This window comes from Roseobacter sp. HKCCA0434, assembly GCF_032464675.1.
Lineage (GTDB): Bacteria > Pseudomonadota > Alphaproteobacteria > Rhodobacterales > Rhodobacteraceae > Pontivivens.
On the sequence record NZ_JAWDKL010000015.1, the window covers coordinates 1 to 96,493 of the forward strand.

General features: G+C 67.1%; 91 protein-coding genes, 4 tRNA genes and 3 pseudogenes. 66 read left to right on the forward strand and 32 right to left on the reverse strand.

Annotation, left to right across the window (positions count from 1 at the left end; all coding sequences use genetic code 11):
* The 3 genes from RX333_RS10485 to RX333_RS10495 all read left to right on the forward strand — a co-directional run.
* A partial coding sequence (locus tag RX333_RS10485) for a DUF58 domain-containing protein (protein ID WP_316014892.1) occupies positions 1–759 on the forward strand: 759 nt, incomplete at its 5' end.
* A gap of 24 nt (positions 760–783) precedes the next feature.
* Positions 784–3,537 (forward strand): DUF4159 domain-containing protein, encoded by a 2,754-nt coding sequence (locus RX333_RS10490; protein ID WP_316014893.1) that lies wholly within the window; start codon positions 784–786, stop codon positions 3,535–3,537.
* Positions 3,534–5,618 carry a hypothetical protein gene (locus tag RX333_RS10495; protein WP_316014894.1) on the forward strand — a complete coding sequence of 695 codons (2,085 nt, stop codon included), beginning with the start codon at positions 3,534–3,536 and terminating at the stop codon, positions 5,616–5,618. Before RX333_RS10490 ends, RX333_RS10495 begins: the two co-directional genes overlap by 4 nt.
* On the opposite strand, the gene RX333_RS10500 is transcribed toward RX333_RS10495, so the two are convergent.
* Positions 5,615–6,313: a DUF599 domain-containing protein gene (locus RX333_RS10500; RefSeq protein ID WP_316014895.1), complete on the reverse strand. Its 699-nt coding sequence runs from the start codon at positions 6,311–6,313 to the stop codon at positions 5,615–5,617. The genes RX333_RS10495 and RX333_RS10500 overlap by 4 nt on opposite strands.
* Before the next feature lie 111 nt (positions 6,314–6,424).
* On the opposite strand from RX333_RS10500, the gene RX333_RS10505 reads away from it, so the two are divergent.
* The 14 genes from RX333_RS10505 to RX333_RS10570 all read left to right on the forward strand — a co-directional run bounded on the left by RX333_RS10505 (position 6,425) and on the right by RX333_RS10570 (position 21,187).
* On the forward strand, positions 6,425–7,888 hold the full coding sequence (locus RX333_RS10505; protein ID WP_316014896.1) for an FAD-linked oxidase C-terminal domain-containing protein: 1,464 nt from the start codon (positions 6,425–6,427) through the stop codon (positions 7,886–7,888).
* A gap of 17 nt (positions 7,889–7,905) precedes the next feature.
* Positions 7,906–9,003 (forward strand): FAD-binding protein, encoded by a 1,098-nt coding sequence (locus tag RX333_RS10510; RefSeq protein ID WP_316014980.1) that lies wholly within the window; start codon positions 7,906–7,908, stop codon positions 9,001–9,003.
* Positions 9,004–9,055: 52 nt separating this feature from the next.
* Positions 9,056–10,345: a glycolate oxidase subunit GlcF gene (gene glcF, locus RX333_RS10515; RefSeq protein WP_316014897.1), complete on the forward strand. Its 1,290-nt coding sequence runs from the start codon at positions 9,056–9,058 to the stop codon at positions 10,343–10,345.
* Between the two features lie 50 nt (positions 10,346–10,395).
* Positions 10,396–11,169, forward strand: a complete 774-nt coding sequence (locus tag RX333_RS10520; RefSeq protein WP_316014898.1) for a trypsin-like serine peptidase — start codon at positions 10,396–10,398, stop codon at positions 11,167–11,169.
* Between the two features lie 160 nt (positions 11,170–11,329).
* Entirely contained in the window at positions 11,330–11,764 is a 435-nt protein-coding gene (locus tag RX333_RS10525; RefSeq protein ID WP_316014899.1) for an Hsp20 family protein, read from the forward strand.
* A 220-nt stretch (positions 11,765–11,984) separates the two neighbouring features.
* On the forward strand, positions 11,985–13,952 hold the full coding sequence (locus tag RX333_RS10530; protein ID WP_316014900.1) for an AMP-binding protein: 1,968 nt from the start codon (positions 11,985–11,987) through the stop codon (positions 13,950–13,952).
* Between the two features lie 82 nt (positions 13,953–14,034).
* Complete coding sequence (locus RX333_RS10535) at positions 14,035–14,856, forward strand: ABC transporter ATP-binding protein (protein WP_316014901.1); 822 nt, start codon at positions 14,035–14,037, stop codon at positions 14,854–14,856.
* A gap of 30 nt (positions 14,857–14,886) precedes the next feature.
* Positions 14,887–15,891: a branched-chain amino acid ABC transporter permease gene (locus RX333_RS10540; RefSeq protein ID WP_316014902.1), complete on the forward strand. Its 1,005-nt coding sequence runs from the start codon at positions 14,887–14,889 to the stop codon at positions 15,889–15,891.
* Between the two features lie 80 nt (positions 15,892–15,971).
* Entirely contained in the window at positions 15,972–16,307 is a 336-nt protein-coding gene (locus RX333_RS10545) for a hypothetical protein (RefSeq protein WP_316014903.1), read from the forward strand.
* 26 nt (positions 16,308–16,333) lie between these two features.
* A complete protein-coding gene (locus RX333_RS10550; protein WP_316014904.1) occupies positions 16,334–17,410 on the forward strand; it encodes a branched-chain amino acid ABC transporter permease in 1,077 nt (358 codons plus the stop codon).
* Positions 17,411–17,492: 82 nt separating this feature from the next.
* Positions 17,493–18,785, forward strand: coding sequence for an ABC transporter substrate-binding protein (locus tag RX333_RS10555; protein WP_316014905.1), 1,293 nt, complete (start codon positions 17,493–17,495; stop codon positions 18,783–18,785).
* Between the two features lie 58 nt (positions 18,786–18,843).
* Positions 18,844–19,659 (forward strand): ABC transporter ATP-binding protein, encoded by an 816-nt coding sequence (locus RX333_RS10560; RefSeq protein WP_316014906.1) that lies wholly within the window; start codon positions 18,844–18,846, stop codon positions 19,657–19,659.
* Positions 19,660–19,732: 73 nt separating this feature from the next.
* Positions 19,733–19,960, forward strand: a complete 228-nt coding sequence (locus RX333_RS10565) for a hypothetical protein (protein ID WP_316014907.1) — start codon at positions 19,733–19,735, stop codon at positions 19,958–19,960.
* The gene (locus RX333_RS10570; RefSeq protein WP_316014908.1) at positions 19,961–21,187 is read left to right on the forward strand and encodes a phenylacetate--CoA ligase family protein; all 1,227 of its coding nucleotides are present in this window, start codon (positions 19,961–19,963) and stop codon (positions 21,185–21,187) included. It begins immediately after the preceding gene.
* A 4-nt stretch (positions 21,188–21,191) separates the two neighbouring features.
* On the opposite strand, the gene RX333_RS10575 is transcribed toward RX333_RS10570, so the two are convergent.
* From RX333_RS10575 to RX333_RS10590, 4 genes are read right to left on the reverse strand one after another with little or no spacing between them, the layout of a single operon-like run.
* Entirely contained in the window at positions 21,192–21,809 is a 618-nt protein-coding gene (locus RX333_RS10575; RefSeq protein WP_316014909.1) for a thiamine phosphate synthase, read from the reverse strand.
* Positions 21,810–21,858: 49 nt separating this feature from the next.
* On the reverse strand, positions 21,859–22,296 hold the full coding sequence (locus RX333_RS10580; RefSeq protein ID WP_316014910.1) for a cupin domain-containing protein: 438 nt from the start codon (positions 22,294–22,296) through the stop codon (positions 21,859–21,861).
* Positions 22,293–23,615 carry a lyase family protein gene (locus RX333_RS10585; RefSeq protein ID WP_316014911.1) on the reverse strand — a complete coding sequence of 441 codons (1,323 nt, stop codon included), beginning with the start codon at positions 23,613–23,615 and terminating at the stop codon, positions 22,293–22,295. The genes RX333_RS10580 and RX333_RS10585 overlap by 4 nt, the downstream gene beginning before the upstream one ends.
* Entirely contained in the window at positions 23,612–24,268 is a 657-nt protein-coding gene (locus RX333_RS10590; protein WP_316014912.1) for an alpha/beta hydrolase, read from the reverse strand. Before RX333_RS10590 ends, RX333_RS10585 begins: the two co-directional genes overlap by 4 nt.
* A 201-nt stretch (positions 24,269–24,469) precedes the next feature.
* Between RX333_RS10590 and RX333_RS10595 the strand changes: the two genes are divergently transcribed.
* The 3 genes and pseudogenes from RX333_RS10595 to RX333_RS10605 all read left to right on the forward strand — a co-directional run.
* Positions 24,470–25,243, forward strand: a complete 774-nt coding sequence (locus tag RX333_RS10595) for an IclR family transcriptional regulator (protein ID WP_316014913.1) — start codon at positions 24,470–24,472, stop codon at positions 25,241–25,243.
* 83 nt (positions 25,244–25,326) lie between these two features.
* Positions 25,327–25,401 (forward strand) — tRNA-Asn (locus tag RX333_RS10600).
* Between the two features lie 310 nt (positions 25,402–25,711).
* A pseudogene (locus RX333_RS10605) lies at positions 25,712–26,275 on the forward strand (integrase core domain-containing protein); the annotation flags it as partial.
* Between the two features lie 68 nt (positions 26,276–26,343).
* Here RX333_RS10605 and RX333_RS10610 read toward each other — a convergent pair.
* The 3 genes and pseudogenes from RX333_RS10610 to RX333_RS10620 form a co-directional block, all read right to left on the reverse strand.
* Positions 26,344–27,699, reverse strand: coding sequence for a ferric reductase-like transmembrane domain-containing protein (locus RX333_RS10610; protein ID WP_316014914.1), 1,356 nt, complete (start codon positions 27,697–27,699; stop codon positions 26,344–26,346).
* Positions 27,696–28,628: a sensor histidine kinase gene (locus RX333_RS10615; protein WP_316014915.1), complete on the reverse strand. Its 933-nt coding sequence runs from the start codon at positions 28,626–28,628 to the stop codon at positions 27,696–27,698. Before RX333_RS10615 ends, RX333_RS10610 begins: the two co-directional genes overlap by 4 nt.
* A gap of 144 nt (positions 28,629–28,772) precedes the next feature.
* Positions 28,773–29,913, reverse strand: a pseudogene (locus RX333_RS10620) (IS3 family transposase).
* A 174-nt stretch (positions 29,914–30,087) separates the two neighbouring features.
* On the opposite strand from RX333_RS10620, the gene RX333_RS10625 reads away from it, so the two are divergent.
* From RX333_RS10625 to RX333_RS10645, 5 genes are all read left to right on the forward strand, one after another.
* On the forward strand, positions 30,088–30,492 hold the full coding sequence (locus tag RX333_RS10625) for a hypothetical protein (RefSeq protein WP_316014916.1): 405 nt from the start codon (positions 30,088–30,090) through the stop codon (positions 30,490–30,492).
* Entirely contained in the window at positions 30,390–31,190 is an 801-nt protein-coding gene (locus RX333_RS10630; RefSeq protein WP_316014917.1) for a hypothetical protein, read from the forward strand. The genes RX333_RS10625 and RX333_RS10630 overlap by 103 nt, the downstream gene beginning before the upstream one ends.
* A gap of 171 nt (positions 31,191–31,361) precedes the next feature.
* Positions 31,362–31,868 (forward strand): 2Fe-2S iron-sulfur cluster-binding protein, encoded by a 507-nt coding sequence (locus tag RX333_RS10635; protein WP_316014918.1) that lies wholly within the window; start codon positions 31,362–31,364, stop codon positions 31,866–31,868.
* Complete coding sequence (locus RX333_RS10640) at positions 31,865–32,851, forward strand: xanthine dehydrogenase family protein subunit M (RefSeq protein ID WP_316014919.1); 987 nt, start codon at positions 31,865–31,867, stop codon at positions 32,849–32,851. Before RX333_RS10635 ends, RX333_RS10640 begins: the two co-directional genes overlap by 4 nt.
* Positions 32,848–35,031: a xanthine dehydrogenase family protein molybdopterin-binding subunit gene (locus RX333_RS10645; RefSeq protein WP_316014920.1), complete on the forward strand. Its 2,184-nt coding sequence runs from the start codon at positions 32,848–32,850 to the stop codon at positions 35,029–35,031. Before RX333_RS10640 ends, RX333_RS10645 begins: the two co-directional genes overlap by 4 nt.
* Positions 35,032–35,119: 88 nt before the next feature.
* On the opposite strand, the gene RX333_RS10650 is transcribed toward RX333_RS10645, so the two are convergent.
* Genes RX333_RS10650 through puuE form a run of 3 tightly spaced genes read right to left on the reverse strand, consistent with a single transcriptional unit; the run spans position 35,120 to position 38,503 of the window.
* A complete protein-coding gene (locus tag RX333_RS10650) occupies positions 35,120–36,559 on the reverse strand; it encodes a nucleobase:cation symporter-2 family protein (protein WP_316014921.1) in 1,440 nt (479 codons plus the stop codon).
* Positions 36,560–36,608: 49 nt separating this feature from the next.
* Positions 36,609–37,094 carry an ureidoglycolate lyase gene (locus RX333_RS10655; RefSeq protein ID WP_316014922.1) on the reverse strand — a complete coding sequence of 162 codons (486 nt, stop codon included), beginning with the start codon at positions 37,092–37,094 and terminating at the stop codon, positions 36,609–36,611.
* Positions 37,091–38,503: an allantoinase PuuE gene (puuE, locus tag RX333_RS10660; RefSeq protein ID WP_316014923.1), complete on the reverse strand. Its 1,413-nt coding sequence runs from the start codon at positions 38,501–38,503 to the stop codon at positions 37,091–37,093. The genes RX333_RS10655 and puuE overlap by 4 nt, the downstream gene beginning before the upstream one ends.
* An 89-nt stretch (positions 38,504–38,592) precedes the next feature.
* Between puuE and uraH the strand changes: the two genes are divergently transcribed.
* The 3 genes from uraH to RX333_RS10675 are packed head-to-tail and all read left to right on the forward strand — an operon-like array spanning position 38,593 to position 41,019.
* Positions 38,593–38,949, forward strand: a complete 357-nt coding sequence (gene uraH / locus RX333_RS10665; protein ID WP_316014924.1) for a hydroxyisourate hydrolase — start codon at positions 38,593–38,595, stop codon at positions 38,947–38,949.
* Position 38,950: 1 nt separating this feature from the next.
* A complete protein-coding gene (locus RX333_RS10670) occupies positions 38,951–40,183 on the forward strand; it encodes a urate hydroxylase PuuD (RefSeq protein WP_316014925.1) in 1,233 nt (410 codons plus the stop codon).
* An 11-nt stretch (positions 40,184–40,194) separates the two neighbouring features.
* The gene (locus RX333_RS10675) at positions 40,195–41,019 is read left to right on the forward strand and encodes a bifunctional allantoicase/(S)-ureidoglycine aminohydrolase (protein ID WP_316014926.1); all 825 of its coding nucleotides are present in this window, start codon (positions 40,195–40,197) and stop codon (positions 41,017–41,019) included.
* 24 nt (positions 41,020–41,043) lie between these two features.
* Here the strand turns inward: RX333_RS10675 and RX333_RS10680 are convergent, their stop codons facing one another.
* Positions 41,044–41,232, reverse strand: coding sequence for a hypothetical protein (locus RX333_RS10680; RefSeq protein WP_316014927.1), 189 nt, complete (start codon positions 41,230–41,232; stop codon positions 41,044–41,046).
* Positions 41,233–41,811: 579 nt separating this feature from the next.
* Here RX333_RS10680 and RX333_RS10685 point away from each other — a divergent pair.
* The 6 genes from RX333_RS10685 (at position 41,812) to argE (ending at position 47,946) form a co-directional block, all read left to right on the forward strand.
* On the forward strand, positions 41,812–42,288 hold the full coding sequence (locus RX333_RS10685; protein WP_316014928.1) for a DUF1045 domain-containing protein: 477 nt from the start codon (positions 41,812–41,814) through the stop codon (positions 42,286–42,288).
* On the forward strand, positions 42,279–42,416 hold the full coding sequence (locus RX333_RS10690; RefSeq protein ID WP_316014929.1) for a hypothetical protein: 138 nt from the start codon (positions 42,279–42,281) through the stop codon (positions 42,414–42,416). Before RX333_RS10685 ends, RX333_RS10690 begins: the two co-directional genes overlap by 10 nt.
* A gap of 773 nt (positions 42,417–43,189) precedes the next feature.
* Positions 43,190–43,891: a phosphonate metabolism transcriptional regulator PhnF gene (phnF, locus tag RX333_RS10695; protein WP_316014930.1), complete on the forward strand. Its 702-nt coding sequence runs from the start codon at positions 43,190–43,192 to the stop codon at positions 43,889–43,891.
* A 336-nt stretch (positions 43,892–44,227) separates the two neighbouring features.
* Positions 44,228–45,601, forward strand: a complete 1,374-nt coding sequence (locus tag RX333_RS10700; RefSeq protein WP_316014931.1) for an aspartate aminotransferase family protein — start codon at positions 44,228–44,230, stop codon at positions 45,599–45,601.
* Between the two features lie 5 nt (positions 45,602–45,606).
* Positions 45,607–46,791 (forward strand): M24 family metallopeptidase, encoded by a 1,185-nt coding sequence (locus RX333_RS10705; RefSeq protein WP_316014932.1) that lies wholly within the window; start codon positions 45,607–45,609, stop codon positions 46,789–46,791.
* 3 nt (positions 46,792–46,794) lie between these two features.
* The gene (gene argE, locus RX333_RS10710; protein ID WP_316014933.1) at positions 46,795–47,946 is read left to right on the forward strand and encodes an acetylornithine deacetylase; all 1,152 of its coding nucleotides are present in this window, start codon (positions 46,795–46,797) and stop codon (positions 47,944–47,946) included.
* A 12-nt stretch (positions 47,947–47,958) separates the two neighbouring features.
* On the opposite strand, the gene RX333_RS10715 is transcribed toward argE, so the two are convergent.
* Complete coding sequence (locus tag RX333_RS10715; RefSeq protein ID WP_316014934.1) at positions 47,959–51,177, reverse strand: Hint domain-containing protein; 3,219 nt, start codon at positions 51,175–51,177, stop codon at positions 47,959–47,961.
* Between the two features lie 110 nt (positions 51,178–51,287).
* Here RX333_RS10715 and RX333_RS10720 point away from each other — a divergent pair, with 110 nt between their 5' ends.
* From RX333_RS10720 to RX333_RS10750, 7 genes and pseudogenes are all read left to right on the forward strand, one after another.
* Entirely contained in the window at positions 51,288–52,148 is an 861-nt protein-coding gene (locus RX333_RS10720; protein WP_316014935.1) for an alpha/beta hydrolase, read from the forward strand.
* Positions 52,149–52,221: 73 nt separating this feature from the next.
* Positions 52,222–52,683: a type II 3-dehydroquinate dehydratase gene (gene aroQ, locus RX333_RS10725; RefSeq protein WP_316014936.1), complete on the forward strand. Its 462-nt coding sequence runs from the start codon at positions 52,222–52,224 to the stop codon at positions 52,681–52,683.
* A gap of 159 nt (positions 52,684–52,842) precedes the next feature.
* Positions 52,843–53,946: an ABC transporter ATP-binding protein gene (locus RX333_RS10730; RefSeq protein WP_316014937.1), complete on the forward strand. Its 1,104-nt coding sequence runs from the start codon at positions 52,843–52,845 to the stop codon at positions 53,944–53,946.
* Positions 53,947–54,049: 103 nt separating this feature from the next.
* Positions 54,050–55,162: an extracellular solute-binding protein gene (locus RX333_RS10735; protein ID WP_316014938.1), complete on the forward strand. Its 1,113-nt coding sequence runs from the start codon at positions 54,050–54,052 to the stop codon at positions 55,160–55,162.
* Positions 55,163–55,344: 182 nt separating this feature from the next.
* A complete protein-coding gene (locus tag RX333_RS10740; protein WP_316014939.1) occupies positions 55,345–56,649 on the forward strand; it encodes an ABC transporter permease in 1,305 nt (434 codons plus the stop codon).
* Between the two features lie 30 nt (positions 56,650–56,679).
* Positions 56,680–57,537 (forward strand): annotated as a pseudogene (locus tag RX333_RS10745) (ABC transporter permease); the annotation flags it as partial.
* On the forward strand, positions 57,534–58,256 hold the full coding sequence (locus RX333_RS10750; protein WP_316014940.1) for a hypothetical protein: 723 nt from the start codon (positions 57,534–57,536) through the stop codon (positions 58,254–58,256). The pseudogene RX333_RS10745 and the gene RX333_RS10750, both read left to right, overlap by 4 nt.
* On the opposite strand, the gene RX333_RS10755 is transcribed toward RX333_RS10750, so the two are convergent.
* Genes RX333_RS10755 through RX333_RS10785 form a run of 7 tightly spaced genes read right to left on the reverse strand, consistent with a single transcriptional unit; the run spans position 58,206 to position 64,419 of the window.
* Complete coding sequence (locus tag RX333_RS10755) at positions 58,206–59,144, reverse strand: AEC family transporter (RefSeq protein WP_316014941.1); 939 nt, start codon at positions 59,142–59,144, stop codon at positions 58,206–58,208. The genes RX333_RS10750 and RX333_RS10755 overlap by 51 nt on opposite strands.
* Complete coding sequence (locus RX333_RS10760) at positions 59,145–59,942, reverse strand: MBL fold metallo-hydrolase (protein ID WP_316014942.1); 798 nt, start codon at positions 59,940–59,942, stop codon at positions 59,145–59,147.
* Positions 59,942–60,715 carry a TatD family hydrolase gene (locus RX333_RS10765; RefSeq protein WP_316014943.1) on the reverse strand — a complete coding sequence of 258 codons (774 nt, stop codon included), beginning with the start codon at positions 60,713–60,715 and terminating at the stop codon, positions 59,942–59,944. Before RX333_RS10765 ends, RX333_RS10760 begins: the two co-directional genes overlap by 1 nt.
* Before the next feature lie 3 nt (positions 60,716–60,718).
* On the reverse strand, positions 60,719–61,810 hold the full coding sequence (locus RX333_RS10770; RefSeq protein WP_316014944.1) for a DNA polymerase III subunit delta': 1,092 nt from the start codon (positions 61,808–61,810) through the stop codon (positions 60,719–60,721).
* A complete protein-coding gene (gene tmk / locus RX333_RS10775; RefSeq protein ID WP_316014945.1) occupies positions 61,807–62,406 on the reverse strand; it encodes a dTMP kinase in 600 nt (199 codons plus the stop codon). The genes RX333_RS10770 and tmk overlap by 4 nt, the downstream gene beginning before the upstream one ends.
* 6 nt (positions 62,407–62,412) lie before the next feature.
* A complete protein-coding gene (locus tag RX333_RS10780; RefSeq protein WP_316014946.1) occupies positions 62,413–63,552 on the reverse strand; it encodes a D-alanyl-D-alanine carboxypeptidase family protein in 1,140 nt (379 codons plus the stop codon).
* Positions 63,553–63,582: 30 nt separating this feature from the next.
* Positions 63,583–64,419 carry an SPOR domain-containing protein gene (locus RX333_RS10785; RefSeq protein ID WP_316014947.1) on the reverse strand — a complete coding sequence of 279 codons (837 nt, stop codon included), beginning with the start codon at positions 64,417–64,419 and terminating at the stop codon, positions 63,583–63,585.
* A 130-nt stretch (positions 64,420–64,549) separates the two neighbouring features.
* Between RX333_RS10785 and RX333_RS10790 the strand changes: the two genes are divergently transcribed.
* The 8 genes from RX333_RS10790 to RX333_RS10825 all read left to right on the forward strand — a co-directional run bounded on the left by RX333_RS10790 (position 64,550) and on the right by RX333_RS10825 (position 68,283).
* Positions 64,550–64,639: transfer RNA gene (locus RX333_RS10790), tRNA-Ser, on the forward strand.
* Between the two features lie 254 nt (positions 64,640–64,893).
* Entirely contained in the window at positions 64,894–65,154 is a 261-nt protein-coding gene (locus RX333_RS10795; protein WP_316014948.1) for a hypothetical protein, read from the forward strand.
* Between the two features lie 33 nt (positions 65,155–65,187).
* Positions 65,188–65,487 (forward strand): type IIL restriction-modification enzyme MmeI, encoded by a 300-nt coding sequence (locus tag RX333_RS10800; protein WP_316014949.1) that lies wholly within the window; start codon positions 65,188–65,190, stop codon positions 65,485–65,487.
* Positions 65,488–65,537: 50 nt separating this feature from the next.
* Positions 65,538–65,723, forward strand: a complete 186-nt coding sequence (locus tag RX333_RS10805; RefSeq protein ID WP_316014950.1) for a type IIL restriction-modification enzyme MmeI — start codon at positions 65,538–65,540, stop codon at positions 65,721–65,723.
* A complete protein-coding gene (locus RX333_RS10810) occupies positions 65,692–66,027 on the forward strand; it encodes a DNA methyltransferase (protein WP_316014951.1) in 336 nt (111 codons plus the stop codon). The genes RX333_RS10805 and RX333_RS10810 overlap by 32 nt, the downstream gene beginning before the upstream one ends.
* A gap of 57 nt (positions 66,028–66,084) precedes the next feature.
* Positions 66,085–66,432 (forward strand): hypothetical protein, encoded by a 348-nt coding sequence (locus tag RX333_RS10815; RefSeq protein ID WP_316014952.1) that lies wholly within the window; start codon positions 66,085–66,087, stop codon positions 66,430–66,432.
* A 1,025-nt stretch (positions 66,433–67,457) separates the two neighbouring features.
* Complete coding sequence (locus RX333_RS10820; protein ID WP_316014953.1) at positions 67,458–67,979, forward strand: RNA-binding protein; 522 nt, start codon at positions 67,458–67,460, stop codon at positions 67,977–67,979.
* Between the two features lie 230 nt (positions 67,980–68,209).
* Positions 68,210–68,283: transfer RNA gene (locus tag RX333_RS10825), tRNA-Cys, on the forward strand.
* A 453-nt stretch (positions 68,284–68,736) separates the two neighbouring features.
* Here the strand turns inward: RX333_RS10825 and RX333_RS10830 are convergent.
* The 6 genes from RX333_RS10830 to fliF all read right to left on the reverse strand — a co-directional run bounded on the left by RX333_RS10830 (position 68,737) and on the right by fliF (position 73,083).
* Positions 68,737–68,827: transfer RNA gene (locus RX333_RS10830), tRNA-Ser, on the reverse strand.
* Positions 68,828–68,907: 80 nt separating this feature from the next.
* Positions 68,908–69,945 carry a flagellar motor switch protein FliG gene (locus RX333_RS10835; RefSeq protein WP_316014954.1) on the reverse strand — a complete coding sequence of 346 codons (1,038 nt, stop codon included), beginning with the start codon at positions 69,943–69,945 and terminating at the stop codon, positions 68,908–68,910.
* The gene (gene fliP, locus RX333_RS10840) at positions 69,942–70,673 is read right to left on the reverse strand and encodes a flagellar type III secretion system pore protein FliP (RefSeq protein ID WP_410056065.1); all 732 of its coding nucleotides are present in this window, start codon (positions 70,671–70,673) and stop codon (positions 69,942–69,944) included. The genes RX333_RS10835 and fliP overlap by 4 nt, the downstream gene beginning before the upstream one ends.
* Positions 70,654–70,959, reverse strand: a complete 306-nt coding sequence (locus tag RX333_RS10845) for a FliM/FliN family flagellar motor switch protein (protein ID WP_316014982.1) — start codon at positions 70,957–70,959, stop codon at positions 70,654–70,656. Before RX333_RS10845 ends, fliP begins: the two co-directional genes overlap by 20 nt.
* Positions 70,952–71,527 (reverse strand): FliH/SctL family protein, encoded by a 576-nt coding sequence (locus RX333_RS10850; RefSeq protein WP_316014955.1) that lies wholly within the window; start codon positions 71,525–71,527, stop codon positions 70,952–70,954. The genes RX333_RS10845 and RX333_RS10850 overlap by 8 nt, the downstream gene beginning before the upstream one ends.
* Positions 71,524–73,083: a flagellar basal-body MS-ring/collar protein FliF gene (gene fliF, locus RX333_RS10855; protein ID WP_316014956.1), complete on the reverse strand. Its 1,560-nt coding sequence runs from the start codon at positions 73,081–73,083 to the stop codon at positions 71,524–71,526. The genes RX333_RS10850 and fliF overlap by 4 nt, the downstream gene beginning before the upstream one ends.
* A 131-nt stretch (positions 73,084–73,214) precedes the next feature.
* On the opposite strand from fliF, the gene fliL reads away from it, so the two are divergent.
* The 5 genes from fliL to RX333_RS10880 are packed head-to-tail and all read left to right on the forward strand — an operon-like array spanning position 73,215 to position 77,416.
* Positions 73,215–73,733, forward strand: coding sequence for a flagellar basal body-associated protein FliL (gene fliL, locus RX333_RS10860; protein WP_316014957.1), 519 nt, complete (start codon positions 73,215–73,217; stop codon positions 73,731–73,733).
* A 20-nt stretch (positions 73,734–73,753) separates the two neighbouring features.
* Positions 73,754–74,137: a hypothetical protein gene (locus tag RX333_RS10865; protein WP_316014958.1), complete on the forward strand. Its 384-nt coding sequence runs from the start codon at positions 73,754–73,756 to the stop codon at positions 74,135–74,137.
* Positions 74,134–74,712: a hypothetical protein gene (locus RX333_RS10870; protein WP_316014959.1), complete on the forward strand. Its 579-nt coding sequence runs from the start codon at positions 74,134–74,136 to the stop codon at positions 74,710–74,712. The genes RX333_RS10865 and RX333_RS10870 overlap by 4 nt, the downstream gene beginning before the upstream one ends.
* Positions 74,709–75,575 carry a flagellar motor stator protein MotA gene (gene motA / locus RX333_RS10875; protein WP_316014960.1) on the forward strand — a complete coding sequence of 289 codons (867 nt, stop codon included), beginning with the start codon at positions 74,709–74,711 and terminating at the stop codon, positions 75,573–75,575. The genes RX333_RS10870 and motA overlap by 4 nt, the downstream gene beginning before the upstream one ends.
* Positions 75,572–77,416 (forward strand): hypothetical protein, encoded by a 1,845-nt coding sequence (locus tag RX333_RS10880; RefSeq protein ID WP_316014961.1) that lies wholly within the window; start codon positions 75,572–75,574, stop codon positions 77,414–77,416. The genes motA and RX333_RS10880 overlap by 4 nt, the downstream gene beginning before the upstream one ends.
* 451 nt (positions 77,417–77,867) lie before the next feature.
* On the opposite strand, the gene RX333_RS10885 is transcribed toward RX333_RS10880, so the two are convergent.
* The 4 genes from RX333_RS10885 to RX333_RS10900 are packed head-to-tail and all read right to left on the reverse strand — an operon-like array spanning position 77,868 to position 82,058.
* Positions 77,868–78,674, reverse strand: a complete 807-nt coding sequence (locus tag RX333_RS10885; protein WP_316014962.1) for a DUF4198 domain-containing protein — start codon at positions 78,672–78,674, stop codon at positions 77,868–77,870.
* Positions 78,671–80,173 carry a glucosylglycerol-phosphate synthase gene (ggpS, locus tag RX333_RS10890; RefSeq protein WP_316014963.1) on the reverse strand — a complete coding sequence of 501 codons (1,503 nt, stop codon included), beginning with the start codon at positions 80,171–80,173 and terminating at the stop codon, positions 78,671–78,673. The genes RX333_RS10885 and ggpS overlap by 4 nt, the downstream gene beginning before the upstream one ends.
* Positions 80,170–80,946: an HAD family hydrolase gene (locus tag RX333_RS10895; RefSeq protein ID WP_316014964.1), complete on the reverse strand. Its 777-nt coding sequence runs from the start codon at positions 80,944–80,946 to the stop codon at positions 80,170–80,172. Before RX333_RS10895 ends, ggpS begins: the two co-directional genes overlap by 4 nt.
* Positions 80,943–82,058, reverse strand: coding sequence for an NAD(P)H-dependent glycerol-3-phosphate dehydrogenase (locus RX333_RS10900; protein WP_316014965.1), 1,116 nt, complete (start codon positions 82,056–82,058; stop codon positions 80,943–80,945). Before RX333_RS10900 ends, RX333_RS10895 begins: the two co-directional genes overlap by 4 nt.
* A 185-nt stretch (positions 82,059–82,243) precedes the next feature.
* Between RX333_RS10900 and RX333_RS10905 the strand changes: the two genes are divergently transcribed.
* On the forward strand, positions 82,244–83,266 hold the full coding sequence (locus tag RX333_RS10905; protein ID WP_316014966.1) for a hypothetical protein: 1,023 nt from the start codon (positions 82,244–82,246) through the stop codon (positions 83,264–83,266).
* A 176-nt stretch (positions 83,267–83,442) separates the two neighbouring features.
* On the opposite strand, the gene RX333_RS10910 is transcribed toward RX333_RS10905, so the two are convergent.
* On the reverse strand, positions 83,443–83,919 hold the full coding sequence (locus RX333_RS10910; RefSeq protein WP_316014967.1) for an Lrp/AsnC family transcriptional regulator: 477 nt from the start codon (positions 83,917–83,919) through the stop codon (positions 83,443–83,445).
* A gap of 149 nt (positions 83,920–84,068) precedes the next feature.
* On the opposite strand from RX333_RS10910, the gene cysG reads away from it, so the two are divergent.
* Genes cysG through RX333_RS10940 form a run of 6 tightly spaced genes read left to right on the forward strand, consistent with a single transcriptional unit; the run spans position 84,069 to position 89,404 of the window.
* Positions 84,069–85,460, forward strand: a complete 1,392-nt coding sequence (gene cysG / locus RX333_RS10915; protein WP_316014968.1) for a siroheme synthase CysG — start codon at positions 84,069–84,071, stop codon at positions 85,458–85,460.
* Position 85,461: 1 nt separating this feature from the next.
* Positions 85,462–85,773 carry a DUF2849 domain-containing protein gene (locus RX333_RS10920; protein ID WP_316014969.1) on the forward strand — a complete coding sequence of 104 codons (312 nt, stop codon included), beginning with the start codon at positions 85,462–85,464 and terminating at the stop codon, positions 85,771–85,773.
* A gap of 1 nt (position 85,774) precedes the next feature.
* Positions 85,775–87,430 (forward strand): nitrite/sulfite reductase, encoded by a 1,656-nt coding sequence (locus RX333_RS10925; RefSeq protein ID WP_316014970.1) that lies wholly within the window; start codon positions 85,775–85,777, stop codon positions 87,428–87,430.
* Positions 87,420–88,172, forward strand: a complete 753-nt coding sequence (locus RX333_RS10930; RefSeq protein WP_316014971.1) for a phosphoadenylyl-sulfate reductase — start codon at positions 87,420–87,422, stop codon at positions 88,170–88,172. Before RX333_RS10925 ends, RX333_RS10930 begins: the two co-directional genes overlap by 11 nt.
* A complete protein-coding gene (locus tag RX333_RS10935; protein ID WP_316014972.1) occupies positions 88,169–88,570 on the forward strand; it encodes a DUF934 domain-containing protein in 402 nt (133 codons plus the stop codon). Before RX333_RS10930 ends, RX333_RS10935 begins: the two co-directional genes overlap by 4 nt.
* A gap of 24 nt (positions 88,571–88,594) precedes the next feature.
* Positions 88,595–89,404, forward strand: a complete 810-nt coding sequence (locus RX333_RS10940) for a ferredoxin--NADP reductase (protein ID WP_316014973.1) — start codon at positions 88,595–88,597, stop codon at positions 89,402–89,404.
* A gap of 171 nt (positions 89,405–89,575) precedes the next feature.
* On the opposite strand, the gene pepN is transcribed toward RX333_RS10940, so the two are convergent.
* On the reverse strand, positions 89,576–92,083 hold the full coding sequence (gene pepN, locus RX333_RS10945) for an aminopeptidase N (RefSeq protein WP_316014974.1): 2,508 nt from the start codon (positions 92,081–92,083) through the stop codon (positions 89,576–89,578).
* A gap of 137 nt (positions 92,084–92,220) precedes the next feature.
* Between pepN and RX333_RS10950 the strand changes: the two genes are divergently transcribed.
* The 5 genes from RX333_RS10950 to RX333_RS10970 form a co-directional block, all read left to right on the forward strand.
* Positions 92,221–94,449 (forward strand): malate synthase G, encoded by a 2,229-nt coding sequence (locus RX333_RS10950; RefSeq protein WP_316014975.1) that lies wholly within the window; start codon positions 92,221–92,223, stop codon positions 94,447–94,449.
* A 177-nt stretch (positions 94,450–94,626) separates the two neighbouring features.
* Positions 94,627–95,049, forward strand: a complete 423-nt coding sequence (locus RX333_RS10955) for a heme-binding protein (protein WP_316014976.1) — start codon at positions 94,627–94,629, stop codon at positions 95,047–95,049.
* The gene (locus RX333_RS10960) at positions 95,046–95,429 is read left to right on the forward strand and encodes a RidA family protein (protein ID WP_316014977.1); all 384 of its coding nucleotides are present in this window, start codon (positions 95,046–95,048) and stop codon (positions 95,427–95,429) included. Before RX333_RS10955 ends, RX333_RS10960 begins: the two co-directional genes overlap by 4 nt.
* Positions 95,430–95,514: 85 nt before the next feature.
* On the forward strand, positions 95,515–96,282 hold the full coding sequence (locus tag RX333_RS10965; protein ID WP_316014978.1) for a gamma-glutamyl-gamma-aminobutyrate hydrolase family protein: 768 nt from the start codon (positions 95,515–95,517) through the stop codon (positions 96,280–96,282).
* A 16-nt stretch (positions 96,283–96,298) separates the two neighbouring features.
* Positions 96,299–96,493: hypothetical protein (locus tag RX333_RS10970; RefSeq protein ID WP_316014979.1), on the forward strand; the 195-nt coding region annotated here is incomplete at its 3' end.

Below are 96,493 nucleotides of genomic sequence, written 5' to 3' on the forward strand. Positions count from 1 at the left end.
GAACACGGCCGCCGCCGCGCCGGCGTGGGCGAGGAGTTCTGGCAGTACCGGCAGGCCGTGCCGGGCGACGCGGCGGGCAGCATCGACTGGCGCCGCTCGGCGCGCTCGGACGCGGCCTTCGTGCGGCAGACGGAATGGTCGGCGCCGCAGAGCGTGACATTCGCCGTCGATGCGGGGCGGGCGATGGACTATCCACAGGCGGGCGAGACGAAGCGGACGCGGGCGGGCCTGCTGGCGCTGTCGGCGGCGCTGCTGCTCAACCGGGCCGGGGAGCGGATCGGCCTGCCGGACCTGCCGCCCGCGCCGGGGCGCGCGCAGGTCGAACGGGTCGCCGAGACGCTCGGCGGCGAAATGCGCGCAGAGGTCGACAGGCTGGTTCCCCGCGTGCCCGAGCGGCGGCGCGGGATCGTGGTGATCCTGTCCGATTTCCTCGGCGACGAGGCGGCCCTGCGGGCCGATCTCGCGCATCTGTCGGGGGCCGGGCAGCGGGCCGTGCTGGTGCAGGTGCTGGACGAGAGCGAATTGCAGTTCCCCTTCGACGGGCGGGTGGAGTTCTCCTCGATGACCGGCGCGACCCGGTTCGAGACAGAGCGCGCGCGCTCGCTGCGGGAGCAATACCGCGCGCGGCTGGCGGCGCGGCAGGACCTGCTGGCGCAGGCCGCGCGGCGGGGGGGCTGGGATTTCACCACCCATCTGGTGCAACATGCGCCCGCGCGCGCGCTCTTGTGGTTGCACGGTGCGATCGCGGGCGCGCGGTGAGTTTAGGTTTGGGAGAGTAGCGGTTTGCTGACCATCGGAACGATCGGATTCGCGACGCCGCTGCTTCTGGTCGCGCTCGCCGCCTTGCCTGTGCTGTGGTGGCTGTTGCGCGCCACGCCGCCTGCGCCGGTTCGGCGTCGGTTCCCCGGCGTGTCGCTGCTGCTGGGTCTGCGCGACGAGGAGCGGATGCCCGCCCGCACGCCCTGGTGGCTGCTCGCCCTGCGCATCGCGGCGCTGGCGCTGGCGATCCTGGGTCTGGCCGGGCCGATCCTGAACCCGGTGGCGGAGGCGGAGCGCGGCGAAGGTGCGCTGCTGATCGCGATGGATGGCGGCTGGGCCAGCGCGCCCGACTGGGCGAATCGCCAGCGGGAGGCGCGGGCGGCGCTCGACCGCGCGGATCGTGCGGGGCGAACGGTCCATCTGGTCTCTCTCGCCGATCCGAACCCCGATCTCGGCCCGCGCCCGGCGGCGGAGTGGCAGGGTGTGCTCGACGATCTCGACCCTGCACCTTGGGCCCCGGATCGAGCGGCGTTCGCGGAGCGGCTGCGCGCGGGCGCGCTGGAGGATGTGGGAGCGGTGCTGTGGCTTAGCGACGGGCTGGGCGATGCGGGCGGGCTGGCGGAGCTGCTGCCGCGCGCCGAGGTGATCGTGCCGGAGGAGACTGCAGCGGCGCTGGCCCCCGCCCGATTCGAGGACGGGCTTCTGGTGACGGAGGTGCTGCGCGCCCCGGACGGTGCGGCGCGCGCCATGACGCTCGACGTGATCGGCACGGATCGCGATGGGGCGGAGCGGGTGCTGGACCGGCGCGTGGTGGAGTTGGAGGCCGGGGCGGAGACCAGCCGTGTCGAGATCGAGCTGCCGCTGGAGCTGCGCAACCGAGTGACCCGGCTGGCGCTGGCCGCGCCCGACCGCTCCGCCGGGGCGACGGTGCTGGCCGACGACGCCTTGCAGCGCAAGCGGATCGCGCTGATCTCGGCCGAGACGGAGGGCGAGGGGCAGGAGTTGACCTCGCCGCTGCATTACCTGCGCAACGCGCTGATGCCGATCGCCGAGGTGGTGGAGCCGCCGCTGGCCGAGGTGCTCGACACGCAGGCCGACGTGATCGTGCTGGCCGATGTCGCGCAATTCTCGGATGCCGAGCGGCAGGGGCTGGAGGAGTGGGTGGCCGAGGGCGGTCTGCTCGTCCGCTTCGCCGGGCCGCGCATGGCGGCGGAGGAGGAAGGCGACGCGACCCGCGATCCGCTCCTGCCGGTGCGGCTGCGCGCGGGCGGCCGCTCGCTGGGCGGAACGATGAGCTGGGGCGATCCGAAGCTGCTGCGCCCCTTCCCGGTCGGCACGCTGTTCGACGGGCTGGAGCCGCCCGAGGAGGTCGATGTGGTGCGGCAGGTCATCGCCGAGCCCGACCCGGATCTGAGCGAGCGCACGCTGGCGGCGCTGGAGGACGGCACGCCGTTGGTCACTGCGCGCGACGAGGGGCGGGGCCGGGTCATCCTGTTCCACGTCACCGCGACGCCGCGTTGGTCGAGCTTGCCGCTGTCGGGCTTGTTCCTCGACATGCTCGACCGGATCGCGCGCACCGCGCAGGGCGCCGAGCGCGAGGCGGAGATCGCGGAAGGCTCGCTGTGGGTGCCCGAGCGGGTGCTGACCGGGCGCGGCGACGTGATCGAGGCGGATCGCGCCGCGGGCATCGACGGCGCGCGGCTGGCGGCAGGCATGCCGGGGCCGGACGCACCGCCGGGGCTGTATCGCTCGGGCGTTCGGGGGCTGGCCTTCAACGTCTCGGACGGGACGGTGCCGCAGCGGATGGAGTTGCCGGGCGGGATGGCCGTGCGCGGCTTCGCCCCGGTCGCGGAGCGGGATCTGGCGGGGCCGGTGCTGGCGGCGGCGCTGGCGTTCCTGATCCTCGACGTGCTGGCCACGCTGGCGCTGGGCGGGCGGCTGCGCCCTGCGGGACGGGCCGGGATCGCGGCGATGCTGGCGCTGGTGCTGATGCCCGTGGAGGCGCGCGCGCAGCAGGGCGTGCGCGATGATCCGCGTGGGGTCTATGCGACGTCCGAGACCGTGCTCGCCTATGTCGCGACGGGCGATGCGGAGGTCGATCGGATCAGCCGCGCGGGTCTGCGCGGGCTGTCGGTGGTGCTGACCCGGCGCACCGCGATCGAGCCCGCCCCGCCGGTCGCCGTCGATATCGAGCGCGACGAGCTGGCGTTCTATCCGTTCCTCTACTGGCCGATGGTCGAGGGACAGGACCCGCCGGGGCCGGAAGCGGTCGCGCGGCTCAACACCTATCTGCGCTCGGGCGGGATGATCCTGTTCGACACGCGCGACGCGCATCTGACCGGCGGCGGCAGCGGGCCGGGCAACGCGATCCTGCGCCGTCTGGCCGGGGAGCTGGACCTGCCGCCGCTGGAGCGGGTGCCGGAGGATCACGTGCTGACGCGGACCTTCTACCTGCTCGACGACTTTCCGGGGCGCTATGTCGGGCAGCCCGTCTGGGTCGAGGCCTCGTTGACGCCGGAGGACGTGGAGGGCGTGCCCTTCCGAAGCCTCAATGACGGGGTCAGCCCGGTGGTGATCGGCGCGAATGACTGGGCCTCGGCCTGGGCGATGGACGAGAGCGGCGGCTTCATCCGGCCCGTCGGCCGCGGCATGGTCGGCGAGCGGCAGCGCGAGATGGCGCTGCGCTTCGGCGTCAATCTGGTGATGTACGTGATGACGGGCAACTACAAGTCGGACCAGGTGCATGTGCCGGCCTTGCTGGAAAGGTTGGGGCAATGAGCGGGACGATCATCTTCTCGCCGCTGATCGATTGGGTCTGGATCGCAGGGCTGGGGGCGGCGCTGCTGGCGGTCTGCCTCTATGCGGCTTGGATGAAGCTGGGCGGCTGGGTGCTGCGCGCGCTGGGCGGGGCGGTGCTGCTCGCCGCCCTCGCCGGACCCAGCTTGAAGGAGGAGGAGCGCGATCCGCTGACCGATATCGCCTTCCTGCTGGTGGACCGGTCGGACAGCCAGGGGATCGGCGCGCGACCCGATCAGGTAGCGGAGGCGGAAGCCGGGCTTGCCACGGCGCTTGACGAACTGGCGCGCGACGCCGAGGCCCCGCTCGACTGGCGGCGGATCGAGGTCGGCAACGCGGCGGAGGGTGATCGCGGCACGCTGGCCATGCAGGCGCTGGCCGAGGCGATGGCAGGCGTCGCCCCCGACCGGATCGCGGGCGCGCTGGTGGTCAGTGACGGGCGCGTGGCGGATATGGAGATGGCACCGGGCCTCGATGCGCCGGTGCACCTGATCCTGACGGGCGAGGCGGACGAGTGGGACCGGCGGCTGACGGTGGTGGATGCCCCGGCCTTCGGGATCGTGGGCGAGCGGGTGACGATGACCCTGCGCGTCGACGATCTGGGCGAGGCCCCGCGCGGCCAAGGGCTGATCCCGCTCGACATCTCGCTGGACGGGGAAAGCGTGCTGCGCGTGGCGGTGCCGACGGGCGAGGATCTCGACTTCGACGTACCGATCGAGCGGGGTGGGCGCAACATCCTGCAGGTCTCGGTCGAGGAGGCGGCGGGGGAGCTGACGCCGCGCAACAATTCGGCGCTGGTGGAGATCAACGGGGTGCGCGACCGGCTGCGGGTGCTGCTGGTCTCGGGCGAGCCGCATGCGGGCGGGCGCACGTGGCGCAACCTCTTGAAGTCCGACCCGTCGGTGGACCTGGTGCACTTCACCATCCTGCGGCCCCCGGCCAAGCAGGACGGCGTGCCGGTCTTCGAGATGAGCCTGATCGCGTTCCCGACGCGGGAGTTGTTCATGGACAAGATCGACGAGTTCGACCTGATCATCTTCGACCGCTACCGGCGGCGGGGCGTGCTGCCGCAGAGCTACCTCGCCAATATCGTCCGCTATGTCGAGGAAGGGGGCGCGGTGCTGGTCGCATCCGGCCCCGCCTTCGCCGGGGTTGAGAGCCTGTGGCGGACGCCGCTGGCCGAGGTGCTGCCCGCCGATCCGACCGCGCGGGTCTATGAGGAGGGCTACCTGCCGACGATTTCGGAACTGGGCGCGCGGCATCCGGTGACGGCTTCGCTGGAGGAGTATGCGCCGCGACCCTCGGTCGACGGGCTGCCAGGCTGGGGTCGCTGGTTCCGGCAGATCGACCTCGCGCAGCGGTCGGGCGATGCGGTGATGGAGGGCGTGGATGGACGGCCACTCCTGATTCTCGACCGACCCGGCGAGGGGCGCATCGCAATGCTGGCCTCCGACCACGCCTGGCTGTGGTCGCGCGGTTACGAGGGCGGCGGGCCGCAGGTCGAGCTGCTGCGCCGTCTCGCGCACTGGCTGATGAAGGAGCCGGAGCTGGAGGAAGAGGTGCTGACCGGGGAGGACGCGCGCGGCGACCTGATCGTCACGCGCCGGACCCTGCGCGACGTGCCGCCGGAACTGGAGGTCGAAAGCCCGGATGGGGAGGTCGCGACCCTCGTCATGGAGGAGACCGGCCCCGGCGAATGGCAGGCGGTGGTCGAAGATGCGGAGGATGGGTTGTGGCGGCTGCGGGATGGGGATGTCACGGGCGTCGCGGCGGTTGGACCCGCATCTCCGCGCGAATTCGTCGACGCGATCTCGACGGATGAGGTGATGGAGCCCTTGCTGACCGCCACGGGCGGCGATGCGCGGCGGATCTCGGATGGCTTGCCGGACCTGCGCCGTGTCGGCGAGGGGCGCAACGCCGCGGGGCGCGGCTGGTTGGGCCTCGCCGACCGGCAGGCCTACACGGTGACGGATGTGAGCCTGACGCCGCTAGCCCCCGCGTGGCTGGTGCTGCTGCTGGCCGCGGCCTTCATCATCGGGGCTTGGCGGGTCGAGAGCCGCTAGTCGGCCATCAGGGCGGCGCGCGAGCGCGAGAAGAACTCCCGCCGGATCAGCACGGTCGTGGTCACGATGGCCGCCGCGGCGAGCGCGAGTGGTCCGAGCAGCCACGCCATCGCGGTCAGCGCGTAGTAGATCGCGCGCAGGCCACGGTTGAAGGCGCGCGCGGCATAGGAGTTGAGCCGTGCGGCGCGGATACCGACTCGCTTCGCCTCCTCGGTCGTGCCGTCATTGGGCATCGCGGCCATGACGATGGCGCAATAGGAGAACAGCCGGTTCGACCAGACGAACTTGAGAAAGGCGTAGGAGGCGATTGCCAGCACAAGCAGCACCTTCAGCTGTACGGTCTGGATATTCGTCGGCGGCAGAATTCCCTGGCCAGCGTTCAGCAACAGCTCGGGCCGGCCGATGATGGCGAAGATGCCCCCGATGGCGAGCAGGGTGGTGGAGCCGAAGAAGGCCGTGCTCTGCCGGATGCCATTGAGGATCGCGCTGTCGAAGATGCGGACATCCCGCGCCGCCATCTCGTCCATCCAGCGGTAACGGTAGCGTTTCATCAGGACGTGGACCGAGGGCCGCGAGGTCTCGTCGCGTTCGATCCGCCAGGTGGAGCCGAGCCAGAGCGTCCAGAAGATCAGCATCGCCACGGCATCGAGCCAGTCGAAGGTGACGAGGATCATGCTAAGGTCGGTCAGGGTCACGGGCGGCGGCTCCTTTTGCCGCGCAGGTTAGGGCGGGGCGGCAGGAGAGAAAAGACTCGCGTCGCGAGGGATTGGTCATATAATCAGACCAATTCTAGCGAGAGGTCCGCCATGCAGATGCCCACGCCCGATGCGTCCGTGCTCAGCCGCAAGGCAGCTATCGTCGCGCGCCTGCAAGAGGTCCTGCCCGACGAGGCGGTGATCCATTCGGAAAACGAGGTGCGCGCCTACGAGTGCGACGCGCTGACCGCCTACAAATGCCCGCCGCTGGTCGCGGTCCTGCCGGCTACGACGGCCGAGGTCGCTGCGGTGCTGCGCATCTGCCATGACGAGCGGGTGCCGGTGGTGCCGCGCGGGTCGGGAACGTCGCTGGCCGGGGGCGCGCTGCCGACCTCGGACGCGGTGATCCTTGGAACCAGTCGGCTCAACGCCGTGCTGGAAACGGATTACCACAACCGCTTTATCCGCGTTCAGGCGGGTCGCACCAATCTGAGCGTCACCGGCGCGGTCGAGCAGGACGGGTTCTTCTACGCGCCCGACCCGTCGAGCCAGCTCGCCTGCGCGATCGCAGGCAATATCGCGATGAATTCTGGCGGGGCGCATTGCCTGAAATACGGCGTGACAACCAACAATCTGCTGGGCGTCACGATGGTGACGATGGAAGGTGAGATCGTCGAGATAGGCGGCGCGCATCTCGATGCGCCGGGCTATGACCTGCTGGGGCTGATCTGCGGCTCGGAAGGGCAGCTGGGCGTGGTGACGGAGGCGACGCTGCGCATCCTCGCCAAGCCCGAGGGCGCGCGGCCGATCCTCTTGGCCTTCGACGCGAACGAGGTGGCGGGGGCCTGCGTGTCCGACATCATTCGCGCAGGCGTGCTGCCGGTCGCGATCGAGTTCATGGACCGGCCCTGCATCGTGGCCTGCGAGCGGTTCGCGAAGGCAGGCTATCCCGATTGCGAGGCGCTGCTGATCGTGGAGGTCGAGGGTTCGGACGCGGAAATCGACGAGCAACTCGCCAAGATCAAGGAGATTGCGGCGCGCCACGACCCGGTCGAGATGCGCGAAAGCGGGTCGGAGGCGGAGTCGGCGGCAATCTGGGCCGGGCGCAAGGCGGCCTTCGGCGCGATGGGGCAGATCAACGATTACATGTGCCTCGACGGGACGATCCCGGTGGGCGAACTGCCGCGCGTGCTGGGCCGCATCCGGGAACTTTCCGCCGAATACGGGCTGGACGTGGCCAATGTCTTCCATGCAGGCGACGGCAATATGCACCCCTTGATCCTGTTCGACGCGAACAAGCCCGGCGATCTGGAGACCTGTGAGGCGATGGGGGCCGAGATTCTGAAGCTCTGCGTCGAGGTCGGCGGCTGTCTGACCGGCGAGCACGGGGTGGGGATCGAGAAGCGGGACCTGATGCACGTGCAATACGCGCCCGCCGATCTGGAGATGCAGATGAGGGTGAAGGATGTGTTCGACCCGATGTGGCTGCTGAACCCGGCCAAGGTCTTCCCGCTCGACGTGACCGAGGGGCGGCGCGATCCGCTGCGCGAGGCAGAGGCGCAGTCGGCGGCATGAGCGAGGTGATGGAGCGCCTGCGCCCGGCGGACGAGGCGGAACTGGCCGGAATGGTGCGCGCGGCGGCGCGGGACCGGCTGCGGCTGGAAATCCGGGGTGGCGGTACGCGGCCTCTGGGGAACAGGCCACGCGCGGAGGCGGTGCTGGAGACCGGAGCGTTGAGCGGCATCACGCTCTACGATCCCGGTGCGTTGACCCTGGTGGCGCGGGCAGGGACGCCGCTGGCCGAGATCGAGGCGGCGCTGGAGGCGGAGGGGCAGATGCTGCCCTTCGAGCCGATGGATCATTGTCGTATCCTCGGAACGGGGGGCGTGCCGACGATCGGTGGCGCGGTGGCGGTCAACGCCTCGGGGCCCCGGCGGATCAAGGCGGGCGCGTTGCGCGACAGCCTTATCGGGGTGCGTTTCGTGACGGGCGAGGGTGAGGTCGTCTCGAATGGCGGCCGGGTGATGAAGAACGTCACCGGCTATGACCTCGTGAAGCTGATGGCGGGATCGCACGGGACGCTGGGCGTGCTGACGGAGGTGAGCTTCAAACTGCTGCCGCGTCCGCAAGCGGTGGCGACCGTGGTGCTCGACGGGTTGGACGCCGCGGGTGCTGTGGCGGCGATGGCGGCAGCGATGCGGACACCCTACGATGTGTCGGGCGCGGCCCATGCGGACGGGACGGGCACCGTGCTGCGGCTGGAGGGGCTGGCGGATTCGGTGGGGTACCGGGCGGAGGCTTTGGTGAAAGCGCTAGCCGATCATGGCGCGGGCCGGATCGTGCCCGGTGCGGGGCCTTGGGCCGATCTGCGGGACGCGATGCCCGTGGCGGACGGGGCGGGCGATATCTGGCGGGTGTCCGTCCGGCCCAGCGATGGGGCGGCTGTCATCGCCGCCGCCGGGGCGGAGTCCGCCTTCCTCGACTGGCAGGGTGGGCTGGTCTGGCTTCGGATGCCGCAGGGCACGCCGCTGCGCGAGCGGATCGCCGACATTCCCGGCCATGCAACGCTGATCCGGGGCGAAGGGCCGCGCGCCTTCCAGCCCGAGCCGATGGCGCTCGCGCAGATCAGCCAGGGTCTGCGGGCGAAATTCGATCCGAAAGACATCCTCAATTCGGGCCGCATGGTCTGACCCACCCACTCATGACGGCCCCGGATCAGGTCCGGGGCGGGACGGCACCCAGATGCAGACGACCTTCAACCCTGAACAGTTGAGCGACCCGGCGATCGCGCGCTCGAACGAGATTCTGCGCTCCTGCGTGCATTGCGGGTTCTGTACGGCGACCTGTCCGACCTATCAGGTGCTGGGTGACGAGCTCGACAGCCCGCGTGGGCGTATCTACCTGATCAAGGACATGCTGGAGAACGAGCGCGTGCCCGATGCGCGCACGGTCAAGCATATCGACCGCTGCCTGAGCTGCCTCGCCTGCATGACGACCTGCCCGTCGGGCGTGCATTACATGCACCTGGTCGATCACGCGCGCGCTTATATCGAGCGGAATTACCGTCGCCCCTTCATGGACCGGGCGCTGCGCTGGACGCTGGCGCGCATCCTGCCGCATCCGACCCGGTTCCGAGCGGCGCTGGGGCTGGCGAAGCTGGGGCGGCCGCTGCGCCGGTTCCTGCCCGATCCACGGCTGCAGGCTATGCTCGACATGGCGCCGCGCGAGGTGCCGCCGCCCTCGCGCAATGACCGGCCACAGGTCTTCTCAGCGGACGGCGCGCGGGTCATGCGTGTGGCGCTAATGACGGGCTGCGCGCAGAAGGCGCTGAATACCGACATCAACGACGCGACCATCCGGCTCTTGCGGCGGCACGGCGTCGAGGTCGTGGTCGCGAAGGGTGCGGGCTGCTGCGGCGCGCTGACCCATCACATGGGGCAGGAGAGGCCGGCCCATGCCTCGGCGGCGGCGAATATCCGCGCCTGGATGGGAGAGATCGAGGGCGAGGGGCTCGACGCCATCGTCATCAACACCTCGGGCTGCGGTACGACGGTGAAGGATTACGGGCACATGTTCCGCAACGACGCGCTGGCGGCGGAGGCGGCCCAGGTCTCGGCCCTGGCGCGGGACGTTTCGGAGGTGCTGGAGAAGCTGGACCTGAAGGCGCAGGCGCAGCCGCTGCGCGTCGCCTATCATGCGGCCTGTTCCTTGCAGCACGGGCAGCAGATCAAGGCGACGCCGAAGAGCCTCTTGAAAAAAGCTGGGTTCGAGGTGGTCGAGCCGCGCGATGCGCACCTGTGCTGCGGCTCGGCCGGGACCTACAACCTGATGCAGCCGGAAATCTCCGGCGAGCTGAAACGGCGCAAGGTCGCGACGCTGGAAGCGACGTCCCCGCAGGTCATCGCCGCGGGCAATATCGGTTGCATGATGCAGATCGGCGCTGGAACCGGGGTGCCGGTGGTGCACACGGTCGAACTGCTCGACTGGGCGACGGGCGGGCCGAAGCCGCCCGCAGTCTGCCGGGACGATTGATCCCGGCGGAGTGCGGTGGCAGTCTGTGCCGATCCTCGAGGGGAGGTTCCATGCGTCTGATCGTGCTGATGTTCTGCCTGCTGGTGGCCTTGCCCGCCTTCGCGGACGGGCGGCGCCTGCTCGACCGGGAAGAGGCGGTCGACTGGCGGGCGGTCGGGCGGCTCAACATCGCCGGAACCGGGTTCTGCACCGGGGCGATGATCGCGCCCGACAGGGTGCTGACCGCGGCGCATTGCGTGTTCTCGGACCGGACGAGACGGCTGCACCGGCCCGACCAGCTGCATTTCGTGGCGGGCTACTACACGGGCGAATATCTCGCCCATCGGCGGGTGCGGCGCGTGATGGTTCATCGCGGCTACGATCCGCTGCGCGAGATGAGCCAGAGACAGATCACCGCCGATCTCGCCGTGCTGGAATTGAGCGAGCCGATCAACGACGTGCGTCCCTTCGACCGGGAACTGCGTCCGCGCGCAGGCGATCCGATCGTCGTCGTCTCCTATGCCCGCGATCGGCCCGAGGCCCCGTCGATCCAGGAGCCGTGCGAGACGATCGCGGTCGAGGACCGCTTCATCGTGATGGATTGCGACGTGACCTATGGTGCCTCCGGCAGCCCGGTCTTCACGGTCCGGAACGGGCGGGCGCGTATCTCGTCGGTGGTGTCGGCGATCGGCACGCGGCGTGGGGGGCAGCAGCGCGTGGCCTATGGCGCGGCCATCGACGATGGCGCGCTGGATTCGGTACTGCACGACATGGCACATGGCGACGCGGATCGCGGGATCCGGCGGCCCGGACGCTCGATCGCCGAGCAGTTGGGTCGCGAATGAACGGGACACACCGCGGCTCTTGAACCGCGCGGATCACCATCCCAAATGATGCTGCGTGAGGCGCCGATGACCGGGTCTCGCAGTAAGGCAGAAGTACGTGCCGGGATCGTCCCATCGGAGGTCTTGGCCAGAAGTATCGCTTTTCTTGAAAGGATGCGACATGCGCAATACCGATTTTTCGCCGTTCTACCGTTCCACCGTCGGCTTCGACCGTCTGTTCAACCTGTTGGACAACGTCGCCGATAACGGTCAGACCGGCTACCCCCCGTACAACATCGAGAAGACGGGCGACGACGCCTATCTCATCACGGTCGCCGTGGCGGGGTTCTCCGATGACGAACTGAACATCGAGGCCCGCGACGGGCAGCTCGTGGTGTCCGGCAAGAAGGCCGAGGACACGACCGAGCGCAAGTACCTGCACCGCGGCATCGCGAACCGTGCATTCGAGAAGCGCTTCCAGCTCGCCGACCATGTGCGCGCGACCGGTGCGCGGACCGAGAACGGCCTGCTGCACATCGAACTGGTCCGCGAGGTGCCCGAGGCGCTGAAGCCGCGCCGGATCGAGATCAGCGGCCCTCAGGCCATCGACGCCTGATCCATCCCTGATCGCACATTGCGCCGCCCCCGCCAGTCGGAGGCGGCGCTTTCGATTCAGGATCAACCGCACAAAATGAACACTGGTTCATTTTATGCTCTTTACGCGACGGAATTTCCCTGTGTACGCTTCGAGGCGAACACCGGGACGCAAGCGAAAGAATCTGTCGCCGCAAGAGTGACACCGCCCGTTCCGGTCCCACTAGGGGGGAGGACTGGCGATGGCTGCGCGGACGCTCGGCGATCTTGATACCTTTCCGAAGCTGATGGCGCACAACGTCGACCGCTTCGGGGATGCACCCGCGTACCGGGTGAAGGAATACGGCATCTGGCAAAGCTGGAGCTGGCGCGAGGCGCATGCGGAGATGCGCGCGCTGGCCGTATCGCTGCAGGAGCTAGGTCTGCAACCCGGCGACCATGTGGCGCTGATCGGCTCGAACCGGCCCGAACTCTACATCGCGATGACCGCCATCTCGGCTGCGGGGGGCGTGCCGGTGCCGATCTACCAGGACGGCGTGGCGGAGGAGATCTCCTACGTCCTCGACCATTGTTCGGCCCGGTTCGCGATCTGCGACGATCAGGAACAGGTCGACAAGGTGCTGGAGGTCAAGGAGCAGCTGCCCGATCTGCGGGAATTGATCTATCGCGACCCACGCGGCCTGCGCCGCTACGACCACACGCATCTGCACGCGCTCGACGCGCTGATCGAGAGCGGGCGCGAGGCGACGGCGGATCAAAACAAGCGGCTCGACGATGCCATCGCCAGCCGGTCGGCGGACGATACCTGCGTGATGCTCTACACTTCCGGCACGACGGGGCGGCCCAAGGGGGTGGTTCTGTCGAACCGCAACATCCTCGTCACCTCGATGAACTCGGCCGAGTTCGACCACCTGCGCCAGTCGGACGTGATCCTCGCCTATCTGCCGATGGCCTGGGTCGGCGATTTCATCTTCTCGATGGGGCAGGCGCAGTGGACCGGGTTCTGCGTCTGCTGTCCCGAGAGCGAGCACACGATGCAGACCGACCTTCGCGAGGTCGGGCCGACCTATTTCTTCGGTCCGCCGCGCTTCTTCGAGGGGCTGCTGACCAACGTGATGATCCGCATGGAGGACGCGACGAAGCTCAAGCAGAGGCTCTTCCATCACTTCATGGATGTGGCCAAGCGGGTCGGCCCGCAGATGCTGGACGGGAAGCCGGTCGGATTCGGCGACCGGGTGCAGTACGCGCTGGGCGAGGCGATGGTCTACGGCCCGCTCAAGAACACGCTGGGCATGTCGAAGGTGCGCGTCGGCTATACGGCGGGCGAGGCGATCGGGCCGGAGATCTTCGAATTCTACCGCTCGCTCGGCATCAACCTCAAACAGCTCTACGGCCAGACCGAGGCGTCGGTCTTCATCGCGCAGCAGCCCGATGGAGAGGTCCGCGCCGACACGGTCGGCGTCGCCTCGCCGGATGTGGAATTGCGCATCGCGGAGAATGGCGAGGTGTTCTATCGCTCGCCCGGCAGTTTCGTGGAGTATTTCAAGAATCCCGACAGCACCGCCTCGACCAAGGATGCCGAGGGCTGGGTCGCGACGGGCGACGCGGGCTTCGTGGAGGAGGAGACGGGCCACCTGCGCATCATCGACCGGGCCAAGGATGTGGGCCAGATGGCGGACGGGTCGCTCTTCGCGCCGAAATATGTCGAGAACAAGCTGAAGTTCTTTCCCAATATCCTGGAGGCCGTGGTCTTCGGTAACGGACGGTCGGAATGCACGGCCTTCCTGAACATCGACCTCGGCTCGGTCGGCAACTGGGCCGAGCGCAACAACATTGCCTATGCGAGTTATCAGGAACTGGCGCAGCACCCGCAGGTGCTCTCTACGCTCAAGGCGCATGTGGAGGAGGTCAACGCCTCGGTCGCCGAGGACGAAATGCTGGCCGGCTGCCAGATCCACCGCTTCCTGGTGCTGCACAAGCAGCTGGACGCCGATGACGGAGAGCTGACGCGCACGCAGAAGGTCCGCCGCCGGATCATCGAGGAGCGGTATGGCGACCTGATCGCCGCCCTTTACGACGGATCGGACGAGGTCTTCGCCGACACGGAAGTGACCTACGAGGACGGCCGCAAGGGTCGCGTGAAGGGAACGCTGAAGGTGATCGACGCGGCCACCGTTCCGGTCGCGACCAAGTGGGTGGCTGCGGAATGACCGGGGCCCCCTTCTTCTTCGTCGAAATATCCCGGGGGTCCGGGGGCAGAGCCCCTGGCCGGTTCCCACAGGAGGCGCGGCCATGAACGACATGACCCCCGACAGCTACACCACGCCGGACGGGCGCACGATCGGCGGCGTTCTGATGGAGGTGCGCAACATCACCCTGCGCTTCGGCGGCGTGGTGGCGATCAAGGACATCTCCTTCGACATCCGCGAAGGCGAGATCCGCGCGATCATCGGCCCCAACGGGGCGGGCAAGTCCTCGATGCTCAACGTCATCAACGGCTTCTACCACCCGCAGGAGGGCGAGATCCATTTCCGTGGGGAGAAGCGAGGGCCCATGAAGCCCTACCAGATCGCCCAGCAGGGGATCGCGCGGACCTTCCAGAACATCGCGCTGTTCAAGGGCATGAGCACACTCGACAACATCATGACGGGCCGCTTCACGCATATGAACGCCCCCTTGTGGAGCCAGGCGATCTGGCGCGGGCGGGCCGAGCGGGAGGAGATCGAGAACCGCGAGCGGGTCGAGCGGATCATCGACTTCCTGGAGATCCAGAACATCCGCAAGACGCCCGTGGGCCGGCTGCCCTACGGTCTGCAAAAGCGGGTCGAACTGGGCCGCGCCCTGGCCGCCGAGCCTAAGCTCCTGCTGCTAGACGAGCCGATGGCGGGCATGAACGTGGAGGAGAAGGAGGACATGTCTCGCTTCATCCTCGACGTGAACGACGAGTTCGGGACCACCATCGCGCTGATCGAGCACGACATGGGCGTGGTCATGGACATCTCCGACCGGGTCGTGGTTCTCGATTACGGGCGCAAGATCGGGGACGGCACGCCGGACGAGGTCCGCGCCAATCCCGAAGTGATCGACGCCTATCTGGGGGTGGCCCATGACTGACCCCCGCAATTCCGAAGCAGGAGGCCGCTGATGCCGATCTGGTTGCTGAACACGCTGGAAGTGTCGATCAACGGTCTGATGACCGGGGTGCTCTATTCGCTGGTGGCCTTGGGCTTCGTGCTGATCTTCAAATCCTCGGGCGTCTTCAACTATGCGCAGGGCGTCATGGCGCTGTTCGCGGCGCAGACGCTTGTGGGCATCCAGACGGGGCAGGTGCCCTTCGCACATCTCATCAACGCGATCACGGGACTGCATGTCAGCAAGTTCGGCTTCGACCTGCCGTCGATCCTCGCGATCCTGCTGACCACCGCCGTGATGGTGCTGTTCGCCTGGCTGGTGGTGAAAGTGGTCATGGTCCGGCTGGTGAATCAGGAGCCGATCATCCTGTTCATGGCGACCATCGGTCTGGCCTATTTCATGGAGGGGTTCGGCGACCTGATGTGGGGGGCGGAGTTGAAAACGCTGGATGTCGGGCTGCCCTCGGGCGGGTCGTTCTGGATCGAGGACGTCACCGCGCAATGGGCGGCGGAGGGCGAACGCTACTGGGGGATGTATGTCGACAAGCTCGACATCTGGGCCACGATCATCGCGGTGTTCCTCGTGGCGGCGCTGACGATCTTCTCCCAGTACACCAAGGCGGGCACGGCGATGCGCGCGGTGGCCGACGATCACCAGGCGGCGCTGTCGGTGGGCATCTCACTCAACCGTATCTGGATCATGGTCTGGTCGATCGCGGGTTTCGTGGCCCTGGTTGCGGGCATCATGTGGGGTGCGAAGTCCGGCGTGCAGTTCTCGCTGAGCCTGATCGCGTTGAAGGCGCTGCCGGTGCTGATGCTGGGTGGCTTCACCTCGATCCCCGGCGCGATCATCGGCGGCCTAATCATCGGGGTGGGGGAGAAGCTCTTCGAGTTCCTGATCGGGGTGCCCTATCTCGGCGGTGCCACGGAAAACTGGTTTGCCTACGTGCTGGCGCTGATCTTCCTCGTCTTCCGGCCGCAGGGCCTGTTCGGCGACAAGATCATCGAGAGGGTGTGATGGCGCTCGGCCCTTGGACAGAACGGGCTGCCGATCGGGCGGTCGAATATGCGGCCAAGCCAAAGGGTCCGGCCGATCCCATGCGCGTGATGAAGATCATGGGGCTCGTCTTCTTGATCTTCGCCGCCGTGCCGGTGGCGATCATGGCGCTGATGATCGGCCTGAACGGCGCGCGTGCGGCGGAGTGGTCCGAGGACGAGGCCCGGACTCGATGTGCCGCACTTCTGAGTGACGAGCGCGGCGATCCGCGCCGTTCCAGACTGCGCGACGATCCGCTGTGCGACTGTCTCGTGGGGCAGGTGCTGGCGGAGCCGACACCGCTGTTGTCGCGCATCACGACGCCGAGCATCCGCGCCGCGGCCGCCGAGCGGATGGAGGATGCCCTGCCGGGCTGCCGCGCGCAGGTGGCGGGATGAAGATGAACGAGGGAAGGGGTTAAGCCATGCTCTACCGCGAGGCCGGTGACTTCAAGACGACCTATACCGATGACGGGCAGACCTTCCCGATCAAGCTGGACCGAACGGTCTACTACGCGATCGCGCTGATCGCGTTCCTGGTCGTGCCCTTCGTGCTGACCGACTACACTGTCAACGCGATCCTGCTGCCGTTCCTGATCTTCTCGATCGCGGCGCTGGGGCTCAACATCCTGACCGGATATTGCGGGCAGGTGAGCCTCGGGACCGGGGGGTTCATGGCGGTGGGGGCCTATGCGACCTACAAGCTGATGACGGCGTTCCCTGACCTCAACATCTTCTTCATCACCATCATCGCGGGGCTGATAACGGCGGTGGTGGGCTTGCTGTTTGGCCTGCCGAGCCTGCGGATCAAGGGGTTCTACCTCGCCGTCGCGACGCTGGCGGCGCAGTTCTTCCTCGTCTGGCTCTTCAACAAGGTGCCGTGGTTCTACAACAACTCCGCCTCCGGCCAGATCTCGGCGCCCGAGCGGACGATCTTCGGGCAGGCGGTGACGGGTCCGAATGCGGAGCCGTGGGTGATGTACCTTTTCTGCCTCGTCTTCGTCTTCGCGCTCGCATGGCTGACGCGCAACCTGACGCGCGGGCGGATCGGGCGTTCCTGGATGGCGATCCGCGACATGGACATCGCGGCGGAGATCATCGGCGTGAACCCGCTGCGCACGAAACTCAGCGCCTTCGCGATCTCCTCCTTCTTCATCGGGATCGCGGGCTCGCTGTTCTTCGCGGTCTATCTCGGTGCGGCCGAGGTGGGGGAGGCGTTCGGGATCGACAAGTCGTTCCTGGTGCTCTTCATGATCATCATCGGCGGGCTGGGTTCGATCTTCGGCTCTTTCGCTGGCGCGGCATTCATGGTGCTGCTGCCGGTGTTCCTGAAGCTGTTCCTGGTGGATCTGCTGGGCTGGCCCACGGATATCGCGGCCCATATCCGCTTCGTCGTCGTGGGCGGTCTGATCGTCTTCTTCCTGATCGTGGAGCCGCACGGGATCGCGGCGCTTTGGCGCACGGTCAAGCAGAAGCTGCGCCTGTGGCCGTTCCCGCATTAGGATCATTCATAACGACCCCGGCAAACGGGGCGTGAAAAGGGGCCTGCCAAGGGCCCGTCATGTCAAAGGGAGGACAACCGACATGAAACTCAAGACACTGGCCCTCGCGGCCTCGACCACCGCCATCCTCGCCGGTCCCGCCGCGGCGGAACTGGTGTTCCCCTCGCTCGACTACCGCACGGGGCCCTATGCCGCGAACGGCATCCCCTTCGCGGATGGCTATGCCGACTACTTCACCCTGCTCAACGAGCGGGACGGCGGCATCGGTGGCGAGATGGTGCGCCTGCTGCCCTGCGAGACCGGCTACAACACCGAGCGCGGCGTGGAATGCTACGAGAGCACGAAGGGCGAGGGCAGCCTCGTCTATCAGCCGCTCTCGACCGGCATCACCTATCAGCTGATCCCCAAGGCGACGGCGGACGACATCCCCGTGCACTCGATGGGCTATGGCCGGACTTCTGCCGCGGATGGCGAGGTGTTCAGCCACGTCTTCAACTATCCCGCCAACTACTGGCAGGGCGCGTCGGGCATCATCAACCATATCCTCGAGGAGAATGACGGCGACCTCGAAGGCAAGACCATCGCGCTGATCTACCACAACTCCGCCTTCGGCAAGGAGCCGATCCGCACCCTTCAGGAACTGGGAGAGCAGCACGGCTTCGAACTGACCGAGCTGCCGGTCGACCATCCCGGTCAGGAACAGCGGTCCCAGTGGCTCGACATCCGCCGGTCGCAGCCCGACTACGTCATCATGTGGGGCTGGGGCGTGATGAACCAGGTCGCCATCCAGGAGGCCGCCAACATCCGCTACCCGATGGAGCAGTTCTACGGCGTCTGGTGGTCGGGCTCGGAGAATGACGTGATCCCGGCGGGCGAGGGCGCGGATGGCTACCGCTCCGTCACCTTCCACGCGGTCGGCGATGACTTCCCGATCTTCGACGACATCCAGCAATACGTCGTGGATACCGGCAACGCGGCCGGTGCGGGCGACCAGATCGGCACCGTGCTCTACAACCGCGGCATGTACGCGGCGATGCTGGCGGCCGAGGCGGCTCGCACCGCGCAGGAGATCCACGGCACGGCCGAGATCACGCCCGCGATGATGCGCGACGGCATGGAGGCGCTGGAGATCACCGAGGAGCGGATGACGGAACTGGGGCTGCCCGGCTTCGGCCCCGAATTCTCGGTCTCGTGCGAGAACCACGGCGGGCCGGGCCTGTCTGCGATCGCCCAGTGGAGCGCGGCCGATCAGGAGTGGTCGCTGATCTCCGACTACGCGGCCCCCGATGACGGCGTGATCCAGCCGCTGATCGAGGAAGACGCCGCGATGTATGCCGAGGAAGCGAGCATCGAGCGCGGCCGCTGCGCCGAGTGACGACGATCCCCGGCCCGCCATGCGCGGGCCGGGACCACCCCCTGACCGGAGATCCCCCATGCTCGACGGCGCCAAGAACGACACCCTGCTCGAAGTCAACAATATCGAGGTGATCTACAATCACGTGATCCTCGTGCTGAAGGGCGTCAGCCTGTCGGTGCCCAAGGGCGGTATCACCGCGCTGCTGGGCGGCAACGGCGCGGGCAAGACGACGACGCTGAAGGCGATTTCCGGCCTTCTGGCATCGGAGCGGGGCGAGGTGACGAAGGGGTCGATCCTCTATCGCGGGTCGCGGATGCAGGATCTCAGCCCCAACGATCTGGTAAAATCCGGCGTCATCCAGGTGATGGAAGGCCGCCACTGCTTCGAGCACCTGACGGTCGAGGAGAACCTGATGACCGGGGCCTATACCCGCTCCTCCGCCGAGGCGAAGCAGGGGCTGGAGATGGTCTACGAATACTTCCCGCGCCTGCGCGAACGGCGCAAGAGCCAGGCGGGCTATACCTCCGGCGGGGAACAGCAGATGTGCGCGATCGGACGCGCCCTGATGGCCCGGCCCGAGACGATCCTGCTCGACGAACCGTCGATGGGCCTCGCACCGCAATTGGTGGAGGAGATCTTCGGCATCGTGAAGTCTCTGAACGAGAACGAGGGCGTCAGCTTCCTGCTGGCCGAGCAGAACACCAACGTGGCGCTGCGCTACGCCCATTACGGCTATATCCTGGAGTCGGGTCGTGTGGTCATGGACGGCCCCGCCAAGAGCCTGCTGGAAAATCCGGACGTCAAGGAATTCTACCTCGGGGTCGGCGACGAGGGGCGCAAGAGCTTCCGCGACGTGCGGTCCTACCGTCGGCGCAAGCGGTGGCTGAGCTGACGCGCGAAGCCCCTAGAAGCGGCCTGCGCCCGTGCTAGCTGATCGCGAGACATGCTCAGTGAGGAGAGTACCCGTGACCAACAGGCAAGAAGCCGATCAGTCGATCGACGCGGCCATCATCGAATTGCTGGAAAGCGGACCGGTCGAGGAGGGCGAGCTGCCCGCGGCCGTTGCGATCCAGCCCGACGAGCGCATGGAGATCGACCGCTGGCGCGCCGAGGTCCGCTCGGTCGCGCAGAAGATGGCGTCCGAAGGGCGCATCACGCTCGAGAACGGAAAATATCAGCTCGCGAAGGACTAGATGACCCATTACGACGCCCTGGAAACCCGCGATCCGGCCCGGCGGGCCGAGGATGAAGCCCGTGCGCTCGGCGCGCTGATCGCACATGCGCGCGAGCAGGCGGACGGCGTGACCCGTCATCTGGCCGATCGGGAGATTTCGCGTCAGGTGGACAGGGCGGAACTCGCGACCCTGCCTGTGTTGCGAAAGTCGGACCTGGGGGCCGCGCAGAAGGCCCATCCGCCTTTCGGGGGGTTCGTGGCGGCGCGCACGCATCATGCCTTCCAGTCGCCCGGCCCGATCTACGAGCCGGGCGGGACGGGGGCGGACTGGTACCGCATGGGGCGGTTCCTGTATGCGGCCGGGCTGAACCACGACGATCTGGTGCAGAACTGTTTTTCCTATCACATGACGCCCGCGGGCATGATGTTCGAGAACGGGGCGGCCTCGGTCGGTGCGCGCGTCTTTCCGGCCGGCACCGGGCAGACGGAGCTGCAGGCGGAGGCGATGGTGCATCTGGGCGTCACCGCCTACGCCGGAACGCCCGACTATCTGAAGGTTATCCTCGACAAGGCGAGCGAGCTGGGACTCTCTCCGCGCGTCACGCGTGCGGTGGTGGGCGGCGGCGCGCTGTTCCCCAGCCTGCGGGCGGAATACGCGGATCGCGGCATCACCTGCACGCAGTGCTACGCGACCGCCGACCTGGGCAACATCGCCTATGAAAGCGCGGGACCGGACGGGGCCGCGCCCGAAGGGATGATCGTAGACGAGGGCGTGATCGTCGAGATCGTGCGCCCCGGCACCGGCGATCCCGTGGCTGAGGGCGAGGTCGGAGAGGTCGTCGTGACGACGCTGAACCGCGACTACCCACTGATCCGTTTCGCCACCGGCGACCTGTCGGCGGTACTCCCCGGTGTCAGCGCCTGCGGGCGGACCAACATGCGCATCAAGGGCTGGATGGGCCGTGCCGACCAGACCGCCAAGGTGAAGGGCATGTTCATCCGGCCCGAGCAGGTCGCGGCCCTCGTCGCGCGCCACCCGGAGGTCGCGCGTGCGCGTGTCGTCGTGACTCGGGCCGACGAAAGCGACCGGATGCAGGTGCGTGTCGAAAGCGACGGGGTGGATGCCGACGCGGTCGCCGCCAGCGTGCGCGAGGTGATGAAGCTGGGTGGCGAGGTCGAGATCGTCGCGCCCGGCAGCCTGCCGAACGACGGCAAGGTCATCGACGACCAGCGCAGCTACGACTGACGCGTCAGAGGCCGAGCGCCTCGAGGGCTGCGAGAGGATCCTCGCGGTCCCAGATCTCACGCCCCACGGCGAAGAAATCGACGGAAGGGGACAGGGCGGCGACGCTTTCCACGTCGAGCCCGCCCTCGGCGACAACGGGCACCTCGATCATCGCCGACCACCAGTCGAAAAGCTCCGCCTCCGCCACGGATCCGTCGCCCAGCATCGCATCGGGACGGACCGGGCCGAAGGAGACGTAGTCCGCTCCCGCCTCGCCCGCGCTGAGCCCGGCATGACGGGAGGCGTCGCAGAAGCTGCCGATGATCGCGTCGCGCCCCAGGTCGGCGCGCAGGTCGCGCAAGCTGCGCCCATCGGTGATGTGCACGCCGTCGAGGCCGTGGGGCCCCACCATCCGGTGATGATCGGCGATCACGATGGCGATGTCGCGGGCATGGCAGAGGTCGCGCAGCCCGTCGGCGGCACGTCCCAGGTCGCCCGCATCCGCGCCGGGCATCTGCAGCCGCAGACAGGCGACCTCGCGCGCGTCTAGCACGCGGACCAGCCGGTCGGTGAAGCCGTGCAGTTCGAATTTCGGCGGCGTGACGAGATAGAGTTGCGGCGCGTCCGCGGTGTCGTCGTTCATGGCGACCTCCCTTGCTTGACCGCACATCTAGACGGCGCGGCGGGCGGGCTCAATCCCTCCCGTCGCGCGGGGTCGGGCGCCAGTCGGGCGGGGCGAGCTCGAACCCCGCGAAGTTGAAGCCGGGGGAGACGGTGCAGCCGACCAGCGTCCACGCGCCGAGCGAAGCCGCGGACTGCCACCAGCCTTCGGGCACGATGCGCTGAGGACGCTGATCGCTCGCCAGTTCGGGGCCGAGGATGCAGGCCTCCGCGTCATGGCCGTCGGGCGACATGCTCAGCACCAGGGGGGCGCCCGCGTACCAGTGCCAGATTTCGGTCGCATCCACGCGGTGCCAGTGGGAGTGCTCCTCCGCTTTCAGCAGGAAATAGATCGCGGTGCCCGCAGGGCGTTTGCCGTCCTCGGCATCGTGCCGCCAAGTCTCCCGGTAGTGGCCGCCCTCGGGATGGGGGGCGAGGTCGAGCAGGGCGATGATCTCGTCGGCGGTCATCGGCTATCCTCCGAGGGTCGGCGTGCGATCCGTCGCGCCTGCCCGGATTGTTCGAGCGGATCGAGCAGAGCGTCCCAGTCGAGATCCGGGAAATCGCGGGACAGGATCTCCGACAGCGTACCGTCACCGGCGAGAGCGGCGGCACAGGCCTCCTTCACACGGGCGGCGGCCTCCGGGCGTGGCATGTGCGCGGCCAGCGCAAAGGTGATCGCCTCGGCGAAGATCGTGCCGCGCGTCGCCTCGATATGGTGGCGCATCGCCTCGGCATCAGGGGTCATGGTGTCGACCAAAGCGCGACCATGCCGCAAGGCTGCGCCCGTCGCGGCGATCAGCTGCGGCAGGGCCAGCCATTCCTGCACCCAGGCCGCGCCGTCGCGATCGCTCTCGGCGATCTGCGCGTGGAACAGTGCGGAGGCCATCGTCGCGCCGTGCCGGGCCAGCCCGAGCAGGGTTTCCGCCGCCACGGGATTGGCCTTGTTGGGCATGGTGGAGGAGCCGCCCGCCGCTGTCAGCCTTAGTTCCGGTGGGCTCATCTGAACCATCAAGAGCACATCCTGCGCCATCTTCCCCAGCGAGCCGCCGAGGAGAGCGAGTGCGGCCGCAAGCTCGCCCATCCCGTCGCGCACCGCGTTGCGGGAATGAGGTGGATGCGCCAGCCCCAGCTTGTCGGCGACCATGTCCTGCAGCCTGTCGACCTGCGGTCCGAACGCCGCTCCGGTGCCGCCCGCGCCCGAAAGCGACAGTAGCGCGACCGACGCCCGCGCGGCGCGAAGCCGGGCCGCATGCCGGGGCAGGGGATCATGCCACGTGGCCACTCTTGCGCCGAACGTGGTCGGCGTGGCGATCTGGTGTCGCGTGCGCGCGGCCATCGGCAGATCGGCGTGATCCGCCGCCATCCGTGCAAGCCGTACAGCGAGTTCCTCTGTCCGAGTTGCGAGGATATCGACCGCCCGGTTCAGGCGGATCGCAAGCCCGCTGTCCACGAGGTCTTGCGAACTGGCCCCGTGATGGATCCAGCGCGCATGCTCGGGTGCGCCCATCAGGCGCCGGAACTCCGCGACGAAAGAAGGCCCCTGAACGCCCGCCGCGGCCGTCCCTGCGGACAAGGCAGCAGGATCGAGCTGAACTTCCCGAGCCGCGCGTGCGATGAAAAAGGCGCTGTCGAGCGGGATGATCCCGAGTTCGCCCTGCGCCTCGGCCAGTGCACCTTCGAACAGCAACATCGCGCGCAATTGGGCGGTGTCCGAGAACAGCGGCACCAGTTCGTCATCCGAGAGCAATCCTCGGTGCATCGGGCTGTCGAAAGGAGTGAAGCTCATGTCGGATCCCCATGATCGCCGAGGTCGTGCCCGGTCGCGTCTATGAAATCACGGATCAGGCGTGCCGTCTCTGCGGGCGCGTCGAGCGGCGTTGCGTGGCCGCTTCGCGGAACGATGGCAAATTGCGCCCCCGGAACGCTGTCGGCCATCTCGCGCACGAGGTCGGGAGGCGTTACCCGGTCGTCGCGCCCGGCGAGGCACAGCATCGGCAGTCGCAACGCGGCGGTCGACATCCGCAGGTCCGTCTGCGCGATCGCGGCGAACCAGTTCTCGAGTTCTGCCGTCCCCGATCCGCCCTGTTCGTCGGCATATGCCTCGATCCAGTCGCGGTAGCGCGTTGAAATGCCGGAAGAGTGGCGGGCGGCTGCGGTCCAGGATGCCTCGACGCCGAGTTTCGGAGCGGTGCCGATCTGGACCATCGAACGGGTGGTAGCGGGTCTTTCGGCCGCGAGCCCCTGCAGGACCAGCGCACCGATTCCAAGACCGACCGTCATCGCATTCTCCAGCCCACGCATTGCAAACGTGTCCGCCAGGGCCGCCACGAAATCGCGCATCGATGGCTCCGGCCGGGGACTGGGGGACAGATCGAGAAAAACCGGCCTCACGGTCGGCGGCATTGAGTCGCAGATCGGCTGCCACGCGCGTGCCGACATCCCCAGTTCCGGGACGAAGACGATCGGTGGCGCCGCTCCTTGCCTGCTGGGCCGTTCATCTGTTCGGGGCAGTCGCATGGAACTCCATTTCGCATAGCGAAAATCTTGAACTCCAAGGTCTTGCAGGTTGATGGACTGGTCGCAAGGCGGTCTGCACGCCCTAGATTGCAGGACATGAGCGAAACCGCATCCACAAATCAATTGACCGAACGCACCGGCCAGGTTCGCGCCGTCGTGCGCGGGCTGACGCTGTTGCAGCACATTGCCGAGTCCGATGCAGGTTTGACACTGACCGACGCTGCCGATCGTGCGGATCTGCCGCCATCGACCACGCATCGGCTGCTGACCACGATGGAGGCGGAGCGCTTCGTGCGGTTCGACGTGGCGGCGGGGACTTGGCAGATCGGGGTCGCCGCGTTCGTAACCGGTGCGGCCTTCCTCAAGACGCGCAGTCTGATGCTCGTGGCCAAGCCGTTCCTCACTCAACTCGTGGAACTGACGGGCGAGACGGCCAACGTCTTCGTCGAGAGCAATGGCGAGGTCGTCTGCCTCGATCAGGTCGAGAGCCGCCATGCCACACGCTCGCTCACCCAGATCGGGGGCAGGCTGCCGATGCACGCCTCCGGTTCGGGAAAGTCGCTGCTGTCGCACATGTCGAAGGACCGTCGCCAGCAACTTCTCGGCTCGGGCGACCTCGTCGCGATGACTCCCTCGACGATCACCTGTCGCAAGGATCTCAACGAGATCCTGGATCGCGCGCGGACGGACGGCTTCGCCTCGGATCATGGCGAGCATTCCGACGGCATGCGCAGCGCGGCCTCTGCGGTTTTCTGCGAAGCCGGCAACCCAATTGCAGCCCTCGCCGTATCGGGGCCGGAATGGCGCATCGACGATGCAAAGATGTCGGAACTGTGCGATCACGTAAAGCAAGCCGCCCGCGACGTGACGGTAGAATTCGGCGGCCGCGCGCCGTGATCGGAGTTCTTGGAACGGGCTGAAAAATGGGTCTTGTGGCCATCTTGAGCCTTTGCTAAACCCCGCTCATCCGAGAGGATTGGTCCGGCGTAGCTCAGCGGTAGAGCAGTTGACTGTTAATCAATTGGTCGTAGGTTCGATCCCTACCGCCGGAGCCATATTTCACAAAATCCGTTTGAATTTAGTAACATCAGGTGTCTGCCTTTCGGTCGCTGAAGAGCTGGCCACACAGGGGCGATACCATTGAAACTCAAGATCAACGTACAGTAGAAAAAGTCTCGACAGTGGCGAGTATCGTTACTGCTGATCTGCCACGGGATTTTTTCTCCACTGCAGATTAAAGTTCGACCGAACTTCAAGACGGACAGTGAAGCGAACAAAATTTTCGGACGAGGCTGACGTCCCAGCTGATGGTGTAGCTCGTGACAGGCCTCGTGCTCACCGGCGGGCCGAGCTGGTCGACTTTTCACTCGCGAATTCCTGGCTGCAATCCCCGATATCTCGATCCCGGGTCGCCGTGTCGGGCACAAACTGACGACTTTGGTCGAGCGCCTCGGAAAGCGCTGCATGATCTTCAACGACAACTGAATGGAACTGAGTTCGAATGCGATTCTGCGGTAGTATTTCGAGCGCCAGATCGAACAGCGTTACGTAGTGTCCTGCTGCTCGGCTGCGGTTTGCTTGCAATTCGCCCAAAGGGGGCAAGCCGATGGAGAACGACCTCTTGGAGAGCCTCGATAGCCGACTGCGCGACAAGTTGCTCAGCGAGTCCATTTTCCGCAACCTAGCCCATACGCGGCTCGCGATCGCCGCGTGCGCCGCCGATTACAACGCCGGACGCCCGCACGCGGCCTTAGAACGCCGAACCCCTGCCAACTACGCCCTGGTTCTGACCATCGTAATCGCCCGCCCGCTGAGCGAGATGAAAGCTCCGCGCTTCGGGCGATTGCTCAACCTGATCCGATCCGAGTGAAGACGAACCGGCCTCCGGTCGCGGCTGGATGGAAGTCAATGCCAGGTCGGACGCGATAAGGATCACCGGAAGATTCGGGGCGGTTCAGGGACCTCGATTGAAGATCACTTAGGGACCCAACTGCGCATTACCGCAGACGCTCATAAGCATTGTCGAACAAGGTGGAGGATAGCCCGAGCCTATCGCGCCAGTCTGCGGGATGAGGCAGACCAGTCCGGAACTCGAAACGTTCGCGCAATAGCCGGAACGTACCGGGCTTCGCATCCGCGATGGCTTCCTTCACCGAGTTCAGCAGGCCCTTCGGACCGCAGAAGTAGATGTCGGCCCTGCCGCTCCTCTCCGACATCAAACGCAGCAGATCGCGCGCAGTGGGACGTGCGACACGGGATGTCTCGATGACCTTCAGCGACACGTTCGGCTCCTGATCCGCGAAGGCGCGAAGTCCATCTAGCGACGGAATGGCGTCGGACGCGCGGTCGACGACGATGATATCGACACGGGTGTCCACCGGACGGCCGCTCGCGGCCCAGGCCAAAAGCGGAGTGACACCGATCCCGCCCGCGATCCAGATCTGCCGCGGGCCTCCACGCGCGGGGCGGAAGCTGCCGAAAGGGCCTTCGATGTGCAATTTCGTGCCTGTCTCCAACTCGGCGATCAGGCAAGTCGTCCACTCCCCCGACTGCCGCATCGCGAAGCCAAGCCGTCCCGTCTGCGCATCATGGTGGCTGATGGTGAAGGGATGACCCCGTCCCGACCCGTCGGCCCGGCGCAGGAAGGCGAACTGTCCGGGTCGCGGCTTGCCGATGCGCCTGCCCTCGGGCACGAGCGTGATCCGGGCGTAGCGCCCTGTCCGGCTGACCTCCTCGACACTGTAATGCCTCGAGCGGCGCCAGGAGGAGGGTCGCAACGCATAGGTTCCTGCAAGCGTCCCGGCGACCGTCCAGGCCATGATGTAAAGGCCAGCAAAGCTTTGCAACGCAAACGGCTTCGCGATGCCGATGAAATGCACCGCCGACAGGATGAACACCGCCGTCATCAGGCGATGGGTCCAGAACCAGATGCGGTACGGTATCAACATCACGAGCGTGGCGATAATCAGGACCGTCAGGCCGTCGAGCGCGAGCCCGCCGATATCGGAGGCGAGATCGGTCCGGCCGAACTGATCAGGAATCCTCTTGATCTCGGCCTCGAAGCTATCGTGCAGATAGACGGTCGCCAATGCAGTCAGGCCGAGCCACTTGTGCAGCACATAGGCCTTGTCGAGACCTCCGCTCAGCCATTCCAGCGGGCGCGCGCGGCTCGACAGCAGCATGGACAGCGACATGCACATCAGAGAGACAGTGCCGAGTGACTGGCTAATCAGCTGCTCGGTCCAGCCCGGCTGGAAATGCGGCAGGATCAGGGGAATCGGCGACAGCACGATCAGCACGCAGAGAACGGAAAACAGCTTCAGGCGGCGCTCGGCGATCACGGCATCGGTCATTGCGATTCCTCAGGGAAGGTCAGGGTCGCGACGAAGCCGTCGGGCCGTCCCGGCGCGGGGGAGTGCAACTCGAGGCTGCCGCCTGCTTCCTCGATGATCGTCTGCGTGATGGCGAGCCCTAGGCCGGTGCCTTCCTTGTCGGGTGCTCCGCGGGCGAACCGCTCGCCCAGCCGGTCGAGCAGCCTGTCGGGCAGGCGGGGGCTGTCATTCGCGACCGAGAGCGATGCGCCGCGTATCAGGATGCGGATAAGCGTCCCCGACGGACTATAGCGCAGGGCGTTCACGAGCAGATTGCGGATCGCGATAGCGCAGGCATCCGCATCGATCTTCGCCATCAGGCGCAGGGTCTCCGGATAGTCGATGTCGAAGCGATCGTTCTCGTCCGAAAGGAAGAAAGGCTCTTCCAGCACGAGATCCAGGATCTGCAAGACGTCGACGGCCGTATCGGACCGGGCGAAGCCGGTTTCGAGGCGTGAGTGCTGCAACAGGGCTTCCGAGAGGCGCGACAGTCGCCGTATGGACGTCTCCACATGGGACAGGGCGGCGCGGGCCTCGTCGTCGCTTATGCTTTCCTGTGCCGACTGGACCTGAGCCAGCGCGCCCGCCACGGGGGTTCGCAGCTCATGCGCGCAATCGGAGCTGAAGTTGCGCTCCGCCTCCAGTGCCGCGCGCACACGGGCGAGTAGCCGTTCGACCTCGTCCGGGACGGGCGCGAGTTCGGCGGGTGTGTCGTTCGCATTGATCGGGGCCAGGTTCCGACCGTTACGCTGCGCGATCTCAGCCGCGAAACTCCGGATCGGAATGACCGCGCGGCTCGACAGCAGCCAGGCGGATACCCCCAGGATCGGCAGGAGGAACAGCAGAGGCAGGACGAGTGTGGGGATGATCTCCTTGACCGCATAGGCGCGCAGTCCGGGCGTCTCGAACACCGCGACGCCGAAGCCGGTGATATCGTCGCGCAGAGCATAGACGCGCTGACCTGAGCCCCGACTCTCCTCCGGCCATTCGGAGAATCCGCGGGTTGATTTCTGGGGCTACGCGGCGCGCATTTCCAGCCCCTTCATTGCGATGAACTAGGCTGGGGTCATGTTCCCGAGACCGGAGTGCGGGCGATGGTGGTTGTAGTCGTCCTGCCAGGCGTGGATCTGCGGCCGGGCCTCGCCGATGGTCGAGAACAGCGTCTCGTTCAACAGCTCGTCCCGGAAGCGCCCGTTGAAACTCTCGACGAAGCCGTTTTGCATCGGCTTGCCCCCTTTCGCGGTTTGCAAGCAAACCGCTGCCGGGCAGCGGGACGCGATGTAGTGCCACTCAACACCGGTGCGCTGGCACCAGGACAGGATCGCCATCGAGGTCAGCTCCGTGCCATTGTCGCTGACCACCATGGCAGGACTGCCTCGCAGGGCGATCACGGCGTCGAGTTCACGAACGACGCGATGCCCCGACAGTGACGTGTCCGCCACCAGCGCCAAACACTCGCGGCTGTAGTCATCGACGACCGCCAGCACCCGGAACCGTCGCCCGTCCGTCAGCGCGTCGCTGACGAAGTCGAGGCTCCAGCGGATGTTCGGCGCATCCGGCAGCAGCATCGGCCGACGCGTGCCGAGGGCGCGCTTCCGGCCGCCCCTGCGGCGCACCTGGAGCTTCTCCTCGCGGTAGAGGCGCCTGAGCTTCTTGAGGTTCATCCACTGCCCGACAGGGCATCGCGCAGCGGTGTCCCGAGAGGGACGATGCCCTGTCGTTCGAGCATGACGTGGATGCGCCTGTAGCCGAAGCGGCGTCGCTCGGTCGCAACAGCCTTCATCGCCGCCCGCGCTTCGGCGTCGTCCGGACGCACGCTGCGATAGCGCACGCTCGACCGATCCACCGCCAAGACTTGGCACGCCCGGCGCTGGCTCACCCCGTGTGTCGCAACGACGTGGGCCACCGCTTCCCGCCTGACACCGGGCGCTACCATTTTTTTGCCGCGACATCCTTCAGGATCGCGTTGTCGAGCATCGCCTCGGCCAGCAGCTTCTTCAGCTTGCCGTTCTCGGCTTCGAGCGCTCTCAGCCGTCGCGCATCCGACACCTCGAGCCCGCCATACTTCGCCTTGTATTTGTAGAACGTCGCAGAACTCACCCCATGCTTCCGGCAGAAATCAGCCGTGGGCATCCCGGCCTCCTGCTCCTTCAGCATCGCGATGATCTGCTCTTCCGTGACCCTTGATCGCTTCATTGTCCGTCTCCTCGTTGGAGCGGACTCTACCTCAAACTGGAGGAAGATGCGGGGCTCAGGTCACGAGCGAAAGCCGCGGCGGATCGCAATCGACTTTGACCGCAAGGTCGCCAAGGAAACGCCGCCCGATATCTGGGTCGAGTAGAGTCCGGCCCAGGTGGCGCGAAGATCCTCATGCTCGCGGCCGATCTAAGCCAGGAATTCCGTCTCGATTGGGATGATGCCGAGATCCTCGATGACGATTGGGACGATATGATCGCCGGGCTGCGCAACCCTCCGCCGGGGGCGCCCAACCGCCTCGTCCTCGAATGCGGAACAGAAGCGGGGTTCGGAGAGGATCGGGACGGTGGGATTTCGGAAGCTCTGAAGCTCGTCGAGCGCCCGGAATCTTCAGACTGGGATTTGCTGGGCAACAGAATGAGTGCGCGCCCCCACGGCCGCAAGCGGTTTCGAGTGATTGCGACGTTCTCGCCGATGTGGATGCCGACGAGATCGAACGGCTCGACCGCGTCAACCGACGCGCTGCCGAGGAATCCGCTCGGCGTCTCGAAGGCGCGCCGGGCACCAACGACGCGTTGAAGGTGCTCACCTGGCAGTACCGGCGCTGTGACGAAGATGTCGTCGACACCCTGCTCGACATCGTCGAAGGACGAAGGATCGCGACATGCCTACGACATGCGATGAGTCAGGTCCTTCTCTATTATGGCCTCGGACGGACCGTTCGGACCGAGGAGCAGGAACGACGCCTCTTCGACCATCCTCTCGGTGAAGATGTTGCCGATTGGCGTTGGCGCCACGAGACCGCTTGCGCATCCTTTCTTCTGTCTAGGTCCGAGAGCGCACCGGAACTGCTCGAAAGCCGTTCCGTCGCGCATAAGGCGGAAGTGATCCTCGACGAATTTTCGAAGCAACTCGGGGGTCCCTATATGAAGTTCAATTGTGCCCCCTTCCTCATGACAGGCCTCCTTCGCCACCGCGAACGGAAGCGCTACGCACTCGTGATCGGCGAGGATCTGATCGCCGATCGCTTCCGCGAGGCCATCCATGAGACGCTGGCGGATTTCGAGCGTCCTCGCAGTCACGCGAGGTTCGAGAAGAAAGTCGGAAAATATCGTCCGATCCTCCTCGAGATCGACCGTTGGCTCGACGGCAAGGGCGAGAATCCGGATATCTTGGAAGACATCTTCGATACGGACAGCCCCCCGATGATCCCGATACTGAACCTGACTAGGGGTCGAACGCGGATTGATCATCCCGGTCACGCAACGGCTCGGTAGGGCGCGATCGGCATCGCGACGACCGCGGTGCGGGTGGGACATGGCGGCCAAGGCAACTGCCGCGGGAACAACTCCTCCGCTCGGTGCCGGAAGCCGCGACCCGACGACGCGCGGGACAGCGCGCCATGCCGGTCCATATGTCATGCATTGGACAGCCGACGGAGATTTTCGATGAAGACCAATCTGAACGTCAACGGGGAGGACCGGACGTTGGACGCCGATGTCCGGACCTCGTTGCTCGACGCATTGCGGATGCATTTCGACCTGACGGGAACGAAGAAGGGCTGCGATCACGGCCAATGCGGTGCTTGCACGGTGCTGGTCAATGGCCGTCGCATCAACTCGTGTCTGACATTGGCCTGCATGCATGACGGGGACGAGATCACGACGATCGAAGGCATCGGCACCGCGCCGGACCTGTCGGCGCTGCAGGCCGCCTTCGTCGCGCATGACGGCTACCAGTGCGGCTATTGCACGCCGGGGCAGATCTGCTCGGCCACCGCTATGCTGGAGGAGTTCCGCATGGGCTGGCCGTCCAACGTGACTGACGACGTGACCGCGTCGCCCGACGTGACGCTGGAGGAGGTGGCCGAACGGATGAGCGGCAATCTGTGCCGTTGCGCCGCCTATCCCAATATCCGCGACGCGATCATGGAAGTGGCGGAGGCCAAGGCATGAGGGCGTTCGACTATAGCCGCGCGGACAGTACCGCAGGTGCCGTGGCGGCCGGCGCGCCGGATAGCGCGACCTTCATCGCGGGCGGGACCAACTTGCTAGACCTGATGAAGCTGCAGGTGATGACGCCCGAGAGCGTGGTGGACATCACCCGTCTCGACCTCGGTCAGATCGAGGAGACGGAGGAGGGCGGCCTGCGCATCGGCGCGCTCGTCACCAATTCCGACCTCGCCGCCGACATGCGGGTTCGTCGCGGCTGGCCGGTGCTGTCGAAGGCGCTCCTCGCCGGGGCTTCGGGGCAACTGCGCAACAAGGCGACGACGGGCGGCAACCTGCTGCAACGCACGCGCTGCTATTATTTCTACGACACGGACGCGCTCTGCAACAAACGCACCCCCGGCACCGGGTGCGCGGCCATAGGTGGGGCGACGCGGCTGCACGCCATTCTCGGGGCCAGCGAGCATTGCATCGCCACGCACCCATCGGACATGGCGGTCGCGATGCGCGCGCTTGACGCGGTGGTGGAGGTCGAGGGGCCGGACGGCACCCGCGACATTCCGCTGGAGGATCTGCACTGTCTGCCGGGCGATACGCCTCATGTGGAGACGGTGCTGCAACCGGGCGAACTGATCGTCGCCGTGCGCCTGCCTGCGCCCGTCGGCGGCGGGCAGGTCTACCGCAAGGTGCGGGATCGGTCGTCCTATGCCTTCGCGCTCGTCTCGGTCGCGGCGGTCGTCACGATGGATGCGGGCCGGATCGCCAATGCCGCCATCGCCTGCGGCGGCATCGCGCCGAAACCGTGGCGGATGGCCGAGGTCGACGCCGCGCTGGCGGGAGCGGAGCCGACGGATGACAGCTTCGCCAAGGCCGCCGACATCCTGCTCGCCGACGCGACGGGCCACGGCGACAACGACTTCAAGATCGACCTGACCCGCCGCACGCTGATCGCGGCGCTCGGACAGGCCTGTGCGGAGGCTTCGGCATGAGCAATTCTCTCGAAATGACCACACCTCATGAGGACAACCGTCTCGACGACATGGTGCAGGGCGTGCTCGGCACCGCGCTCGATCGACCCGAAGGGCCCCTGAAGGTCTCGGGCACCGCGACCTACGCCCATGAGTGGAAGCTCGACGGCATGGCGCACGGCGTGCTGGTCCTGTCGTCCCGCCCCGCGGGCCGGGTCACGTCCATCGACCGCGCGAGCGTCGAGGCGCTGCCCGGCGTCTTGCGCGTGCTGACCGACGACCGGTTCCTCAAGCGCACCGCGCAGGGGATGGAGGGCGAGGCCCCGCCGCAGGGCATTGATGAGATCGGCCATACCGGCCAACCGCTCGCGCTGATCGTGGCCGAGACCTTCGAGGCCGCGCGCGATGCGGCGATCCAGCTCGATCTGAAGATCGAGGAGGCGTCCGCCGATCTCGACCCCGAGACCGCTCCGTCCGAGGAGGAGGAGCGGGATGCTCAAGGCGATCTGGACGGGGCGATGACAGCCGCCGCCCACAGTGTCGACGTGACCTACACCACCCCCGGCCACAACAGCGCGGCGATGGAGCCCCATGCCTCCATCGCATCCTGGGACGGTGACGCGCTGACCCTGCGCGGCAGCTACCAGATGCTGAAGTTCAACAAGGCGGAGCTGGCCGATGCGCTGGGCATCGACGCGGAAAACGTGCGCGTCCTGTCGCCCTATGTCGGGGGCGGGTTCGGCTCCAAGCTCGGCATCGCGACCGAAGCCATCGCGGCGGCCATCGCGGCGCAGGAACTGGGCCGTCCGGTCGCCGTGGCGATGACCCGGCCGCAGGTCTTCGACCTCGCGCTACGCCGGACGGAGACGCGGCAGCGGATCCGGCTTGCCGCCGATGCGGATGGGCGGCTCGACGGGATCGGGCACGAAGCGTGGATCTCCAACACGCGCGACGGCGGCTTTTCGGAGCCGGTCACGCAGGCCACGCCCTTCATCTATCGCGGCGATCACCGGCTGACCGCGATGACCAAGGCCTTCGTAAACCTGCCGCCCGCTGGATCGGTGCGCGCACCGGGCGAGTCCGTCGGCCACACCGTGCTGGAAAACGCGATGGACGAGCTGGCGCACGAGATCGGCATGGACCCGGTCGAGCTGCGTCGCCGCAACATCCCGGAGCGTGATCCGATGCAGGACATCCCGTTCTCGTCCCACAAGCTGCGCGAGGCGCTGGACCACGGGGCCGAAGCCTTCGGCTGGTCCGACCGCAAGGCGGAACCGGGCGCGCGGCGTGAGGGGGAGTGGCTGATCGGCATGGGGATGGCGACCGCGGTGCGCGTCCACATGCTGCTGGAATCGGAGGCGCGGGTGCGCCTCGCCCCCGATGGCGCCGTGACGGTCGAGACCGACATGACCGATATCGGCACCGGCACCTACGCCATCCTGACCCAGATCGCGGCCGAGATGCTGGGCCGACCCGCCGCCGCCGTCACCACCATCCTCGGCGATACCGACCTGCCGCCCTCGTCCGGTTCGGGCGGGTCGTTCGGCGCCGCGTCCTCCGGCACGTCCGTCTACCTCGCCTGCATGGCGCTGCGGCGCGAGCTGGCGCGCCGCATGGGCTGCGATGAGGGGGAGTTGACGCTGAAGGACGGCGACGCGATCGCGGCGAACCGCAAGGTCTCCCTCGCCGACCTGCTGGGCGGTGACACGCTGGAGGAGCGTGGGCACTGCGAAGGCTCCGCCACATCGGAAAAGGCGCGCCAGGCCACCTTCGGTGCCTATTTCGCCGAAGTCGCGGTCAATGCCGTGACCGGGGAGCCGCGGGTCCGCCGGATGCAGGGCACCTTCGCCGCGGGCCGCATCCTCAACCCGAAGACCGCGCGCTCGCAATGCCTCGGTGGCATGACCTGGGGCATCGGCATGGCCTTGACCGAGGAGCTGATGCACGACCCGCGCACCGGCGCGATCGTCAACGGCAACTTGGCCGAGTACCACCTGCCGGTGCATCTCGACGTCCCGCAGATCGACGTGCACCTGCTGGAGGAGCGCGACCCGTGGGCCAGCCCCATGCAGGTCAAGGGGATTGGGGAACTCGGCATCTGCGGGGCGGCGGCGTCGATCACCAACGCGATCTTCAACGCAACCGGCGTGCGGGTGCGCGACTACCCCGCGACGCTGGACCGGATCTTCCCGCACCTTTGAACGGAAACGCGCGGCGACCATCTGGCCGCCGCGCGTTGTTTCACCTGAGCGTGGGGCAGGGGCCCCCACTGCACCCCGCCCGTCGCGATCAGATATTGGCGGCGTTGGTCTCGCCCTTCCCCTTCAGCCCGTCACCATGCCCGGCCAGACCGCCGGAGACCTCCTCGGCGGCAAGTTCCTCCGACAGCAGGAGGTTCAGCACGATGGCGAGGAAGGCCGCGGGTAGCAGGCCGCTGGTCATCAGCATGCGCGCCGTGTCGGGCAGGTACTGAACCGCCCCCGGCTCCAGCTGCAGGCCGAGGCCGATGCTGAGCGAGATCGCGAAGATCACCATGTTGCGCCGGTTCCAGATCACGTCGGACAGCATCGAGACGCCCGCCGCGACGACCATGCCGAACATGACGATCACGCCGCCGCCCAGAACCTCGATGGGCACCGTGCGGATGATGCCGCCGACCTTGGGCACCAGCCCGCAAAGGATGAGAAACAGCGCGCCTATGGTGACGACATGGCGGCTCATCACGCCGGTCATGGCGATCAGGCCGACATTCTGGCTGAACGAGGTGTTGGGGAAGCCGCCGAACACGCCTGCGATGGCGGTGCCCAGACCGTCCGCATAGGTCGCGCCTGTGATCTCAGCATCCGTTGCCTCGCGCCCCGCGCCGCCCTTGGTGATGCCCGAGACGTCACCGACCGTCTCGACAGCCGAGACGAAGGCCATCAGGCAGAAACCGAGGATCGCGGCGATCGAGAACTCGAACCCGTAGCGGAACGGGTCGGGCAGGGCGAAGGTGGCCGCCCGCTCCCACGACTGACCGATGGCCTCGAGGCTCAGGATGCCCACGCCGATCGCATAGAAATAGCCCACGACCAGTCCGATCAGCACGGCCGAAACGCTGAGCATCCCGCGGGTGAAGAACTTCAGCCCCAGCGTGACGACGATGACCACCAGTGCGGCCGACCAGTTCAGCAGCGAGCCGTATTCCTCGGTCCCGATGGCCGGAACGCCGCCTGCCGCGTACTGGATGCCGACCCGCACCAACGCCAGCCCGATCAAAGTGACGACGAGGCCCGTGACCAGCGGCGGCAGCGCGAAGCGGATGCGTCCGATGAAGAGGCCCAACACCATGTGAAACAGACCGCCGACGATGACCCCACCGAACAGCGCGGCCAACCCGTCCACGCCGCGTCCCGCCACCAGCGGGATCATGATCGGTATGAACGCGAATGAGGTGCCCTGCACGATCGGCAGCTTCGCCCCGACAGGGCCCGCGCCAACGGTCTGGATCAGCGTGGCGATGCCTGCGAACAGCATGGACATCTGAATGAGGTAGAGGAGCTCTGGGAAATCGGGGCTGTTGGAGCCGAAGCCGAACCCGGCGGCCCCCGCCACGATGATCGCGGGCGTCACGTTGGAGACGAACATCGCGAGGACATGCTGGATGCCGAGCGGCACCGCCTTGTAAAGCGCGGGGGTGTAGTCGGGATCGCGCAGCTGCTCGGGCGTGCCGAGGGAGGTGTCGGTCATCGGTCGGGTCTCCTGTCGGTGTCGTGCCGCTTTCGTCGCGGCATCGGTTTCATTCCACCACGCTAAAGGGATTCTCGAACCAATGCTCTTGTAAATTCGCGCCGTCGCCGATCCGGTCGATGACCGCGAAGAGGCCGGGCGCGCTGAGCGGCGTCAGTACCCCGTGCCAGGTGCCACGGTGGAAGTTGATCGACTGGCCCGCCGCGGTGCGGAAGGCCAGCGGTGTGCCCGGCGAGCCGCCCTCGTCCGGTGCCACGATCACCGCGAAGGGGTCGAGGCTCATCGGGACGAAGCACTGGCTGCCGTCGGGGTGCCGCTCCACCATCTCCAGCCGCATCGGCAGGATGCGCGGCTCGGCCCGGAACAGGCTGATGCCCGCGCGCCCGTCGGCGAAGTCGAGCCGGGCGCGGTCGTGGTAGCGCCCGCACAGGCCCTGGTTGATGATCCGGTCGGGATCGCCCGCGCAGTCGATCAGGTCGCCATAGGGGGCGAAGGCATCCGCCGTTATCGGCTGGAGCGTGATCTCCCGGCTCATGCGCCCAGCTTCTCGATCAGCCGCAGCTCGGCGATGCGTTCGACCTGACGGCAGGCCTCGGCGAACTCGGTGTCACGGTCGTGGTCGATCCGGCGGTGGAAGGCGGCGAGGATCGACGCCTTGTCGTTGTCCTTGACCGCGATGATGAACGGAAAGCCGAACCGCTCCGTATAGCGGGTGTTGAGGTCGGTGAACTCCGCCCGCTCCGCATCGGTCAACAGGTCCAGCCCCGCGCCGGCCTGCTCCGCCGTGCTCTCCGCCGTGAGCCGCCCCGCAGCCGCAAGCTTTCCGGCCAGATCGGGGTGAGCGGTCAGCACGCCCAGCCGCTCCTCCTCCGACGCCGTGCGGAAGATTCGGGCCAGCGCGGAATGGACGCCCGCAGCGCCATCATGGGCAGGGCCTAGCTCCATGTCCCACGCGCGCTCGGCGATCCAGGGGGAATGCTCGAAGATGCCGCCGAAGGCCGCGACGAACCCGTCGCGATCCATCCGCGAGGGCCGCTCGCGGCGCGCGGGCGGGTGGGTGCCCGCCCAGTGATCGGCGATCTGCTCGCGCGTGGCGAACCAGACGTCCTCGTGCCCGCGCATGTGATCGAGCGCCCGCGCCAGCGCCCGAGCGCGCCCCGGTCGGCCTGCGATGCGGCAATGCAGCCCGATCGACAGCATGGCCGGACGGCCCGCCACACCTTCTTCGTAGAGCTGGTCGAAACTGTCCTTCAGATAGCCCTCGAACTGCGCCCCGTCGGTGAAGCCCGCCTGGATGGCGAAGCGCATGTCGTTGCAATCCATCGTGTACGGCACGATCAGTTGGTCGCGCTTCCCGACCTCCACCCAATAGGGCAGCTCGTCGGCATAGCTGTCGGCGATATAGGCGAACCCGCCTTCCTCCGCCGCCAGCCGCACCGTGTTCATCGAGCAGCGGCCCGTGTACCAACCACGAGGCGCGCTGCCGGTGACTTCGGCATGCAGGCGGATTGCCTCGCGGATCTGGTCGCGCTCCTCCGCCTCGGACATGTCCTTGTGCTCGATCCACTTCAGCCCGTGCGACGCGATCTCCCAATCCGCCGCCTTCATCGCCGCCACTTGGTCGGGCGATCGGGCGAGCGCGGTGGCCACGCCGTAGACCGTCACCGGCAGGTCCGACATCATCCGGTGCAGCCGCCAGAACCCGGCGCGGCTGCCATATTCGTAGAGCGACTCCATGTTCCAGTGCCGCTGCCCCGGCCAGGGCTGCGCGCCGGTGATCTCGCTCAGGAACGCCTCCGAGGCCGGGTCGCCATGCAGGATGTTGTTCTCGCCCCCTTCCTCGTAGTTCAGGACGATCTGCACGGCGATCTTCGCCCCACCGGGCCATTGCGGATCGGGCGGGTTGGCGCCGTAACCGGCGAGGTCTCGGGGATAGCGATTCACGGTCTTTGGCCTTTCGGGGTCTTGTGGAACACCACCCGGATCATGTTCATGGGGCGAGGGACAAGGCAATGCACGAAGGGAACCCTGCCATGAGCGGCTATCTGACCACCCATGTTCTGGACACCGCGCGCGGCTGCCCTGCGCAGGGCATCGCCATCACGCTGCACCGGATCGAGGGCGACAGCCGCACGCAAGTCGCCCAAGCCGTGACCAATGCCGATGGGCGGACCGATGCGCCGATCCTGCCGCAGGACGCCTTCGCCCCCGGCACCTACGAGCTGACCTTCGCGGCCGGCGACTACCTGCGCGCGACGGGGCAGGTCGCGGGTGACATCCTGTTCCTCGACGAGGTTCCGATCCGCTTCGGCATGGCCGACCCGGACGCGCATTACCACGTGCCGCTCCTGCTCTCCCCCTTCGGGATGAGCACATACCGGGGCAGCTGAGATGTTCGACGTCGCCATCCTGTGGGACTGGATCGCCTTCTCCGTCCGCTGGCTGCACGTCATCACCGCGATGGCTTGGATCGGCGCGAGCTTCTACTTCATCGCGCTCGACCTGATGCTCAAGCCGAACGATGCGCTGCCCGACGGTGCGCATGGCGAGGAGTGGGAGGTGCATGGTGGCGGCTTCTACCACACGGTCAAGTACATGGTCGCTCCCGCCCGGATGCCCGAGCATCTGACCTGGCACAAATGGCAGAGCTACACGACCTGGCTTTCGGGCGCGGCGCTGCTGATGATCGTCTACTGGGTGGGGGGCGAGCTGTTCCTGCTCGACCCTACCCGCGCCGATCTCGCGCTGTGGCAGGGCATCTTGATCTCGGGTGGGTCGCTGACCATCGGCTGGCTGATCTACGACGCGCTGTGCAAGTCCAAGCTGGGGGAAAGCCCGACCACGCTGATGCTGCTCCTGTTCGCGCTGCTGGTCGCGATGAGCTGGGGCTACCATCAGGTCTTCACCGGGCGGGCGGCGCTGCTGCATCTGGGCGCGTTCACCGCGACGATCATGACGGCCAACGTGTTCTTCCAGATCATGCCCAACCAGCGCATAGTGGTGGCGGACCTCAAGGCGGGCCGCACGCCGGACGCGAAATACGGCAAGATCGCCAAGCTGCGCTCGACCCACAACAACTACCTGACGCTGCCGGTCGTGTTCCTGATGCTGGCCAACCACTACCCGCTGGCCTTCGCCACGCAGCACGCCTGGATCATCGCGAGCCTGATCTTCCTGACCGGGGTGACGATCCGGCACTACTTCAACACCATGCACCGGACGGGTGCGGGGCCGAACTGGACCTGGGGCGTGACGGTCATCCTGATGCTGATCATCGCGTGGCTCTCCACCGCGCAGTCGCGCGAGACCTGGCAGGATGCCGAGGCACGGGAGATGACGCCGACCGAGACGCGCTTCGCCGAGGCCGAGGGGTTCGATGAGGCCTATTCTGCGGTGATCTCCAACTGCTCGATGTGCCATGCGCGCGAACCGGTCTGGCCGGGGATGCACTGGGCGCCCAAGGCCGTGCATCTGGAGACCGAGCAGGACGTCGCGCGCCATGCCGACCAGATCTACCTGCAGGCGGGCGTCACCCACGCCATGCCGCCGCCCAACGCAGTCGCCATGCCCGACGAGGCCCGCCGCACCATCACCGCCTGGGTGCGCGCCGCGCGCGACGGATGATGAAAGGACAGATGATGCCCAGCTACTACGCGCCCCGTGGCGGCCTGCCGGGGCAACAGCAGCTCCTCACCGATCGAGCGGTGTTCAAGGACGCCTATGCCGTCATTCCGCGCGGCACGATGCGCGACATAACGACGAGCTACTTGCCGTTCTGGGAGGGCACCCGCCTTTGGGTGATCGCGCGCCCCATGACCGGCTTCGCCGAGACCTTCTCGCAATACATCATGGAAGTGGCACCTGGCGGCGGCTCGGACCGCCCCGAGGCCGATCCGACGGCGCAGGGCGTGATTTTCGTCGTGGAGGGGCAGGGGCGGCTGACCCTCGCCGGGGAGGCCCACGACATGGGCGAGGGCGGCTACGCCTACATCCCCGCGGGAACCGACTGGTCGCTGACCAATCCGGGCGACGAGCCCTTGCGGTTCCACTGGATCCGTAAGGCCTATCAGGCCGTCGAAGGCATCGACCGGCCCGAACCCTTCGTCACCAACGAGCGCGACGTCGCCCCCATCCCCATGCCCGACACGAACGGCGCCTGGGCCACGACCCGCTTCGTCGACCCGACCGACCTCCGCCACGACATGCACGTGAACATCGTGACCTTCGAGCCGGGCGGCGTGATCCCCTTCCTCGAGACGCATGTGATGGAACACGGGCTCTACGTCCTCGAAGGCAAGGCCGTCTACCGCCTGAACGACGATTGGGTCGAGGTGGAGGCCGGCGACTTCATGTGGCTGCGCGCCTTCTGCCCGCAGGCCTGCTATGCGGGCGGTCCGGGGCGGTTCCGCTACCTGCTCTACAAGGACGTGAACCGCCACATGCCTCTGCGGTTGGGCTAAGGCGCGTCGCGCGGGACAGGATGCCTACGCCACCACGCGGCCACCGCATACCATCCGTTGCACCGCCGGGGTCGTGCCGTCCGTTCCGATGCGCAGCGGGTCGGCGCGCAGGCCGGTCTCGGGGCGTCCCCGATCGGTCAGGCCCACGGCGGCGGCAAGTGCTTGGCTGACCGTCGCCACGGCCCGCGGCAGGTCGGACCAAAGGTCTCTCAATCACCACGCGGCCAGCAGGCACGTAGTCCGAGGACAGGATGTCGAGCAGGTCCGCTCGTGCCAGATCGAGCACGGAGACATTGCCCGAATGACTGCCGCCCCGGATCACGTTCGGCGCGCCCATCATCACCGGGATACCCGCGTCATGCGCATCGCCTTGCCGGTCGCGCATCGCCCTTAGTCGCGCAGCTTGGTCAGGCCGCGCAACGGACGCCGACCCGGTGGCCTGATCCATCAGGCTCAACAGCCTGCCTCCGTCATCGGGGCCGAAGGCGGCGAGCTCCTCGAGCAGCGTCCGCGAGCGGATCTCGGCCCGTAGATGCAGATGGTGGTCGATCTTGAGAGCCCCCCGCCCACCGCAGCGCGTCCAGTTCCGAGGTCAGCCCCCGCGCATATTCCGCGTGGCTCACCCCGCCATCCAAAGTGGTCGAGCCGAGCCGCATGGCGTCGATCACGGTGGTGATGCCGCAGCCTGCCAGTTCCCGGTCGTGGGCCATCGGGGCGGCGTCATGCGGTCGGTCGACGCCGGATGTGACGCTCTAGATTGTCGGTGTCCAACTCCACGAGGCCGGGCATGACATGATCGCCGCTGCAATCCGTCGCTCCCGCGGCCGTGCGGTCGCCTTCCTCGATCGCGGCGATCCGGCCACCCTCTCGGGTGACGGCACCGCGCCCGCCGTGTCGGAGGACTGGATCGCCACGCCGCGCAAGGGCGGCTTCCACGCCACCTTGAAGTCGCCCTTCCATTTTGCCAGCGGTATGACGCCCTGCACGCGGCGCGGGCGGACCTCGTCGCACGAACCGCCCCCGCGGAGGCGGAAGGGGCTGGAGACCACGCAGCTCGGCCGCTTCGTCGCGTTCCGCCCGGTCGGTCGATCCGACCTTGGCCGTGTCGCGGCGACCTGCGTGACCGAGCTCGACGATCTGCGCGCACCGGCAAGCCAGGCCGATCTCGCCCGCCACCGTCCCGCCGGTTTGAGCGACCGGCAGGAAGCGCTGCTGACCCGCGGGGCTATCCCTACATTCTCGACGAGTTCCATTTTCACATGCCCCTGACCAGCAGGGTCTGCGACATCGCAAAGGCGCTGGCCCGCGCGCGCGATCACTTTGCGCTGCCCACGCCTTTCGTCCTCGATACGCTCGCCCCCTGCGAGGAAACGATGGAAGGGTTCCGACTGCTCTAATGCTACCCCCTCACCGGATCCAGTGCGTCGAGCGCTGCCGGAGCCGCCTGATCGAGCGGGCCGTCATTGTCGATCGGCACGACCTCGCGAGCTTCTGGCAAAGGGGCATGGCACGCCAGCCGCCGGGCTATATCGGCCTCCGCCCCGGTCCCTCGCGCCTCGAGACGTCCCGCCAGCGTTTCGGGTGCGGCGGCCACCGACAGGACGAGCAGTTGCGGGAAGAGCGCAGCCCTCCCGTCAGCTGTCCCCGCGAAAGGTTGGCGATCAGTTGCGCACCGTCTCGAAGATCATAGAGGACGGTCGTGGGAATGGCATAGCCCAGGCCATGTGCCCGCCAGTGCAGCGCGAACTCCCCCGCGTCGCGGCGGGCGGCGATGGCGGACGCGTTACGACCCTAAGCATGCGGGCCAGCGAGGGATCGCGCGCGATCATGCCCGCGATCAGGCTGTCCTTCCAGACACCGGATGGCCCGACCACGGCTACGAAGCGTCCCCTCATGTGTGCCTCGACCCTTGCGCCGATATGTCCGGCACGCAAGCGCGCGTGAAAATTCTTTCCGCTGTGTCGAATGACGAACCTGGTACGACGCCATATCGGCGGATCCGCGCCGATTCACTCTCGATCGCGAGCGAGATTCTTGCATCCTGCGTGGACGGTCCGGCCAGCGCGATCAATGGCGCGTACGCGAAAATCGCCAACCGTTCGTCACGAGCTAACTCGACAAGTCATAGCGGATCACTGATTCGACCGCCATCGCGAAAGGACTGAAGCCCATGACCCTGTGGTCGCGTATCGCCGATACCCTGCGGCGTGAGATCGCCGAGGGCGCGCGTCCCGAGGGGTCGAAACTGCCGACGGAGGGGGCGCTCGCCGCCCGCTTCGGTGTCAATCGTCATACGGTGCGCCGCGCGCTCGCGGCCCTTGCCGAGGATGGTCTCGTCCGGTCCCGCCGGGGGGCGGGCACCTTCGTGGCAGCCGCGACGACCGAGTACCCGCTGGGCCGACGCGTGCGCTTCCGCCAGTCGATGCAGGCCGCGGGCCGTGTGCCGGGCAAGCGGTTCCTGTCGCAGGAGACGCGGTCCGCCACCGTCGAGGAGGCGCGGGCGCTCGACCTGCAGCCCGGCGCGCCGGTCCATGTCGCGGATGGCATCTCGATGGCGGATGGGCAGCCGGTGGCGCTGTTCCGCTCCACCTTCCCGGCGGAGCGGCTGCCGGGTCTGGCTGAGGCGCTGGCGTCCGAGGGCTCGGTGACGCGGGCGCTCGCGATGTGCGGGGTGGACGACTACACGCGCGCCTCGACACGGCTGATCGCAGTGGCCGCCACGGCAGAGGAGGCGGTGCACCTGCATCTCGGCGTCGGTGCGCCCTTGATCCTGTCCGAGGCGATCAACGTCGATGCCGAGGGCCGTCCGGTCGAGCATGGGCTGACGCGTTTCGCGGGCGAGCGCATCGCCCTGACGCTCGATCACGCGTGACGGATCCGGGATAGGTCAGCGGTGCTGATCATTTCCCCGCGGGGAAACCGAGGCGTGGTCGTGCAAGCGCTGCATCGGCGGGTTTGCCACGGCGCGGCCTTTCCCCGCGGGGAAAGGTTAACAGGTGATTAACGGTGCCCGCGCCACGCGAATCCGCGTTGAAACGCCCGCGGCTTCGTGCTTCCCTCGCGTCACCCGGACAATAAAGGCATCGCGCGCTGCTGTCGGGGGGAGCGGAGCCGGTTTCCCTGTCGAGACCCGTCGGTTCGCCTGGCAGCGCCGGCTCCTGTCTTGTCACATGGCGGCGCGCCGCCGGAAAATGCCGGGAGCCTTCGGATGCTTCACAACGACCACCTGGAACGCTGGGATCGCGACAGCTTCTTCCACCCCTCGACCCATCTGGCCGAGTTCGCGCGGGGCGACGCGCCGCAACGCATCATCACGGGCGGCGAAGGCTGCCATATCGAGGACCGGGACGGGAACCGGATGCTCGACGCCTTCGCCGGGCTCTATTGCGTGAACGTGGGCTATGGCCGGTCTGAGATCGCGGACGCCATCGCCGAGCAGGCGCGCGAGCTGGCCTATTATCACGCCTATGTCGGCCACGGGACCGAGGCATCGATCACGCTGGCCAAGATGATCCTGGACCGCGCGCCGTCGCACATGTCCAAGGTCTATTTCGGGCTGTCGGGATCGGATGCGAACGAGACCAACGTCAAGCTGATCTGGTATTACAACAACATCCTGGGGCGGCCCGAGAAGAAGAAGATCATCTCTCGCTGGCGGGGCTATCACGGATCGGGGCTGATGACCGGCTCACTGACCGGGCTGGAGCTGTTCCACCGCAAGTTCGACCTGCCGCTGGCGCAGGTGATCCATACCGAGGCACCCTATTTCTATCGCCGTCCCGATCCCGCGCAGGACGAGGCCGGGTTCGTCGCGCATTGCGTGGCGGAGCTGGAGGCCCTGATCGCGCGCGAGGGCGCGGACACCATCGCGGCCTTCATCGGCGAGCCGGTGCTGGGCACGGGCGGGATCGTGCCGCCGCCGGAAGGATATTGGGCCGCGATCCAGGAAGTGCTGGCGCGCCACGACATCCTGCTGGTCGCCGACGAGGTGGTCACGGGGTTCGGGCGGCTTGGCACCATGTTCGGGTCGGAGCATTACGGGATGAAACCCGACCTGATGACCATTGCGAAGGGTCTGACCTCGGCCTATGCGCCGCTGTCGGGCAGCATCGTGTCGCAGAAGATGTGGGCGGTTCTGGAGCAGGGCACGGACGAAAACGGGCCGATCGGGCATGGCTGGACCTATTCGGCGCACCCCATAGGGGCGGCGGCGGGGGTCGCGAACCTGAAGCTGCTGGACGATCTGGACCTCGTGACCACTGCTGGCGAGGTCGGGGCCTATCTCAACGCGGCACTCACCGATGCGGTTGGCGGTCACGCCCATGTCGGCGAGGTGCGCGGCGAGGGGATGCTGGCGGCGGTCGAGTTCGTCGCGGATCGCGAGACGCGCCGGTTCTTCGACGCGGGCGAGAAGGTCGGTGCGCGCATCGCCGCCGCCTTGCTGGAGCAGGACAAGGTGATTGCACGCGCCATGCCGCAGGGCGATATCCTCGGCTTCGCGCCGCCCTTCTGCCTGACGCGGGAAGAGGCGGACCGGGTCGCGGATGCCACGGCCCGCGCCGTGAAAAGCGTGCTGGGGTAGGGGCGATGAGCGGGTTTCGCGCGCCCTTCACCCCCGAGGAATACCAGCGGCGGCTGCGGCTGACCCGTGCGGCGATGGCGCGCGCGGAGCTCGACGCGATCTTCGTCACCGACCCGTCGAACCAGTCCTGGCTGACCGGCTATGACGGGTGGTCCTTCTACGTGCATCAAGGCGTCCTGCTGACGATGGAGGGCGACCCCGTGTGGTGGGGTCGCCACATGGACATGATGGGCGGGCGGCGCACCTGCTGGATGGGGTGGGAGAACATCCTCGGCTATCCCGACCGCTACGTGCAGTCGACCGAGATCCACCCGATGCAGAACCTCGCCGCACATCTGCGCGAACGGGGGCTGGGCCGGGCAAGGATCGGCGTGGAGATGGAGAACTACTACTACTCCGCCAAGGCGCATGCCGTCCTGACCGCCGAGTTGCCGGAGGTGGACTGGCAGGATGCGACGGCGCTCGTCAACTGGCAGCGGCTGGTAAAGTCGGAGGAGGAGATCGGCTTCATCCGCCGCGCGGCGCGCATCTCGGACAAGGTGGTGGGCGTGGCGCTGGAGCGGGCGGAGCCGGGACTGCGCAAGAACGATCTGGTGGCCGACATCCTGCACGCGGGCATTACGGGCGAGGGAGAGGATTGGGGGGATTACCCCGCGATCCTGCCGCTGACGCCGTCGGGCGCGGATGCGTCGGCGGCGCATCTGACCTGGAACGACGCACCCATGAAGGTCGGGGAGGCGACCTTCTTCGAGTTGTCAGGCTGTTACCGGCGGTATCATGCGCCGCTCTGCCGGACGGTGTTCCTCGGCACGCCGCCGGACGCGATGCGGCGGGCGGAGGCGGCGCAGGTCGAGGGGATCGACGCCGCACTCGATGCCGCGCGGGCGGGCAGCACGACGGGCGATATCGCCAGTGCGTTCATGGCCGTGCTGCACCGGCACGGGCTGACGCGGGAGGGGCGGATGGGCTATCCGGTGGGGTTGAGCTACCCGCCCGACTGGGGTGAGCGGACGGCCTCGATCCGGGTGGAGGACACCACGGTGCTGCAGCCGGGGATGGTGTTCCACTTCATGCCCGCGCTTTGGATGGAGGATTGGGGGTTGGAGACGACCGAGACGATCCTGATCGGCGAGGACGGCCCGGCGGTGCCCTTCGGCACGGTCGCGCGCAAGCTCTTCGCCAAGGGCTGAGTGATGCTGGCGGAGGCGAAGGCGATCCTGGCCGATCTGGTGGCGTTCCCGACGGTGTCGGCGGACGGCAATCTCGACATGATCGCTTATGTCGCGGCGCGGCTGGAGGCGGTTGGGGCGCGGGTCGAGGTTTTGCCGAGCGCGTGCGGAGCGAAGGCCAACCTCTTCGCCACGCTGGGGCCGGAGGGGAATGGGGGGCTGGTGCTGTCGGGTCATTCGGATGTGGTGCCGGTGGCCGATCAGCCGTGGTCGAGCGATCCGTTCCGGGTGGTGGAACGGGACGGGCGGCTCTACGGGCGCGGCACCTGCGACATGAAAGGCTTTCTGGCGGCGGTTCTGGCCATGCTGCCGCGGCTGGCGCAGGCGGCGCGGCATCGGCCGATCCATGTCGCCGTGACCCATGACGAGGAGGTCGGCTGCATCGGCGCGGGACATCTCGTCGAGGCGTTGAGCGCGCGGGGCATCCGGCCCGCGATGGTGCTGGTGGGCGAGCCGACGGAGATGCGTGTCGTCGATGGGCACAAGGGTTGCAACGAGTACACGGTGCGCTTCGATGGGCTGGAGGGACATGGCTCCGCCCCCGATCTGGGTGTGAATGCGGTGGAGTATGCGGTGCGCTACGCCGCGCGGCTGATCGAGTTGCGGGCAGACTTGAAGGCGCGGGCGCCGGAGGGCTGCCCGTTCGACCCGCCCTGGACGACGCTGAACATCGGGGCGCTGCAGGGCGGCAGCGTGCACAACGTCATCGCACCGCGCGCGCGGTGCGATTGGGAGATGCGGCCGGTACAGCCGGGCGATGTGGAATTCGTGAAGGCGGAGCTTACGCGGCTTTGCGAGGAGGATCTGCTGCCCGCGATGCGCGCAGTGCACGCGGGATCGGCCATCGAGACGGAGATCGTCGGCGAAGTGGCTGGGTTGGAGCCCAGGCGGGAAAATGCCGCGCGCGATCTGGTGGCGGGGATCACGGGTGCGAACGGGGCCGACCTCGTGGCCTATGGCACCGAGGCCGGGCTGTTTCAGGGTCTTGGCGCGGATGTCGTGATCTGCGGGCCGGGTTCTATCGAGCAGGCGCACAAGGCGGACGAATTCGTGTCGGTTGCGCAGCTGTCGCGCTGCCTCGATCTGCTGGATGGGATCGCGCGGGTATTCAGATAGCGGTGGCGCGTCTCAGGCGCTGAGGCGGGAGGTAGCCGCCCATTCGCCGCCCCTCAGGGTCTGGCGGGCGGAGGGGCCGTAGCTGGGCGGGCCGGTCACGGCAAGTTCGGGGAACAGCGCGAACAGCTCGGCCCGGTTGGCGGGGTCGAGCGCGCCGAAACTCATCTTGCCGGGGTGGAAGCTCTCGCTCGCGACGCCGTCGGCATAGATGATCTGGTGCCGGTCGAACATCATGTGGACGTACTCGACCTCGCCGCCCTCGACCTGGCGGATGCGATCGCCGTCGATCATGTGGCGCGCGGCGATCAGCATCTCGTCCGCGCCGCAGCGCAGGCGCAGGGCGCTGTCGCGGACGAGCATCCGGTGTTGCGGAGAGACGCGGAGCGTTCGCGTGTTGCCGAGCGTGCCGGGCGCGAATTCGATGGGCGCGAAGGAGCCGGTCGCGGACACGGTCCGCCGCCCGATCCAGCGGATCGGCTGGACACCGCAATCGCGCGTGACGACGAGGTCCCCGACCCGCAGGCTGCGCGCCGCGCGGGGGCCGAGGGGCGTGACGATGTGCGCCTCGCCTGCGAAGCAGACCACGTTCTCGATCTCGCTGAAATTGACGACGGTGCCGTCTTCGAGCGTGAAGCTGCCGGACTCGGAGTCGGCGGGGTCGAAGGCGACATCCGAGAGGCGGAGCCTGCTGCCGTCGGCCGCCGTCAGGCCGCGCAGCAGCAGCGAGTCGATATCGCCGTCGCCCGGATCCTCGCCGCCGGTGATGGTGATCGTGTCGCCGCCGCCATTGGTCGAGGCCCCGTCGATAAAATCGAAGACGTCGTCGCCCAGCCCGCCGCTGAGATTGTCGTTGCCGCCCGCCCCTGCGGAGAAGCTGTCCTGCCCCGCGCCGCCGATGATGAAATGCCGCGCGGCACCGTCGACGAAGCGGTCGTCGCCGTCGCCGAGATTGTAGACCCGCGGCAGGAACGAGCTCTGCCCCGAGGCGTCGAGGCTGTCATCCTGACTCGAGAAGACGAGGCCGTTGACGGAGGTGAAGGTGCCCGCGGCGTTGGTCTGGTCCGAGAAGGTGCCCGCCTCGTCGCCGGTGAAGACGATGTCGACGCCGTGCGAGACCAGCCCCGAGGCGTCGATCGTGTCGTTGCCGCCGCCACCGTCGAAGACGTCGGTGCCGAACGTGTCGGTCAGGATCAGCCGATCGGTATTGTCGCCGCCGCTGAAGCTGTCATTGCCCAGGCCCGCGATGAAGGTGTCGTTGCCCGAGCCGCCCGTTGCGGTGTCATCGCCGTCGCCCGCATCGATGGAGTCGGCCCCGTCGCCGCCCGAGATCAGATCGTCGCCCGCGCCGGTCGTGATCGTGTCGTTGCCCGACAGACCCGAGACGGTGACGTTCTCGGCCGTGGCGGTCGAGTCCCAGATGTCGGCCTGATTGGACAGGACGATGTTCTCGATCTCGCTGAACTGGGAGATATCGGAGGTGCCGCGTTCCTGCGCGGTGCCGGTAAAATTGCCATCGGTATAGTCGGAGATGACGATCTCGACGCCGTTGGTCGTGAGACCCTCGGCACTGAGCGTATCCTGATCCTCGCCGCTGCCTTCGCCGCCACGGATCGTATCGACGCCGAACCCGTCGGAGAGGTTGATGAGGTCGCTCTGGAAGCCGCCATCGACCAAGTCGTCGCCGGTGCCGCCGTCGAGCGTATCCGAACTGCCCGCGCCGTAGAGCGTGTCGTTGCCGGCACCGCCCAACACCGAATCCGCACCTTCGCCGCGGATATTGGTCGTTTCGACCGGGATCGTGAAGTCGCGCGTGCCGAAGGTGAAGCCGGAGTTCACGTTGCGCGCCGTCAGCACCACCTCGATCGTGTCGCGGTTGAGGAAGTCGAGCGCGACCTGGTTCTCCTCCTGCTCCTCGGCGGTAAGTGTGACCTGGTTGTTGGGCCGGGTGCCCGAGAAGGTCCACTCGGTCTCGTCCCCGTTCGCCGAGAAGCTGACGGAGGTGTTGGTCGAGAGCGAGAAGTTCGAGAACTCGGAGGATTTGACCGTCACCCGCTCCACGTCGATGGTCGAGCCGCCGGGCGTCGTCTCGTCGAGATCGCGGAACACGAAGGTACCGTTGACGACGATCAGGTCGCCCGAATTGGCCTGCCCGTCGCCGATCAGGAACTCGATCTTGACGCGTGCCTTGTGCCCGCCCGTGGTGCTGCCGACCGGGCTGAGGATGCCGTCGTTGAGGATGACGAGGTTGGGGTCGGTGGTGTCGTCGTTGTTGAGATCGACCGGCATGCTCGAGGCGCTGCCGTCCGGGGCGAAGGTCTCCACCAGCGTGAAGCGGGCGTCGATGCTGACGCCGTCGGCGGTGACGGCGACGTCCTTGTAGATGATGGATTCGCCGGGCGCCTCGGTTCCCGCGCCGCCATCGGGGCTGCCGGAACTGTCGATGTTGTTGCGGTTGAAGACGAAGCGCGCGACGTCCTGCTGCGGGTTGCGCACCTCGGTCCCGTCGCCGAAGAGCGTGTCGTCCCCGTCGCCGCCGACCACGGTGTCGTCGTTGCGCCCGCCTAGGATCTGGTCGTTGCCCTCTCCGCCGGTCAGGCTGTCATTGCCGCGCCCGCCCTCGAGGCTGTCCTCGCCGAGCCCGCCGGAGATGCTGTCATTGCCCGCGTCGCCGAACAGGCTGTCATTGCCCTCGGCCCCCGAGATCGTGTCCTTACCGTTGCCGCCGCGCAGCGAGTCGTCGCCGCCCTGGCCGAAGATGCTGTCATTGCCGGTCAGGGACGGACCGCCGGCCGCATTGGTCAGGCTCTCGCCCCAGGTGGGCAGGTCGGTGAAGGCTTGGTCGGTGGCGAAGGTCGGCGCGGGGCCGGTCGCCGTCTGTCCCGACGCGGCGGCCTGATCCTCGGGAGAGATGATGTTGAGGAACTCGGTCCCCGAGGGGAAGTCGAGTTGCAGCGTCCAGACCGTTACGGTGGTGCCGCCCGCGGTGGCGTAGTCGGTCTGCGAGGAGATCGTCGCCTTGCCGTTGCGCAGGTAGGTGCCGGTGACGGTGTCGTAGAGATAGCCGATCTGCTGCGTGGAGTCCGAGGTTCCGGTCGACGCGAAGATCGTGTCGTCGTCGGTGACGTGGATTTCGTAGCGCGGGCCGGTGGTCGGGACATCCAGCGACGTGAACGAGCCGTTATAGTTAAGCTCGGCGTCAGTATAGACCGAATAGGTGTAGATATTCGCCATCGGGGCCGCCCTGGGAGATGCGCGCAGTCGAATTCGCGGGCTGGACGCGCCCGCACGGTGGTGAGACCGTATTGGCGTTGGAGCGTTAACAGGTCCGGGGTGCAAATCAAATGAAATCTCCCGTCGGCGCGGAGGCCGAGCGCGTGATCCCGGTGAGCCGCATCACCGATTGGGATGACGCCTATGCGAACGGTGCCCATATCGCGGGTGGTGATGCCTTCCCTGGGATATGGGCTAAGGAGGCGGAGGGCTATCGCGCCAGGATGCGGGCGGAGGGTCGGATGCGGACGCTGCGCCACGGCGACGACCCGCGCGATGAATTGGATCTGTTCATGCCGGAGGGCCCGGCGCGCGGACTCGCCCTGTTCGTGCATGGCGGCTACTGGAAGGCGTTCGACCGCGCGACCTGGTCGCATTTCGCGCAAGGCGCGCTGGCAGGGGGCTTCGCCACCGCCGTTCCGTCCTACCCGCTGGCGCCGGAGGCGCGCATCGGCGCGATCACCCGGTCGATCGCGCGGGCGGTGGCGGTCGCGGCGCAAGAGGTCGCGGGACCGATACAGCTGAGCGGGCACTCGGCGGGCGCGCACCTCGTCACGCGCATGGCGGGACGGGACAGCCCGCTGGCCGCGGACCTGCGCGACCGGATCTCGAACGTGCTGACGATCAGCGGCGTGCACGACCTGCGTCCCCTTCTGCACACGCGCATGGCGGCGGAGTTGCGGCTGGACGCGGAGGAGGCGGCGCGCGAGAGCCCCGCGCTCGACCTGCCGTTGGACCATGTCGCGGTCACGGTCTGCGTCGGTGCCGAGGAGCGGCCCGAGTTCCTGCGCCAGTCGCGGCTGCTGGCCACCCTGTGGGGCGGAGCGGCGGAACGGGTGACGCTGCATGTCGTGCCCGAGCGCCACCATTTCGACGTCATCGACATCCTGCGTGACCCCGATCATCCCGTCATGATCGACTGGCTGGGCTGAAAGATGCGTGCATGGTTGCGCATCGCCGCGAAACCGCGCAGCCTGCGCGGCAAATCGACGAATGGGGTGGCAGATGCCGAGCGTACATGTCCTGAACGGACCCAACCTCAACCTGCTGGGCGAGCGGGAGCCGCAGATCTACGGCGCGGACACGCTCGCCGATCTGGAGGCGCGCTGCAAAGAGGCGGCGCAGGAGGCCGGCGTCACGCTCGCCTTCCACCAGACAAATTCGGAGGGCGGTCTGGTGGAGCTGATCCACGCGGCACGCGCCGAAGGGGCGGCGATCGTCATCAATGCCGCTGCCTATACCCACACCTCGGTCGCGGTGCTCGACGCGCTCAGGACCTGCGACGGGCTGCCCATCATCGAGCTGCACCTGTCCAATCCGCACCGGCGCGAGGCGTTCCGGCACCAGTCCTATGTCGCGTTGGCGGCCGACGGGGTGATCGCGGGTTTCGGGCCCGAGGGCTATTCGATGGCCGTGGCCGCGGCGGCACGTTTGTCGCAATCGCGGGCGGACCGGTCGCAATCGTAGGTTTTTCCGGTCGATTTTCCCGCAGGCTGCCGTGAATGGCCCGGCGATGGCCTCAATTGCAGGGAGCCGCGATCCATCGTTGCATCCTGCAAGCGACGCGTTAGGCTCTCACGAAAGCGCGGCATAGCGAGGCCGCGACGGCAGATCAGGGATGGCGAATTGAGCGACAGCGGAACCAAGGAAGGCTTCGTAACCTTCGACCGGGTGCAGAAGAGCTACGACGGCGAAACGCTCGTGGTGAAGGATCTCAACCTCTCGATCGCGCGGGGCGAGTTCCTGACGATGCTGGGTCCGTCGGGATCGGGAAAGACCACCTGCCTGATGATGCTGGCGGGCTTCGAGAGCGCCACGCATGGCGAGATCAAGCTGGACGGACGCCCCATTAACAACATCCCGCCGCACAAGCGCGGGATCGGCATGGTGTTCCAGAACTACGCGCTGTTCCCGCACATGACAGTGGCCGAGAACCTCGCCTTCCCGCTCGAAGTGCGCAAGATGGGCAAGGACGAGCGCGAGGCGAAGGTGAAGCGCGCGCTCGACATGGTGCAGATGGGGGCCTTCGGCGGACGGCGTCCTGCGCAGCTTTCGGGCGGTCAGCAGCAGCGGATCGCGCTGGCGCGCGCGCTGGTCTTCGACGCGGAACTGGTGCTGATGGACGAGCCGCTGGGCGCGCTCGACAAGCAGCTGCGCGAGCATATGCAGTTCGAGATCAAGCATCTGCACGAGCAACTCGGCATCACCGTGGTCTACGTGACCCACGACCAGGGCGAGGCGCTGACCATGTCCGACCGCGTGGCGGTGTTCAATGACGGGCGCATCCAGCAGCTCGCCCCGCCCGAGGATCTGTACGAGCGACCCGAGAACAGCTTCGTCGCGCAGTTCATCGGCGAGAACAACACGCTGGCGGGCAAGGTCGAGCGCATCGAGAACGGTGTGGCCGAGGTGCGGCTGGGGAGCGGCGAGATCATCGACGCCGCCCCGATCAACGTGAGCAAGCCGGGCGAGGACACGCTGATCTCGATCCGTCCCGAGCGGGTGGAGATCGACCACGCGCGCCTGCCGGCCAACGCGCACACCATCGACGCCGAAGTGCTGGAATGGATCTACATGGGCGATATCTTCCGCACACGGCTTCGTGTCGCGGGCAACGAGGATTTCGTGATAAAATCGCGCAATTCGGGCGATCAGCGCAAGCTGCGGCCGGGCGAGAAGATCAAGATCGGCTGGGCGCCCACGGATGCGCGCGCGCTCGAAGCCGGATGAGATGGCCGCGGGGTCTGCCCCCCGCGGCGGCACCCGCGAGCGACGGCACCCGGACCGACGCCTCGCGGACACGAACCCACAACCGGGCAAACAGGGAAATCACATGAAACTCAAGACTTTGATGATCGGCGCAACCTCCGCGATGGCATTGTCCGGCGCGGCCTATGCCGAAGCGCACATGGCCGACAGCCTGACCGTCGTCAGCTGGGGCGGTGCCTACCAGAACTCGCAGCAGAAAGCCTATTCCGAGCCGTACGCGGCCGAGACCGGCGTGTCCTTCACCTGGGACGAGTCCTCGGCGGAAGCTGTGGCGCGCCTGCGCGCGATGGCCGAGGCCGACAACATCACCTGGGACGTGGTGGACGTGGTCGCGGCGGACGCGATGCGTCTCTGCGACGAAGGCCTCGCCATGGAGATCGACCATGACGAGATGCTGGCCGACGGCGACGACGGCTCGACCGCGTCCGAGGATTTCGGCGACCTGATCGTCTCCGACTGCTTCGTGCCGCAGATCGTCTACTCCACCACCTTCGGCTACCGCACGGATGTGGAAGAGTGGAACGGCGCGACCCCGGACGAGGTCTGCGACGTGTGGAACACCGACGAGTTCCCCGGCCAGCGCGCGCTGGAGCGTCGCCCGATCGCGAACATGGAGTGGGCGCTGATCTGTGACGGCGTGGCGCTGGAGGATGTCTACGACATGCTCGAGACCGAGGAAGGCGTCGCACGCGCCTTCGCCAAGCTCGACGAGATCAAGGACCAGACGATCTGGTGGACCGCCGGTGCGGAGACGCCGCAGCTGCTGGCCGACGGCGAGATCGTCATCGGCTCGACCTACAACGGTCGCCTGTTCTCGGTGATCGAGGAGCAGGACCAGCCGGTCGCGATGCTGTGGGACTACCAGATGTTCGACCTGGACGGCTGGATCATCCCCGCGGGCCTGCCCGAGGAGCGTCAGGCGCGCGCGCTCGACTTCCTGCGCTACGCCACCGACACCCAGCGTCTGGCCGATCAGGCGAAGTACATCGCCTACGGTCCGGCGCGTTCCTCCTCGGCGCCGCTGGTCTCCACCCATGCCGAGCTGGGCATCGAGATGGCACCGCACATGCCGACCGATCCGGCGAACAGCGAGAACACCTTCCTGTTCAACTATGACTGGTGGGCGGACAACCGCGACGATCTGGACGCGCAGTTCCAGGCGTGGCTGCTGCAATAAGGCGGAACGTGCCCCGGACCTGATCCGGGGCCTTCCCCGACCCATCGGTGCCGCGCCTTTCGGGGCGCGGTGCCACACCGCACGCACATCGCGACGGACGACCCCCGGCGGGGCCTTCCTTCCCGATGTGCCCGCGCGGCCCCCGCGCGGACCATCCCATGATCTGACCGGAGCCTGCGCCCATGACCGCAATCGACGCCCCGACCCCGGAAAAGGGTCTCGCCGCAGCCGAGGCGGACGGCCCCGTCCTCGCCGCCGATGGCACGCCGCTGAAGCGGAGCCTGAGCCGCGCGCTGCGGCGGCAGAAGATCCGGGCCTTCCTGCTGGTCGCGCCGCTGCTGCTGTTCATCCTTGTGACCTTCATCATCCCGATCGGCAACATGCTGCTGCGCTCGATCGACAACGACATCGTGTCGAACACGATCCCGCAGACGGTCGTGGCGCTGGAGGATTGGGAATACGACAGCGGCGAGGCACCGGGCGAGCCGGTCTTCGAGGCGCTCTACGAGGACATGCTGGTCGCGACCGAGGCGAAGATCCACACGCGGCTCGGCTCGCGCCTCAACTACGAGCAGTCGGGCATGTCCTCGCTGTTTCGCAAGACCAACGAGCGGCGGCTGGGCCGGTTCGAGGAGGGCGCGCCGCTGGCGCCGCAATTCGCCGATATCGACGAGGACTGGCTGGACCCCGAGGTCTGGTTCACGATCCAGAGCAATTCGGATCCGATCACGGCAGGTTATTTCCTGACGGCGATGGACCTGCGTCGTACGCCCGACGGGATCGAGGCGGTGCCGGAGTTTTCGGCGATCTACGTCAAGCTCTTCGTGCGGACGATCATACTGTCGGTGACGATCACCTTCACCTGCTTCCTGCTGGGCTACCCGATCGCGTGGCTGCTGTCGAACCTGCCCTCGCGCTCGGCCAACCTGCTGTTGATCCTGGTGCTGCTGCCGTTCTGGACCTCGCTGCTGGTGCGGACATCGGCCTGGAAGGTGATCCTGCAACAGCAGGGGGTCATCAACGATCTGCTGGTCTGGATCGGGCTGATCGACAATGCGGGCCGGCTGGCACTGATCAACAACGCGACCGGCACGGTGATCGCGATGACGCATATTCTGCTGCCCTTCATGATCCTGCCGCTCTATTCGGTGATGAAGACCATTCCGCCGAGCTATGTGCGCGCGGCCAAGAGCCTGGGCGCGACCGACTGGACGGCGTTCTGGCGGGTCTATTTCCCGCAGAGCGTGCCGGGCATCGGAGCGGGGGCGATCCTCGTCTTCATCCTCGCCATCGGTTACTACATCACGCCCGAACTGGTGGGCGGAACGGACGGCACGTTCATCTCGAACCGGATCTACTACCACATCTCGTCGAGCCTGAACTGGGGTCTGGCGGCGGCGCTGGCGACGATCCTGCTGGTGCTCGTGCTCGCGCTCTACTGGACCTATGACAAGATCGTCGGCATCGACAACGTGAAGCTGGGGTAAACCATGTCACTTCCCGCATATGCGACCACGGGCCAGAAGGTCTGGTACTACTCCTTCCGCACGATCTGCGGGCTGATCTTCGCCTTCCTGATCCTGCCGATCCTGATCATCATTCCGCTGAGCTTCAACGCCACGGACTTCTTCACCTTCACGCCGGAGATGCTGCGGCTGGACCCGGACGGCTACAGCCTCAAGCACTACCGCGATTTCTTCACCGACAACGGCTGGCAGGCGTCCTTGCGCAACAGCTTCATCATCGCGCCGATCGCGACAATCCTCGCGGTCAGCTTCGGCACACTGGCCGCCATCGGGCTGAGCCAGAGCCACGTGCCGTTCCGCGGTGCGATCATGGCGATCCTGATCTCGCCGATGATCGTGCCGCTGATCATCTCGGCCACGGGGATGTTCTTCTTCTACTCGCAGATGGGCAACTGGATGGAGGACAATCTGGGCCTCAGCCAGAACTTCGTGGGCTATGTGAAGATCGTGCTGGCGCATGCCGCGCTCGGGATCCCGTTCGTCATCATCACGGTGACGGCGACGCTGGTCGGCTTCGACAAGTCGCTGACGCGCGCCTCGGCCAATATGGGGGCGGGGCCGGTGCGGACCTTCTTCAAAGTGCAGATGCCGCTGATCCTGCCCGGCGTGATCTCGGGCGGGCTCTTCGCCTTCATCACCTCCTTCGACGAGGTGGTGGTGGTGATCTTCATCGGCTCGGCCAATCAGCAGACGCTGCCTTGGCAGATGTTCACCGGCCTGCGGGAGCAGATCAGCCCGACGATCCTGGCGGTGGCGACGATTCTGGTGGCCATCTCCGTTCTGCTGCTTACAACTGTAGAATTGTTGCGTCGCCGTTCGGAACGGCTGAGAGGAATGTCTCCGGGATGAAACCCACCCACATCGTTGCCTTTTGCGCCGCGCTGCTTCCCAGCGCGGCGTTTGCCTGTTCGGACGACGGCGTCCTGTTCTTCGACGCCGCGCCGCGGACCAGTATCCTGGTGCTGCCCGACGACCAGCCGCTGAGCGATACGGCAGGCATCACCGTGACCGGTGCCTATACAGGGACCGAGCAGCGCGAGGGGGGCGGGCACTTGCCCGTGGGCTTCCTGCTGCGTGACGGCGAGGTCATCAACCGCAACGGCGCGCGTATGGACGGCGTGCTGCTGGTGGAGGAGGGGCGCGCCACCATCACCCGGCGCGACGAGATCGGCATCGACAGCGCCGGTGGACGCTCCGAGATGGCGGCGCGTGCGGCAGAGGAGGGGCTGAGCCTGCTACAGTCCCACTTGCTGATCGACGAGGGAGAACTGGATTTGCGCGCAGTCGACGGCGCGCCCCGCTTCACCCGGCGGGTGCTGTTCGAGACGGAGGAGGGCCTCGGCCTGTGGCAGAGCGCGCAGCCCCTGACGCTGCACGCCGCGGCGGTCGCCCTGCAACGGGCCTGCGCGCCGGACATGGCGCTGAACCTCGACATGGGGTCCTACGACTATTGCGTGTCGGACGGGCGCTATTGCGGCCTGCTGCGCGAGACGGAGCGGCTGTCGAACCTGATCCGGCTAGAGCGTGGAGAGCGCCCAGAGCCAGACGGAGACGCTGAGAACGGATAGCGCGGTCGAGAGCAGGACCGCGCTCGCCGCGACGCCCTTGGCCCGGTCGTAGAGATTGGCGAAGACATAGGTGTTCACCCCCGGCGCCATCGCCGCCGTCACGACCGCGGCGCGGACGAACTCGATCGGCAGGTCGAAGACGTGGACCGACAGCCCCCAGGCGATCGAGGGGTGCACGATCAGCGACAGCACGCCCACCATCGCCGCCTGCGGGATCTGCGCCGACAGGGTGTAGCGCGTGAGGATGCCGCCCAGACCGAACAGCGCGGCGGGCAGGGCGGCGCGCACCATCAGGTCCACCGCGGCCCAGAGCGGGGAGGGCAGCTCGACCCCCGAGAGGTTCACCGCGAAGCCAAGCGCAAGGCCGATCATCAGCGAGTTGCGGAACATGGCGCGGCCCACCGCCTTGACGGTATGCCCGGCACCCTTTCCGTCGGCACGCACGATCTCCATCGTCGTGATGCCGAGCAGGTAGCAGAAGGGCGCGTGGATCGCGATGATCGCGAAATTGGCGGCGAGGGCGTCGGTGCCGTAGGCGCGCTCCATGATCGGCAGACCCAGCAGCACCGAATTGGAGAACAGTGCGCCGAAGCCGACGGCCACGGACTCGCCTGGACGGCGCTTGAAGATCACCCGCGCTCCGACGACGCCCAGCGCGAAGCAGATCGCGGCGCCGGTGTAGAAGCTGACGAGCAGCCGCCAGTCGAATACCGCGCCCAGATCGAGCCGCGCGAGGGCGGCGAAGAGCAGGCAGGGAATGGCGAAGCCTTGCGTGAAGACCATCAGCCCGTCCGCCGCCGGATCGCTGAACAGCTTGGCTCGCGTCGCGGCATAGCCCGCGCCCACGATCAGGAAGACGGGCAGGACAATCTCGATCAGGCCCAGCATCTAGAGGTCGTACTCGATGCGCAGTCCGTCATGGGCGGGGATGATATGATCGGGCGTGTCGGCGGCGATGGTCGCATAGTCGATGTCGATATGCATGTTGGTCAACACCGCGCGGCGCGGCGCGGCGCGGGCAATCCAGTCGAGCGTCTGTCCGACGTGGCTATGGGTCGGGTGCGGCTTGTAGCGCAGCGCGTCCACCACCCAGCAGTCGAGCCCTTCGATGGCGGCCCAGGCCGCGTCGTTCATCTCGGCCACGTCCGGCAGGTAGGCGAAATCGGCGATGCGCAGGCCCAGCGCGTCGATGCTGCCGTGATTGACCGTGAAGGGCGTGACCTCGACCTCGCCGCCCGCGCCATCGATGCGCAGCGGGCCCGCTATCAGGTTCAGGTCGAGGATCGGCGGGTAGGGGCTGCCCTCGGGGGTCTCGAACGCGTAGCCGAAGCGGTCGAGAAGGGCCTGCCTGCAGGAGGCATCGGCCCAGACCGGCAGGCGCTGGCGGGTGTTGAAGACGATCATGCGCAGGTCGTCGAGCCCGTGGACGTGATCCGCGTGCTCGTGCGTGTAGACCACGGCGTCGAGCGTGCCGACGCCTGCGTCGAGCAGCTGCGCGCGCATGTCGGGCGAGGTGTCGACGAGGATGCGCGTGGTTCCGCCAGCATCCTCCCGCTCGATCAGCAGGGAACAGCGGCGGCGGCGGTTGCGGGGCTCGTCGGGATCGCAGGCGCCCCAGTGTCCGCCGAGGCGCGGCACCCCGCCCGAGGAGCCGCAGCCGAGGATGGTGAAGACCAGCCGGGCCATCAGGCGGCCTTCGGGAACAGGCGCGCGAAATTCGCCTCGGTCGCGGCGGCGAATTCGTCGAGCGTAAGGCCGAAGATCTCCGCACCCGTGGCGGCGGTATGCGCGGTGTAGGCAGGCTCGTTACGCTTGCCGCGATGGGGGACGGGCGCGAGGTAGGGGCTGTCGGTCTCGACCAGGATGCGGTCGAGCGGCGCGGCGGCGAAGATGTCGCGCAAGCTTCCCGATTTGGGGAAGGTCGCGATGCCCGACATGGAGAGGTAGAACCCGAGGTCGAGCGCGGTCTGCGCCAATTCGGCGCCCGAGGAGAAGCAGTGCATGACGCAGTCATAGGCGCCTGCGGTGTGTTCCTCGCTCAGGATGCGGGCCATGTCCTCGTCGGCGTCGCGGCTGTGGATGATGAGAGGCAGGCCGGTGCGGCGGCAGGCCTCGATATGCAGGCGCAGGCTCTGCTGCTGGGCCTCGGCGCTGTCGGCAGTGTAGTGGTAGTCGAGCCCGGTCTCCCCGATCCCGACCATGCGCGGATGGGCGGCGGCGGCGACCAGCTCGTCCACCTCGATCATCGGCTCCTCCGCCACGCGCATCGGGTGGATGCCGTAGGCGAACCAGACCTGCGGATGCGCCTCGGCGATGGCCTGCACGGCGGGCAGGGCGGCGCGCTTGGTGCAGATGCTGACCATGCGGGTGACACCTGCCGCGCTTGCGCGGGCGATGGTCTCGTCCAGCCTGCCCTCGAAATCGGGAAAGTCGAGATGGCAGTGGCTGTCGGTGAGCATGGATTACCTCGCTGACCGGCGCGCGGTCTCGTCGAATGCCAGCAAGGTATCGGTGATGACCTGGGCAGGGTCAAGGTTGACCGCACGCGCATGTGCGACACGCGCGGATGAGCGCTCGGCCAGCTCGGCCCAAGCGAGGGCGGCGGTCTGGTCGGGGGCGAGGCGGGCGAGCATCGCGGCCTCGCCCTGCGCGGCCTCCGGCGGTGGCGAGAGCGTCGCGCCGTGGCGGGCGAGGCGGGTGAGCATCAGCGCGATCAGGCGGACGGTGAGGTCGTAGCGCGTCTCGGCCCCGCGCGCCGCACAGGCTTCCGCCAGCCGGGCGATGGCGCCGCGATCCATGTTGGGGGCGCCCCCGGCGAGCGCGACGAGGGATGCGTAGATCTCCAGCCCGTCATCGGCGAGCATCCGCACCGCCTCGCCTGCCGATCCGACACTGAGCTCGGCGAGGGCCGCGGCCCCTTCGGGCGCGAAGCCCGCATCCATCATGGCGCTGTCGAGCGCTGCAGGGTCGAGTGGGCCGAGGCGCAGTTCGCGACAGCGAGAGCGGATGGTAGGCAGCAGGCGGCCGGGCTGGTGGCAGACCATCAGGAAGACCACACGCTCCGGCGGCTCCTCCAGCAATTTGAGGAGCGCGTTCTGGGCCTGAACGTTGAGGTCGTCCATCGCGTCGACGATGGCGACGCGCCAGCCGCCATCGGCGGCACTCATGGTGAAAAAGGATTTTAGGCGGCGGATCTCCTCGACCGTGATGGCGGTGCGCAGCTTTTTGGTCTTCTCGTCCCACGGCCTGCGGCAAAGGAAGACGCGCGGTTCCCCCAAGGCGGCGATGCGGCGAAAGACCGGGTTGGCGGGATCCATGTAGAGGCCGGAGCCCTCGGGCGCGCCGGAGATCAGCCAGCGGGCGATCCGCCAGGCCAGCGTCGCCTTGCCCACGCCGCGCGGGCCTGTGACGAGCCAGCCGTGGTGCAGGCGGCCGCCGTTCGCGGCGTCGAGAAAAGCATCCTCGGCATGGTGCTGGCCGTGCAGACTCGTGGTCATGCGGGGATGCGGCGCGCCCTCGACGCGATCCGGCTCGGGCAGGGCGTCGTCGCTCATGCGAAATGGCCCGCGATGTCAGCGGCGACGACCTCGACCGGGCGGTCGCCGTCGATCAGGCGGCACCGGTCGGGGAAGGTCGCGGCGATTTCGCGGAAGCCCTCGGCCATGCGGGCCTGCATCGAGAGCCCCATGTCTTCGAACCGGTCCTCGCCGGTCCGGCGGGCAAGGGCACGGCTCAGCGCCGCCTCGGGGTCCATCTCGATGATGAAGGTAAGGTGGGGTTCGATGCCGATCATCTGCGTATGGAGCATGTCCACGGTCTCTCGCAGGTCGCCCCGGCTCATTCCCTGGTAGAGCCGCGTGGAATCGGCGAAGCGATCGCAGATCACCGTCGCGCCGCGGTCGAGCGCGGGGCGGATCGTCCGTTCCACATGGTCCCGGCGCGCGGCGGTGAAGAGCAGGATCTCGGTCTCTGCCGACCAGCGGCCGGGATCACCGCGCAGGACGAGGGCGCGGATCTCCTCCGCGCCCGGAGAGCCGCCCGGCTCCCGCGTCAGGACGACCTCGCGGCCCTGGTCGCGCAGGTGATCGGCCAGCAGGCGCGCCTGCGTGGATTTGCCCGAGCCGTCGATCCCCTCGAAGCTGACGAACACCGCCGCTCAGCCGTCGCCGGTGATCGCGGCGAAGGCCCGGCCCACCATGATGCGGCTGGAGGCGAGGATACGGGTCATCGCGCCCCCCTCGGCCACGTCGGCCCCCGCCAGCAGCGGCACGGTCACGGGACCGATGCCCGGCACCTCGATCTCGAGATCCGCGATGTGGTCGCCCTCGGCCACCGGAGCGGCGATCGGGCCGTCATAGACGACGCGGGCGGTCACGTCCTCGGCCCCGCGCACCGGCATCGTCGCCATCACGTCGCGCGAGGCGACGAGCGGTACGGAAGCCATGTCGCCCAGCCAGATATCCGCCTCGGCAACGGTCTGGCCTTCCTCGTAGAAGGTGGCGTTGTCGAATTCGCGGAAGGCCCAAGCGGCGATGCGCTCGCTCTCGTTCGTGCGCGCTGCGGTGCTGTCGAGCCCGGTGATCATGAACACGACCCGGCGCCCGTCCTGCTCGGCCGAGCCGACGAGGCCGTAGCCTGCTTCCTCGGTATGGCCGGTCTTGAGCCCGTCACCGCCGATCGAGGCGTAGAGCAGCGGGTTGCGGTTGGGCTGGGTGATGCCGTTCCAGGTGAACTCCCGCTCGGCGAAGTAGTGATAGTGCTCGCCGAACTCGGTCAGCATCCGGTCGGCGAGGAAGACGAGGTCGCGCGCGCTCATCCGCTGGTTTTCGTCCGGCCAGCCGGTGGAATTCGCGAAGGTCGAGCCCTCCATCCCCAACTCGCGCGCCCGCGCGGTCATGCGGTCGGCAAAGGCGCTCTCGGACCCGGCCAGATGCTCGGCCACCACGATGCAGGCATCGTTGCCCGACAGGACGACGATGCCGCGGATCAGATCCTCCACCGTCGGGTTGTGGCGGGTTTCGAGGAACATGGTCGAGCCGGGATAGCCATGCGCGTTTTCGCTGACCGGGAAGGTGTCGTCGAGGTCGATGCGGCCCTCCTCGAGTGCCTCGAACAGCATGTTGAGCGTCATCAGCTTTGACATGGAGGCGGGTGGCACCGGCGTATCGGCGTTCTTTTCCATCAGGATCGCGCCGGTCGCGTGGTCGATCACCATCGCCGCGGTGGCGGCGGTGTCGATCGTCTGCGCCCGCAGGGGCAGGGCGGCGATCAGAAGAAGTGTCAGAAGTCGGATCATCATACAGTACATACTCCACTCAGGGCAGGGTCACGGGTTGACCGGCAGCGTGTCGGCAAAGCCCATCTCGCGCAGGCGGGCCTGGACGGCGTCGCGCTCGGCCTCGCTGGCTGCCGGTCCGACCAGCACGCGGGTGAGATTGCCCGACGGCACGAGGCGGACGGTCAGGCCGTCCCGTTCGAGCTCGGCGGCCAGCGCCTCGGCATTCTGTGCGACGCCGAACGTGCCGACCTGGACGAAGGGGCGGTCGATGGGGGCGGCGGGCGGCGTGGCGGCAGGCGCGGGCACCACGGGTTGCGGCGCGACGGCCACCGGCGGGGCGGCAGGCTCCTGCGCGATCGCGACCGGAGGCGTTTGCGGCGGGGTCGCTTCCACCACGTCCTCGGCGGCAGGGTCGGGGTCTGCGGCCGGTTCGGAGGCAGGCGCGGTGGCCTCCACGACCGTGCCGGGGCGCAAGGCGACCACGTCGAGCTCAACCGGCACGCCCGGCTGGATTCCCAGCGCCACCGCCGCATCGGCGGAGATCTGGAAGGGCGGTCCGGCCTGATCGCTGCCCCGGCGGAACAGGGCCGCGGTGATGCTGCGCCCGGTATCGACATCGGTGACGTCGACCCGCTCGGCCCCCGTGGCGGCGGGGTGTGCGATCCAGGGGCCGCCGAGCGATGGTCCGCCGTCCCAGGCGCCCAGCGCGCGCTGCGCGAACACGTCGGGCCGCGGCACGAGGCCTGCACTCGACATCTGCTGGGGTGTGCTCGCCGGCGCGGCGGCCGGTGTCGCGGCCGGTCCCGACGCGGCCATCTGCTCGCACCCCGAGAGCGCCACGACGGCCACCGCCGCAGCCACATGCCAGCAAGACATTCCGCCCATCATGCCGATATCCTCATCTGCCCGCGGCTTTCTGTCGAAGCCTTGTCTGCGTCGAAACTACCGCAAGCGCCCGCACATGAAAAGACTGCCGCTGGACCTGCCCAACCCGACGGGCTAGAGACCGATCGACGGAGGTGTGGCCGAGCGGTTTAAGGCACCGGTCTTGAAAACCGGCGTGCGTGAGAGCGTACCGTGGGTTCGAATCCCACCGCCTCCGCCAACCCGTCGCAAATCCATCGCGAAGATCCGTGGGGGGAGCGGTCCTGTGGCCCTGCGCCAAACCGGGATCGCCAGTCGCGAAACCGGCTCGCGAGGACGTGAAGCGCCTTGCCTACCGTGAGGCGATGGCGGAGCCGACGAGAGATTGCGAATGACGACCGATGTTGACGGGTTCATCGCGCGTTGGAGCGCCTCGGGCGGCAATGAGATGGCGAATTTCCAGAGTTTCGCGGGCGAGTTTACGCCCTCCTGGATGTGGAGCCGGTCGCGGACGCGGACGGCGCGAATGACGAATACCGGTTCGAGCAGCCCGTCACCTTCACCCATACCGGACGGCAGCGGCGCGGGCGGATCGACCTCTACCGTCGGGACTGCTTCGTGCTGGAAGCCAAGCAGGGGATCGCAGGAGAACCGGCCGACGAGCGGCAGCTTGCCCTGATCCCCGATGCGCAGGCCCCGAGGCAAACGGGCCACGGGCAGCGGGACAGCCGCGCCTTCGACGGGGCGATGTTCTAGGCGCGCGACCAGGCCGACAGCTACGCCCGCGCCGTGTCGAAGGAGGACGGTTGGCCGCACTTCCTCATGGTCGTGGACGTGGGCCACACGATCGAGCTCTATGCCGACTTCTCGCGCCAAGGCCAGGGCTATCACCAGTTTCCGGACGGCAGCCGCTTCCGCATCTCGATGGAGGATCTGCGCCGCGAGAAGACGCGCGAGCTCTTGCGCACCATCTGGACCGATCCGCTCAGCCTCGACCCCGCGCTGCGCTCGGCCGAGGTCACGCGGGAGATCGCGCATCACCTCGCCGCGCTCGGCCGCAGTTTCGAGGGGCAGGGGCACGAGCCGTAGACCGTCGCCCTCTTCCTGATGCGCTGCCCCTTCGCGATGTTGCCGAGGATGTGGAACTCGGCCTGCTGATCGAGGCGGTGGAGGCCGATTGGCGGGAGATCGAGCCCGCGATCTTCGGCACCCTGCTCGAACGCGCGCTCAACCCGCGCGAGCGGCACAAGCTCGGCGCGCATTACACCCCCCCGCGCCTATGTCGAGCGGCTGGTGACGCCGACGGTCGTCGAGCCGCTGCGTGACGACTGGCGCGACGTGCAAACCGCGGTGCAGCGCCTGCTGGCCGACGGCAAGCCCGACGATGCGCGCGAAACCGCCCGCGATTTCCACGTCAAGCTCTGCTCGGTGCGCGTGCTCGACCTTGCCTGCGGCTCGGGCAAATTTCCTCTACATGGCGCTGAAGCGATGAAGCGGCTGGAGGGCGAGGTCGTCACCCTGCTCGACGAGCTGGGAGATACCGCCCCCCTCATCACCGTCGATCCACACCAATTCCTCGGGGTCGAGCTCAATCCTTGGGCCGCCAATGTGGCGGAGCTGGTGCTGTGAATCGGCTTCCCGCAATGGCATTTCCGCACCCACGGCACCGCCGCCCCGTCCGAGCCGGTGTTGAAGGATCTTCGCAACATCCGGCAAGGCGACGCGGTGCTCGACTGGTTCACGTGCACGCCGCGGCTGGCTGCGGACAGCACGTCCGTGACCCGCTGGGACGGGCGCACGACGCGGCACCACCCGGTGACGGGCGAGGAGGTGCCGGACCCCGACGCCCGCATCCCGGTCTACGACTTTGCCGAGCCGACGCACGCGACCTGGCCCGAGGCGGTGTTCATCGTCGGCAATCCACCCATCATCGGGGACAAGCGGTTGCACAAGGCACTGGGTGATGGCTACGTTGACGCCTTGCATGTATCCTATAGGAAGATGCCGCGAAACGTTAAACTCGTGATGTGCTAGTCGAGGAAGCTGAAATAGACACCCGTAAAAATAATAATATGGCTTAATTTTTCAAAGGATTTATCAAAATATGAAAATTTCTCGATACTTTATAGCCATATTTTTATTTATGAACACAATTCATGTGGGCGTAGCATACGGAGCCGATCAGCTTCAGTTTCCGATTTTCTGTCAATATCAGGAACAAGGAAACCTTGATAATCAAGTTGAATTAATAAGGGAGAGGTTGCTCCCTGCTGGAACATATATCCACCTCTCTAGCTTCGAGAATTTTCAACGGGACCAAATTTGCGTTATCGAGGGTGGCTACGAAATAGATTTGTCTTTAATTGACGAGCGTCAGGTCCGGACTTTTATTGAGCATAGCGATAGTGTAGGATATCGATCGACGATAGTGAGAAATTCAAATCTAAATATTATAGTAATACTATACAATAGTGAAAGGCAAAATTTTTTAGAATTGGATTATATTATCGATAATATGATATTATTTATAACTACCGGAAAAAAACTTAAAATTCTATTTCGTATATAGTATTTTAGCTTGGAGCATTCTAGAGGCGACACAAACGGAAATTATCAAGATGATGTCTTCGTTTAAAAAAACTTGCGAAAATTTTTATTATTTTTTACTTATAGCAAGGCTCTATTCCTAAATTGCTTTAGCTTTCTTGTCATCAGCTCGATGCGTGCGCGGAAATGGTAAAGAGCCTTCGCGACTGGCGCTGGGATCGCTTTCCGGTTTGACTGGTGCGGGTCGTTCACCCGACGCCAGTCAGCCCTTTTAATATAGGGCTGTCTTTGTGTTAGCTGCCAATTACACTTAACTTGCATAAACCAAGGAGATTACGTCACTGCGGATCATTTGAAAATTAGTAAGTCTTTTCTCTCACTGCCTATTGTCTAACTCTTCTCTTCACGACCTCACCCCCGCGCAGCGCCACCGGCTCGCCGCGCTGGGCGAGAAGCTCGACTCTTATCGCAAGAGGCAGCAGGCGGCGCATCCAAAGTTCACGCTGACCTAGATGCACAACGTGCTCGAAAAGCTGCGCGAGGGCGAGTCGATTGAGGGCCGCGATCGCGCGATCTATCAGGACAGGCTCGTCGGCATCCTCGAGGACCTGCACGACCGGATCGATGCCGCCGTGGCCGACGCCTATGCCTGGCCCCAAGACCTCGCGGGGGAGGACATGCTGTTCCACCTCGTAGACCTCAACCACGAACGGGCGGCGGAGGAGGCAGAGGGCCATGTTCGCTGGCTGCGCCCCGAGTACCAGAACCCCCATGGTAAGGCGGCGCGCAAGGGTGGTACGAAAGACATGGCGCTCGCCCCCAAGGCCATTGCCGACAAGGAGCCGTGGCCCGCCGACCTGCCCGCCCGCATCGCCGCCGTGCGCGTGGCGCTCGCCGAGATGGGCGAGGCCAGCCCCGACCGCATCGCCCGCCGTTTCAAGCGCGTACAGACCAGGCAGGTGCGCCCGCTGCTCGAAAGCCTCGCGGCGCTGGGCCAGGCGGAGCGGGTGGGCGAGGACCTGTACGCCGCCTGACGCGGCAAGGCCGGAGTTCCGGCCCCGATCCGCGGGCCGGGAGGCTGCCGCACCCCGACCGGCGATCCGGCACGGCCGCCCGTTCGGTCTAAGTGATGAGCCGTGCAAGGCAACGAGCGGCGATCATTCGGTCCGGCGAGCCGATCGGAATGCCGAGAGCCCCGACCCACCGAGCGCCCTTGCACGCACAGCAAAGCCGCGCTAGAAGCCCGTCACCACACTGACCCCGAGGCGAGTTGGCGGAGTGGTGACGCAGCGGATTGCAAATCCGTGTACACCGGTTCGATTCCGGTACTCGCCTCCACGACAGCTATAGCATTTCTGTCCAAGCGCCCGAACAGTGCGGGTGCAAGCGTTGCTCGGAAGCGTGTGAGTAACGCGGTGCCCTTGGAAGACTGGCTCCGTTCCAGCATGGGTCTGGTCTGGAGGCTAATTGCCGACAATTTGCGCAGCGCGGGCGTTTTGTGTGCCGATCACGGATGGGATAAGTGGGGTTCGAGAGCGGACGCTCAGTACCCATTGCCAGTTCAGGTGTTGGACGGGCCTTGGCGCGCGGTAGCTGGTCGCGCGATGCGCCGAACGAGAGCGACGCGAGCCATGCGCGGCTGCCATCGAGCGACGGCTTGAGACCTCGCCTTGAACCTTTTAACGAACGAAGGGCGGGGATCGAAGATGACGTTCCGGATTCGCCTCGGCAAATGCGAGCGTAGGAGACAGACCGTCTTGGATGAGCACGAAGGCGCGAGGATGGGGGTAGTGGCGGAGACGAAGGGATTCGAACCCTCGAGACCCTTATGGGGCCTACTCCCTTAGCAGGGGAGCGCCTTCGACCACTCGGCCACGTCTCCGCCGATGGGTGTATGTGCCCGTGGCGCAGGAGACAAGGCGAAAAATCGGGCGCATCGGGACAAAGATCGACTGAACGGGGTCAGGCATCGGGCTGGATCAAAGTGATCTCCTTCGTATCGGCCAGGCGCTGGATTTCGGTGATCATTTCGGATTGGGCCTTCTCGCCCACTTTCAGCTTCACGTCCTCGAACTGGCGAAGCTCTTCGGCGAACCGTTCCGACAGGCGGCGCGAGATGTTTTCGAGCACGAAGGACACGCTATCGGGATAGGTGGCTTGCGCCGAGGCGAGCGCGGTGAGCAGCGTCGTCTCCTCGATGTTGCGGACGACGGTGGCGACGTCGCGCGGCTCCACTCTCCTTGGCAGATCGCCGAAGGTGAACATGACCTTCTGGACCTGGTCCGACAGGTCCGGATCGCGCCGGTCGAGATGGCCGAGCAGGTCATGGCGCGTGGTGGCGGAGAGGTTGTTCATCATGCCCGCGATCAGGTCGGCCGGGCTGCGCACGTCGCCGCCCTCGACGGCAGCCGAAAGGAAAGTCTCGACGATGATGCGCTCGACCAGAGCGAGGACGTGACGATCGAGACGGGGCACCCGCGACAGGCGCAGCACGACGTCCTGTGCGAAGGCCTCGTCGAGGCATTCGAGCACGCCCGCGGCGCGATCGGCACGCAGTTCGCTGAGCACCACGGCCGCGGTCTGGGGGTGCTCGTTCTGCAAGAAAAGGGCGACAGACGCGCTGGGAGCCTGGCCCAGACGGTTCCAGAACGACCTGTTCATGGTGTTGTCCACGTCGCTCATGATGCGGGCGACCTGCTGGCCGTCGAGCACTTCGTCCAGCATCCGCCGTGCGGCCTCGGAGCCGCCGGCGATGCCGATCCCCTCTCCCAGCGCCTCTTCGAACTCGGACATGATCTGCACGATGGTCGCCTGCGGCACGCGGCGCAGGCCGGAGATGGCGACCGCGAAGTGCCTCAGCTGGCTTTCGTTCATGTCGCGCATCAGCGGGGCCGCGCGGTCCGGGCCCAGCGCCGCCAGGACGATGGCCGCCTTCTGAGACGGCGTCAGCGGTCCGTCCGGCATCGTCCGGCCGGACACCGTGAGGGCGGTCTGGCTCATGAATAGCTCCGGATCAGGGCACCGGCGAGCATCGACCAGCCGTCGGCGAGGACGAAGAACGCGAGCTTGAAGGGCAGCGAGACCACCGCCGGCGGCACCATCATCATGCCCATCGACATCAGGATCGCCGCGATGACGAGGTCGATGACCAAGAATGGCAGGAAGATCAGGAAACCGACCTCGAAGCCGCGCTGCACCTCCGTCAGCATGAAGGCCGGGACGAGCATTTCGAGCGGTGTAGCCTCGCCGTCCGGCACGGCCAGTCCGCGCGCATCGGCCAGCGTCGCGATCGTGTCGGGATCGACCCGGTTAAGCATGAAACCGCGGAAGGGCGCGATGGCCCGGTCGAACCCGGCCTCCATTTCCAGCCGGCCATCGATCAGCGGGGAAATGCCGAGATCCCACGCCGACCGGAATGTCGGCTCCATGATGAACCAGGTCAGGAACAAGGCGAGGCTGACGAGGAGCATATTGGGCGGCGCCTGCTGCACCCCGATGGCCTGGCGCAGGATCGACAGGACGGTTATGAGGAAGGGAAAGCAGGTGATCATGATGGCGAGGCCGGGCGCGAGGCTGAGCACGGTGACGAGAGCGAAGAGCTGTACCGTCCGCGCCGTCACGCTGCCGTCACCGCCCAGGTCGAGCGCCACGCTCTGCGCCTGCGCGCCCGAAGCCAGCGCAATCATGACGAGCGTGATCAGACCGGTCTCAATCGCCGTCCGTGACATCCGCGACCTCCGTCAGGCGTACGGCGAGGCGGCCGGACCCGTCGTCGAGTTCCTGCAACTCCCCCCGCGCGATGAGGCGGTCGCCGACGTAGAGGTCGACGGGATCGGTCAGGAGCGTGTCGAGCGTCAGCACGGAATCGCGGCGCAGGCGGACGAGATCCGCGACCATCGGGCGGGCCCGACCGACCGCGACAACCACTTCGATCGGCACCCCACCGAATGCCTGGGGCGCGCCGGAGCTCGCCAAGGATCGGCGCTGCGGCTTGGCCGTCGATGGATCAGCCATGTGCGTGTCGGTCATCTTCTAAAAGCTCCTCTTCGGTCAGGATCGCGCAAATCTCGTCGATGGCGCGATCAGGATCGATCGTGTCGAATCCGAATTCGGTTGTGATCCGCGCGCTCTGCTCGGCGAGATCGGGATCGGGGGCGATGGGGACCCCGAGCGGAAGCGCGTCTGCGAGACGCTTCGCCGTTTCGGGGTGCAGGTGCAGGGTCAACGCAGCCTCGGGCGTGCGGTCGAGGACCTGCCGGATAGCCTCGGTCAGGCGTGGCGCAAAATCCCGCGCGGCCTCCTTGCGCAGGACGGTATCGCAGGCTGCGAGGATCAGCGCGCACGCTTGCGTTTCCGCGGTCCGGCGTGCGGCGGCGAGTTGCAGCGACGCGTCGGACAACGCTTCCATCAGGTTTTCTGACAGGGCCTCGGCGAGCCGATCCTGCGCGTCCGCAGCGCGCGCCGCACCGGCTGCGAACCCTTCGGCATAGCCTTCGGCCCTCAGGTCGCGGGTTTCGGCGGCAGCCGGGGCTGCCCGGCCGTCGGTGTCGAGATCGCCGAGGCGGAAGAGACGGGCCGTCATGGCGCACTGCGCTCCGCGAGGTCGGAGTCGATCCAGCTGCGCAGCAGGTCCCGCGCCTCCTCGTCCCGGTCCTCGACGGTCTTGCGCAGTCGGGACAGCGGCGTCTCGGGCACCGGCTCCGCCTCGATATCGGCGGTCAGGCGCGCCAGTTCGGGCAACTCCGGCCCGTGTTCCGGCGACGGGAGCTCGCGCGGGTCCGTCAGCAGCGGCGGCTTGCGGGGCATCAGCATCGGGCGCACCACGAACAGTCCCAGCACCAATGTCACGAGAGCCAGAAGGCCGAACTGGATGATTGCCAGCGGGGATGGCCCCTGAGCAAAGAGCGGCGCGGCTCCGCGTTCCTGACCGAAATCCTCTGCCTGATCGAATTGCAGGCTCTCGATCGTGAGGACGTCGCCGCGCGCGAGGTCGAACCCCACCGCTGCGCGGACCAGTTCCGCAAGTGCATCGAGCTCGGACTGCGGGCGTGGCTGCCAGGTCAGTTGCCCGTCCGGACCGGTCGTGGTGATTCCGTCGACGAGCACCGCGACGGAGATGCGGCTGACGGCGCCGGGTGCGCTGACCCGTTCGCGCAGAACCTCCGAGACCTCGTAGTTCACCCGCTCGCGCGTGCGGGTCAGCTCGCGGCTGGAATTGCTGCCACCGGCGCCCGCATCGCCGTCAGGCAGGTTGCTGGCGACGGAGACCTGGGCAGGCCCGTTGCCGGAGGATTCCTCGAGATCCTCCTCGACATCGGTGTGGATGGCGACGCGGCTGTCGGGGTCGATCACGCGTTCCGTGATGGTTTCCGCATCCATCTGCGTCTCGATGCTGAGTTCGACGATGGCCGCGCCGCGTCCGACCCGCGCCTCGATCAGCCGACGCACGTTCTCCCGCAGCTGCGCTTCTCGGTCGCGGCCTGCGCCCGAACCGAGCTCGTCGGTCGCATCGACGATCACGCCGCGTTGGCCATCGATGATGGAGACCGATTCAGGGCTGAGCCCCGCCACCGAGGAGGCGACCATATGACGGATCGCGCGCGCCTGTTCGGCCCCCAGGACGCCACGCGCCATGATGACGGTGACGGACGCCGATCCGTCCGTCCCGCGGCGGAACGGCGCGTCCGCCCCGGCTGCGAGGTGCACGCGGGCCGAGCGCACCGAGGGGGAGGCGGCGATCGTGCGTGCGATCTCTCCCTCCTGCGCGCGCGCGTAGGCCGCATCGAACATCTGCGACGTGGTGCCGAAACCGGACAACCCGTCGAGCAGTTCGTACCCCGCCCCGCCCGAGGCCGGCAGACCGCGCCCGGCCAGCGACAACCGCAGCGCGTCACGTTGCGCGCCCGGCACGTAGATGGCGCTGCCGCGTACCTGATGCACGACGCCATCCGCTTCGAGCGCGGCCAGAACCTCGGCCGCGATCGGAGGCTCCAGCCCCGAATAGAGAAGCTCCAGCTTCGGCTTCAGCGCCGTGCGGCCCATCACGACCAGCAGCAGCACGACCAATAGCGTGCTGCCCAGGACGACCATCTGCCTGGCGCGGGACACCGTTTCGAATCGCTTCAGCAGTTCACTCACGTTCGGCCTCTTTTCCCGGCGTTTCCGAGGCGCGTTCTGCACCCGGTGGGACAGGCTTAGGCGGAGGGGACTTAAGAATTGGTTAGTGGTCGGTCCCTAGAACGGATGTCGAACGACGACGGAGCGATTCGATGAGCGAAGCGACGAGAGAGCCCGCGACGGCACGCAAGGGCAGGGGGTTGATGGTGCTTGGACCGCTGGCACTGGTCTGCGGCGCGGGGTCCTATGCGTTCGTGCACCTCGATCCGCTGGGTCTGCTTCCTCAGGTCGCGGTGGCCGCGCCGACCTCGCTGGAGGGCGAGGAGGCGGCGGGGCGCGAGATCGTTCAGGCCGGTGCGACCCGCGCGGGTATCGCCGCCTTCGTGGAGGTGCCGACGATCGTCATCAGCCTGCCCAACCCGGTCGAGACGCGCCACCTGCGCTTTTCCGCCACGCTCGACGTCGTGCCGGAGGCCGTGGAGGAGGTGCGCGCCGTGGTGCCGCGGGTGCAGGACATCCTCGCGACCTATCTCAGCTCGATCTCACCGTCCCGGCTGGAACAACCTGCGGCGATGCTGACATTGCGCAGCCAGATGATGCGCCGGATCGCGCTCGCGACCGGTCCGGATGCGGTGCATGGCGTCCTCGTCACCCAATTCATTCTCGAATAACGATGAAAGGAGCATTCAGCATGGATCTGATCGCGGATGGCATCCTCATTCTCAGCACGCTCAGTCTCGCCGTCTACTGCACGGTGATCTCGCGGCGCCTGAAGGCCTTGCGGCGGCTCGACAGCGGAATGGGGGCGGCGGTCGCCAACATGTCCCTTCGCGTCGACGACATGCGCGCGGCGATCGACGCGGCTCAGCGACAGTCGGCCTTAGCGCTCGACGGCATGACGGAGCAGACCCAACGCGCGGAACGTGCCGCGGGACGGCTGGAGATGCTGCTCGCCACGCTGCACGATTCGCGCAGCCAGACTGCGGTGCCGGTGCGCGATACCCTTCGCGAGTCGTCGCGCAAGCGCGAGTTCGCAGGCTCCCTCAAGGATGCCTGCAAGGCGATGTCGCGATGAAGGCGGCGCGCCGGGTCTCGGCCCTCGCGATCCTCGCCTTTCTGCTGGTCTCTTCGGCCGCGGTACGCTTCGTCGATCATGCGGGGGCGGTCTCGCAGATCGTCGCGGGCGTCGTCCCCGCCGCGATCGCCACGCCCAGATCGTCGGAAGCCGTCGCGGACTTGGGCGAGGAGGACGCGATGCTTCGCGCCCTGCGCACACGTGCTGCGGAACTCGACCGGCGTGAACGCGATCTCGCGGCCCTCGAGCAGGATCTCGAACGCACGAGAGCCGGGTTGGAGGACCAGGTTGACGCCCTGCGACAGGCCGAGGAGGACCTGCGTGCCACTCTCGCGCTGGCAGAAGGGGCCGCCGATGCCGATGTCGCCCGGCTGACGGGGGTCTACGAGCAGATGCGGTCGGCGCAGGCGGCCGCGATCTTCGAGGAGATGGATCCCAGCTTCGCGGCCGGTTTCCTGCTGCGGATGGAGCCCGGCAAGGCGGCGGCGATCCTGTCGGAGATATCGGCCGGCCAGGCCTACGCTCTAAGCGCGGTCATGGCCGGGCGCCACGCGGGCGGGGGACAATCGCGATGATCGGAATCGTCGGCATAGTCGTCGTCTTCGCGATGGTGGTGGGCGGCTACCTTTGGGGCGGAGGGAAACTCGGTATCATCTTCTCCTCCCTCCACTACGAGATGATGATCATCGGCGGCGCGGCATTGGGGGCGTTCATCATCTCCAATGGCCTCGAAACCATCAAGGGCGCGGCGCGGAACGTCGCGGCGGTCTTTACCGGCCCGAGATGGTCGGAGCAGGATTATTCCGACGTGCTGATCCTGATCTACGATCTGCTCAAGATCGCACGGGCCAGTCCGATCCAGGTCGAGGAACATATCGAGGCGCCACAAGACAGCACCTGTTTTCAGAAGTTTCCGCGGATTCTCGCGGACGAGAAGGCGGTCGCCCTGATCTGCGACACGCTGCGGGCCGCCTCGATGAACTACGACGATCCCCATCAGGTCGAGGAGATCATAGACAAGCGTCTCGACATCCAGCTTCATCACGCGCTCAAGCCCAGCCATGCGCTGCAGACCATGGCCGACGGGCTGCCCGCTCTCGGGATCGTCGCCGCCGTGCTCGGGGTCATCAAGACGATGTCGTCGATCGATCAACCCCCGGAGGTGCTGGGCAAGATGATCGGCGGCGCGCTGGTGGGGACGTTCCTCGGCGTGTTCCTGTCCTATGCGCTTGTCGGCCCATTCGCGACCAAGGCGCGCGAGATCGCGGAGCAGGATCATCAGTTCTACCTGCTGATCCGGGAGGCACTCGTTGCGAGCCTGCATGCGCATGCGCCGAACATGTGCGTGGAGATCGGGCGGCAATGCATTCCCGGAGAGTTCCGCCCCAGCTTCGACGCGCTCGATACGGCATTGCGCGAACCGGCGGCCGGCACGTGAAGGGAAGGATCGGCATATGGATCGCCTTCGTGGCGATGGTCGCGCCCGGATTCGCGCAGCCCCTGATCCGGTCGGGGGAACATGCTTCCTTCACCCGCCTCGTGATCGAGGCGGACACTCTGCCGCAGTGGAAGGCGGTGCGGCGCGGACGAGAGGTGCAGATCGAACTGGCGGCTGAACAGATGCTCGCCCTTCCATCGGTCTTCGACAGGATCGGCCGACGAAGGGTTGCGTCCGTCGACTGGGCGGACGGGGTCCTGTCGCTCGGCCTGGCCTGCGATTGCGCGGCGCAGGTGACCAGCATCGACGACAAGGTTCTCGTCATAGATGTTCGTGACGGAGGGAGCGCAGCTGTCTTTCCCGGACCGGATCTCGTCGAAATCCATGAGGAGCAGGCAGGCAACCCGGACGTGACGGACGCGGGTCCGCAGGCCGAGGTCCCGGACGTGCAGAACGCTACGGGCGCCGGCGAAGACGAACGGGTGCGGGCCGCGCTCATCGAACAGTTGCGTGCCGCCCAGCGAAGATCGGATATTGTCCTGCGAGAGGACCTTTCGGCCTCCCCTCATCCGCCCCCCCGTGTCCCTGACGTCTTGCTCGAACCGCGGCCGGATATCGCACGGCGGGGATCGACCGCGCCGCGCTCTCCCCGCGAGCAGGGCGCGTGCGGGGTGCCTTTGGGAGAGGAAGAGGTGCGCCCCGCCGAGGATCAGCCGCATCGCGTCGGCGCCGCAACCGAGGAGACGGTGATATACCTGCTCGCGTGGGGTTTGGGTGCGGAGGCGGAGGCGATGATCCGCGCCGCGTCCCCACCGCTCGGGAAGGCGTCTGTCTATCTCGCGATCGCGCGCCTCCTCGACGATCGGCCTGCCGGGCCGGCGCTCATCCCCTATGAAGATTGCGATGGTGCAATCGGGGTGTGGGCGCGGATCGCGCGGACCGATCCGCGAGGGAAGGATGTCGAGATCCTGGCCTCCTTCGCCTCCGACTACAGGCGCATGGTCGCACCCTACCTGGCCGATAGTTTCCTGCAGGCCAACGTGCCGGATCAGGTGGCACCGGTGGTCGCGCTGGCCGCACGCGATGGCGTTGAGCCATCCGATCTGCTGCGGTTCCTGCAGGGCCGCGCGGCACGCGCGCTCGGCGAGGATGCTCGCGCCCGGCGGATCTGGCTCGGCCTGAGTGCTGAAGGAGGGCTGACCGGTGCTCTCGCGCAGCTGGAACTTGCCGAGCTGGCCCTGGCCGAAGGTGATGTGCTGAGCGACGGCGCGCAGCTCGACCTCGCCGCGCTCGCCTTCGAACTGCGTGGCACGCGGCATGGGCGTCATGCGGTCGAACTGCTCGCGCGACACCACGCGGCGCGTGGAGCGCTGACCGCCTCTCTCGACATCCTGAAGGCCCGTATGGAGCGGGACGACGTCGCGGCGGACGTTTATCGGCAGGTCGCGCTCGAACTCATCCGGATCACGCCGGCCGATCATGCCGATTTCGCCCGGGCCGTGTTGCGCCATGCCGATTTGATCCCCGTCGGCGGGAGCGGGGATGCCACGCGACTGTCGGCGGCATCCGGCTTGATCCAACTCGGCCTGCCCACGGCGGCGCGCGAATTGCTGGCGCCGCAACTGTCGCGCAGTGACGCTCGGGCGCAGACGCTGTTGAGTTCCGTCGAGCATCGACGTCACGTGCCCCGCGGCGACTCAGAAGGGGCAGACGGCCCGTCCGACGCGACGCATCGGTCGGGAGAGGACGCGCTGTCGGCCCCCGATCTGGCAGAGGTGACAGCCCTTCTTGCCCGGACGTCCCGACTGCTGTCCGAACTGGAAGCCGGGGGGGAGCCATGACAATGGGGCTCGACACCGGTCGGGACAGCCGGAAATCGAGCAGATCGCCAAATTACGATCGGTGCGAGATGCCTCATCTGCGCGGACCGCTTCACGCGGCATAGATCCACAGTGAGGCACGCGGAGTTGCTCTTGGGGGAGGCCCTCGGCCGGTGTTGGCCAACCCTGTGTCGCGGCTGTCGAGTGCGCGCGAACGTCTCGACCTGAGCGGCCGATAGCGCGGTCGGGCTGGCCACGAGACGGATCGTTGCTCAAGGCCATGACCCTTCTGCGAGTAAGGGAGGGCTGCTTCCGACGACCGTGATCCGTAGTGGGCGACGTCGAGCCGTCTATCGGCGGTCGTGTAGCTACCTATATTCCGGCGCAGATCTCAATCGTTTCGCGCGCGCAGGTGCTTCGACTGCCAGGACCTATCGGCTCGATCCGGCGGGCGGCGAGACGCGTGTGTCGCCTAATCGCCTGCCTCGCGCGTCCAGGTCAGCGATGCCCAGTGCGAGTGCCAGACCGGGTCGCCATCCTCCACCGGCTCGCGCGGCTCCATGAAAACCGCGTTCGCGAGGTAGAAACCCGGCCCGATCGCGGGAACGGTGGCACGCCCCTCGGCATCGGTCGTGAGGTGGTGGAGGGTGACGGTTCCGTCCTCGGCACGGTGGAAGAGGTTGATGCGGGCTTCGGGCTGCGGCGCCCCGTCGAAATCGTAGCGCAACTCGACTGTGGCGCCCGGCTCGAAAACATCGTTTAGCGCGATGAGTTCGACCGGCAATCCCAGCGACCGATCCGCGCCCGCGGCGCCTCCGACCGACAGGAGCGCCTTGGCCGCACGCGAATAGCTTTCGGAAAAGCCGGTTTCTGGCAGGCCGCGCGCAACATGGCGATCGAGAATGGGCGACAGACCTTCGGAGGCGAGGAAACTCGCGAACTTGCCTGGTTCGCGATAGGTGAGTTCATTATCGCTAGTGACTTGCGCGACGATGTACGCGCCCGGTTCCAGCGCCTCCAGCACGATTGCGGGCCGCGCGCCGAGCCTTCCTTCGATGGGCCTCGGCTCCCCGTCGGCCGCGAACAGCTCCAGACTGCGGTAGTGGCGGGGAAAATAGGGCATCTCGCTGCCGGTCATCTCGGTCCCCACGAAAATGCCGAGTTCCGCCGTCTCACCCGCGGCGATCTGATGATTCTCCGCCTCGAGCCAGTACTCATGTGCATGGCCGGGCAAAGCGGTCGCCGCGCAGAGCGCGAGTGCGCCGAAGATATGTTTCATGCCGCGTCCTCCGCACCGTCATCGTTGCGAAGACGGTCGAACAGGTCGATCTGGGATGCAACCCACGCGTTGATGTCGAAACGCCGCACGCGTTGGCGCAGCAGTTCCATGCGGCCGCGCCGGTCCTCCTCCTTCATGTCGAGCGCCTGCTGGATGCCGCGATCCATGGAGGCGTTGGAGAACGGGTTGACCGGCACGGCCCCTTCCAAGAGCACCGCCGTGCCCGCGAATTCCGACAGGACGAGCACGCCGTCGCCATCGTTGCGCGCGGCACAGAATTCCTGCGCCACGAGGTTGAGGCCGTCGGCCAGCGGCGTGATCCAGGCCACGTCCGCGGCCCGATAATAGGCGATCAGGTCGCGCAGGGGGATCGCGGTCGAAATCAGCGAGACCGGCTGCCATTCGAAGGAGCCGAAGGTGCCGTTGATCCGGCCCGTCAGCTCTTCGATGCGCTGCTGGACTTCCTCATAGGCGGTCATGTTGCGGTTGGCCCCGACCGAGACGTGCATCAGGCGCACCTTGCCGTGCAGATCCTTGCGGGCCTGCAGCAATCGCTCGAACGCTTCGAGCTGTTCGATGTTACCCTTTGTGTAGTCGGTTCGCGCGACCGAGACGATCAGCTTGCAATCGCCCAGATCCTCGCGGATCTCGGCGGTCTTGGCCTTCACGTCCTCTTCTTCGGCGGTCTTGCCAATATAGTCGGCATCGGTGCCCACGGGCGAGGTGTCGACGATCACGCGGTGGTCGTGATGCTGCAGCATCTGGGTGATCGCGCGCTCGGATAGGGCCACGCCGCGCGGCGACATGTCGTCGGGCGTCGCCATTTCCGCGATCGCGCGGGCGGAGGTGAGCGACCGGCACACCGCCTTGAAGTTGTTGGAATAACGCGGAATGTGGAAGCCGACGGAGTCCGCGGCGAGCAGGCTCTTGATGATCTCCTCCCGCCACGGAAGCACGTTGAACAGATCCGGGTTGGGGAAGGGCGTGTGGTGGTAGAACGCGATCTTCACGTTCGGCTTGAGCTGGCGGAGGTATTTCGGGACCAGCCACAGGTTGTAGTCGTGGATCCAGACGACCGCATCGTCGGCGGCCTCGTTCGCGGCGGCCTCGGCGAAGGCCCAATTGACCTCCCGGAACATCGGCCAGTCGACGGGGTCGTAGTTGTAGCGCTCCTTGAACCCGTGGAGGATCGGCCAGAACGCCTCCTTGGACGTCACGTGGTAGAAGCTCGATACCTGCTCGGGCGTGAGCGGCAGGCGGGAAACGGAGTACTTGCCGTAGCTGTCGTCGATCTCGATGACCCGCTCGAACTCGGGATTGGCGGGATCGTCCGCGTATTTCCAGGCGACCCAGCTGGCCTTCTCGACCCGGCCGAAGAAGCTTTTGAGCGTCGGGACGATGCCGTTGGGGCTGGAGTTCTCGCGCAGCTCGATCTTGCCGTCGACCTCCACCTCTTCATAGGGCTGGCGATGGTAAACGATGACGAGATCGGAACTCATGTGGTGTCTCCTTTTGCGTCGGGGTGCAGGTCGAAGGCGGCGATCGCCTCCATGATGCCGGCCGCACCGATGGCGGTGCAGTGGCGGGCGGTGTCGATATCGGCGGTGGCGTCAAGCAGCGGCTGCTCGGACCCGCCGACGACCGCACCGTTCAGCCCGGTCTGGAACATGGACAGGTCATTGAGGGTATCGCCCGCGACGAGGACCCGGTCGCGGCTGACGCCGAACGCATCGAGAAAGCGCAGCAGCGTCGGCCCCTTGCTGACCCCGCGCGGCAGCACGTCGAAGAAGCGGTCGTCGGAGATCAGCCAGTCGAGGCCGAGCCCGTCCACTGTCTCCTTAGCTGCCGGGTCGAACCGCCCGGCGTCGAGGTCGTAGCTGACGCGGTAGCGGAACGGGGTCGGTTGCAGCGTCAGGCCCGGTACCCCGTCGAGCGCCGCGCGCACGCGCGCGCCCGAGTCCTGCCAGCGGGAGGCGATGTCGGCCTCCAGGTCGGGCAGGACCTGCAGCTTACGCGCCGCGCCGTCGCTATCCACCCGCGCCACGGTCGTGCCCACGTCGCCGATCACGAAGTCGGGCCACGGCACGAACCCGTCCGAGCACAGGTCGTGGATGAACTCGGGATCCCGCCCGGACACGAAGACGAGTCCGACATCGCTGCGGCGCGCCTCGATCCAGTCGTAAAGGTCGCGGCGTTGGTCATCGCTGCCGCCGAGGAAGGTGCCGTCGAGATCGGTGGCCAGGACGAAAGTGGCTTTCGACAGGTCGGTCATCGGTTCGTATCTCCAAAATAGTCTCGGGCCGCGTCCTGCGCGGGATGGGCGATCGCGACGTCGAGCGCGCGCGGCTCCGCCTCGATCGGCGCGCTCCAGTACGTCGCGAAGGCATCGCCGATAGGCGCGCCCTCGGCCACGATGGCGCGCACCATCTCGCAGATCGGCATGTGCAGACCCCGCGCACGGGCGAGGTCCGTGACGGTCATGGCGTTGTCGCGGCCCTCGACCACGACGGGGCGGCCCTCGAAGACGTCGCCCTCCGCCACGCCTGCGCCGCGCTGGAGGCCGTAGGAGAAGTTGCGCGATTTCTCGGACGAGCAGGTCAGCATCAGATCGCCCATGCCGCTGAGCCCCGTCACCGTCTCGCGCGAGCCGCCGAGCAGCACGGCGAGTTCCTTGATCTCGCTGAGACCGCGGGTGATGAGGGCCGCGCGCAGGTTCTCGCCCAAGCCCGCGCCCTTCACCATGCCGCAGGCGATGGCGATCACGTTCTTGACCGCGCCGCCGATCTCCACCCCGACGAGATCGTCCGAGACGTAGGGACGGAAGCTGTAGGTGGTCAGCGTCGCGGCCATGCGGCTGGCGGCCATGCCGCGGGTCGAACAGGCGACGGTGACGGCGGTCGGTAGATCCTGCGCCGTCTCGACCGCGAAAGTGGGCCCGGAGATCGCGCCGAGCACGCGGCCGGGTGCTTCCTCGGCCATGATGCCGGTCATCAGCAGGCCGCTTTCCGCCTCGATCCCCTTGGCCCCGGCGAAGATGGGGACGTCCGCGGCGGAATGGGCGGCAACGGCGTGCGTCACTTCCCGGATGCTGGTCGACGGCGTGATGATGAGGATCGCCTCGGCCCCGGCGATCGCGCTCTCGAGGTCCGGGGTCGCCTCGATGCCCGGCGGCAGGTCGATATCTGGCAGGTAGCGCGAATTGACCTGGTTGAGCGCGATCTCCGTCGCCGTGGCCGCATCCCGGCTCCACTGGCTCACGTTGCGTCCCGCGCGCACACCCACGGCGGCGAGCGCGGTGCCCCACGCGCCGCCTCCGACGACACAGATGCGACCGTAGGGTTTCACGTCCTGCAGGTTTCGGGCGGCGCCCGGCGGCTGGCTCATCTCACGATTCTCCCGTCGTTTCGCGCGACAGGTGGCGCAGGCCGCGGCGAAATCAACCGGATGGCTGCGGGGAGTGGTGTGGCCCGCGTGACGCTCTCGTTAATTTTAATAAATTGGCAACACACTCGGCGTGAGAATGTGGCAAGACTGAAACCCCAGACCAGATCCAACGAACGAGTGCCCCCATGCGCATCATGCTTCCCACTGCTTCGACAGCCCTTCTCCTCCTGACGGCGTGCGGCGGCGGCGGGGGTGGCGGGGGCGGCGTCGATTTTGGTGCGCAGCCCAGCGAGGGGCAGAGCCTCGCGCAGGTCGCCGCGAACGAGCCGGGGAGCTTCTCCACCGCGGGCGACGCGGGCGGCATCGGACGGTCGGTGCGCTATCGCGATTTCGATCCGACGCCCGGTGCGAACCCGCCGCTCATCCGCAACAACGACGTGACGACCGACCGCCTGAACGGGATCGAGTTCACCGCCGACAGCGGCAGCGCCACGCGCGACATCTTCGTGCGCGTCGGCGGCGATCGCAGCGAATCCGCGGTGCAACTGGTCAGCGGCGTGGATCGCGACGTACGGATCGTGGACGATGCCGGTGCCAAGGTGGGCACGGTCACGCTGCGCGGCCTCGACCTTACCAGCTATGACAACGTGATCGCAGGCACCTGGTTCTACGATCCGAACGCGATCCGGATCGACAGCTATGGCGGGTTCCACGGCGGATCGCTGGCACCCGCCTCCGCGCTGACTGGCACGGCGACATTCGACGGCGCGGTCCAGGGGCGCTACCTGCGCAAGGACGACGACAGCTTGCCGCTCGATATCCGCGACGTGACCGGCGAAGTCTCGATCACCTTCGATTTCGACAGCGACCGGATCGTCGAACCCGCCAGCGCGATGTTCAACCTGCAGTTCACGGATGGCTCGGGCGACGGGCTGAACACCCTGCAGATCCTGAACGACCCCAACCAGGCCGCAACGGCGCAGAGCGGCGGCCTGGCGGCGGGCGTCCAGGGCAATAGCTTCTATGCCCAACTGCAACCCGCGCCCGGTAGCCAGGCCAATGACGGCACGGATTTCAGCACTATCGCCGAGGGCGACCTCGTCGGCCGCTTCTACGGCCCGGCAGGAGACGTCGAACTGGGCGGCGCCTTCCGGATGCGCGAACGGGGGGCACGGGAACTCTTCGTCGGCGCCATCGTCGCGCAGTAGGAGTAGGCGTTCGGACGGGGTGGCGCAGGCGCGCGACCTCGCCCGCCATCGCTCAGCGCTACCTGGAATTAACGTCTCGCGCTTCGCGCGCGATCAGCCTGCCCGAAGCGGGAATGTAGAGGCGGCAAGGCCGACGCGGCGGAAGCGTGTGCGGTCGTACAGCACCTACCGTCCGGTCACTCGGGCGCATCGGGAATCGGAAGGGCGGTCGTGCTCTTGATCTCCTCCATCGAGAGGGTGGAGGTGACGTTGTAGATCGAGACCTCCTCGATCAGCGCCCGGTAGAAATCGTCATAGGCGCGCGCGCTCTCGACCCGGACCTTTAGGATGTAGTCGATATCGCCTGCCAGCCGGTGCGCCTCCATCACCTCGGGCCGGTTCTTCACGGCGTTGAGGAACCGCTCCAGCCAGCCCGCATCATGTTCCGACGTGCGGATCAGGACGAAGAAGCAGGCCTCCAGCCCCAGCGCCTCCGGGTCGAGCAGCGTCGTCTGGCCGCGAATGACGCCACCCTCGCGCATCTTGCGGATCCGGTTCCAGACGGGGGTCTTCGACGCCCCCACCCGCCGCGCGATTTCGTCGAGCGAGAGGGCCGCGTCGGCCTGCAACTCGGTCAGGATCTTCCGGTCGATGTTGTCGAGGCGGAGCTTCATTCTGCGGGACCTCCCGATTGCGAACGCCCGTTGCAGGACGCCGGAATATTCTATTACGACGTTCTTATTTCAGAGCGGCGATACCGTCAAACTTGGAATTATGTTCTACCTGCCCACCTGAGAACCATGCCAGGGTGCAGGAGGACGCGATGCGACATTTTCCGGTGTTTCTCGACCTTTCGGGTCGGCGGGTGATCCTGTCGGGTGCGGGCGAGTGCGCGCTGGCCAAGCTGCGTCTGCTGCTCAAGACCGAGGCGAAGGTCGCCGTCTACGGCACCGATCCGCACGAGGGTGTCGCGAGGCTGGCCCGCGAGGGGCGAATCGTGCTCGTCGAGCGTCCCATCGCGGAGGGCGACGCGATCTGCGCGGCGCTGCTCTATGGCGCGAACGAGGACCCGGTCGAGGATGCGCGGGCCGTCGCCATCGGGCGGCGCGCGGGCGCTCTGACCAACATCGTCGACAATCTCGACGACAGCCAGTTCATCACACCCGCCATCGTCGATCGCGATCCGGTCACGGTGGCTATCGGGACCGAGGGCGCGGCCCCCGTGCTCGCCCGCGACATCAAGCGGCGGATCGAGGAGATGCTGCCGATCAGCCTCGGCACGCTCGCGCGGATCGGGCAGGGCTTCCGGGCGCAGGCCGCGCGCCTGCCGATGGGCCGGGTGCGCCGCGCGTTCTGGTCCGCCTTCTATTTCGAGCGGGGCCCCCGCGCACTGGCCGAGGGCGAGGAGGCCGTCCGCGACAGCTTGGATGCGTTGCTAGAAGAGACCTTGCACGCCGATGACACGCCGGGCCACGTCGCGCTGATCGGGGCGGGGCCGGGTGATGCGGAATTGCTGACCCTCAAGGCGCGCCGCCTGCTGCACGAGGCCGACGTCATCGTCACCGACCGGCTGGTCGGGGCCGGGGTGCTGGAACTGGCGCGCCGCGAGGCCGAGATCATCGAGGTCGGCAAGATCCCCGGCGCCCCCTCCTGGAAACAGCCCGATATCGACGCGCTGATCGTCGCGAAGGCACGGGAGGGACACAAGGTCGCCCGGCTGAAGGGCGGCGACACCGCGATCTTCGCCCGTCTGGACGAGGAGATCGACGCGCTCGATGCGCACGGCATCTCGTGGGAGATCGTGCCGGGCATCACCACCGCCTCCGCCGCCGCGGCGGCCCTTGGCCAGAGCCTCACGAAACGTGGACGCAACAAGTCTTTCCGCATCCTGACCGGCCACGATGTCGACGGGTTCGCCGAGCAGGACTGGCGCGACCTCGCCGCACCCGGTGCCACGGCGGCGATCTACATGGGGCGGCGCGCGGCGACCTTCCTGCGGGGTCGCCTCTTGATGCATGGCGCGCGCGAGGACCGCGCCGTCACGGCAGTCGAGAATGTCAGCCGCGCCGACCAGCGGATCCTGCCCACCACGCTGATCGACCTGCCCGACATGCTGTCGCGCGAGGGCGTCGATGGCCCGGTGATCCTGATGTACGGCCTCGCCCCGCGTGCGGCGGCGGCGGCCCTTCCCGAACTGCAAGCAGCGGAGGCCTGAGATGCCGAGAGCTTTTACCCCCAAGATCGTCACCGCGAACGACCTGATGATGGGCGACGTGATCTACCTGACCGCCGATGGCAGCTGGTCGCGCCGTCATGCCGACGCGCTGGTCGCGCAGACGCAGGAGGAGGCGGAGGAGCTGCTGGCCCAGGCCGCGGCTCAGCAGCTCAAGATCGTCGGCCCCTACCTCGCCGATGCCGTGATCGATGCGGACGGCACGCCGCAACCCGTCCATTTCCGCGAGGCGTTCCGCACGCGCGGGCCGTCCAACTACCACCTGGGCAAGCAGGCCGAAGGGCTGGAGGCGTAAGATGTACCAGTACACCGATTTCGACCGCGCGTTCGTCAACACCCGCGTCGAGGAGTTCCGCGGCCAGGTGGCGCGCCGTCTCGATGGTTCGATGACAGAGGACGAGTTCAAGCCGCTGCGACTGATGAACGGGCTCTACCTGCAACTGCACGCCTACATGCTGCGGGTCGCGATCCCCTACGGCACGCTGAACGGCGCGCAGATGCGAACGCTCGCCGACATCGCGGACAGGTGGGACAAGGGCTATGGCCATTTCACCACCCGGCAGAACATCCAGTACAACTGGCCGAAGCTGATGGACGTGCCCGACATGCTGCAGGCGCTGGCCGATGTTGGGATGCACGCGATCCAGACCAGCGGCAACACGATCCGCAACGTGACCGCCGATCATTTCGCGGGCGCCGCGGCCGACGAGATCGAGGACCCGCGCCCGACCGCCGAGCTGATCCGGCAATGGTCCACCGACCATCCCGAGTTCCAGTTCCTGCCGCGCAAGTTCAAGGTGGCCGTGACGGGCTCTCCGCATGACCGCGCGGTGGTCAAGGCGCATGATATCGGCCTGCGCATGTTGCGCGACGCGGACGGCAACCCCGGCTACGAGGTAATCGTGGGCGGGGGGCTCGGCCGCACGCCGATGGTGGGCAAGGTGCTGAATCCTTTCCTGCCCAAGGCCGATCTGCTGCCCTATCTCGAAGCGATCATGCAGGTCTACAACCTGCATGGGCGGCGCGACAACAAGTACAAGGCGCGCATCAAGATCCTCGTGCACGAGGAAAGCCTGGAGGTCATGCAAGCGCGCGTCGCCGAGGTTTTCGAGCGCATCCGGGGCGATTTCGTCGTCCCGCAGGACCTGATCGACCATATCGACGCGGGCTTCGTGCCGCCCGTCTACAAGCAGGTGGAGACCCCTCCGGTTCTCGACGGTGCGCTGCAGAGCTTCATCGACACCAACACACATGCGCACAAGAACCCGGACTACGCGATCGTCACGATCTCCCTGAAGGGGATCGGCGAGACGCCGGGCGACGCGACCTCGGCGCAGATGCGGGTGATGGCCGAATTGGCCGAGGCGTATGGCCACGACGAGTTGCGCGTCAGCCATGAGCAGAACGTCATCCTGCCGCATGTGCACCGTGCCGACCTGCCCGCGGTGTTCGCCGCGCTGAAGGATGCGGGACTTGCGACGGCGAATGTGGGACTGGTCTCGGACATTATCGCATGCCCGGGCATGGATTATTGCGCGCTCGCGACCGCGCGCTCGATCCCGGTGGCGCAAAAGCTCAGCGAGGCCTTTGCCGATCTCGACGCGCAGCGCGATATCGGGCCGCTGAAGATCAAGATCTCGGGCTGCATCAATGCCTGCGGGCACCACCATGTCGGCCATATCGGCATCCTGGGTCTCGACCGGGCGGGGGTGGAGAACTACCAGATCACGCTGGGCGGGGACGGCACCGAAACCGCGACGATCGGTGAGCGGGCGGGTCCGGGTTTCGCCTATGACGAGATCGTGCCGGCGGTGGAACGTCTGATCGGCGCCTATCTCGACCTGCGGCAGGGTCCCGAGGAGGAGTTCCTCGCGGCCTATCGCCGGGTGGGCATGGCGCCGTTCAAGGCGGCGCTCTACCCCGAAAAGGCGGAGCGGGCCGATGCGGCCTGAAGCGGATTTCGCGACCGTCGACGCGCGCGTCGAGGCGCTGAACGGGCGCTACCGGCACCATGCCGCGCGCGACGTTCTGGCCGAGGCGCTGGACGCGAAGGAGACGGGCCGCGTGGCGCTCGTCTCCTCCTTCGGGGCGGAGAGCGTGGTGCTTCTGCACATGGCGGCGATGGCGCGGCCCGACCTGCCGGTGCTGTTCATCGATACCGAGATGCTGTTCCCCGAAACGCTCGACTATCAGGTCGAGGTGGCGGACCGGTTGGGGCTGACCAACGTACAGGTGATCCGGGCGAGCACCACCCAACTGGCCCTGCACGACCCGGACGGAACCTTGCACCAGCGCGACACGGATGCGTGCTGTGCCTTGCGCAAGACCGTGCCCCTGCAGGCGGCGCTGACGCCCTATGATGCGTGGATCACGGGGCGCAAGCGCTTCCAGTCCGGTACGCGCGCGGCGCTCGACTTCTTCGAGGCGGAGGGCGACATGCGCATCAAGATCAACCCGCTGGCACACTGGGGCCCGGACGACGTGCAGGACTACCTGTGGAACAACAAGCTGCCGCGTCATCCGCTGGTGGCGAAGGGCTACCCCTCGATCGGCTGCGCGCCGTGCACGTCGAAAGTGGCAGAAGGCGAGGATCCCCGTGCAGGACGTTGGCGCGGCAAGGAAAAAGAGGAATGCGGCATCCATTTCGTAGATGGCAAGATGGTGCGCGGCCCTGTGAGGGAGACGATTGAATGAGTGTAATCGTGACCGATGCGGGGTTCGGCCCCGACACGTTCGAGGCAGGCTTCGCCGCACCTGGCGAGCAGGCGCCGGGGCAGGGCGTGGACCTGCCCAACGACGCGGATGTGGCATCTCTCTACCCCGCGATCGCCGAGGCACCGCTGATCCGCATCCCGTTCCCGTCGAGCGCGGACGGGCGCGGCTTCTCGATCGCCTCGCGGCTGCGCGATCTGGGCTATCGCGGGCGGCTGCGCGCGCAGGGGCACGTAATCGCCGAGCAATACCGCAAGGCGCGCGGATCGGGCTTCGACGAGGTTGAGATCGACGAGGCCCTCGCCGCCCGCCAGCCCGAGCCGCAGTGGACTCCCGTCCAGTCCCTACGTTACCAGAGCCTATTCCGCCGATCCGCGTGATCCAGACGGCCAAGGATATACAGCATGACCCTTCAACAACCCGTTAACGCGACGAAGAAACCGGTGATGCCGGACGCGCAGACCGTAACCGAGGTGCGCCACTGGACCGACACGCTGTTCTCGTTCCGCGTGACGCGTCCTGCGAGCCTGCGCTTCCGCTCGGGCGAATTCGTGATGATCGGCCTTCTGAAGGACGACGGAAAGCCGCTCTTGCGCGCCTATTCCATCGCGTCGCCCAGCTGGGACGAGACGCTGGAATTCTACTCGATCAAGGTGCCCGACGGCCCGCTGACCTCGAAACTGCAGAAGATTTCCGTTGGAGATCAGGTCATTGTCCGGCCCAAGCCCGTTGGCACGCTGGTCACGGATGCGCTTTTGCCGGGGAAGCGGTTGTGGATGATCGCGACGGGGACGGGGATCGCGCCGTTCGCCTCGCTGATCCGGGACCCGGACGTGTACGAGCGCTACGAGCAGGTGATCCTGACCCATACCTGCCGGACGGCGGCCGAGCTGGCCTACGGGCAGGAGCTGGTGGAGAGCATGCCCGAGGATCCGCTGGTCGGTGAGGAGGCGGCGGCGAAGCTGCATTACTTCCCGACCGTCACGCAGGAAGACTTTGTCAACAAAGGCAGAATCACGGATCTGATGCGGTCGGGCGAGCTTTGCGATGCGCTCGGCACCGGGCCGCTCGACCCGGTGAAGGACCGGGTGATGATCTGTGGATCGATGGGTCTGAACCTCGACGTGAAGGCCATCCTGGAGGAGCGGGGCTTCACCGAAGGGTCCAATTCCGCGCCGGCCGATTTCGTGCTGGAGAAGGCCTTCGTCGGCTGAAAACCGGTGTATGCGATGCGTATGCACCCCGTATGGCATGCGTATGGCGACTGAATGGCTCGGGTATTCGGGCGATTCCGCGAAACCGGAGGCACCCGGCATCGTCTGGCGGATGCCTCCGGCGGGGATTTTCGGACGAAGAAGAAGGCGGGCCCGTGTGCCGCCCTGCGATCAGCCGGCGCGCATCCGGCCGACCATTTCGGCCATGTCGCGGCTGAGCCCGTCGCGGCTCGCCAGCCGCTCCAGCTGTTCTTCGATCAGGGCCTGGCGGGCGCTGTCGTAGCGGCGCCAGGTCTCGAACACGGCGGAGGAGCGGGCGGCGACAGACGGGTTTACCGGGTCCATCCTCATCAGCCAGTCGGCCACGAGCCTGTAGCCCGCGCCGTCCGCCCGGTGGAAGGCCGCGTGGTTGGCGGCGAAGGCGGGGATCAACGCGCGGAAGCGGTTGGGCGTGCGCCAGGTGAAGTCGGGATGCTCGGCGAGCCGCCGGACGGTGTCGAGTGCGTCGCCCGGCGGGGTCGCGACGGCCTGCACGCCGAACCACTTGTCGAGCACCAGCGGGGTATCGTGCCAGCGGGCGTGGAAACTGGCGAGCGCGTCCTTTGCCGCGCCCTCGCTGACCAGAAGGCCGAGGGCGGCGAGGCTGTCGGTGAGGTTGGTGGCGTCGTCGAAGGCGGCGCGCGCGGCGGCGGGGCCGTCGTTCAGCACCCAGAGGCCAAGAAGCGCATTGGCGAGCGCGCGCCCGCCGGGTGCGTCCCCGTCGGGCGAGTAGGGTCCCGCGGGGCGGATAGCCTCCTCCAGATCTGCCAGCCGGTCGGCGAGTTTTTCCGCGAGGGCCTGCCGCAGGGCGCGGCGTTCGGTGTGGATCGCATCGGGATCGGGGGTGCGACCGCTGGCGGCGATGGCGCGGGCAAGCTCGGCCTCTCCGGGCAGGGCGAGCATCTGCGCGCGGAAGGCGGCGTCGAGCGTGTCGTCCGTCACGGTGCGGACCATGCCGTCGAGCCACGGTTCGGCGTCCTCGCCATCGACCAGCGTGGCAAGCGCGAGCGCGCGGCCCGCCTCGGCCCGGTTGAACGGGTCGGTATCGTGCGCGAGGCGGAAGGCGTCGCCGCCCGCGGGTTGTTTCAGGATCACCGGGGCGGAGAAATCGCGCAGCAGCGAGGGGACGGCACCTTCGGGCGCGGGGATGCTGAGCGTGTCCTCCGCCTCGGTCAGGGTGAAGGTACCGGAGGCGACCTCGCCCGCTTCGGTCAGCAGGCCCCAGCGGATCGGGATCGGCACCGGCTGCTTGTCGGGCTGGCCGGGGGTTGGCGGGGTGCTTTGCGCGAAGGTCAGGTGCATCTGGCCATCGCGATGTTCGTGGCGGGCGGTCAGGGTGGGAGTGCCCGCCTGCTCGTACCAGCGCAGGAAGTGCGACAGGTCGCGGCCCGTCGCGTCCTCGAAACAGGTCAGCCAGTCCTCGATCGTGCAGGCCTGGCCGTCATGCCGGTCGAAATATAGGGCGAGGGCGGCGTCGTAGCCCTCTTGCCCAATGATGGCGTGGAGCATGCGGATCAGCTCCGCCCCTTTCTCGTAGACGGTGGCGGTGTAGAAGTTGTTGATCTCCACATAGCTTTCGGGTCGCACGGGGTGGGCGAGCGGCCCGGCATCCTCGCGGAACTGTGCGGCGCGCAAGATCCGCACGTCGCCGATGCGCTTCACGGGCGCGGAGCGCATGTCGGCGGTGAAGCACTGGTCGCGATAGACGGTCAGCCCCTCCTTGAGGCTGAGCTGGAACCAGTCGCGGCAGGTGATGCGGTTGCCGGTCCAGTTATGGAAATACTCGTGGGCGATGACGCTTTCGATCCCCTCGAAATCCGCGTCGGTCGCGGTCTCGGGCGAGGCGAGCACATAGCGGGTGTTGAAGACGTTGAGGCCCTTGTTCTCCATCGCGCCGGCGTTGAAATCGTCCACCGCGACGATCTGGAACAGGTCCAGATCGTATTCGCGCCCGTATTCGCGCTCGTCCCAGGCCATCGCCTTCTTCAGGCTTTCCATCGCGTAGGCGCAGCGGTCGAGATCCTTGTGCTGGACCCAGATGCGCAGGGCGACCTCGCGGCCCGAGCGGGTGGTGAAGCTGTCGTCGAGGCTTTCGAGGTCGCCCGCGACCAGCGCGAAGAGGTAGGAGGGCTTGGGCCAGGGGTCGTGCCATTCGGCCCAGCCCTCGCCGCTGGCCGTGAGGTTGCCGTTGGACAGGAGGACCGGCAGGTCGGCCTCGATGCGGACGGTGTAGATAGCCATCACGTCGGGGCGGTCGGGGAAGAAGGTGATGCGGCGGAAGCCCTCGGCCTCGCATTGCGTGCAGTAGATGCCGTTCGAGATGTAGAGCCCTTCGAGCACGGTGTTCTTCGACGGCGCGATGCGGGTCTCGGCCTCCCAGGTGAAGGGGCCTTCGGGCAGGTCGGTGGCGGCGACGGTGAGGCCGGTCGCGTCGACCTGCGGCGTCACGGGGGTCCCGTCGATGGTGGCGGAGACCAGCTCCATGTCCAACCCGTCGAGACGCAGGTCGCCCGAGCCGCCCTCGAACGCGACCTTCGCGATCACGGTGGTCGCGTCGGGGTCGAGGCGAAAGGTCAGGTGCACCTCGCGCACGGGATGGGAAAAGGGCGCGTAGTCGGCGAGACGGGTCACGTCGGTCATCGGGGTCTCCTCGGTCTGGCGGGCAAGGTGGCGCGGTGGGGGGTGGAGTGCAATGGGGGCGAAAGCGGCGCTTGTCGCATTGCGTCCGGCGCATCGGGGGCTAGGTTGCCGCGCAACGAGACGCGAGGGAGCACGCAATGGGCGACAGGATCGAGATCGAGGGTTTGCAGGTGGCGCGCGAGATGCACGCCTTCATCGAGGAGCGGGCGCTGCCGGGCACGGGCGTCGCCTCGGACGATTTCTGGAAGGGGCTGTCGGCGCTGATCCACGAGAAGGGTCCGCGCAACCGCGAATTGCTGGCGATCCGGGAGGAGATGCAGGGCAAGATCGACGCGTGGCATGTCGAGCGGCGGGGCCAACCGCACGATCAGGGCGAATACCTCTCCTTCCTGCGCGAGATCGGCTATCTGGTCGAGGAAGGGCCGGATTTCGAGGTCGAAACCGAGAATGTTGATCCGGAGATCGCGCGGATCCCGGGGCCGCAGCTGGTCGTGCCTGTGATGAACGCGCGCTATGCGCTCAACGCGGCGAACGCGCGGTGGGGCAGCCTCTACGATGCGCTCTACGGCACGGATGCGCTGGGCGATCGGCCCGCGGGCAAGGGCTACGACCCCGAGCGGGGGAGCCGTGTGATCGAGTGGGCCAAGGGGTTCCTCGACGAGGTGGCGCCGCTGTTCTCGGGCTCCCACCGCTCGGTGGTCGGATATGTGGTGACCGAGAACGGGTTGGAGGCGCAGATCCTCAACGACGAGGACTGGCGCGGCACGCAGACGACGCAGAGCCGGGACATCCCTTCGGCGCAGGAGACGCCGAACGTGAAGCACTCGATGGCGCTGAGCGATCCGTCGCAGTTCCTCGGCTGGCGCGGCGAGCGCGATGCGCCGAGCGCCGTGCTGCTGGAGCATAACGGGCTGAAGATCGAGATCGTCATCGACCGTGACAGCGAGATCGGCGGCTCGGACCAGGCGGGGGTCGCGGACATCCTGATGGAGAGTGCGATCTCCACCATCATGGATTGCGAGGATTCGGTCGCCGCCGTCGATGCGGAGGACAAGGTGTTGGCCTGGGGCAACTGGCTGGGCCTGATGAAGGGCGATCTGGTCGAGGAGGTCACCAAGGGTGGCGAAACCTTCCAGCGGAAGATGAACGCCGACCGGACCTACACCACACCCGAGGGCGAGCTGGTCGCGAAGGGCCGCAGCCTGATGCTGGTGCGCAATGTCGGCCATCTGATGACCAATCCGGCGGTGCTCGACCGCGATGGCAACGAGGCGGGCGAGGGGCTGCTCGACGCAATGGTGACGGTGCTGTGCGCGATGCACGATCTGAGCCGCGAGGGCGGCAACTCGCTGCACGGCTCGGTCTACGTGGTGAAGCCGAAGATGCACGGCCCCGACGAGGTCGCCTTCGCCTGCGAGATATTCGATCATGTCGAGGATGCGCTGGGCCTGCCGCGCGAGACGGTGAAGCTCGGCATCATGGACGAGGAGCGGCGCACCTCGGCCAACCTCAAGGAATGCATCCGTGCGGCGAAGCGACGGGTGGCGTTCATCAATACCGGCTTCCTCGACCGCACGGGCGACGAGATCCACACCTCGATGGAGGCGGGCGCGATGCTGCGCAAGGGCGCGATGAAGGAGACGCCCTGGATCAAGGCCTACGAGGACCGCAATGTCGATATCGGCCTCGCCTGCGGCCTGAAGGGGCGCGCGCAGATCGGCAAGGGGATGTGGGCGATGCCCGACCTGATGCACGACATGCTGGAGCAGAAGATCGGCCATCCGAAGGCGGGTGCGACCTGTGCCTGGGTGCCGTCGCCCACCGCCGCGACGCTGCACGCGACGCATTACCACGAGGTCGACGTGCTGGCGCGCCAGTCGGAACTGGCCGAGGGCGGGCCGCGCGGCAGCCTGGAGGACCTGATGACCATTCCCGTCGCCGACGGTCAGAACTGGTCGGAGGACGAGGTGACTGCGGAGCTGGAGAACAACGCGCAGGGGATCCTGGGCTATGTCGTGCGCTGGGTCGATGCGGGCATCGGCTGCTCCAAGGTGCCCGACATCCACGATGTCGGTTTGATGGAGGATCGCGCGACCTGCCGGATCTCCTCGCAGCACATGGCGAACTGGCTGCATCACGGCGTGGTGTCGGAGGAGCAGGTGGACGAGGTGATGCGCCGCATGGCCGTGAAGGTGGACGAGCAGAACGCGGGCGATCCCAGCTATCAGCCGATGGCGCCGGGCTATGACGGCGTGGCCTTCGCCGCGGCGCGCGAGCTGGTGGTCGAGGGGACGGAGCAACCCTCGGGTTATACCGAGCCGGTGCTGCACAAGCGGAGGCTGGAGTTGAAGGCGCAGCGAGGCTGAGACGGAAGGCCGGCGCCCGACCTCGGGTGGGCGCCGATACATCCGAGAGAAGCGATTTATCCATCAAGCGCGAATGACCGTCGTGAAGGGATGGGACGCTGAAAAGCGCCCTCCCGGGGGGAGGTCGGGCGCTGGCCGGTTTCTGGTCGAAACCGGCCTGAGGCAGGAGACTGACTTATGACCATCACCGCAGACCAATCCCGGACCATCATCGACGCGACCCTCGCCAAGGGGCGTGAGATGGGGCTGAAGCCCCTCTCGGTCGTCGTGCTCGACGCGGGCGGGCATCCGCTCGCCTTTCACCGCGAGGACGGGGCCGCTCCGGGGCGGTTCGAGATCGCGCGGGGCAAGGCCTATGGCGCGGTCATGCTCGGCATGGGCGGGCAGGCGCAGATGGCGCGGGCCGAAGGGCAGGCCTATTTCATGGCCGCCGTGAACGGGGCCTATGGCGGCCGGACGATCCCGGTGCCGGGCGGCGTGCTGGTGCTGTCGGACGGCCGGGTGATCGGCGCGGTCGGCGTGACCGGCGACACCTCGGACAATGACGAGCAGGCCGCACTGGCCGGGATCGCCGCCGCCGGGCTGGAGGCGCAGCCGTGACGCGCCAGCACGTCAGCCAGGGGTCGGAATTCGAGCGGACCATCGGCTACAGCCGCGCAGTGCGCGACGGGCGCTGGGTGTTCGTGTCGGGCACCACGGGTTTCGACTACGAAGCGATGACCATCGCGGACGATCCCGCCCAGCAATGCGAGCAGACCATGCGCAATATCGACGCCGCCTTGCGCGCGGTGGGGGCCGAGATGGGGGACGTGGTGCGCGTGCGCTACATCCTGCCGGATCGCGAGGACTTCCCCGCCTGTTGGCCGGTGCTCCAGCACTGGCTGGGCGACGTGTCCCCGGCGGCCACGATGATCGAGGCGGGGCTCTACGATCCGCGCATGAAGGTCGAGATCGAGGTGACGGCGCGCGTGCGCCGCTGAACGGACCGTTTCCGGGCGGGTGTCTCGACGGCGACGGCGGGGCGGGGTATGGTCGCGCCATCCCACCCCGCTCGCAGGAGAGATCATGCCCGGCACCGACACGCCCGTCATCGGCATCATCGGCAACCATCACCTCATCAACGACCAGTACGAGGTGCAGGCTGTCGGCCGCATGAACATCGAGGCGGTGCGCGACGTCTGCGCGGCGATTCCGGTCATCCTGCCCGCCGATCCCGACCTGATGTCGGTCGAGCAGGCGCTGGCGGTCTGCGACGGCTTCGTCTTTCCCGGCGGGCGGCCCAACGTGCATCCGTCCGAATACGGGCACGAGGAGACGCCCGCGCACGGCACCTTCGACCGACCGCGCGACGCGCTGAGCCTCGCCCTGATCCGCGAGGCGGTGGCGCGCGGGGTGCCGGTGCTGGGGTTGTGCCGGGGCTTCCAGGAGATCGCGGTCGCCTTCGGCTCGACGCTGCATCCCGAGATCCGCGACATTCCCGGACGGTTGAACCACCGGATGCCGCCCGACGGCTCGATCGAGGAGAAGTTCGCCCTGCGCCACTGGGTGACGCTGACGCCAGGCGGGCCGTTCGCGCGGCTGTTCGGCGCGACGGAAGTGCATACCAACACGCTGCACGGGCAGGGGATCGAGGAGGCGGGGCCGCGCGTCGTCGTCGACGGGCGCGCGCCCGATGGTACGGCGGAGGCGATCCATATCGAGGGCGCGCCCGGCTTCGCGATGGCGGTGCAGTGGCACCCGGAATACCGCGCGGCGGAGGACCCCGTGTCGCGGCCGCTGTTCGAGGCGTTCGGGGCCGCGGCCCGCGCCGGTCGCCTGGCCCGCGCCGCCTGATCTTCGGAGACATTCGATGGCAAGACGCAAGCGGCCCGCGCCGCTGCCGGGCTGGCTCGTGCCGGTGCTGGCGCTGACGCTCCTGACGGTGGCGATCGCGGCGATATGGCTGGAGGCGGTGCCGGTGCGGCCGGGCGAGGCGGCGCTGTGGCGCGGCGCACTGGCGGGGCCGGTGCTGCCGCTCGACGCGGCGCCCTTGCCGGGGCTGGCC

Bases quoted from the DNA above. Each gene is read 5' to 3' on its own strand.
- RX333_RS10495 (WP_316014894.1), top strand. From the start codon at position 3,534: ATGAGCGGGACGATCATCTTCTCGCCGCTGATCGATTGGGTCTGGATC.
- RX333_RS10505 (WP_316014896.1), top strand. From the start codon at position 6,425: ATGCAGATGCCCACGCCCGATGCGTCCGTGCTCAGCCGCAAGGCAGCT.
- glcF (WP_316014897.1), top strand. From the start codon at position 9,056: ATGCAGACGACCTTCAACCCTGAACAGTTGAGCGACCCGGCGATCGCG.
- RX333_RS10520 (WP_316014898.1), top strand. From the start codon at position 10,396: ATGCGTCTGATCGTGCTGATGTTCTGCCTGCTGGTGGCCTTGCCCGCC.
- RX333_RS10525 (WP_316014899.1), top strand. From the start codon at position 11,330: ATGCGCAATACCGATTTTTCGCCGTTCTACCGTTCCACCGTCGGCTTC.
- RX333_RS10530 (WP_316014900.1), top strand. From the start codon at position 11,985: ATGGCTGCGCGGACGCTCGGCGATCTTGATACCTTTCCGAAGCTGATG.
- RX333_RS10535 (WP_316014901.1), top strand. From the start codon at position 14,035: ATGAACGACATGACCCCCGACAGCTACACCACGCCGGACGGGCGCACG.
- RX333_RS10540 (WP_316014902.1), top strand. From the start codon at position 14,887: ATGCCGATCTGGTTGCTGAACACGCTGGAAGTGTCGATCAACGGTCTG.
- RX333_RS10545 (WP_316014903.1), top strand. From the start codon at position 15,972: ATGCGCGTGATGAAGATCATGGGGCTCGTCTTCTTGATCTTCGCCGCC.
- RX333_RS10550 (WP_316014904.1), top strand. From the start codon at position 16,334: ATGCTCTACCGCGAGGCCGGTGACTTCAAGACGACCTATACCGATGAC.
- RX333_RS10555 (WP_316014905.1), top strand. From the start codon at position 17,493: ATGAAACTCAAGACACTGGCCCTCGCGGCCTCGACCACCGCCATCCTC.
- RX333_RS10560 (WP_316014906.1), top strand. From the start codon at position 18,844: ATGCTCGACGGCGCCAAGAACGACACCCTGCTCGAAGTCAACAATATC.
- RX333_RS10570 (WP_316014908.1), top strand. From the start codon at position 19,961: ATGACCCATTACGACGCCCTGGAAACCCGCGATCCGGCCCGGCGGGCC.
- RX333_RS10575 (WP_316014909.1), bottom strand. From the start codon at position 21,809: ATGAACGACGACACCGCGGACGCGCCGCAACTCTATCTCGTCACGCCG.
- RX333_RS10580 (WP_316014910.1), bottom strand. From the start codon at position 22,296: ATGACCGCCGACGAGATCATCGCCCTGCTCGACCTCGCCCCCCATCCC.
- RX333_RS10585 (WP_316014911.1), bottom strand. From the start codon at position 23,615: ATGAGCTTCACTCCTTTCGACAGCCCGATGCACCGAGGATTGCTCTCG.
- RX333_RS10590 (WP_316014912.1), bottom strand. From the start codon at position 24,268: ATGTCGGCACGCGCGTGGCAGCCGATCTGCGACTCAATGCCGCCGACC.
- RX333_RS10610 (WP_316014914.1), bottom strand. From the start codon at position 27,699: ATGACCGATGCCGTGATCGCCGAGCGCCGCCTGAAGCTGTTTTCCGTT.
- RX333_RS10625 (WP_316014916.1), top strand. From the start codon at position 30,088: ATGCTCGCGGCCGATCTAAGCCAGGAATTCCGTCTCGATTGGGATGAT.
- RX333_RS10635 (WP_316014918.1), top strand. From the start codon at position 31,362: ATGAAGACCAATCTGAACGTCAACGGGGAGGACCGGACGTTGGACGCC.
- RX333_RS10640 (WP_316014919.1), top strand. From the start codon at position 31,865: ATGAGGGCGTTCGACTATAGCCGCGCGGACAGTACCGCAGGTGCCGTG.
- RX333_RS10645 (WP_316014920.1), top strand. From the start codon at position 32,848: ATGAGCAATTCTCTCGAAATGACCACACCTCATGAGGACAACCGTCTC.
- RX333_RS10650 (WP_316014921.1), bottom strand. From the start codon at position 36,559: ATGACCGACACCTCCCTCGGCACGCCCGAGCAGCTGCGCGATCCCGAC.
- RX333_RS10655 (WP_316014922.1), bottom strand. From the start codon at position 37,094: ATGAGCCGGGAGATCACGCTCCAGCCGATAACGGCGGATGCCTTCGCC.
- uraH (WP_316014924.1), top strand. From the start codon at position 38,593: ATGAGCGGCTATCTGACCACCCATGTTCTGGACACCGCGCGCGGCTGC.
- RX333_RS10670 (WP_316014925.1), top strand. From the start codon at position 38,951: ATGTTCGACGTCGCCATCCTGTGGGACTGGATCGCCTTCTCCGTCCGC.
- RX333_RS10675 (WP_316014926.1), top strand. From the start codon at position 40,195: ATGATGCCCAGCTACTACGCGCCCCGTGGCGGCCTGCCGGGGCAACAG.
- RX333_RS10685 (WP_316014928.1), top strand. From the start codon at position 41,812: ATGATCGCCGCTGCAATCCGTCGCTCCCGCGGCCGTGCGGTCGCCTTC.
- RX333_RS10690 (WP_316014929.1), top strand. From the start codon at position 42,279: ATGCCCCTGACCAGCAGGGTCTGCGACATCGCAAAGGCGCTGGCCCGC.
- phnF (WP_316014930.1), top strand. From the start codon at position 43,190: ATGACCCTGTGGTCGCGTATCGCCGATACCCTGCGGCGTGAGATCGCC.
- RX333_RS10700 (WP_316014931.1), top strand. From the start codon at position 44,228: ATGCTTCACAACGACCACCTGGAACGCTGGGATCGCGACAGCTTCTTC.
- RX333_RS10705 (WP_316014932.1), top strand. From the start codon at position 45,607: ATGAGCGGGTTTCGCGCGCCCTTCACCCCCGAGGAATACCAGCGGCGG.
- argE (WP_316014933.1), top strand. From the start codon at position 46,795: ATGCTGGCGGAGGCGAAGGCGATCCTGGCCGATCTGGTGGCGTTCCCG.
- RX333_RS10715 (WP_316014934.1), bottom strand. From the start codon at position 51,177: ATGGCGAATATCTACACCTATTCGGTCTATACTGACGCCGAGCTTAAC.
- RX333_RS10720 (WP_316014935.1), top strand. From the start codon at position 51,288: ATGAAATCTCCCGTCGGCGCGGAGGCCGAGCGCGTGATCCCGGTGAGC.
- aroQ (WP_316014936.1), top strand. From the start codon at position 52,222: ATGCCGAGCGTACATGTCCTGAACGGACCCAACCTCAACCTGCTGGGC.
- RX333_RS10735 (WP_316014938.1), top strand. From the start codon at position 54,050: ATGAAACTCAAGACTTTGATGATCGGCGCAACCTCCGCGATGGCATTG.
- RX333_RS10740 (WP_316014939.1), top strand. From the start codon at position 55,345: ATGACCGCAATCGACGCCCCGACCCCGGAAAAGGGTCTCGCCGCAGCC.
- RX333_RS10750 (WP_316014940.1), top strand. From the start codon at position 57,534: ATGAAACCCACCCACATCGTTGCCTTTTGCGCCGCGCTGCTTCCCAGC.
- RX333_RS10755 (WP_316014941.1), bottom strand. From the start codon at position 59,144: ATGCTGGGCCTGATCGAGATTGTCCTGCCCGTCTTCCTGATCGTGGGC.
- RX333_RS10760 (WP_316014942.1), bottom strand. From the start codon at position 59,942: ATGGCCCGGCTGGTCTTCACCATCCTCGGCTGCGGCTCCTCGGGCGGG.
- RX333_RS10765 (WP_316014943.1), bottom strand. From the start codon at position 60,715: ATGCTCACCGACAGCCACTGCCATCTCGACTTTCCCGATTTCGAGGGC.
- RX333_RS10770 (WP_316014944.1), bottom strand. From the start codon at position 61,810: ATGAGCGACGACGCCCTGCCCGAGCCGGATCGCGTCGAGGGCGCGCCG.
- RX333_RS10780 (WP_316014946.1), bottom strand. From the start codon at position 63,552: ATGATCCGACTTCTGACACTTCTTCTGATCGCCGCCCTGCCCCTGCGG.
- RX333_RS10785 (WP_316014947.1), bottom strand. From the start codon at position 64,419: ATGGGCGGAATGTCTTGCTGGCATGTGGCTGCGGCGGTGGCCGTCGTG.
- RX333_RS10820 (WP_316014953.1), top strand. From the start codon at position 67,458: ATGCACAACGTGCTCGAAAAGCTGCGCGAGGGCGAGTCGATTGAGGGC.
- RX333_RS10835 (WP_316014954.1), bottom strand. From the start codon at position 69,945: ATGAGCCAGACCGCCCTCACGGTGTCCGGCCGGACGATGCCGGACGGA.
- fliP (WP_410056065.1), bottom strand. From the start codon at position 70,673: ATGTCACGGACGGCGATTGAGACCGGTCTGATCACGCTCGTCATGATT.
- RX333_RS10845 (WP_316014982.1), bottom strand. From the start codon at position 70,959: ATGGCTGATCCATCGACGGCCAAGCCGCAGCGCCGATCCTTGGCGAGC.
- RX333_RS10850 (WP_316014955.1), bottom strand. From the start codon at position 71,527: ATGACGGCCCGTCTCTTCCGCCTCGGCGATCTCGACACCGACGGCCGG.
- fliL (WP_316014957.1), top strand. From the start codon at position 73,215: ATGAGCGAAGCGACGAGAGAGCCCGCGACGGCACGCAAGGGCAGGGGG.
- RX333_RS10865 (WP_316014958.1), top strand. From the start codon at position 73,754: ATGGATCTGATCGCGGATGGCATCCTCATTCTCAGCACGCTCAGTCTC.
- RX333_RS10870 (WP_316014959.1), top strand. From the start codon at position 74,134: ATGAAGGCGGCGCGCCGGGTCTCGGCCCTCGCGATCCTCGCCTTTCTG.
- motA (WP_316014960.1), top strand. From the start codon at position 74,709: ATGATCGGAATCGTCGGCATAGTCGTCGTCTTCGCGATGGTGGTGGGC.
- RX333_RS10885 (WP_316014962.1), bottom strand. From the start codon at position 78,674: ATGAAACATATCTTCGGCGCACTCGCGCTCTGCGCGGCGACCGCTTTG.
- ggpS (WP_316014963.1), bottom strand. From the start codon at position 80,173: ATGAGTTCCGATCTCGTCATCGTTTACCATCGCCAGCCCTATGAAGAG.
- RX333_RS10895 (WP_316014964.1), bottom strand. From the start codon at position 80,946: ATGACCGACCTGTCGAAAGCCACTTTCGTCCTGGCCACCGATCTCGAC.
- RX333_RS10900 (WP_316014965.1), bottom strand. From the start codon at position 82,058: ATGAGCCAGCCGCCGGGCGCCGCCCGAAACCTGCAGGACGTGAAACCC.
- RX333_RS10905 (WP_316014966.1), top strand. From the start codon at position 82,244: ATGCGCATCATGCTTCCCACTGCTTCGACAGCCCTTCTCCTCCTGACG.
- RX333_RS10910 (WP_316014967.1), bottom strand. From the start codon at position 83,919: ATGAAGCTCCGCCTCGACAACATCGACCGGAAGATCCTGACCGAGTTG.
- cysG (WP_316014968.1), top strand. From the start codon at position 84,069: ATGCGACATTTTCCGGTGTTTCTCGACCTTTCGGGTCGGCGGGTGATC.
- RX333_RS10920 (WP_316014969.1), top strand. From the start codon at position 85,462: ATGCCGAGAGCTTTTACCCCCAAGATCGTCACCGCGAACGACCTGATG.
- RX333_RS10925 (WP_316014970.1), top strand. From the start codon at position 85,775: ATGTACCAGTACACCGATTTCGACCGCGCGTTCGTCAACACCCGCGTC.
- RX333_RS10930 (WP_316014971.1), top strand. From the start codon at position 87,420: ATGCGGCCTGAAGCGGATTTCGCGACCGTCGACGCGCGCGTCGAGGCG.
- RX333_RS10935 (WP_316014972.1), top strand. From the start codon at position 88,169: ATGAGTGTAATCGTGACCGATGCGGGGTTCGGCCCCGACACGTTCGAG.
- RX333_RS10940 (WP_316014973.1), top strand. From the start codon at position 88,595: ATGACCCTTCAACAACCCGTTAACGCGACGAAGAAACCGGTGATGCCG.
- pepN (WP_316014974.1), bottom strand. From the start codon at position 92,083: ATGACCGACGTGACCCGTCTCGCCGACTACGCGCCCTTTTCCCATCCC.
- RX333_RS10950 (WP_316014975.1), top strand. From the start codon at position 92,221: ATGGGCGACAGGATCGAGATCGAGGGTTTGCAGGTGGCGCGCGAGATG.
- RX333_RS10955 (WP_316014976.1), top strand. From the start codon at position 94,627: ATGACCATCACCGCAGACCAATCCCGGACCATCATCGACGCGACCCTC.
- RX333_RS10965 (WP_316014978.1), top strand. From the start codon at position 95,515: ATGCCCGGCACCGACACGCCCGTCATCGGCATCATCGGCAACCATCAC.